The organism is Klebsiella sp. K-3 (assembly GCF_051207495.1).
Lineage (GTDB): Bacteria > Pseudomonadota > Gammaproteobacteria > Enterobacterales > Enterobacteriaceae > Klebsiella > Klebsiella aerogenes.
Genome location: NZ_JBPNXF010000010.1, coordinates 1 through 115,343 on the forward strand (window position 1 = coordinate 1; position 115,343 = coordinate 115,343).

Annotated in this window: 102 protein-coding genes, 2 tRNA genes, 2 other RNA genes and 3 pseudogenes (1 of these 109 running past the window's edge); 61 read left to right on the plus strand and 48 right to left on the minus strand. The window is 53.9% G+C overall.

What is annotated here, in order from left to right:
• From ACSEMK_RS17155 to ACSEMK_RS17165, 3 genes are all read left to right on the plus strand, one after another.
• A partial coding sequence (locus tag ACSEMK_RS17155; RefSeq protein ID WP_435336619.1) for a transketolase-like TK C-terminal-containing protein occupies positions 1-166 on the plus strand: 166 nt, incomplete at its 5' end.
• A gap of 145 nt (positions 167-311) precedes the next feature.
• Positions 312-599: a hypothetical protein gene (locus ACSEMK_RS17160; protein ID WP_015367155.1), complete on the plus strand. Its 288-nt coding sequence runs from the start codon at positions 312-314 to the stop codon at positions 597-599.
• Between the two features lie 150 nt (positions 600-749).
• The gene (locus ACSEMK_RS17165; protein WP_430915299.1) at positions 750-2,378 is read left to right on the plus strand and encodes a long-chain fatty acid--CoA ligase; all 1,629 of its coding nucleotides are present in this window, start codon (positions 750-752) and stop codon (positions 2,376-2,378) included.
• Between the two features lie 80 nt (positions 2,379-2,458).
• Here ACSEMK_RS17165 and potD read toward each other — a convergent pair whose 3' ends face one another.
• Genes potD through potA form a run of 4 tightly spaced genes read right to left on the minus strand, consistent with a single transcriptional unit; the run spans position 2,459 to position 6,261 of the window.
• Positions 2,459-3,505 carry a spermidine/putrescine ABC transporter substrate-binding protein PotD gene (gene potD / locus ACSEMK_RS17170; protein WP_020079135.1) on the minus strand — a complete coding sequence of 349 codons (1,047 nt, stop codon included), beginning with the start codon at positions 3,503-3,505 and terminating at the stop codon, positions 2,459-2,461.
• Positions 3,502-4,287, minus strand: a complete 786-nt coding sequence (potC, locus tag ACSEMK_RS17175) for a spermidine/putrescine ABC transporter permease PotC (protein ID WP_012968557.1) — start codon at positions 4,285-4,287, stop codon at positions 3,502-3,504. Before potC ends, potD begins: the two co-directional genes overlap by 4 nt.
• A complete protein-coding gene (gene potB / locus ACSEMK_RS17180) occupies positions 4,284-5,141 on the minus strand; it encodes a spermidine/putrescine ABC transporter permease PotB (protein WP_113374186.1) in 858 nt (285 codons plus the stop codon). The genes potC and potB overlap by 4 nt, the downstream gene beginning before the upstream one ends.
• Positions 5,125-6,261, minus strand: a complete 1,137-nt coding sequence (gene potA, locus ACSEMK_RS17185) for a spermidine/putrescine ABC transporter ATP-binding protein PotA (RefSeq protein ID WP_087857978.1) — start codon at positions 6,259-6,261, stop codon at positions 5,125-5,127. Before potA ends, potB begins: the two co-directional genes overlap by 17 nt.
• A 254-nt stretch (positions 6,262-6,515) precedes the next feature.
• Between potA and pepT the strand changes: the two genes are divergently transcribed.
• Positions 6,516-7,739 (plus strand): peptidase T, encoded by a 1,224-nt coding sequence (gene pepT, locus ACSEMK_RS17190; protein WP_087857977.1) that lies wholly within the window; start codon positions 6,516-6,518, stop codon positions 7,737-7,739.
• A gap of 89 nt (positions 7,740-7,828) precedes the next feature.
• Positions 7,829-8,320, plus strand: coding sequence for an REP-associated tyrosine transposase (locus tag ACSEMK_RS17195; RefSeq protein WP_430915290.1), 492 nt, complete (start codon positions 7,829-7,831; stop codon positions 8,318-8,320).
• A 395-nt stretch (positions 8,321-8,715) separates the two neighbouring features.
• On the opposite strand, the gene ACSEMK_RS17200 is transcribed toward ACSEMK_RS17195, so the two are convergent.
• From ACSEMK_RS17200 to rluE, 8 genes are all read right to left on the minus strand, one after another.
• A complete protein-coding gene (locus ACSEMK_RS17200; protein ID WP_045375085.1) occupies positions 8,716-9,837 on the minus strand; it encodes a cupin domain-containing protein in 1,122 nt (373 codons plus the stop codon).
• 85 nt (positions 9,838-9,922) lie between these two features.
• On the minus strand, positions 9,923-11,389 hold the full coding sequence (gene phoQ, locus ACSEMK_RS17205) for a two-component system sensor histidine kinase PhoQ (RefSeq protein ID WP_045393745.1): 1,467 nt from the start codon (positions 11,387-11,389) through the stop codon (positions 9,923-9,925).
• Positions 11,386-12,060: a two-component system response regulator PhoP gene (gene phoP, locus ACSEMK_RS17210; protein ID WP_047046826.1), complete on the minus strand. Its 675-nt coding sequence runs from the start codon at positions 12,058-12,060 to the stop codon at positions 11,386-11,388. The genes phoQ and phoP overlap by 4 nt, the downstream gene beginning before the upstream one ends.
• Before the next feature lie 167 nt (positions 12,061-12,227).
• Positions 12,228-13,598: an adenylosuccinate lyase gene (gene purB, locus ACSEMK_RS17215; protein ID WP_045393751.1), complete on the minus strand. Its 1,371-nt coding sequence runs from the start codon at positions 13,596-13,598 to the stop codon at positions 12,228-12,230.
• Positions 13,599-13,601: 3 nt separating this feature from the next.
• Positions 13,602-14,243 (minus strand): high frequency lysogenization protein HflD, encoded by a 642-nt coding sequence (gene hflD, locus ACSEMK_RS17220; RefSeq protein ID WP_015367144.1) that lies wholly within the window; start codon positions 14,241-14,243, stop codon positions 13,602-13,604.
• A 56-nt stretch (positions 14,244-14,299) separates the two neighbouring features.
• Positions 14,300-15,406, minus strand: coding sequence for a tRNA 2-thiouridine(34) synthase MnmA (mnmA, locus tag ACSEMK_RS17225; protein WP_015367143.1), 1,107 nt, complete (start codon positions 15,404-15,406; stop codon positions 14,300-14,302).
• Positions 15,407-15,462: 56 nt separating this feature from the next.
• Positions 15,463-15,921 carry an NUDIX hydrolase gene (locus ACSEMK_RS17230; RefSeq protein WP_020079131.1) on the minus strand — a complete coding sequence of 153 codons (459 nt, stop codon included), beginning with the start codon at positions 15,919-15,921 and terminating at the stop codon, positions 15,463-15,465.
• Positions 15,922-15,942: 21 nt separating this feature from the next.
• Complete coding sequence (rluE, locus tag ACSEMK_RS17235; RefSeq protein WP_087857973.1) at positions 15,943-16,593, minus strand: 23S rRNA pseudouridine(2457) synthase RluE; 651 nt, start codon at positions 16,591-16,593, stop codon at positions 15,943-15,945.
• 239 nt (positions 16,594-16,832) lie between these two features.
• Between rluE and icd the strand changes: the two genes are divergently transcribed.
• The 3 genes from icd to yajD all read left to right on the plus strand — a co-directional run bounded on the left by icd (position 16,833) and on the right by yajD (position 19,061).
• Positions 16,833-18,083: an NADP-dependent isocitrate dehydrogenase gene (icd, locus tag ACSEMK_RS17240; RefSeq protein WP_015705065.1), complete on the plus strand. Its 1,251-nt coding sequence runs from the start codon at positions 16,833-16,835 to the stop codon at positions 18,081-18,083.
• A 196-nt stretch (positions 18,084-18,279) separates the two neighbouring features.
• Entirely contained in the window at positions 18,280-18,579 is a 300-nt protein-coding gene (locus ACSEMK_RS17245; protein ID WP_113374181.1) for a hypothetical protein, read from the plus strand.
• 134 nt (positions 18,580-18,713) lie between these two features.
• Positions 18,714-19,061 (plus strand): HNH nuclease YajD, encoded by a 348-nt coding sequence (gene yajD / locus ACSEMK_RS17250; RefSeq protein WP_015367133.1) that lies wholly within the window; start codon positions 18,714-18,716, stop codon positions 19,059-19,061.
• A 33-nt stretch (positions 19,062-19,094) separates the two neighbouring features.
• On the opposite strand, the gene ACSEMK_RS17255 is transcribed toward yajD, so the two are convergent.
• The 4 genes from ACSEMK_RS17255 to ACSEMK_RS17270 form a co-directional block, all read right to left on the minus strand.
• Positions 19,095-20,054 carry a YbgA family protein gene (locus tag ACSEMK_RS17255; protein ID WP_430915289.1) on the minus strand — a complete coding sequence of 320 codons (960 nt, stop codon included), beginning with the start codon at positions 20,052-20,054 and terminating at the stop codon, positions 19,095-19,097.
• Positions 20,055-20,202: 148 nt separating this feature from the next.
• Positions 20,203-20,931, minus strand: a complete 729-nt coding sequence (locus ACSEMK_RS17260) for a MerR family transcriptional regulator (RefSeq protein ID WP_430915288.1) — start codon at positions 20,929-20,931, stop codon at positions 20,203-20,205.
• Positions 20,932-21,019: 88 nt separating this feature from the next.
• Positions 21,020-21,424 (minus strand): cell envelope integrity protein TolA, encoded by a 405-nt coding sequence (gene tolA / locus ACSEMK_RS17265; protein ID WP_430915287.1) that lies wholly within the window; start codon positions 21,422-21,424, stop codon positions 21,020-21,022.
• 117 nt (positions 21,425-21,541) lie between these two features.
• Positions 21,542-21,901, minus strand: coding sequence for a helix-turn-helix domain-containing protein (locus ACSEMK_RS17270; RefSeq protein ID WP_045393772.1), 360 nt, complete (start codon positions 21,899-21,901; stop codon positions 21,542-21,544).
• 329 nt (positions 21,902-22,230) lie between these two features.
• Between ACSEMK_RS17270 and ACSEMK_RS17275 the strand changes: the two genes are divergently transcribed.
• Together ACSEMK_RS17275 and oqxB are read left to right on the plus strand one after the other, a co-directional pair.
• Positions 22,231-23,406: an efflux RND transporter periplasmic adaptor subunit gene (locus ACSEMK_RS17275; RefSeq protein WP_271031896.1), complete on the plus strand. Its 1,176-nt coding sequence runs from the start codon at positions 22,231-22,233 to the stop codon at positions 23,404-23,406.
• A gap of 23 nt (positions 23,407-23,429) precedes the next feature.
• Positions 23,430-26,582 carry a multidrug efflux RND transporter permease subunit OqxB gene (gene oqxB, locus ACSEMK_RS17280; protein ID WP_213793787.1) on the plus strand — a complete coding sequence of 1,051 codons (3,153 nt, stop codon included), beginning with the start codon at positions 23,430-23,432 and terminating at the stop codon, positions 26,580-26,582.
• A 63-nt stretch (positions 26,583-26,645) separates the two neighbouring features.
• On the opposite strand, the gene ACSEMK_RS17285 is transcribed toward oqxB, so the two are convergent.
• Positions 26,646-27,125 carry an RrF2 family transcriptional regulator gene (locus ACSEMK_RS17285; RefSeq protein ID WP_015705070.1) on the minus strand — a complete coding sequence of 160 codons (480 nt, stop codon included), beginning with the start codon at positions 27,123-27,125 and terminating at the stop codon, positions 26,646-26,648.
• A 104-nt stretch (positions 27,126-27,229) separates the two neighbouring features.
• Positions 27,230-28,120, minus strand: a complete 891-nt coding sequence (locus ACSEMK_RS17290; RefSeq protein ID WP_430915298.1) for an oxidoreductase — start codon at positions 28,118-28,120, stop codon at positions 27,230-27,232.
• 171 nt (positions 28,121-28,291) lie between these two features.
• On the opposite strand from ACSEMK_RS17290, the gene ACSEMK_RS17295 reads away from it, so the two are divergent.
• The 6 genes and pseudogenes from ACSEMK_RS17295 to ACSEMK_RS17320 all read left to right on the plus strand — a co-directional run bounded on the left by ACSEMK_RS17295 (position 28,292) and on the right by ACSEMK_RS17320 (position 32,596).
• On the plus strand, positions 28,292-28,774 hold the full coding sequence (locus ACSEMK_RS17295) for a cold-shock protein (RefSeq protein ID WP_430915286.1): 483 nt from the start codon (positions 28,292-28,294) through the stop codon (positions 28,772-28,774).
• Positions 28,775-28,824: 50 nt separating this feature from the next.
• Positions 28,825-29,364: a DUF2058 domain-containing protein gene (locus ACSEMK_RS17300; RefSeq protein WP_015367123.1), complete on the plus strand. Its 540-nt coding sequence runs from the start codon at positions 28,825-28,827 to the stop codon at positions 29,362-29,364.
• Positions 29,365-29,664: 300 nt separating this feature from the next.
• Entirely contained in the window at positions 29,665-29,922 is a 258-nt protein-coding gene (locus tag ACSEMK_RS17305) for a YjhX family toxin (protein WP_015705074.1), read from the plus strand.
• Between the two features lie 22 nt (positions 29,923-29,944).
• A pseudogene (locus ACSEMK_RS17310) lies at positions 29,945-30,691 on the plus strand (SAM-dependent methyltransferase); the annotation flags it as partial.
• A gap of 155 nt (positions 30,692-30,846) precedes the next feature.
• Positions 30,847-31,872 (plus strand): LLM class flavin-dependent oxidoreductase, encoded by a 1,026-nt coding sequence (locus tag ACSEMK_RS17315; protein WP_213793786.1) that lies wholly within the window; start codon positions 30,847-30,849, stop codon positions 31,870-31,872.
• Between the two features lie 160 nt (positions 31,873-32,032).
• Positions 32,033-32,596 carry a YagU family protein gene (locus ACSEMK_RS17320; protein ID WP_045393784.1) on the plus strand — a complete coding sequence of 188 codons (564 nt, stop codon included), beginning with the start codon at positions 32,033-32,035 and terminating at the stop codon, positions 32,594-32,596.
• Positions 32,597-32,677: 81 nt separating this feature from the next.
• On the opposite strand, the gene ychF is transcribed toward ACSEMK_RS17320, so the two are convergent.
• Complete coding sequence (ychF, locus tag ACSEMK_RS17325; RefSeq protein WP_015705079.1) at positions 32,678-33,769, minus strand: redox-regulated ATPase YchF; 1,092 nt, start codon at positions 33,767-33,769, stop codon at positions 32,678-32,680.
• A 117-nt stretch (positions 33,770-33,886) separates the two neighbouring features.
• Positions 33,887-34,471 (minus strand): aminoacyl-tRNA hydrolase, encoded by a 585-nt coding sequence (gene pth, locus ACSEMK_RS17330; protein ID WP_015705080.1) that lies wholly within the window; start codon positions 34,469-34,471, stop codon positions 33,887-33,889.
• A 271-nt stretch (positions 34,472-34,742) separates the two neighbouring features.
• On the opposite strand from pth, the gene ychH reads away from it, so the two are divergent.
• Positions 34,743-35,018, plus strand: a complete 276-nt coding sequence (gene ychH / locus ACSEMK_RS17335; RefSeq protein WP_045393789.1) for a stress-induced protein YchH — start codon at positions 34,743-34,745, stop codon at positions 35,016-35,018.
• Positions 35,019-35,061: 43 nt separating this feature from the next.
• Here the strand turns inward: ychH and dauA are convergent, their stop codons facing one another.
• The 4 genes from dauA to lolB form a co-directional block, all read right to left on the minus strand.
• Positions 35,062-36,753: a C4-dicarboxylic acid transporter DauA gene (gene dauA / locus ACSEMK_RS17340; RefSeq protein ID WP_087857962.1), complete on the minus strand. Its 1,692-nt coding sequence runs from the start codon at positions 36,751-36,753 to the stop codon at positions 35,062-35,064.
• A 124-nt stretch (positions 36,754-36,877) separates the two neighbouring features.
• The gene (prs, locus tag ACSEMK_RS17345) at positions 36,878-37,825 is read right to left on the minus strand and encodes a ribose-phosphate diphosphokinase (RefSeq protein WP_015367113.1); all 948 of its coding nucleotides are present in this window, start codon (positions 37,823-37,825) and stop codon (positions 36,878-36,880) included.
• A gap of 181 nt (positions 37,826-38,006) precedes the next feature.
• Complete coding sequence (gene ispE / locus ACSEMK_RS17350; RefSeq protein WP_213316803.1) at positions 38,007-38,858, minus strand: 4-(cytidine 5'-diphospho)-2-C-methyl-D-erythritol kinase; 852 nt, start codon at positions 38,856-38,858, stop codon at positions 38,007-38,009.
• A complete protein-coding gene (gene lolB, locus ACSEMK_RS17355) occupies positions 38,858-39,472 on the minus strand; it encodes a lipoprotein insertase outer membrane protein LolB (protein ID WP_015705083.1) in 615 nt (204 codons plus the stop codon). Before lolB ends, ispE begins: the two co-directional genes overlap by 1 nt.
• A 271-nt stretch (positions 39,473-39,743) precedes the next feature.
• On the opposite strand from lolB, the gene hemA reads away from it, so the two are divergent.
• From hemA to kdsA, 6 genes are read left to right on the plus strand one after another with little or no spacing between them, the layout of a single operon-like run.
• Positions 39,744-41,000, plus strand: a complete 1,257-nt coding sequence (hemA, locus tag ACSEMK_RS17360; protein WP_015367110.1) for a glutamyl-tRNA reductase — start codon at positions 39,744-39,746, stop codon at positions 40,998-41,000.
• Positions 41,001-41,040: 40 nt separating this feature from the next.
• Positions 41,041-42,123, plus strand: a complete 1,083-nt coding sequence (gene prfA, locus ACSEMK_RS17365; RefSeq protein WP_015367109.1) for a peptide chain release factor 1 — start codon at positions 41,041-41,043, stop codon at positions 42,121-42,123.
• Entirely contained in the window at positions 42,123-42,974 is an 852-nt protein-coding gene (gene prmC, locus ACSEMK_RS17370) for a peptide chain release factor N(5)-glutamine methyltransferase (RefSeq protein ID WP_213316804.1), read from the plus strand. The genes prfA and prmC overlap by 1 nt, the downstream gene beginning before the upstream one ends.
• Entirely contained in the window at positions 42,971-43,363 is a 393-nt protein-coding gene (gene sirB2, locus ACSEMK_RS17375; protein WP_213316715.1) for an invasion regulator SirB2, read from the plus strand. Before prmC ends, sirB2 begins: the two co-directional genes overlap by 4 nt.
• Positions 43,364-43,366: 3 nt before the next feature.
• The gene (gene sirB1 / locus ACSEMK_RS17380; RefSeq protein WP_015367106.1) at positions 43,367-44,179 is read left to right on the plus strand and encodes an invasion regulator SirB1; all 813 of its coding nucleotides are present in this window, start codon (positions 43,367-43,369) and stop codon (positions 44,177-44,179) included.
• A 39-nt stretch (positions 44,180-44,218) separates the two neighbouring features.
• Positions 44,219-45,073: a 3-deoxy-8-phosphooctulonate synthase gene (gene kdsA, locus ACSEMK_RS17385; protein WP_015367105.1), complete on the plus strand. Its 855-nt coding sequence runs from the start codon at positions 44,219-44,221 to the stop codon at positions 45,071-45,073.
• Between the two features lie 78 nt (positions 45,074-45,151).
• On the opposite strand, the gene chaA is transcribed toward kdsA, so the two are convergent.
• Positions 45,152-46,252: a sodium-potassium/proton antiporter ChaA gene (gene chaA / locus ACSEMK_RS17390; RefSeq protein WP_015367104.1), complete on the minus strand. Its 1,101-nt coding sequence runs from the start codon at positions 46,250-46,252 to the stop codon at positions 45,152-45,154.
• 265 nt (positions 46,253-46,517) lie between these two features.
• Here chaA and chaB point away from each other — a divergent pair, with 265 nt between their 5' ends.
• Both chaB and ACSEMK_RS17400 read left to right on the plus strand, forming a co-directional pair.
• Positions 46,518-46,748, plus strand: coding sequence for a putative cation transport regulator ChaB (gene chaB, locus ACSEMK_RS17395; protein ID WP_015367102.1), 231 nt, complete (start codon positions 46,518-46,520; stop codon positions 46,746-46,748).
• A gap of 148 nt (positions 46,749-46,896) precedes the next feature.
• Positions 46,897-47,577 (plus strand): gamma-glutamylcyclotransferase, encoded by a 681-nt coding sequence (locus ACSEMK_RS17400; RefSeq protein ID WP_015705085.1) that lies wholly within the window; start codon positions 46,897-46,899, stop codon positions 47,575-47,577.
• A gap of 28 nt (positions 47,578-47,605) precedes the next feature.
• Here ACSEMK_RS17400 and ACSEMK_RS17405 read toward each other — a convergent pair whose 3' ends face one another.
• A complete protein-coding gene (locus tag ACSEMK_RS17405; protein WP_015705086.1) occupies positions 47,606-47,848 on the minus strand; it encodes a DUF1883 domain-containing protein in 243 nt (80 codons plus the stop codon).
• A 228-nt stretch (positions 47,849-48,076) separates the two neighbouring features.
• Entirely contained in the window at positions 48,077-48,430 is a 354-nt protein-coding gene (locus ACSEMK_RS17410; RefSeq protein WP_435336612.1) for a DsrE/DsrF/TusD sulfur relay family protein, read from the minus strand.
• Between the two features lie 66 nt (positions 48,431-48,496).
• Here ACSEMK_RS17410 and nasR point away from each other — a divergent pair, with 66 nt between their 5' ends.
• The 7 genes from nasR (at position 48,497) to ACSEMK_RS17445 (ending at position 61,056) form a co-directional block, all read left to right on the plus strand.
• Entirely contained in the window at positions 48,497-49,693 is a 1,197-nt protein-coding gene (nasR, locus tag ACSEMK_RS17415; protein ID WP_430915285.1) for a nitrate regulatory protein NasR, read from the plus strand.
• 234 nt (positions 49,694-49,927) lie between these two features.
• Positions 49,928-51,184, plus strand: coding sequence for an ABC transporter substrate-binding protein (locus ACSEMK_RS17420; protein WP_430915284.1), 1,257 nt, complete (start codon positions 49,928-49,930; stop codon positions 51,182-51,184).
• 1 nt (position 51,185) lies between these two features.
• Positions 51,186-52,070, plus strand: a complete 885-nt coding sequence (ntrB, locus tag ACSEMK_RS17425; protein WP_430915283.1) for a nitrate ABC transporter permease — start codon at positions 51,186-51,188, stop codon at positions 52,068-52,070.
• Between the two features lie 9 nt (positions 52,071-52,079).
• Positions 52,080-52,868, plus strand: a complete 789-nt coding sequence (locus ACSEMK_RS17430) for an ABC transporter ATP-binding protein (RefSeq protein ID WP_430915282.1) — start codon at positions 52,080-52,082, stop codon at positions 52,866-52,868.
• A 6-nt stretch (positions 52,869-52,874) separates the two neighbouring features.
• Complete coding sequence (nirB, locus tag ACSEMK_RS17435) at positions 52,875-56,942, plus strand: nitrite reductase large subunit NirB (protein WP_430915281.1); 4,068 nt, start codon at positions 52,875-52,877, stop codon at positions 56,940-56,942.
• Positions 56,942-59,548: a molybdopterin-dependent oxidoreductase gene (locus tag ACSEMK_RS17440; protein WP_430915280.1), complete on the plus strand. Its 2,607-nt coding sequence runs from the start codon at positions 56,942-56,944 to the stop codon at positions 59,546-59,548. Before nirB ends, ACSEMK_RS17440 begins: the two co-directional genes overlap by 1 nt.
• A 131-nt stretch (positions 59,549-59,679) precedes the next feature.
• Entirely contained in the window at positions 59,680-61,056 is a 1,377-nt protein-coding gene (locus ACSEMK_RS17445; RefSeq protein WP_213793777.1) for a YchO/YchP family invasin, read from the plus strand.
• On the opposite strand, the gene narL is transcribed toward ACSEMK_RS17445, so the two are convergent.
• The gene (gene narL, locus ACSEMK_RS17450; RefSeq protein ID WP_015705094.1) at positions 61,053-61,703 is read right to left on the minus strand and encodes a two-component system response regulator NarL; all 651 of its coding nucleotides are present in this window, start codon (positions 61,701-61,703) and stop codon (positions 61,053-61,055) included. The two genes, ACSEMK_RS17445 and narL, sit on opposite strands and share 4 nt — an antisense overlap.
• Positions 61,704-61,713: 10 nt before the next feature.
• Positions 61,714-63,492 (minus strand): nitrate/nitrite two-component system sensor histidine kinase NarX, encoded by a 1,779-nt coding sequence (narX, locus tag ACSEMK_RS17455; protein ID WP_213316722.1) that lies wholly within the window; start codon positions 63,490-63,492, stop codon positions 61,714-61,716.
• Between the two features lie 311 nt (positions 63,493-63,803).
• Here narX and ACSEMK_RS17460 point away from each other — a divergent pair, with 311 nt between their 5' ends.
• The 5 genes from ACSEMK_RS17460 (at position 63,804) to narI (ending at position 72,239) form a co-directional block, all read left to right on the plus strand.
• A complete protein-coding gene (locus tag ACSEMK_RS17460) occupies positions 63,804-65,192 on the plus strand; it encodes a NarK family nitrate/nitrite MFS transporter (protein ID WP_435336613.1) in 1,389 nt (462 codons plus the stop codon).
• A gap of 387 nt (positions 65,193-65,579) precedes the next feature.
• On the plus strand, positions 65,580-69,323 hold the full coding sequence (locus ACSEMK_RS17465; RefSeq protein ID WP_045393812.1) for a nitrate reductase subunit alpha: 3,744 nt from the start codon (positions 65,580-65,582) through the stop codon (positions 69,321-69,323).
• On the plus strand, positions 69,320-70,855 hold the full coding sequence (gene narH / locus ACSEMK_RS17470; RefSeq protein ID WP_087857950.1) for a nitrate reductase subunit beta: 1,536 nt from the start codon (positions 69,320-69,322) through the stop codon (positions 70,853-70,855). Before ACSEMK_RS17465 ends, narH begins: the two co-directional genes overlap by 4 nt.
• Positions 70,852-71,562 (plus strand): nitrate reductase molybdenum cofactor assembly chaperone, encoded by a 711-nt coding sequence (narJ, locus tag ACSEMK_RS17475; protein ID WP_430915278.1) that lies wholly within the window; start codon positions 70,852-70,854, stop codon positions 71,560-71,562. Before narH ends, narJ begins: the two co-directional genes overlap by 4 nt.
• Entirely contained in the window at positions 71,562-72,239 is a 678-nt protein-coding gene (gene narI, locus ACSEMK_RS17480; protein WP_015367083.1) for a respiratory nitrate reductase subunit gamma, read from the plus strand. The genes narJ and narI overlap by 1 nt, the downstream gene beginning before the upstream one ends.
• Here the strand turns inward: narI and ACSEMK_RS17485 are convergent.
• Entirely contained in the window at positions 72,236-73,132 is an 897-nt protein-coding gene (locus ACSEMK_RS17485) for a DMT family transporter (protein WP_316424565.1), read from the minus strand. The genes narI and ACSEMK_RS17485 overlap by 4 nt on opposite strands.
• 107 nt (positions 73,133-73,239) lie before the next feature.
• Between ACSEMK_RS17485 and ACSEMK_RS17490 the strand changes: the two genes are divergently transcribed.
• Positions 73,240-73,683: an Lrp/AsnC family transcriptional regulator gene (locus tag ACSEMK_RS17490; protein ID WP_049056889.1), complete on the plus strand. Its 444-nt coding sequence runs from the start codon at positions 73,240-73,242 to the stop codon at positions 73,681-73,683.
• Between the two features lie 116 nt (positions 73,684-73,799).
• Here ACSEMK_RS17490 and ACSEMK_RS17495 read toward each other — a convergent pair.
• The 6 genes from ACSEMK_RS17495 to ACSEMK_RS17520 all read right to left on the minus strand — a co-directional run bounded on the left by ACSEMK_RS17495 (position 73,800) and on the right by ACSEMK_RS17520 (position 75,865).
• Positions 73,800-73,932, minus strand: a non-coding RNA gene (locus tag ACSEMK_RS17495) — RtT sRNA.
• Positions 73,933-73,975: 43 nt separating this feature from the next.
• Positions 73,976-74,108, minus strand: a non-coding RNA gene (locus ACSEMK_RS17500) — RtT sRNA.
• A gap of 43 nt (positions 74,109-74,151) precedes the next feature.
• Positions 74,152-74,236 (minus strand) — tRNA-Tyr (locus ACSEMK_RS17505).
• A gap of 39 nt (positions 74,237-74,275) precedes the next feature.
• Positions 74,276-74,360: transfer RNA gene (locus ACSEMK_RS17510), tRNA-Tyr, on the minus strand.
• Positions 74,361-74,519: 159 nt separating this feature from the next.
• Positions 74,520-75,362 carry a formyltetrahydrofolate deformylase gene (gene purU / locus ACSEMK_RS17515; protein ID WP_316424566.1) on the minus strand — a complete coding sequence of 281 codons (843 nt, stop codon included), beginning with the start codon at positions 75,360-75,362 and terminating at the stop codon, positions 74,520-74,522.
• 44 nt (positions 75,363-75,406) lie between these two features.
• Positions 75,407-75,865, minus strand: a complete 459-nt coding sequence (locus ACSEMK_RS17520; protein WP_045397568.1) for a YchJ family protein — start codon at positions 75,863-75,865, stop codon at positions 75,407-75,409.
• Between the two features lie 110 nt (positions 75,866-75,975).
• Between ACSEMK_RS17520 and rssA the strand changes: the two genes are divergently transcribed.
• The 3 genes from rssA (at position 75,976) to galU (ending at position 79,079) form a co-directional block, all read left to right on the plus strand.
• Positions 75,976-76,875 (plus strand): patatin-like phospholipase RssA, encoded by a 900-nt coding sequence (gene rssA, locus ACSEMK_RS17525; protein WP_045397562.1) that lies wholly within the window; start codon positions 75,976-75,978, stop codon positions 76,873-76,875.
• 89 nt (positions 76,876-76,964) lie between these two features.
• A complete protein-coding gene (gene rssB / locus ACSEMK_RS17530) occupies positions 76,965-77,978 on the plus strand; it encodes a two-component system response regulator RssB (protein ID WP_087857945.1) in 1,014 nt (337 codons plus the stop codon).
• Positions 77,979-78,176: 198 nt separating this feature from the next.
• Entirely contained in the window at positions 78,177-79,079 is a 903-nt protein-coding gene (galU, locus tag ACSEMK_RS17535) for a UTP--glucose-1-phosphate uridylyltransferase GalU (RefSeq protein ID WP_045397556.1), read from the plus strand.
• Between the two features lie 124 nt (positions 79,080-79,203).
• On the opposite strand, the gene hns is transcribed toward galU, so the two are convergent.
• Complete coding sequence (hns, locus tag ACSEMK_RS17540) at positions 79,204-79,611, minus strand: histone-like nucleoid-structuring protein H-NS (RefSeq protein ID WP_004103116.1); 408 nt, start codon at positions 79,609-79,611, stop codon at positions 79,204-79,206.
• Between the two features lie 546 nt (positions 79,612-80,157).
• Here hns and tdk point away from each other — a divergent pair.
• Positions 80,158-80,778, plus strand: coding sequence for a thymidine kinase (gene tdk / locus ACSEMK_RS17545; RefSeq protein ID WP_045397553.1), 621 nt, complete (start codon positions 80,158-80,160; stop codon positions 80,776-80,778).
• 184 nt (positions 80,779-80,962) lie between these two features.
• On the opposite strand, the gene adhE is transcribed toward tdk, so the two are convergent.
• On the minus strand, positions 80,963-83,641 hold the full coding sequence (gene adhE, locus ACSEMK_RS17550) for a bifunctional acetaldehyde-CoA/alcohol dehydrogenase (protein ID WP_087857943.1): 2,679 nt from the start codon (positions 83,639-83,641) through the stop codon (positions 80,963-80,965).
• 478 nt (positions 83,642-84,119) lie between these two features.
• On the opposite strand from adhE, the gene ACSEMK_RS17555 reads away from it, so the two are divergent.
• The 7 genes from ACSEMK_RS17555 (at position 84,120) to ACSEMK_RS17585 (ending at position 91,986) form a co-directional block, all read left to right on the plus strand.
• On the plus strand, positions 84,120-84,767 hold the full coding sequence (locus ACSEMK_RS17555) for a YchE family NAAT transporter (protein WP_045397549.1): 648 nt from the start codon (positions 84,120-84,122) through the stop codon (positions 84,765-84,767).
• 753 nt (positions 84,768-85,520) lie between these two features.
• The gene (gene oppA, locus ACSEMK_RS17560) at positions 85,521-87,152 is read left to right on the plus strand and encodes an oligopeptide ABC transporter substrate-binding protein OppA (protein WP_045397547.1); all 1,632 of its coding nucleotides are present in this window, start codon (positions 85,521-85,523) and stop codon (positions 87,150-87,152) included.
• Between the two features lie 84 nt (positions 87,153-87,236).
• Complete coding sequence (gene oppB, locus ACSEMK_RS17565; RefSeq protein ID WP_015367069.1) at positions 87,237-88,157, plus strand: oligopeptide ABC transporter permease OppB; 921 nt, start codon at positions 87,237-87,239, stop codon at positions 88,155-88,157.
• Positions 88,158-88,171: 14 nt separating this feature from the next.
• A complete protein-coding gene (gene oppC, locus ACSEMK_RS17570; RefSeq protein WP_087857941.1) occupies positions 88,172-89,080 on the plus strand; it encodes an oligopeptide ABC transporter permease OppC in 909 nt (302 codons plus the stop codon).
• Positions 89,081-89,091: 11 nt separating this feature from the next.
• Entirely contained in the window at positions 89,092-90,105 is a 1,014-nt protein-coding gene (locus tag ACSEMK_RS17575) for an ABC transporter ATP-binding protein (RefSeq protein ID WP_113374162.1), read from the plus strand.
• Entirely contained in the window at positions 90,102-91,106 is a 1,005-nt protein-coding gene (gene oppF / locus ACSEMK_RS17580) for a murein tripeptide/oligopeptide ABC transporter ATP-binding protein OppF (RefSeq protein ID WP_059304977.1), read from the plus strand. The genes ACSEMK_RS17575 and oppF overlap by 4 nt, the downstream gene beginning before the upstream one ends.
• 16 nt (positions 91,107-91,122) lie before the next feature.
• The gene (locus ACSEMK_RS17585) at positions 91,123-91,986 is read left to right on the plus strand and encodes an ion transporter (protein ID WP_430915277.1); all 864 of its coding nucleotides are present in this window, start codon (positions 91,123-91,125) and stop codon (positions 91,984-91,986) included.
• Between the two features lie 71 nt (positions 91,987-92,057).
• On the opposite strand, the gene ACSEMK_RS17590 is transcribed toward ACSEMK_RS17585, so the two are convergent.
• Together ACSEMK_RS17590 and cls are read right to left on the minus strand one after the other, a co-directional pair.
• The gene (locus ACSEMK_RS17590; protein ID WP_015367064.1) at positions 92,058-92,387 is read right to left on the minus strand and encodes an HI1450 family dsDNA-mimic protein; all 330 of its coding nucleotides are present in this window, start codon (positions 92,385-92,387) and stop codon (positions 92,058-92,060) included.
• A gap of 34 nt (positions 92,388-92,421) precedes the next feature.
• Positions 92,422-93,882, minus strand: a complete 1,461-nt coding sequence (gene cls, locus ACSEMK_RS17595; RefSeq protein ID WP_430915276.1) for a cardiolipin synthase — start codon at positions 93,880-93,882, stop codon at positions 92,422-92,424.
• Between the two features lie 144 nt (positions 93,883-94,026).
• Between cls and ACSEMK_RS17600 the strand changes: the two genes are divergently transcribed.
• Positions 94,027-94,200, plus strand: coding sequence for a YciY family protein (locus ACSEMK_RS17600; protein WP_086538044.1), 174 nt, complete (start codon positions 94,027-94,029; stop codon positions 94,198-94,200).
• Between the two features lie 52 nt (positions 94,201-94,252).
• Here the strand turns inward: ACSEMK_RS17600 and ACSEMK_RS17605 are convergent, their stop codons facing one another.
• Entirely contained in the window at positions 94,253-94,549 is a 297-nt protein-coding gene (locus ACSEMK_RS17605) for a YciI family protein (RefSeq protein WP_015367051.1), read from the minus strand.
• A 210-nt stretch (positions 94,550-94,759) separates the two neighbouring features.
• Here ACSEMK_RS17605 and tonB point away from each other — a divergent pair, with 210 nt between their 5' ends.
• A complete protein-coding gene (tonB, locus tag ACSEMK_RS17610; protein ID WP_430915275.1) occupies positions 94,760-95,500 on the plus strand; it encodes a TonB system transport protein TonB in 741 nt (246 codons plus the stop codon).
• Positions 95,501-95,543: 43 nt separating this feature from the next.
• Here the strand turns inward: tonB and ACSEMK_RS17615 are convergent, their stop codons facing one another.
• The 3 genes from ACSEMK_RS17615 to pfkB form a co-directional block, all read right to left on the minus strand.
• Positions 95,544-96,404 carry a fructosamine kinase family protein gene (locus ACSEMK_RS17615; RefSeq protein ID WP_087857938.1) on the minus strand — a complete coding sequence of 287 codons (861 nt, stop codon included), beginning with the start codon at positions 96,402-96,404 and terminating at the stop codon, positions 95,544-95,546.
• Between the two features lie 105 nt (positions 96,405-96,509).
• Positions 96,510-96,794, minus strand: coding sequence for a type V toxin-antitoxin system endoribonuclease antitoxin GhoS (gene ghoS / locus ACSEMK_RS17620; RefSeq protein ID WP_087857937.1), 285 nt, complete (start codon positions 96,792-96,794; stop codon positions 96,510-96,512).
• Positions 96,795-96,880: 86 nt separating this feature from the next.
• The gene (gene pfkB / locus ACSEMK_RS17625) at positions 96,881-97,813 is read right to left on the minus strand and encodes a 6-phosphofructokinase II (RefSeq protein ID WP_087857936.1); all 933 of its coding nucleotides are present in this window, start codon (positions 97,811-97,813) and stop codon (positions 96,881-96,883) included.
• A gap of 357 nt (positions 97,814-98,170) precedes the next feature.
• Here pfkB and ACSEMK_RS17630 point away from each other — a divergent pair, with 357 nt between their 5' ends.
• The 6 genes and pseudogenes from ACSEMK_RS17630 (at position 98,171) to ACSEMK_RS17655 (ending at position 105,966) form a co-directional block, all read left to right on the plus strand.
• Positions 98,171-98,929, plus strand: a complete 759-nt coding sequence (locus ACSEMK_RS17630) for a DUF481 domain-containing protein (protein ID WP_015705111.1) — start codon at positions 98,171-98,173, stop codon at positions 98,927-98,929.
• A 603-nt stretch (positions 98,930-99,532) separates the two neighbouring features.
• Positions 99,533-100,519: pseudogene (locus ACSEMK_RS17635) on the plus strand (IS3 family transposase).
• Between the two features lie 186 nt (positions 100,520-100,705).
• On the plus strand, positions 100,706-102,361 hold the full coding sequence (locus ACSEMK_RS17640) for a hypothetical protein (RefSeq protein ID WP_430915274.1): 1,656 nt from the start codon (positions 100,706-100,708) through the stop codon (positions 102,359-102,361).
• A gap of 66 nt (positions 102,362-102,427) precedes the next feature.
• Positions 102,428-103,918, plus strand: coding sequence for a hypothetical protein (locus ACSEMK_RS17645; RefSeq protein WP_316424570.1), 1,491 nt, complete (start codon positions 102,428-102,430; stop codon positions 103,916-103,918).
• Positions 103,919-104,107: 189 nt separating this feature from the next.
• Positions 104,108-105,337: a putative holin gene (locus tag ACSEMK_RS17650; RefSeq protein ID WP_410477029.1), complete on the plus strand. Its 1,230-nt coding sequence runs from the start codon at positions 104,108-104,110 to the stop codon at positions 105,335-105,337.
• Complete coding sequence (locus ACSEMK_RS17655) at positions 105,334-105,966, plus strand: hypothetical protein (protein ID WP_316424571.1); 633 nt, start codon at positions 105,334-105,336, stop codon at positions 105,964-105,966. The genes ACSEMK_RS17650 and ACSEMK_RS17655 overlap by 4 nt, the downstream gene beginning before the upstream one ends.
• Before the next feature lie 153 nt (positions 105,967-106,119).
• Here the strand turns inward: ACSEMK_RS17655 and ACSEMK_RS17660 are convergent, their stop codons facing one another.
• Both ACSEMK_RS17660 and ACSEMK_RS17665 read right to left on the minus strand, forming a co-directional pair.
• Positions 106,120-107,736 (minus strand): hypothetical protein, encoded by a 1,617-nt coding sequence (locus ACSEMK_RS17660; protein ID WP_316424572.1) that lies wholly within the window; start codon positions 107,734-107,736, stop codon positions 106,120-106,122.
• 53 nt (positions 107,737-107,789) lie between these two features.
• The gene (locus tag ACSEMK_RS17665) at positions 107,790-108,029 is read right to left on the minus strand and encodes a DinI family protein (RefSeq protein WP_316424573.1); all 240 of its coding nucleotides are present in this window, start codon (positions 108,027-108,029) and stop codon (positions 107,790-107,792) included.
• A gap of 126 nt (positions 108,030-108,155) precedes the next feature.
• Here ACSEMK_RS17665 and ACSEMK_RS17670 point away from each other — a divergent pair.
• Positions 108,156-109,420: pseudogene (locus tag ACSEMK_RS17670) on the plus strand (Y-family DNA polymerase).
• Between the two features lie 130 nt (positions 109,421-109,550).
• Here the strand turns inward: ACSEMK_RS17670 and ACSEMK_RS17675 are convergent.
• Positions 109,551-110,963 carry an MFS transporter gene (locus tag ACSEMK_RS17675; RefSeq protein WP_316424574.1) on the minus strand — a complete coding sequence of 471 codons (1,413 nt, stop codon included), beginning with the start codon at positions 110,961-110,963 and terminating at the stop codon, positions 109,551-109,553.
• 111 nt (positions 110,964-111,074) lie between these two features.
• Here ACSEMK_RS17675 and ACSEMK_RS17680 point away from each other — a divergent pair, with 111 nt between their 5' ends.
• A complete protein-coding gene (locus ACSEMK_RS17680; RefSeq protein WP_410477030.1) occupies positions 111,075-111,734 on the plus strand; it encodes a helix-turn-helix transcriptional regulator in 660 nt (219 codons plus the stop codon).
• A gap of 174 nt (positions 111,735-111,908) precedes the next feature.
• Here ACSEMK_RS17680 and ACSEMK_RS17685 read toward each other — a convergent pair whose 3' ends face one another.
• Positions 111,909-112,586 (minus strand): SOS response-associated peptidase, encoded by a 678-nt coding sequence (locus ACSEMK_RS17685; RefSeq protein WP_430915272.1) that lies wholly within the window; start codon positions 112,584-112,586, stop codon positions 111,909-111,911.
• Between the two features lie 319 nt (positions 112,587-112,905).
• Between ACSEMK_RS17685 and thrS the strand changes: the two genes are divergently transcribed.
• Together thrS and infC are read left to right on the plus strand one after the other, a co-directional pair.
• Positions 112,906-114,834, plus strand: coding sequence for a threonine--tRNA ligase (gene thrS, locus ACSEMK_RS17690; RefSeq protein WP_045397528.1), 1,929 nt, complete (start codon positions 112,906-112,908; stop codon positions 114,832-114,834).
• A gap of 3 nt (positions 114,835-114,837) precedes the next feature.
• Positions 114,838-115,343 carry the 5' portion of a translation initiation factor IF-3 gene (gene infC / locus ACSEMK_RS17695; protein WP_004189469.1) on the plus strand. The gene runs 37 nt beyond the window's last position, so the window shows 506 of its 543 coding nt (coding positions 1-506); the start codon lies at positions 114,838-114,840; its stop codon lies off the right edge, out of view.

Below are 115,343 nucleotides of genomic sequence, written 5' to 3' on the forward strand. Positions count from 1 at the left end.
GGCGGTAGAAGCCGCTATCGCGGACTACTGGTTCAAATACGTGGGCCTGAACGGCGCCATCGTTGGCATGACCACCTTCGGTGAGTCTGCGCCGGCAGAGCAGCTGTTTGAAGAGTTCGGCTTCACCGTTGACAACGTTGTCGCCAAAGCGAAAGCACTGCTGTAATCGTCTCACCGCTATCGCCCGGAACGTTGCCGGGCGATACTCATAATGTGTTATTTTTTAGTTGCAATATTGTGACTACCGAAGCGATATGCTGCCGTCGTTTATGGCATATTCTTACTCTCTGGCGACCAAGAAGGAGCGTGAGATGCCACCTGAGTACGTTGATTACCTGATCCTCGGCGACGAGCACCATGGCGAAACTTACAGCGATATTAAATCTACCCGCCTGGCCGTACGTTCAAAGTATGCCTCAGATGCTAAACGCACCGTTGATGATGAGCCGATGGTTGCGCCGAAAATGGTGAACTATCATGTTCACGAATATCCAGCGCAGGATGGCCGTTTCTACCTGGTGGCCAGCAACTATCCTTTAAGCCATTTCGATGTTGAGGACGCGTTGATCAAATCCCGCGTCCATCCGCTGCGCGCGTAGCACCTGGCGTTTATCGGCGGGCAGCTTCCGGCTGCCTCGTCATCAATCCCATCTTTATCCTGTCTCTGCCGCGGTGTTGATCGTTATCGTGGAAGACCCTGCGGCGATTCCATCCGCCATGCCCATCAGCCTGTATAAGGAGAGCCTGTGATGCCTTCGCCGATGATTTATCAGCACTTAACGACCTCAGCGCTACTCGAACACGCGGCGCAGTATCATCGCGAGACGGAAATTGTCTCGGTGAGTACTGCCGGAGAAATAGAACGTAGCTGTTGGGGAGAAGTGGCCCGCAACGCCCGACGACTGGGCTCGGTGCTGGCAACGCTGGGTCTGCCCGCTGGCGCCCGCTGCGGTACGTTAGCGTGGAATAACCGTCGTCATCTCGAAATCTATTTCGCCGTCGCGTCCGGCGGTTGGGTGACGCACACTATCAATCCGCGGCTGTCGGTCGAACATCTGTTGTATATCATCAATGATGCCGCCGATGAGGTGCTGTTTATTGACCAGACTTTCCTGCCATTAATACGGCAACTGCAGCCGCAGCTACCGACGGTTAAATATATCGTATTGATGGAGCCGCAAAGTGAAGACGTGCAGGATTTACTGCCGTCATTACGCTTTTATGACCAGCTGTTGCAGCAGGGGGATGCCGACTATTCCTGGCCTACATTGAATGAGCTGACGCCTGCTTCGCTTTGTTATACCTCAGGCACCACCGGCAGGCCGAAAGGCGTACTGAATACCCATCGCTCGCTGGTGCTGCATGCGCTAAGCGGCAACCAGCCGGACGGTGCAGGCATTTCAGCGCAAGATACGCTGTTGCCGGTCGTGCCGATGTTCCACGTTAACGCCTGGGGGACGCCGTTTATTGCCGCGATGGTCGGCGCGCGTCTGGTGTTGCCGGGGCCGCACCTGGATGGCGATAGCCTGCTGCGTCTGCTGAGCGCCGAGAAGGTCAGCGTGGCTTTTGGCGTACCGGTGATTTGGGCCGGACTGCTGGCGGCGCTGCGTAAATCGGATCTTCGCCTGCCTTATTTCAAGCGCTCCTTCGTCGGTGGCTCGGCGTTACCGCCATCGATGAGAGAAGCGTTTAAGCGCGATTATGATATTGAGTTGATCCATGCCTGGGGGATGACGGAAACGTCGCCCATTGGCACGATCAATACGCTGCTCAGTAAGCACGCCGCACTCCCGGCGGAGCTGCAGCGTCAGCAGAGTGATGGGCAGGGACGGCCGATTTTCGGCATTGATCTGCGGGTGGTGGATATCGACGGGAAACCGCTGCCTTGTGATGGCAAAAGTCAGGGATATTTGCAGGTTCGCGGCCACTGGGTGGTCGATCACTATTTTGGTCGCGATGAGAGTGCGCTGACCGCTGATGGCTGGTTTGATACCGGCGATATCGGCACCCTCGACGTTAACGGCTATCTGGTTATCCACGATCGGGCGAAAGATATTATTAAATCTGGCGGGGAGTGGATCTCAACCGTCGAGCTGGAGAATATCGCCATCGCCCATCCTGCGGTGCGCAGCGCCGCAGCGATTGCCGCACGTCATCCGCGTTGGGATGAACGCCCGGTGTTGCTATGCGTCCGCGCTGACGGGGGCGAAGTCGAAGAGGCCGACCTGCTGGTCTGGTATCAGGAGCGGGTGCCAAAATGGCAGATCCCCGACCGCATAATTTTTATCGATGCGTTGCCGGTTAGCGCCACCGGTAAGGTGCTTAAAAATCGCCTTCGTGACGAGTACGGCCAGATTTTAATGCGCGAAGAAAGATGACCACCGCTGAGTCTGTGTATTATCTATAGCATCAGGCGGGTAGGGGAAAAAAGGCGGAACCAGGGTTCCGCCTTACGGGGTTAGCGCCCGGCTTTCAGTTTCTGGTAATACTCTTCATAAATGGCGCTGGCGCTGCCGACGTCATTTTGCCATTCGCCTTTTTCGATAGTGGCGGCATCCGGATACAGCGATTTATCGTTGGCGACTTCCGGGCTGAGCATTTTGCGCGCGGCCAGGTTTGGCGTCGGATAACCGATAGTTTCGGCTACCTGTTTCGCGACATCAGGGCGCAGCAGGAAGTTAATCAACTTAAGCGCGCCGTCAACGTTTTTGGCATTCGCCGGAATCGACAGGCTATCCATCCAGAAAATGCCGCCTTCTTTTGGCCAAATCACTTCCAGCGGGGTGCCAGCCTGACGCGCGACATAAGCGGAACCGTTCCAGACCATGCCAAGGTTCACTTCACCTTCCATATACGGGTTTGCCGGGTTATCGGAGTTGAACGCCGCGACGTTTGGCATCAGCTTTTTCAGCTCGTTATAAGCCGCTTCAATCTCTTTTGGATCGGTGGTGTTGCCGGAATAGCCCAGTTTGCGCAGCGCCATCTGGAACACCTCGCGCGCGTCGTCGGTCAGCAGCAGGCTGCTTTTATATTCCGGTTTCCACAGGTCGGCCCAACTGGTTACGGTTTTCGGGTCGATAGCATCGCTATTGACGCCGATTGCCGTCGCGCCCCAGATGTAGGGAATCGAGTAGTCGTTATTCGGGTCGAAAGGTTTGTTCAGCATCTGCGGATCGAGGTTGCTGAAGTTACTCAGCTTGCTCTTGTCAATCTTTTGCAGCATGCCTTCTTTGCGCATTTTGTCGACGAAATAGGTTGATGGCACCACCAGATCGTAAGCGCCGTCTTTATAGGTTTTGAGCTTGGCGTACATGGTTTCATTCGACTCGTAGGTCGAATAGATCACCTTGATGCCGGTCTCTTTGGTGAACTGTTCCAGCAGGCCTGGCGGCACGTATTCGGTCCAGTTATAGAAGTAGAGCGTTTTGCTATCGTCCGCCTGCGCGGCGCCCATGCCCAAAGCCAGAGCGCCCGCAGCGAGCAGGTGGCGTGACCATTTTTTCATTTTAACGTCCCCTGAGTTTTATCACGTGCAATTAACTGACTGGCGATAACCATCACCAGCGAAAGAACCAACAGAATCGTCGCCAGCGCGTTCACTTCTGGTGAAACGCCGACCTTCACCATGGAGTAGATCTTCAGCGGCAGGATTTCATAACCCGGACCCGTAACGAACGAAGAGACCACCACGTCATCCATCGACAGGGTAAAGCTCAATAGCCACCCGGCCGCTACCGCCGGCAGTGCCAGCGGCAGGATGATTTTGCGCAGGATGGTCATCTCGCTGGCGCCGAGATCTTTCGCCGCTTCCAGCATGCGCACATCAAAGCCTTTCAGGCGAGAGAACACGGTCACCACCACGAATGGCAGGCAGAAGGTGATATGCGAAAACAGCAGCGACCAGAAACCCAATTGAATACCGATCAGCATAAACAGCACCAGCAGGGAGATAGCCATCACGATATCCGGGGACATCATCACGACGAATAGCATTCCGCTGACGAACGGCTTACCGCGAAAACGGTAGCGATACAGCGCCACGGCGGTGAGCGAGCCGATAAGCGTGGCGAAGGTTGCCGACAGCACCGCCATGGTCAGCGAGTGCTGGGCGGCCTGCAGCAGGCTATCGTTATTCATCAACAGGCTATACCAGTCGGTGGTGAAGCCTTGCCAGTTGATACCAAAGCGTGAACGGTTAAACGAGTTAACGATCAGAATAATAATAGGGATGTAGAGATACGCGTAAATGGCGGTCATAAAGCCGCCGCGCAGCAGTCGACCGATCATTCCAGCTCCACCTTTTTATTCAGCAGGCGCGCCGCGCGCCAGTAAATCAACAACATCAGCCCCATCACCAGCGTTAAGGTAATACTGGTTGCCGCGCCGAATGGCCAGTCGCGGATATTAAGGAACTGACTCTTGATAACGTTGCCGATCAGCAGATTTTTGGCGCCGCCCATCAGGTCTGAGACGTAAAAGAGCCCCATTGCCGGCAGCATCACCAGCAGACAGCCGGCGATAATTCCCGGCATGGTCAGTGGAATAATGATGCGGATAAAAGTCTGCAGCTTGCTGGCGCCGAGATCTTTTGCCGCCTCCAGCAGCGGGCGATCCAGTTTCTCAATGCTGGAGTAGAGCGGCATCACCATAAACGGCAGCAAAATATAGACCAGGCCGATAATCACCGCTGACGGCGTGTACATAATGCGTACCGGCGTATCGATAATCCCTAACCACAGCAGGAACTCGTTCAGATAGCCTTTGGTACTGAGGAAAATCTTCAGCCCATAGATGCGGATCAGCGAGTTCGTCCAGAACGGGACGATCAGCAGGAACAGCAGCAGCGGGCGTACCTTTTGCGGCAAGCGCGCCAGGAACCACGCGAACGGGTAGCCCAACGCCAGGCAGGCGAGGGTCGCCAGCAGCGCCATATTCAACGAGTGCAGCAGCACATCGTAATAGAGCGGATCCAGCAGCCGCGAGTAGTTATCCAGCGTGAAGACCATTTTGACGAAGTTCGCATCGTCGCGGGTCAGGAAGCTGGTGGCGATGATCATCAGGTTGGGCAGAAAGACGAACAGCACAAGCCAACCCACGATGGTGGCGATCACCACATTTTGGAATTTACTGGTGTTCTTCATCGGCCAGCACAACCTCCCAGCTTTCTACCCAGTTAATCGCCATTTTCTGGTCGAGTGAGTGGTCAAAGTCCGGATCGTCTTCATTGAAGAATTCGCTGACCATAACCATCTTGCCGTTTTCCAGCTCAACAACTGACTCAAGGGTCATCCCCTTGTAGTTGCGTTCGCGCACGTAACCGATAAGGCCATCCGCTTCGCTGCCGTGATGAATTTCATCAACGCGGAGATCTTCCGGGCGCAGCAGAACGTTCAACTGTTGCCCTTTTTCAACGGCGAAGTTGACATAGATATTGCACTCGCGGCCTTCGACGCAGGCGCGTACGCGCTGTTCATCCAGGCGTTCAATAACGGTCGCGTTGAAGATGTTGATTTCGCCGATAAAACTGGCGACGAACAGATTCTTCGGCTCTTCGTAGATTTCACGCGGGGTACCGTCCTGCTCGATTTTGCCATCGCGCATTACCACAATGCGGTCGGACATGGTCAGGGCTTCTTCCTGGTCATGGGTGACGAAAACAAAAGTGATGCCCAGCTTGCGCTGTAGCGCTTTGAGTTCGTTCTGCATCTGCTTACGCAGCTTGTAGTCGAGCGCTGAGAGGGATTCATCAAGCAGCAGCAGACGCGGTTTGTTGACCACCGCCCGGGCGATGGCGACGCGCTGCTGCTGGCCGCCGGAGAGCTGGTGAGGCTTACGCTGGGCAAACTCTTCGAGCTGTACCATTTTCAATGCGTCCACCACCCGCGGGGTGATTTCTGCCGCCGGGGTTTTCTGCATCCGCAGGCCGAAGGCGACGTTTTCGAACACGGTCATGTGCGGGAAAAGCGCATAGCTTTGGAATACGGTATTGACGTGGCGGTTTTCCGCCGGGACATGGGTAATATCCTGGTCTTCCAGGTGGATACGTCCGATATCGACGCTTTCCAGACCAGCAATTAGACGAAGAACGGTTGTTTTACCGCAGCCAGAGGGGCCAAGCAGGGTGAGAAATTCACCATTATTGATGGTTAAGTTGAGATCGGAGATAACGGTCTTACCATCAAAGCTTTTGCGAATTCCCGCCAGTTGTACCAGCGGAGAAAGCGAACGCGGTTGTATATTCAATTTTTGACTCTGTCCCATGTAGACGCAACGGAAAAGGGATCGCTGCGGGGTTTGTGATTAACCACCTTTGGGGTTGCACATAATTAATAAGGGCCAGCATTTTACGGCAAACGATTGTAATCGCCAATCATTGTTGTACCGCGGTGTATCACCTTTACACATAATGCACGTAAATGTATTAAATTTTGGTTTACGGGCTAAAAATGACCTGACGCAATATTTGTCTTTTCGCCCTTATTGATAATGTTGTCACAAAAAAAGAGGGTGGCCACATGGATAAATTGCTTGAGCGTTTTCTGCAGTATGTTTCTTTAGATACGCAATCGAAGCCTGGCGTGCGTCAGGTTCCCAGTACCGAAGGGCAGTGGAAGCTGCTGCGCTTGCTGCAGAACCAGCTGGAAGAGATGGGGCTGGTCAACGTGACGTTAAGTGAGAAGGGCACGGTGATGGGGACCCTGCCGGCCAACGTCGCAGGCGAAATCCCGGCCATCGGTTTTATTTCCCACGTTGATACCTCGCCGGATTTCAGCGGTAAGAACGTGAATCCGCAAATTGTCGAAAACTACCGCGGCGGCGATATCGCCCTCGGCATCGGCGATGAAGTGTTGTCGCCGGTGATGTTCCCGGTTCTGCATCAACTGTTAGGCCAGACGCTTATCACCACCGACGGTAAAACGCTGCTCGGCGCCGACGATAAAGCGGGCATCGCAGAGATCATGACGGCGCTGGCGACGCTGCAGGCGAAAAAGATTCCTCACGGCGATATTCGCGTCGCCTTCACGCCGGATGAAGAAGTCGGCAAAGGCGCGAAGCACTTTGACGTCGCCGCGTTTGATGCCCGCTGGGCGTACACTGTGGATGGCGGCGGGGTCGGCGAACTGGAGTTTGAAAATTTCAATGCCGCCTCGGTGACCATTAAAATTGTTGGCAATAATGTGCATCCCGGCACCGCGAAAGGGGTGATGGTTAACGCTTTATCGTTGGCGGCGCGTATTCACGCCGAAGTGCCGGCCAGTGAGGCACCGGAAACCACCGACGGTTATGAGGGCTTTTATCACCTGACCAGTATCAAGGGCAGCGTTGACCGGGCGGAGATGCACTACATTTTGCGTGATTTCGATCGCAAGCAGTTTGAAGCGCGCAAACGCAAAATGATGGAGATCGCCAAAAAGGTCGGTAAAGGGCTACATCCGGATTGCTACATCGAACTGGTGATCGAAGATAGTTATTACAACATGCATGAGAAGGTGATTGCCCATCCGCACGTAGTGGACATCGCGCGTCAGGCGATGGTGGACTGCGATATCGAGCCGCAGATAAAGCCAATCCGCGGCGGTACCGACGGCGCCCAACTCTCTTTCATGGGGTTACCGTGCCCGAATCTGTTTACCGGCGGCTATAACTATCACGGTAAGCACGAGTTTGTCACTCTGGAGGGTATGGAAAAAGCCGTGCGGGTGATTGTGCGGATTGCGGAGCTGACGGCAAAACGCTAAATCCAGAGCCCGGTCCTGTAGGCCCGGTAAGGCGTGAGCCGCCACCGGGCAAAAAGAGTCCATCTAAGCTGAAGAGGAGGGAACCTCTGATGTCAAATTATCGCCGTAGTTATATCCCCGGCGGCTGCTGGTTCTTCACCGTAAACCTGCAAAATCGCCACAGCGATCTGCTGACACGACATATTGATCATCTTCGTGCCGCGATAGCCTGTGCTAAACGTAAAAGACCTTTTCAGATTAACAGTTGGGTTGTGTTACCTGAGCATATGCACTGTATCTGGACGTTACCGGAGGGTGATTCCGATTATTCCGCTCGTTGGCGGGAAATTAAAAAGTCTTTTACGCGTGCGTTAGCGCAAAACCAGATCTGGCAGCCGCGTTTTTGGGAACATACCATCCGTAATGATGAAGATTATCGGCGCCATATGGATTACGTTTATATCAATCCAGTGAAACATCGGCTTGTTGGATGCGTGAGGGATTGGCCATATTCAACGTTCCACCGCGATGTGAGGAAAGGGTTATATCCTGAGGATTGGGCTGGGGATACGGTCGAAATAGATGCCGGAGAGCGGCGGTAATATGCCGGATGGCGGCTACGCCTTATCCGGCCTACGGTACCGATGCCATTTGTCGGCCCGGTAAGCGCGCCGCCGGGCAGGGTGTGGGTTGATGCTGTTTGTCGGCCCGGTAAGCGCAGTGCCACCGGGCAGGGTGTGGTTGATGCCCGTTTGTAGGCCCGGTAAGCGTAGCGCCACCGGGCAGGGTGTTGTTGATGCCGTTGTAGGCCCGGTAAGCGCAGCGCACCGGGCAGGGTGTGGGTTGATGTGGTTTGTAGGCCCGGTAAGCGCAGCGCACCGGGCAGGGTGTGGGTTGATGTGGTTTGTAGGCCCGGTAAGCGTAGCGCCACCGGGCAGGGTGTGGTTGATGCCGTTGTAGGCCCGGTAAGCGCAGCGCCACCGGGCAGAGTGCCGACTCAGTCCTCGAAGAACCAATAGCCGCTGTTGACCAGCGCCGCCAGCATGGCGAGGAACGACGGGTCTTCCAGCGCATCGCCGAAATGTTCGGCGCGCAGCGACAGGTGCGTTGCCAGCGCGTCAAGCGCCGGGCGGTGCGGAGAATTGATTTTCTCGCCGTTGACGAACACTTCGCCATCGATTCGCAGCACGCGCAAGCCGCCGAGGCGGGCGAGCTTATCGCCCTGCTGCAGCGCATCGTAAATTTCATCTGGCTGATATGGCGGCTCCGGCGGCGCCACGTCAAGCTCGTGGCGGGATTGGGTAATGAACTCGCCAAACCACTGCTTAAAGTGCTCAGGCTGGTTAATCAGCCCCAGCATCATCTCGCGCAGACGATCCAGCTCAACCGGCAGAATATCGGCCGGATGGTCGCGGGATGGCACGTCCGGGTCGGCATAGCGCTGGCTACCCAGTTCTCGTTGCAAAATATAGTCAGCAAAGCCGCTGAACAGCTCGCGAGCGTTCGGCGCACGATAGCCGACCGAATAGTTAAGCGAATTTTCCAGCGAATAGCCTTCATGCGGGAATCCTGGCGGAATGTAGAGAATATCGCCAGGTTCCATCTCTTCATCGATGATGGCTTCAAACGGATCAACCTGCAGCAGATCCGGATGCGGGCAGTGCTGTTTCATCGGTACCTTTTCGCCCACGCGCCAGCGCCGGCGGCCGGTACCCTGAATGATAAACACGTCGTATTGATCAAGGTGCGGGCCCACGCCGCCGCCGGGGACGGAGAAGGAGATCATCAGGTCATCGATACGCCAGTCCGGTAGGGCACGGAAGGGATGCATCAACGCCGCCGTCGGCTCGTGCCAGTTGTTCACCGCTTGCACCAGCAGCGACCAGTTGTTTTCGCTAAGATGATCGTAGCTTTCAAATGGACCATGGCTGACCTGCCATTTTCCGTCCTGATGACTCACCAGACGGCTGTCGACCTCGCTCTCCATGGCCAGGCCGGCCAGTTCATCCGGGCTGATTGGGTCGATGAAATTGGCGAAGCCGCGCTTTAACACTACCGGGCGTTTTTGCCAGTAGCGTTCGATAAAGTCGGGCCAGTTTAGCGTTAATTGATAGTCCATATTTATATTCCACAGCAGGTGTCTGTCTGGGATTATAACGGATGCGGCGCCGCGGCGATGCAGGCGCCGTTAAAAAACTGTTGCGTTAGCTCTCTTTATCATCAGGAAGCTGGCGGCCAAAGATAACTTCCATGCAGGCGCCGCCGAGCAGGCTGTCGCCGGTCAGGATATCGCCGTCGTACTGTTCAACGATATCGCGGGCGACAGACAGGCCTACCCCCTGACCCGGACGCAACGTATCGGCGCGCTGGCCGCGATCGAACACCGCCGTGCGCTGGTTGCGGGGAATTCCGGGACCGTCGTCCTCCACCAGAATATGCAGCTGGTTGTCGTTGGTCTGGCGTACCGAGACTTCGACAAACTCCAGACAGTACTTGCAGGCGTTATCGAGCACGTTGCCCATCACTTCCATAAAGTCGTTCTGCTCGCCGACAAAGCTTATCTCCGGCGAAATATCCAGCGTGATGTTAACCCCTTTACGCTGGTAGACCTTATTTAAAGCAGAGGTCAGGCTATCCAGCAGTGGGGCGATCGGGTGTAGTTCGCGGCTGAGAAGCGCATTGCCGCTGCGCATGCTGGCGCGGTGCAGATAGTAGCCGATTTGCTGCGATATGCGGCTAATCTGCTCCAGCATCACCGGCTCCGCTTCGCTGACGCTAATTTTCTCGCCGCGCAGCGAACGTAGGGTGCTTTGCAGCACCGCCAGCGGTGTTTTCAGGCTGTGGGTTAAGTCAGTGAGGGTGGTTCGGTATTTGTCGTAGCGGTCACGTTCGCTTTTCAGCAGGCGATTGAGGTTACTGACCAGGCCGGTAAGTTCACGAGTGGTGTGAGAATCGAGCCTCTCACGATGATGTTCTTCCAGCTCGCGGACCTCTTTCGCCAGTGATTCGATAGGGCGTAAACTCCACCAGGCGGCAAGCCACAGCAGCGGGATGACCAGCAACAGGTTGGCCGCCAGCACGTAGATAAACCAGCTCCACACCATGTAAGAGCGTTTTAGCTCCACCGGAATGGTGTCGACCACCACAATGCTTAATTGCGGCATCTTCGCGGTGGCCGGATAGAGATTAATCGCCACCGAGTGCGTCATCTCCGAGGAGTCATCTTCCTCGCGGATGGCGTCAAGCTGCTCGCGAATTTCATCATTATTGCGCAGCAGCATACTACTGCTGCCTACATCGGCTTCGATTTCATGAAAGCCGTTGCTTTTCAGCCATTCAGGTTGGATCCGCTTCACCAGCCAGGGGACGTCATGCTGTGCCCACAGCAGTTTACCTTTGGCGTCGTAAATCAGCGTCACCGTCGGGCTCTGCATATTCAGGTGTTCCGGAATATCGACATCGATGTGGTTATTTTCCCACTTCGCCAGCATGTAGAACAGGTTGCTCTCGCCGCGCAGCAGGCGGAAAGTGGTTTTATCGAAACTGACGCTGTAGCCTACCAGCGCAACCATGCCGTAGGCCAGCGACAGGATCAGCACCACGGCGGCCGTCGCCAGCAGGAAGCGGACGCGCAGTGAAAGCGGGAGAATATGTCGCAACACGCCTTTCATCCGCGCAGTTCGAATAAGTAGCCCTGACCGCGCACGGTGGTGATCACCTCTTGCGGATATTGCGTCTGGATTTTCTTACGCAGCCGCCCCATCAGTACATCAATAGTGTGGCTTTCGCGGAGTTCGGCATCCGGATAGAGCTGCAGCATCAGCGAATCTTTGCTCACCACTTTGCCGCGGTTGCGGATTAGCGTTTCCATAATGGTGTACTCAAAGGCGGTGAGCTTAATCGGCTGGTCATTGACCGATAATTCGCGGCGCGATAAGTCAACCTGGAAAGGCGGAATCGAAATTACCTGTGACGCCAGGCCGCTATTGCGACGCAGCAACGCCTGCATGCGGGCGGCGACCTCTTCGATATGGAAGGGTTTGGTGACGTAGTCATCGGCGCCGGCGCTCAGCACCTCGACTTTATCCTGCCAGCCTTCACGGGCGGTCAGTACCAGTACCGGTACCGATACGTCGTGACTACGCCAGCGGCGGATCAGCGACAGGCCGTCTTCATCCGGCAGGCCAAGGTCAACGATGGCGACATCCGGGATATGCTCGCCCAGGTAGTAATCTGCTTCCTTTGCATCTTCCGCGGCATCCACCTGATGCCCCAGTTCCTGTAGCTGGACCTTGAGGTGATGGCGCAGCAGAGCATTATCCTCAACGACGAGTACGCGCATGCCCATTCTCCATTTCATTTTCGATTTGAATAGTTTAACGCGATTATGTGGCGCTGGGGGTAAACATTATTTAAACCAGGCGGGAGAGAGATTTTTTTGCGTGGAAAGTGGAAGGTTGCCAGGTAGCATGCGCGAAGAGATTGCCCATGCTACCTGAGGCAGGCTGGTTACTTCAGCTCGTCGACCATGGTGATCGCGCGGCCGATGTAGTTAGCCGGGGTCATCGCCTTCAGGCGGATTTTTTCTGCTTCCGGCAGCGGCAGGCCGTCGATGAACTGCTGCATACCTTCGGCGTCAACGCGCTTACCGCGGGTCAGCTCTTTCAGCTTCTCGTACGGCTTTTCGATACCGTAGCGGCGCATCACCGTCTGGATCGGCTCAGCCAGCACTTCCCAGTTGTGATCCAGTTCGTCCAGCAGACGATCCTGGTTCAGCTCCAGCTTGCTCACGCCTTTCAGGGTGGATTGGTACGCGATCAGCGCATAGCCGATGCCCACGCCGAGGTTACGCAGCACGGTGGAGTCGGTCAGGTCGCGCTGCCAGCGGGAAACCGGGAGCTTGCTGGCCAGGTGCTGCATCACGGCGTTCGCCAGGCCCAGATTGCCTTCGGAGTTTTCGAAGTCAATCGGGTTCACTTTATGCGGCATGGTTGAAGAGCCGATTTCACCCGCGATGGTTTTCTGTTTGAAGTGGTTGAGCGCGATGTAGCCCCACACATCGCGATCGAAATCGATCAGGATGGTATTGAAGCGCGCGATGCAATCAAACAGTTCGGCGATGTAGTCGTGCGGCTCAATCTGGGTGGTGTACGGGTTCCACTGAATACCCAGCGAGGTAACGAACTCTTCGCTGAACTGATGCCAGTCAACTTCCGGATAGGCGGCGATGTGGGCGTTGTAGTTACCGACCGCGCCGTTGATTTTACCGAGGATTTCCACCTGGTTCAGCTGACGGTACTGGCGCTCCATACGGTAGGCGACGTTAGCCATCTCTTTGCCCATGGTGGACGGGGTCGCCGGTTGACCGTGGGTACGAGAAAGCAGCGGCACGTCACGGTATTGGGTCGCCAAATCTTTAATCGCGTCAATCAGTTTACGCCAGTACGGCAGAACCACTTCGTCACGTGCGGTTTTCAGCATCAGCGCATGCGACAGGTTATTGATGTCTTCAGAAGTACAGGCGAAGTGAATGAATTCTGACACCGCGTGCAGCTCGGCGATATCGGCGACTTTTTCCTTGAGGAAATATTCTACCGCTTTCACGTCGTGGTTGGTGGTGCGTTCGATGGTTTTGATACGCTCCGCGTCCTCTACGCTGAAGTCGGCAACGATTTTATCAAGGAAACCGTTTGCGTCGGCAGCAAAAGCAGGAACTTCCTTGATCGCTGCGTGCGCGGCCAGTTTTTGCAGCCAGCGGACTTCTACCTGTACACGGAATTTCAGCAAACCGAATTCGCTGAAGATACCGCGCAGCGCGCTGACTTTATCGCCGTAGCGGCCGTCTACGGGGGAAACGGCGGTCAGTGAGGATAATTCCATAAATCATAACTCCGGGGTTAAATGAGCAAGAATTTGTTTTGCCTGGTTAACCAGACGATTGCGAGAAAACATGAGCTGCAGACGTCCGCCGCCAACCTGATGCCAGAGCACGGCGGAACGAATGCCGGCGAGCAGGGTAGAGCGTACCTTCGCCTGAACCTGCGGGCTTTGCAGCACGGCAGGAGAACCGGTGACCTGAATGCGCGGCCCCAGCGGGCTGATGACGTCAACGTAAATGCCGGCCATCGCGCTGAGCAGCGTTTCAGATTGTAGATCAAAATGTTCTAACTGACGGCGCAGGCCGCCGATGCGGTTGCCGAGGGTATCCATCGCCCCTTTGCTGGCGGCGAGTTTACGTTCCAGCACCATCAGGCTTAATGTGTAGCGGGTGAGCTCCGCGTTGAGGCCCTGACGGCTGCTGGTATTCAGCACGCCGAGCAGAGTCTCAAGCCCGAGACGAAGATTGGCTTCACTCCCACCGAATACCGCCAGCGTTGAATCCGGGTCGAGATCGATGATGCTGTTCAGCGAAACGTGCAGGGCGTCGCTGTCGCAATGCCCCTGATGCGCCAGTTGCTGAACCAGCCGCGCCGCCTGGCATACGCCCGCCAACGCCAGAGTGATGTCATAATAATTCTTCGCCACGCTTACTCCTTGTAACCCGCCGGGCGTTAATCAGGCATCCGGCGGAAAATGGTCGATCAAGACGCCAGCGGCAGACGCTGTTCGATAATTCCGCCGCCGAGACACACTTCGCCGCTATAGAAAACAGCCGACTGTCCCGGCGTCACGGCAGCGACGGGTTCATCAAAGATAACCTCGATGCGGTCGTCATCCAGCGCCTTCACGGTGCAGGGGATGTCGGTCTGGCGGTAGCGGGTTTTCACCGTGCAGCGAAGGGTGCCCTGCAGCGGCTGACGATCGACCCAGTGTAGCTGCTGGGCAATCAGGCCGACGGACATCAGACGCGGGTGATCGTGACCCTGGGCGACGATCAGCACGTTGTTTTCCACGTCTTTATCGACCACGTACCACGGATCTTCGCTACCTTCTTTGGTGCCGCCGATGCCGAGCCCTTTACGCTGGCCGAGGGTGTGATACATCAGCCCTTGGTGTTCGCCGATCTCATCGCCGTCGACGGTGATGATTTTGCCCGGCTGCGCAGGCAGATAGCGGCCCAGGAAGTCGCGGAATTTACGCTCGCCGATAAAGCAGATGCCGGTAGAGTCTTTTTTCTTCGCGGTGATAAGATCCAGCTCTTCGGCGATTTTACGCACCTGCGGCTTTTCCAGCTCACCGACCGGGAACAGACTTTGCGCGATTTGTTCGTGGCTGAGGGTGTAGAGGAAATAGCTCTGGTCTTTATTACCGTCGAGCCCGCGCAACAGTTGGCTTTTGCCGTTGACATCGGCGCGGCGCACGTAGTGACCGGTGGCGATGTAATCAGCGCCGAGGTCTTCTGCGGCGAACTCAAGGAAGGCTTTGAATTTGATCTCTTTGTTGCACAGGATATCCGGGTTCGGCGTACGGCCTGCTTTATACTCTTCGAGGAACAGCTCGAAGACGTTATCCCAGTATTCTGCGGCAAAGTTGACGGTATGCAATTCAATACCGAGCTTATCGCAGACGGCTTGCGCGTCGGCGAGGTCGGCAGCGGCGGTGCAGTATTCCTCACCGTCGTCTTCCTCCCAGTTCTTCATGAACAGGCCTTCCACCTTATACCCTTGCTGTTGCAGAAGGTAGGCGGAAACAGAGGAATCGACGCCGCCGGACATGCCGACGATCACTTTTTTTGGACTTTCTGACATTGGAATACTCACCACATTGAACTTCAAGGCGGCGTATTCTAGCACGCGTCAACCGTTCAGGCACCCCCTGTGAACGGCCAGTTAAATTCCGCAATCAGCGACAGCGGATGCCGCGGATCCTGCTGATAGCTGCGAATGCTTTCCGCCACCAGCGGCGAGCGCAGGTTTTTAGCGTTAAGAATTTCTTCAGCGTTGAGCCACAGACAGCGGTCGATGTCGCTATCATGCGGTTCAGTAGCGCACGTATCGTTAAGCTCAATGGCAAACAGAAAGCGCAGGAACGGCGTATTATCCGGGGCTTGCCACTGGTGCATGCGGATGAAGTGCTGCGGCGCGGCGCGAATACCGGTCTCTTCCCACAATTCACGCTCGGCGGCCTGCGCCAGAGTCTCATTGGCTTCGAGATGACCGGCTGGCTGGTTCCATAGCGCTTTGCCGTTAATCGTCTCTTCAACAATCAGGAATTTGCCTTTGGCGTGAACCACGCAGGCGACGGTGACGTGCGGTTTAAACATCGAGCTTCCTTATGAATGCGGTTATTCGGTTTGGCGCCATTCGCCGTTGGCTAAGCCATCAAGCGTATAGCCGCCCATGGCGTAGCGAATTAGCCTTAGCGTCGGGAAACCGACATGGGCGGTCATCCGACGAACCTGACGGTTGCGCCCCTCATAGAGGGTGATTTTTAGCCAGCGAGTGGGAATCGATTTACGCTCGCGAATCGGCGGATTGCGCGGCCAAAGCCAGGCGGGTTCATCCACCAGCTCCACGCCGGCAGGTAGGGTGGGTCCATCGTTTAGCGTCACTCCGTCGCGCAGCGCGCTGAGCGCGTCTTCTGTAGGTTCGCCTTCCACTTGAACGTAATAAATCTTGCCGGTGCGCTTACCGGGCTGGGTCAGTTTTGCCTGGAGCGCGCCATCGTTGGTCAGCACCAGCAAACCTTCGCTGTCGCGGTCAAGACGACCGGCGGCGTAAACGCCGGCGACCGGAATAAAATCCTTCAGCGTGCTGCGCCCGGACTCGTCGGTAAATTGCGGCAACACATCGTAGGGTTTATTGAACAAGATCACAGTTTTAAGCTGGCGTTCTTTACGTTGTCTGGTCACTTGTTGTGTGCTGAATCGCTCAACGCGATGTTTTCTAAATGAAGTTTTCTGCATGGTATTTTCAGGCTCTCTCAATTGCCGCATTATAGCCTAATTACGAATGCCTTTCATGGACGCAAACATTCAGGTAGTATTGACATGCTCATTACAAATTATTAACAAAAAATTGCTCAAACCGATTCGCAATACAGGCAGGAAGGCAACACGGACGCGAATCTCCGGTTAGCGGGGCGACCCGGTACTCAGGAGTAGGCCGACTAAGCCAACACCAGGCTCGCGTGAAGAGGGAAGAGCAGAACCAGAAGCGCTCGAAGGAGAGGTTAATGGAAAGCAAAGTAGTAGTTCCGGCGGAAGGTCAGAAAATCACCCTGCAAAACGGCAAACTGAACGTCCCTCATAACCCGATTATCCCGTTCATTGAAGGCGATGGTATCGGTGTTGACGTTACCCCAGCGATGCTGAAAGTGGTTGATGCCGCCGTTGAGAAAGCCTATAAAGGCGAGCGTAAAATTTCCTGGATGGAAGTTTACACCGGTGAAAAATCTACCCACGTTTACGGCCAGGATGTCTGGCTGCCTGCTGAAACCCTCGATCTGATTCGTGATTACCGCGTTGCTATTAAAGGTCCACTGACGACGCCAGTTGGCGGCGGTATCCGTTCTCTGAACGTGGCGCTGCGTCAGGAGCTGGATCTCTACGTTTGCCTGCGCCCGGTACGTTACTATCAGGGTACCCCGAGCCCGGTTAAACACCCGGAACTGACCGATATGGTTATCTTCCGCGAAAACTCCGAAGATATTTATGCGGGTATCGAGTGGAAAGCAGATTCTGCCGAAGCTGACAAAGTTATCAAATTCCTGCGCGATGAGATGGGCGTGAAGAAAATTCGCTTCCCGGAACATTGCGGTATCGGCATCAAGCCGTGCTCTGAAGAAGGTACCAAACGCCTGGTACGCGCCGCTATCGAATACGCGATCACCAACGATCGTGATTCCGTGACCCTGGTGCACAAAGGCAACATCATGAAGTTCACCGAAGGCGCGTTCAAAGACTGGGGTTACCAGCTGGCTCGCGAAGAGTTCGGCGGTGAGCTGATCGACGGCGGCCCGTGGGTGAAAATCAAGAACCCGAACACCGGCAAAGAGATCGTGGTTAAAGACGTGATCGCCGATGCGTTCCTGCAGCAAATCCTGCTGCGTCCGGCTGAATACGATGTTATCGCCTGTATGAACCTGAACGGCGACTACATTTCTGACGCCCTGGCGGCGCAGGTTGGCGGTATCGGTATCGCGCCGGGCGCCAACATTGGCGACGAGTGCGCGCTGTTCGAAGCCACCCATGGTACTGCGCCGAAATATGCCGGCCAGGATAAAGTGAATCCAGGTTCCATCATCCTGTCTGCAGAAATGATGCTGCGTCACATGCAGTGGTTCGAAGCCGCAGACCTGATCGTTAAAGGCATGGAAGGCGCAATCGCTGCCAAGACCGTGACCTATGACTTCGAACGTCTGATGGAAGGCGCGAAACTGCTGAAATGCTCTGAGTTCGGCGACGCTATCATCAAAAACATGTAATCCATTTTTCTGGATTAATGCGAAACGGGAGCCTAAGGGTTCCCGTTTTTATTTGCTTTGTACCGGGTTATCCATAATTAAATAACAGTGAGCTATTCATGCCCGCTGCCGCTTGCTACGGTAAATCATCCATTGGCTGTATTTATTGCCATATTTTGCCTGGTTTTTTCAGGTTATTATTATTAGAGGTGATATTATGAAAAAGATTATTCTGACCCTGGTATTAGCATCAGCAAGTATTTCTGCCTTCGCGGGTTACCATCCGGTCGCAAGGACCGCAGCCGTAGCCTCAGCCGATCATCCGGTGGCGGTAGCGGCGGCAACCGGCGATAACGGTAACCATCCGGTGGCGCGCACCGCGGCTGTCGCTTCGGCTGACCATCCGGTGGCGGTGGCGGCGGCAACCAGCGATAACGGTCGCCACCCAGTTGCGCGTACCACGGTTGTCGCTTCAGCGGATCATCCGGTCGCAGCGGCGGCAGTGACCAGCCATTAATAATCCTCTTCCCGGCGCCACGCCGGGATTTAGCTACTGCTCACGTCTGCGCATCGATTTCCTTTCCTGCTCCGTTTTACGCTATATTGGCGCTATTATCGTAAATTATCTCTTTATCACAGGTAACATCTGCCATGGCTTTGATCCCTAAAAACTATGCCCGCCTGGAAAGTGGCTATCGCGAGAAGGCGCTTAAAATTTATCCATGGGTCTGCGGACGCTGCTCGCGCGAGTTTGTCTACTCCAACCTGCGTGAACTGACGGTACATCACATCGATCACGATCATACCAATAACCCGGAAGATGGCAGCAACTGGGAACTATTGTGTCTGTATTGTCACGATCACGAGCATTCCAAGTACACTGAGGCCGACCAGTACGGTACAAGAGTGGTGGCCGGTGAAGATGCGCAAAAGGATGTCGGTGAAGCCACCTACAATCCTTTTGCCGATTTAAAAGCCATGATGAACAAGAAGAAGTAGCTACGCTTCGTCGTAATGCGCATAGCCTGGCTGCTAATTGACGCCCAGACGCAGGGCTAAATCCTGCGGGTAGGGATCAAAATAGTTCTGCGTCTGCAGATAGCGGTCGGGATATTCGGCCAGGTAGTGCTTAAGCAGCGTCACGGGCGCCAGAATAGGGAGCAGCCCCGCGCGATAATGTAGTATCACGTCACGCAGCTCACCGCGCTGACGGCTATTCAACCGTTCGCGGAAATAGCCCTGAATATGCATCAGCACATTGGTGTGGTTTTTCCTGGAGGCGGTATTTTTCAGGATCGCCATCAGTTTATCGCGGTAGGCGACGAAAAAGGCATCCAGGTCCTGCCATTGATGCATCGAGGCGACGAAAGGGCCAATTTCGCGATAGCCGGCCTGATGATGCGCCAGCAACTGCAGTTTATAGCGGCTATGAAAATCCATTAACGCCCGACGGGTCAGGCCATTGGCCCGCAGCGTATTCAGTTCATGTAGGGCGAAAAGACGCTCGACAAAATTCTCTCTTAACTGCGGGTCGTGCAGTCGTCCATCCTCTTCTACCGGCAACCACGGATAGGCTTCCATCAACGCGCGGGTAAACAGGCCGGTACCTTCTTTGCGCCCACGGTTGCCTTTTTCATCATACAGGCGCACGCGTTCCATACCGCAGCTCGGTGATTTGGCGCAGACGATAAAACCCGCTAATTCGCCGAGCCCAGGCAGGTAACCGGCGGTAAAATTCTTCATTTTGCCCGTGACATCGTCGTGCGGGTCGCTGCTAAAACGCATCTGAATCTCACCTGCGCCGGTCTGCACCAGGCGCAGGGCCGGTCGAGGAGAGCCCAGGCCGATGGCCATTTCCGGACAAATGGGTTTGAAGGTTACCCACGGCGCCAGTTCATCCATCGCAAATGGCGATCGTTTATGTCCGCCATCAAAGCGCACGGACGAGCCGGTTAAACAGCCGCTGATGCCAATGACAGGTTGCTTATTCATGGCGTACTCCTCGCTTTGTTCTCACTGGATGAGCCGTCCCGCAAAAGCGTTCGACCCGATATATTAAACTTACACAATCATGATTTTTTGTCCAAGTTTTTGGTGTGCTTTTTTAGCGGAGAACATCGCGCACAGGTGCAAAGCTTTTTTACAGCGAGATAACGTCCAGAGAGGCAACGTGCTGGCGCCAGAGGTCTATCTGCCTCTGGCGTGCGGCGGTGAGCTGGCCCGAGGTCACCAGTAACCAGCGGCGTTGAGGGAATATTTCCGGGGCCAGCGCGGTGGGCGGCATCGGCAGCACATCAATGCGATGACCTTGTCCGGTGCGCATGAGCGCTTCCAGCCAGATTTCACATGGGTCGCTCAGGTGCCAGCCGGTAATCAGATAGTTATCGCCCGGCGCGCGTTTATCGCCTTCAAGACAAAAGGAGGTGTAGGAGATGATAATGCCGTCGAGGAGCTCACGCAGGGTCTGCATCGCCGGCACATTAGCCGATACCTTACTGCGTAACGGGCGCAATACGTTGGTAACCAGCTCAGGGCGGGGATATTCCCGACCGGCGTCGTAAATCAGCTGGCGCAGGGATTCGATTTTTCCCTCTTTCAGCCGCTGCAGCATGTTGTCCTGCAGGACAAGCCAGTTATTGCCTGGGCCGCTATCAGGGCGGGTCAACAGCGGTTTGACCTGGCTTACGGGAACACCTTTTTTTACCCAGTCGAGAATTTTCAGCGCCAGCTGGACATCGTTATCGTTATAGAGGCGGTGGCCTCCATCGGTGCGCTCGGGTTTAAGCAGGCCGTACCGGCGTTGCCAGGCCCGCAGCGTGGTTGCGTTGATGCCGCAAAGACGGGAAAATTCGCCGATGGAGTAAGACATTGCAATTACCTGATAACCGAGATTGCTTCTAATATACTACGGATGACGGCCGGTTGAATGCCGTGTTGCTGGTAATAAAGCGCTAGTCTTATGCTTTAAAATCGATACTCGTATTTTTAAACGTCTGATAAGCGTCATCATCCGGCGCGGCGGGAATGTCTGCTTGCATAAATGCGGCTACAACAGTGTTGCATAGTTCTTCATCACCCTTTTCCACGGTAGCGGAATTTACGGTGCCATCACGCTGCAGCGACAAACGAATACGACAGGTTTGCCCGGGATACTCCACGGAATCAGGCATTTTGGCTTTGACGGCGGTCATTATCTGATACGCGTAGGTAGCCCGACTTGATGGCTTCGTCGAAGGGAGGCTGGCGAAAAGGTCGTCTACTTCGGTGGCGCTCGCCGCCGCGCGCGGCGTGGGCTGATGATGGTGACAACCTGCCAGCAGTAAAGGGAACAATAACAACACCAACGGCGATTTGTTCAGCATGGTAACGCGTCCTTGTTTGTTTGGTATGGGCCAATCATAACGGTAGGCGCTACGACCTGATAGCTGCTAAACATAGGTGCTTCTACCGTTCGCTCACCGATTCCCTGGAGACGATTATCACGACGGTAAGCGCAGTGGTGGCGTTTGAGAGCCGGAGACGCTTCGTCGCCAGGCGCCGGGCGCCTGACCATACTGGCGTTTGAAGCTGCGGTTAAAAGATTGCTGGGAGTCGAAACCCAGCGCTATCGCTACGTTTAAAATGGGCTCGTCGCTGTTGGCTAAGCGCTCGACCGATCTTTGCAGCTTATGCATGCGAATATATTCAGCGAGAGGGTAACCGGTGTGCTCCTTGAAGATCCGCTGCAGGTGCCATTTCGAATAGCCCGCGCGCCTGGCAACGGTCTCGATATCCAGACGGCTCTCGAGATTATTGTCGATCCAATCGAGTAGATCATGAATTACCGCAGCAGTATTCATCTTGCGCTCCACGTAATTATAAAAGCATCTTTAATTGTTGCATTTAAAGGTGGCTCGTTTTGGCATTAATTGCAAGTTTTATTGTTGCAATTAATGCCTTGCCGTAAACAGGCCTTTCTGCAGCCAGAGGAATAGCACAGAAAGTGCAACAATTATTCTTGCACTTAGTTAAGCGCCTTCCTACAATCGCCGCGATAGTGTATTCGCAACTGTTACAGTTTTGTGGCGATGAACGACACAAATGGCCTCAAGCCTGCCCGGACAAAGGAAGTGGCGCGGCGTCTCCCGCAGCGTCTTGCCCGGCGGCGACAATTACCGGAATAAAAATAATGAGCCTGCAAAAAACCTGGGGAAAACGTCATCTGACTTCAGTAGGTATGGTGCTACTCTCGGCGCTGCTCGCCGGCTGCGATGAAGGCGTCGCGCAAAACGCCGCGCCGCAAGCGCCTGCCGTCAGCGCCGCTGAGGTGGTGGTGAAATCCATTAGTCAGTGGGATAGCTTTAATGGCCGGATTGAGGCGGTGGAAAGCGTGCAACTACGTCCCCGCGTCTCTGGCTACATTGATAAAGTGAATTACACCGACGGTCAGGAGGTGAAGAAGGGGGAGGTGTTATTCACCATTGACGATCGAACCTATCGCGCCGCGCTGGAACAGGCGCAGGCAAGCCTGGCAAGAGCGAAAACGCAAGCCAGCCTGGCGCGCAGTGAAGCAAACCGCACCGATAAATTAATCAATACCAACCTGGTATCCCGGGAAGAGTGGGAGCAGCGCCGCTCCGCCGCGGTCCAGGCGCAAGCGGATATTCGCGCCGCGCAGGCGGCGGTTGATGCCGCGCAGCTTAATCTGGACTTCACCAAAGTGACCGCGCCTATCGACGGCCGCGCCAGCCGCGCGTTAATCACCAGCGGTAATCTGGTCACCGCCGGCGATACCGCCAGCGTTCTTACCACGCTGGTGTCGCAGAAAACGGTTTACGTCTACTTTGACGTGGATGAGTCTACCTATCTTCACTATCAAAATCTTGCCCGCAGGGGGCAAGGGGCCTCCAGCAGCCACCAGGCATTACCGGTTGAGATCGGCCTTGTGGGCGAAGAGGGCTACCCTCATCAGGGCAAAGTGGATTTTCTGGATAATCAGTTAACGCCGAGCACCGGTACGATCCGCATGCGCGCGCTGCTGGACAATTCGCAGCGTCTGTTCACGCCGGGACTCTTTGCCCGCGTCCGCTTGCCGGGCAGCGCTGAATTCAAAGCCACGCTTATCGACGACAAAGCGGTACTGACCGATCAGGACCGTAAATATGTCTATATCGTTGATAAAGAAGGTAAAGCTCAGCGTCGCGATATCGCGCCGGGGCGGCTGGCTGCCGGTTTACGTATCGTCAAACAGGGGCTGAACCCAGGCGACAAAGTTATCGTCGATGGCTTACAAAAAGTGTTTATGCCGGGGATGCCGGTTAACGCGAAGAACGTTGCCATGACTACCAGCGCCGCCCTCAACTGATCCCTTATCTGAGAATCCGATCTATGGACTTTTCCCGCTTTTTTATCGATAGGCCGATTTTTGCCGCCGTGCTGTCGATTTTGATTTTTATCACCGGCTTGATCGCCATTCCGCTGTTGCCGGTCAGCGAATATCCTGACGTCGTACCGCCCAGCGTGCAGGTGCGGGCGGAATATCCCGGCGCCAACCCGAAAGTGATTGCGGAAACCGTGGCGACGCCATTGGAAGAAGCCATCAATGGCGTCGAAAATATGATGTACATGAAGTCCGTCGCAGGCTCTGACGGCGTATTGGTCACTACCGTCACGTTCCGTCCGGGAACCGACCCCGATCAGGCGCAGGTTCAGGTGCAAAACCGGGTCTCGCAGGCCGAGGCGCGTCTCCCGGAAGATGTGCGCCGTTTAGGCATCACCACCCAGAAGCAATCGCCAACGCTGACGCTGGTGGTGCATCTGTTTTCACCCGGCGGTAAGTACGATTCACTGTATATGCGTAACTACGCCACGTTGAAAGTCAAAGATGAACTCGCGCGTTTGCCAGGCGTCGGGCAGATCCAGATTTTCGGCTCGGGTGAATATGCGATGCGCATCTGGCTGGATCCCAATAAGGTTGCGGCGCGCGGGTTAACCGCATCGGATGTGGTGACGGCGATGCAGGAGCAAAACGTTCAGGTTTCCGCCGGACAGCTGGGCGCCGAGCCGCTGCCGAAAGAGAGCGATTTTTTGATCTCTATTAACGCCCAGGGGCGTCTGCATACGGAAGAAGAGTTTGGCAATATTATTCTGAAAACGGCGCAAGACGGTTCGCTGGTGCGCCTGCGCGACGTGGCGCGTATCGAAATGGGCTCGGGTAGCTATGCGTTACGTTCCCAGCTTAACAATAAAGACGCAGTCGGGATTGGTATTTTCCAGTCGCCAGGGGCGAATGCTATCGATTTGTCTAACGCCGTTCGCGCTAAAATGAACGAACTCTCCACCCGTTTCCCGGAAGATATGAAATGGGCGGCGCCGTACGATCCGACGGTGTTTGTGCGTGATTCGATTCGCGCGGTGGTGCAAACGCTGCTGGAAGCGGTAGTGTTGGTGGTGCTGGTGGTAATTTTGTTCCTGCAGACGTGGCGTGCGTCGATTATTCCGCTGATTGCGGTGCCGGTATCGGTGGTGGGCACCTTCAGCATTCTTTATCTGCTGGGCTTTTCGCTGAATACCCTGAGTCTGTTCGGGCTGGTACTGGCGATCGGTATCGTCGTGGATGATGCCATCGTGGTGGTGGAAAACGTTGAACGAAACATCGAAGAGGGGCTGGCTCCGCTAGCGGCGGCGCACCAGGCGATGCGCGAAGTCTCCGGGCCGATTATCGCTATCGCGCTGGTGTTGTGCGCGGTGTTCGTGCCGATGGCATTCCTCTCCGGGGTAACGGGGCAGTTTTACAAGCAGTTTGCGGTGACGATTGCAATATCGACGGTGATCTCCGCCATCAACTCGCTGACGCTCTCGCCAGCGCTGGCTGCGCTGCTGTTAAAACCGCACGGCGCGGCGAAAGACTTCCCGACCCGGCTTATCGATCGCTTGTTCGGCTGGATTTTCCGTCCGTTTAACCATTTTTTCCATCGTAGCTCAAACGGCTATCAGGGGCTGGTGGGCAAAACGCTCGGGCGACGCGGCGCGGTGTTTGTGGTCTACGTCCTGCTGCTCTGCGCGGCTGGTGTGATGTTTAAAGTCGTACCCGGCGGATTTATTCCGACGCAGGACAAGCTGTATTTAATTGGCGGCGTGAAAATGCCGGAAGGCTCTTCACTGGCGCGCACCGACGCCGTGATCCGCAAAATGAGCGAAATCGGTATGAATACCGAAGGCGTGGATTATGCGGTGGCCTTTCCGGGGCTTAATGCCCTGCAGTTCACCAATACGCCGAATACCGGGACGGTCTTTTTTGGTCTGAAACCGTTCGACCAGCGTAAACACACCGCTGCGGAAATTAACGCCGAGATTAACGCCAAAATCGCGCAAATTCAGCAGGGCTTTGGTTTCTCGATTCTGCCGCCGCCGATTTTAGGACTGGGTCAGGGTTCCGGCTATTCGTTGTATATTCAGGATCGCGCCGGTCTGGGTTATGGCGCGTTGCAAAACGCGGTGAACGCGATGTCGGGTTCAATTATGCAGACGCCGGGAATGCATTTCCCGATCTCTACCTACCAGGCGAACGTGCCGCAGTTGGATGTGCAGGTCGATCGTGATAAAGCGAAAGCGCAGGGCGTGTCGTTGACCGACCTTTTCGGTACGCTGCAAACCTATCTGGGTTCATCGTATGTGAATGACTTTAACCAGTTTGGGCGTACATGGCGCGTAATGGCGCAGGCCGATGGGCCGTTCCGCGACAGCGTGGAAGATATTGCTAATTTACGCACCCGCAATAATCAGGGCGAAATGGTGCCGATTGGCAGTATGGTGAATATTAATACCACCTACGGGCCGGATCCGGTGATTCGCTACAATGGCTATCCGGCGGCGGATTTGATTGGCGATGCCGATCCCCGCGTGCTCTCGTCCACGCAGGCGATGACGCAGCTGGCGGGCATGTCTAAGCAGATACTGCCGAACGGCATGAATATTGAGTGGACGGATCTCAGCTTCCAGCAGGCTACGCAGGGCAATACGGCGCTGATCGTCTTCCCGGTCGCGGTACTGCTGGCGTTCCTGGTGCTGGCGGCGCTGTATGAAAGCTGGACGCTACCGCTGGCGGTGATCCTTATCGTTCCAATGACCATGCTCTCCGCGCTGTTCGGCGTCTGGCTGACCGGTGGCGATAATAACGTATTTGTGCAGGTGGGGCTGGTGGTGCTGATGGGGCTGGCGTGTAAAAACGCGATTCTGATTGTTGAGTTCGCCCGCGAACTGGAAATTCAGGGGAAAGGGATCATGGAAGCGGCGCTGGAAGCCTGTCGCCTGCGTTTACGCCCGATTATCATGACCTCGATTGCCTTTATTGCTGGGACGATTCCGCTGATTCTTGGCCACGGCGCGGGGGCGGAAGTGCGCGGCGTCACCGGGATCACGGTATTCTCCGGTATGCTCGGCGTGACGCTGTTTGGTTTGTTCCTGACGCCGGTGTTTTACGTGACGCTGCGAAAACTGGTGACGCGTGGCAAACAGGCAAGGGACGTCTTGCCCGCGTAGGTCGCTGCTAATAACAAAAAACCGCCTTTTCGTTTAAGGCGGTTTTTTTCGCAACAAGAAAAGTTAATGCGCTTCTTTATAGCGGGCAGTCAGTTCAGGCAACGGATCGCAGCCGCTGGTATCGGCTTTTTTGACCTCTTCCAGGGCGCTTGCCACGGTGTGGCGAGCTAACACCGCGAGCGACGCCTGCTCGGCTTCATCGGCTACGGACTTAAAGTACCAGCAAGCATTGGCGCTGACCACGCAGCGAGCCGGGACGTCAGGGCGAGACGCCCACAGTTTTTTATCTTCAATAACGGAAAGATAGATATCACGCAGCGTGATTTGGTCGGCAGGGCGGCCAAGATGAATAGAGCCGTTGCGGCCAAGCGTGGAAACGATGATACCGTCGCGAGTGAGCGGAACCATGAGTTTACGGATAAAGCTCGGGTTGGCTTCCAGGCCGTAGGCCAGAATCGCGCTCGTCGAACGTTCACCCAATTGCTCCGCCATCGCTACGCTGAGAACCATCTGCAAAGCTGTCGGGAAGCGGTAATCTAACATTTTCTTATCCTGGATTGCGGTGAATCTTGTTCTTTTTGGCACCGCAGAGGTAAATAATCAGTGAGTAACACTATAACAAATACGGTAATTTTTTTGAAGCAATCTTAGCCAGGTCCCTCGCTTGCGGCCGCCAGCAGCGGCACGACGACATCGCTGATGGGTGTGGCAACGCCCAACCTTCGGCCATAGCGTTGTATGACTCCGTTACGGATGTCCCATTCCAGCGGACGATTGGCCTGACGGTCGGCGAGTATCGAGGTGCTTAAATCCGCCGGCGCCTGATGAAACCCATCAACAATTTCCTGCGGCACGCTATCGGCGAGTACCGCCCCTGCGGCGCGCGCCACCGCCAGACACTCGTGAAGATAGGCCAGCGCCAACCCGGTGATGTCCTGGCGCGAAAACATCCCGGCGCGGCGATTCGCCAGTACCATCAGGCCAGCGACGGCATTTTGCAGCAGTTTCCGCCAGGCGAGCGATGTGAAATCAGCCGTCAACTCAACCGCGCAGCGGGTACCGTTGAGAACCTCGACTATCCTCTTCACCTGCGGCGTATCGGGTAGCGTCAGGCGCGGTTTGGCACGTAACCATACCGAAGCATCCGCCTCTCGTTGTGCCGGAAACCAGACAACCGAAGGCAACACCTTTGCGCCGTTAACATAGGGGTCAAGCAGGCTTTCCTGTTCAACGCCGTTCTGTAGCGCGCAGACCACCGTGTTTTCATCACACAGCGCGTTAAGCCAGCCCGCGCAATCCGCTACCTGGGTGGTTTTCACCGCCACAAACAGCAGCTCAACCGGGCGTTCCAGCGTATGCGGATCGGTCAATACCGGCCCTGGAAGGATCGTTTCGCCGTCATCCCGGCGTAAAATCAATCGCTGATGCGCGGTGCGCCCGCAGAGCACCGGTTTGCGGCCCGCTTCATGCAGTACGGCGGCAATGGTCGTGCCAATAGCGCCAGGACCTAGCAACGCGACGGAGGAAAAGTTAGACATCATGCATTCTCCTGATTGAAGCCTACCCATTAATGATACAAATTTTCGGCAAAAGCCAGGATCAATTGCCGATATCGGGCAACACTTAGAGCAAAGGCATGGTCTATGCTGGCATTGTGCTTTAAACTGCGCGCTGCAAAATTGAGTAGATAAACGATTAATCAGGCGGTAATGGCGATGAACGGTACGATCACAACGTGGTTTAAAGATAAAGGTTTCGGATTTATCAAAGATGAAAATGGTGATAACCGCTATTTTCACGTGATTAAGGTCGCCAATCCGGATCTGATTAAGAAAGACGCGGCGGTCACGTTTGAGCCCACGACTAATAATAAAGGTCTCTCGGCTTACGCGGTTAAAGTCATCCCGGAAAGCAAACATCTGTATATTGCCGGTGAGCGTGTGAAGCTGACATCGATTAAGTCTTACCTGGTATACAGTGAGGAAGTGCCGGCCGATACGCGTATCGACAAGGAAAATGCGGTGCTCTCCGTGGGACTACTGATGAACAGCATCAAGCCGAAAGCGAGCGTGAAGCCGGGCGAAATGCGCACGCTGAAAAAGTTGGCGATCACTACCTTTCAGGGCACGACGCTCATCTTCTCTGAAGATGAAATCGACATCGACGCCACGGTGAAGCTCCTTAAAGTCTAATCCTGATTTACCGTATCCGAAGCAGAATTCAAACGATTGTAGAAACGACGATGACAAAACTTACCTTACAAGAACAGATGCTGAAAGCGGGTCTGGTCACCAGTAAAAAGATGGCTAAGGTTCAGAGAACGGCGAAAAAGTCACGTGTTCAGGCGCGTGAAGCCCGCGAGGCCGTTGAAGAAAACAAAAAAGCCCAGCTTGAGCGCGACAAGCAGCTCAGCGAGCAGCAAAAGCAAGCGGCTTTAGCAAAAGAGTATAAAGCGCAGGTTAAGCAGCTGATCGAAATGAACCGAATCACGATTGCGAAAGGCCATATCGCTTTTAACTTTACGGATAATAATCTCATCAAAAACATTGATGTGGATAAAACCACCCAGGCGCAGCTCATTAGCGGCCGTCTGGCGATTGCCCGCCTTGCTGTTGATAATAACGGTAAATATGAATACGCGATTATTCCTGCCAGCGTGGCGGATAAAATCGCCCAGCGCGACGCCGAGAGTATTGTGTTGAACAGCGCCCTGAGCCAGGAAGCAGAGGACGAAGACGATCCGTACGCTGACTTTAAAGTACCTGATGATTTGATGTGGTAATCAGGAGTAATGCGTTGATGCCATTCATTGTGCGTCTTCCGTCATGGAGCGGGGGGCGCAATTTCAGATATCGATCACAATTTTCCCGTTTATAAATATCCTTTCTGTCACTGGATGTTATTATCCGGCTGGTAAATACCTTTCAACTCTACCGAGGCTTTGATGCTGGAGAATGTAATCATCTGATAATCAGTTTGCCGACCTTTCAGGCCGGGCTGGTTATCAATGCGCTGAAATCGAATGCGGGCACCGCTGCGTGTTTGCACGTTTTGCACATGATGATTAAACAGGTTTTCCAGTATGAATTTATCCCGTCAGGAACAACGTACCTTACACGTTCTCGCGAAAGGCGGACGTATTGCGCACATTCGCGATACCTCAGGCCGCGTCATCGCCGTGGAGTGCTATAGCCGCGAAGGGCTACTGCTCAGCGACTGTACGCTCGCCGTCTTCAAAAAACTCCGCACTAAAAAACTGATTAAATCCGTTAACGGCCAGCCGTACCGCATCAACACCAGCGGGCTGAATAACGTTCGCGCTCAACCGGATAACCGCTAAGGAGAGTGGCATGACCACAACAATCGATATCCCCCGTATCTTTACCATCAGCGAAAGTGAACATCGTATCCATAACCCCTTCACGGCGGAAAAATATGCCACGCTTGGCCGCGTACTTCGCCTGCAGGCGGGAGTGCAGATCCTCGACCTTGGCAGCGGTTCTGGCGAAATGCTCTGCACCTGGGCGCGGGACCATGCTATCGGCGGTCTGGGCATTGACATGAGCCCATTGTTTACCGCGCAGGCAAAACAACGCGCCGCAGCACTTGGCGTTAGCGATCGCGTCACTTTTCTCCATAGCGATGCGGCAGGTTACGTTGCCGAACGGCAATACGATGTGGCGGCCTGTATCGGCGCGACGTGGATAGCCGGCGGCGTCGCCGGAACCGTGGCGCAGTTAGCCCGAAGCCTTAAGCCTGGCGGTATGCTACTTATCGGGGAGCCCTGGTGGCGTAAGGTACCCGCCACAGAAGAAGAAGCGCGCGCCTGCGGTGTTTCTGCGGTGGCTGATTTGTTGCCGCTTCCGGCGCTGGTCGCCTCTTTTGGCGAACTGGGCTATGACATTGTTGAGATGGTGCTGGCTGACCGCGAGGGGTGGGACCGTTATGAAGCCGCTAAATGGCTGACGATGCGCCGTTGGCTGCAGGCGCATCCGGATGATGAATTTGCGGTTGAGGTCCGTGCGGAGCTCAATGCCGCACCGCTTCGCCATGTCACTTATACCCGGAAATATTTCGGTTGGGGCGTTTTTGCGCTGATGCAGAAATAACTCTCGTTATATTTGGTCAATTTATTTGAACTATTCTGTTAAATAAACGCCATTTATACATTTTGGCTAAGGGGTAGAGTAGGAGAACCACAAGCAGACGCGGAACGTTATCTCCGCGTCTGCTGAATGTTTTGCCGAAATCAGGGGCTATCCTCATGAAAAAGATTGGATTTTTGTCATTTGGCCACTGGACGCCATCGTCGCAGTCGGCGACCCGTTCCGCTGCCGACACGCTCTTACAATCCATCGATCTGGCCGTTGCCGCCGAAGAGCTAGGCGCGGACGGCGCCTATTTTCGGGTTCACCATTTCGCCCGCCAGCTCAGTTCACCGTTCCCGCTACTCGCCGCTATCGGCGCGAAAACTAAGAAGATTGAGATCGGCACCGGCGTTATCGATATGCGCTATGAAAATCCGCTATATATGGCGGAGGATGCCGGCGCTGCAGATTTGATCGCCGGTGGGCGTTTACAGCTTGGCATCAGCCGGGGTTCGCCGGAACAGGTGATTGATGGCTGGCGTCATTTCGGTTTTCAACCGCAGGATGGCGAGTCCGACGCTGACATGGCGCGGCGCCATACTGAGGTTCTGCTGGACGTGCTGCGCGGCGAAGGTTTCGCTAAACCTAACCCGCAACCGATGTTTCCCAACCCGCCGGGATTGCTGCGTCTTGAGCCGTACTCCGCCGGACTACGTGAGCGTATCTGGTGGGGCGCGGGCTCTAATGCTACGGCGATGTGGGCGGCGAAGCTCGGCATGAACTTGCAAAGCTCGACGCTGAAAGATGATGAGACGGGCGAACCATTCCATATTCAACAGGCGAAACAGATCCGCGCCTATCGTCAGGCCTGGACTGAGGCGGGGCACACGCGTACGCCGCGGGTATCGGTCAGCCGAAGTATTTTTGCCCTGATGGACGATCGCGACCGAATGTATTTCGGCTCCAGCCGGGATACTAGCGATAGTATTGGTTTTCTTGATGAGAAAACCCGCGCCATTTTCGGCCGCAGCTATGCCGCTGAACCCGATAAGCTCGTCGAACAACTGAAACAGGATGAAGCGATCGCAGAAGCGGATACTTTATTGCTGACGGTGCCGAATCAGCTGGGCGTGGATTATAACGCTCACGTGATTGAGTCTATTCTGAAGCACGTTGCGCCGGCAATGGGATGGCGTGATTAAAAGAATGCCACGCGGGGCATTAATTGATGCCCCGCGATAATTTAAAAGTATTAGCTTTGTTTATCTTTTGAACAAAAAGTGTGATCTTGATCAAGCCATACCCGCGCAGACTTAAAGAATATTGCAATGCTGTAACAATATTATTCATGGCGAGGGATTTATGGCAATTAAGGATTTTTTTGTACAGACTGCACCTGGTCGGCGTCGCTATGGCGTCGCCTTATTGGTTGGGGTTATTGCCGGAATCATGTCGGCATTCGTTAAGTGGGGGGCGGAAGTGCCTCTGCCGCCGCGAACGTTTTCCGGCGGGCGTGATGAATTCAACCCTCCTTATCTCTTTCTACGCGACTATCTTGGTATTGACCCAACGCATACCGTTTACACCTTTTCTGAGCATATCATCAACCCGGTGATGGTCACGCATATAATCTTCTCGTTGGTGTTTGCGATTGGCTATTGCGTGGTGGCGGAGATATTCCCAAAAGTTAAATTATGGCAGGGCGTGTGGGCCGGCATTGTCGCCACCATTGCGGTTCACTGGATATCTTTCCCGCTATTAGGACTTACGCCGTCGTTATTCAATATTCCGGCTGATGAATATATTTCCGAACTGCTTGGCCATATTTTTTGGTTCTGGGCAATTGAAATGATTCGTCGCGATCTGCGTAACCGAATTACCCACGAGCCTGACGCAGAAATTCCGTTAGATGCGCCGTTCAGATAATTTAAAACCTCGCGAGTTATAAAACCTGCGAGGCTTTGAAATGAAAAATCCGCGCCGGGGCGCGGATTTTATCGGCAGGGATTAGACGTTGAACAAGAAGTTCATCACGTCGCCATCTTTAACGATGTAGTCTTTGCCTTCTGCACGCATTTTACCGGCTTCTTTCGCGCCTTGTTCACCTTTGTAAGCAATGAAGTCTTCATAGGCGATGGTCTGGGCGCGGATAAAGCCTTTTTCGAAGTCGGTGTGGATTTTACCGGCAGCCTGCGGCGCGGTCGCGCCAACCGGAATAGTCCATGCGCGAACTTCTTTCACGCCGGCGGTGAAGTAGGTTTGCAGGTTCAGCAGAGCGTAGCCTGCGCGGATCACGCGGTTCAGGCCCGGCTCTTCAAGGCCCAGCTCGGCCATAAACTCGTCACGCTCTTCATCGTCCAGTTCGGCAATGTCGGATTCAACGGCGGCGCAAACCGGAACCACCACAGAACCTTCTTGCTCAGCGATAGCGCGAACCTGGTCGAGATACGGGTTGTTTTCAAAACCGTCTTCGTTAACGTTGGCGATGTACATGGTCGGCTTCAGGGTCAGGAAGCTCAGATAGCGGATCGCTTCTTTCTCTTCTTTGCTCAGATCCAGCGCGCGCAGCATGCCAGCTTTTTCCAGCTGCGGCAGACATTTTTCCAGCGCGGCCAGTTCAACTTTAGCGTCTTTATCGCCGCCTTTGGCTTTCTTGGAAACGCGGTGAATGGCGCGTTCGCAGGTATCGAGGTCGGACAGCGCCAGCTCGGTGTTGATAACGTCAATATCTTCCGCCGGGTCAACTTTACCCGCGACGTGGATAATGTTGTCATTTTCAAAGCAACGCACTACGTGGCCGATGGCTTCGGTTTCACGGATATTGGTCAAGAACTGGTTGCCCAGACCTTCGCCTTTGGACGCGCCTTTAACCAGACCGGCAATATCAACGAATTCCATGGTCGTCGGCAGGATACGCTGCGGCTTGACGATCTCTGCCAGTTTGTCCAGACGCGGATCGGGCATCGGTACGACACCGGTGTTCGGCTCAATGGTACAGAACGGGAAGTTGGCCGCTTCAATACCTGCTTTGGTGAGCGCATTGAACAGGGTGGATTTGCCGACGTTGGGCAAACCGACGATACCGCATTTGAATCCCATGATTTAAATCACCTTAATCTTTGGATAATCAGTCTGTTATGAATAACAGACTGTAGAAAAGTAAATAGCTTCGCCTATTATACACGGTGTGCGGCAAAAATTCCGCACGTCGAACGCTTATTGCGCTTTAAACGCGTGTAAACGGTTGGTTGCTTTAGTTAAACCGTCTTTCAGCCACACCTCGGTACAACGCGCCGCTTCATCAACCGCTTCGTCAATTAACTTCTGTTCGCTAGCCGGTGGTTTACCCAGCACAAAGCCGACAACTTTGTTTTTGTCGCCCGGATGGCCAATTCCGACGCGTAAGCGGTGAAAGTTAGGGTTATTACCCAACTTGCTGATTATGTCCTTCAGGCCATTATGGCCGCCGTGCCCGCCGCCAAGTTTAAATTTAGCGACGCCGGGCGGTAAATCGAGCTCGTCGTGAGCGACCAGAATTTCGTCCGGATTAATGCGGTAAAAGGTGGCCATCGCTGCCACGGCCTTGCCGCTGAGATTCATAAAGGTAGTCGGCACCAGCAGGCGCACGTCTTCCCCGGCCAGGTTGAGGCGCGAGGTATAGCCAAAGAATTTGCTTTCTTCTCGTAGCGGCGCGCGGTGGCGCTCCGCCAGTAAATCTACGTACCAGGCGCCAGCGTTATGGCGCGTTGCCGCGTATTCCGCGCCGGGGTTAGCCAGGCCGACAATTAGTTTTATCGTCACTTTTTATTCCTGCATGGGTCGTTCTTTGCCGCGTAGTGTACTGCCTGCGTCGGCGCTTGACAAAATTCTACCGGCGAAACGCTACCCTTACTGATAATTTCTCCTTTGAACCATTAGAATTTGATGTTGTTCAGTGGCTTATTTGTAAACTTTTGTTGATCAGATGTTCCCGAATGTGATCACTAACGCAATCACTCATATCTCCATTGTCTATACTTAACCTATAAATTTTGGGGATATTCCCATGCAGCCCAAGGTCCGGAGGTGACATATGAAACGCAGAAACGCTTCGTTACTCGGTAACATACTGATGGGTTTAGGGTTGGTTGTGATGGTGGTCGGCGTTGGTTACTCTATTTTAAACCAGCTTCCACAGCTTAACCTGCCGCAATTCTTTGCTCATGGCGCCGTGTTGAGTATTTTCGTCGGCGCCGTTTTGTGGCTGGCGGGCGCTCGCGTAGGCGGTCATGAAAGAGTCACCGACCGTTATTGGTGGGTTCGCCATTACGATAAACGCTGCCGCCGCGATCCGCACCGTCACAGCTAACGGAATTCAGCTCGCCGGATAGCCTTTCCGGCGAGCCTCTCATTTATTGCCCTAATTCTATATCCGCCAGTGCCGCAGTACGGTCTGGGTAGAAGCTCAGGCGTCCCGGAATTGGCTGAACCCCTGCGCGAGCCAAAGTACGCAGCGGCTGGAATTCAAGGTTCGATACCCGCAGCTCGCAGCCTTCCGGCAGGCGCTTCACAAAGCGCAGGAACGCGTCAAGACCACCGGCATCCAGCACCGGTACCGCATCCCACTTCAGCACCACCACGCGTTTGCCTTCAATCCGGCTTTCCAAATCGGTGAACAACCCTTCCGCCGCGGCGAAGAACAGCGGGCCGATCACCCGTAGTACCAGTACATCGTCCGGCACTTCAACGTTGACTGGCGCCAGTCGCGTCATGCGCGCGATGCGGCGCATAAACAGCAGCGAAGCCAGCACGATACCGACGCTAATGGCGATGACCATATCGAACAGCACGGTCAGCGACATGCACATCAACAGCACGACGATGTCGTCTTTGGGCCCGTGGCGTAGCAGGTTAATCACCTTATGCGCTTCGCTCATGTTCCACGCTACCATCAGCAGCAGGGCGGCCATGGCCGACAGCGGCAGCCATGAGAGCAGCGGGGCGAGGATTAGCAGCGCGAGGATCACCAGCAGGGCATGGATCACCGCGGAAATCGGCGAGGTCGCGCCGGCGCGCACGTTAGCCGCGGAGCGGGCAATCGCCGCGGTGGCGGTGATACCGCCAAAGAACGGCGCGATGATATTGCCAAGGCCCTGGCCGACAAGCTCGCTGTTCGCTTTGTGCTTGGTGCCGGTCATACCGTCGAGCACCACCGCGCAGAGCAGTGATTCAATGGCGCCCAGCATCGCCATAGAGAAGGCGGCAGGCAGCAGCGCGCGCAGCGACGACCAGCTCAGGGTAAACTCCGAGCCCGGCATATCCCACGGCAACACCAGTTGCGGCAGCAGCTGCGGGATACCATTGCCCTGGCTGCCGTCGGCGAGTACATAGTGGAACTGCGAGCCGATGGTCGCCACATGCCCGCCAAGCAAATTAACGATGCCCATCACCGCGCAGCCCGCCAGCAGCGCCGGCAGGTGCCCCGGCAAGCGGATGCCCAAACGCGGCCAGAAAATCAGAATACCCAGCGTCACGATACCGATGGCGGCATCGCCAACGTTAATTGTCGGCAGCGCCATCACCAGCGCGCCGACTTTCTGCAGATAGTGCTCTGGGACATGCGCCATCTGCAGACCAAGGAAGTCTTTAATTTGCATGGTACCGATAGTGATGCCGATACCGGAGGTAAAGCCAAGGGTGACTGAAAGCGGGATATATTCAATCAGGCGGCCAAAGCGGGCGAGGCCGAAAAGGATTAAGAAAATACCCGACATTAGCGTCGCCACCAGCAGGCCGGCAAGGCCAAACTGCTGTGACACCGGATAGAGGATCACCACGAAGGCCGCGGTAGGGCCGGAAACGCTAAAGCGCGAACCGCCGGTCAGGGCGATGACAATCCCCGCCACCGCCGAGGTATATAGCCCATATTGCGGCGCTACGCCGCTGCCAATTGCTAACGCCATCGCCAGCGGGATAGCGATGATCCCGACGGTTATTCCGGCGATGAGATCGCGGGTAAAGCGCGATGCGGTGTACTTTTCTTTCCAGCAAGCGTCGATGAGGGCGCGGAAAGGCATCACATGTGAGGAAAATAATCTATTCACAATAATGTTTCATCCATGAGCGCATCATCTGTCAACTGAATGGCAGGTGAAGGAGGCATTAGTCATACAAATATGAACCAGAGACAAAAAAACCCGCCGCAGCGGGTTTTTCGGCTGGGCTCGATTAGTGCTCGAACATAGCAGAAATGGATTCTTCGTTGCTGATACGACGAATCGCTTCGGCCAGCATACCAGACAGGGTCAGGGTACGGACTTTGTCCAGCGCTTTGATTTCTGGCGTCAGCGGAATGGTATCGCAGACGACGAATTCATCAATCACAGAGTTTTTAATGTTCTGGATAGCATTGCCGGAGAAGATCGGGTGAGTCGCGTAGGCGAAAACACGTTTCGCACCGCGTTCTTTCAGCGCTTCCGCTGCTTTACACAGGGTGCCGCCGGTATCGATCATGTCATCAACCATCACACAGTCACGGCCAGCGACGTCGCCGATGATATGCATCACCTGAGAAACGTTAGCGCGCGGGCGGCGTTTATCGATGATCGCCATGTCGGTATCGTTCAGCAGCTTTGCGATAGCGCGAGCGCGAACCACGCCGCCGATGTCCGGAGAAACCACGATCGGGTTGTCCAGATTCAGCTGCAGCATATCTTCGAGCAGAATTGGGCTACCGAATACGTTATCAACAGGAACATCAAAGAAGCCCTGAATCTGTTCAGCGTGCAGGTCAACGGTCAGAACGCGGTCAACGCCGACACTGGACAGGAAGTCAGCGACGACTTTTGCGGTGATTGGCACACGAGCGGAACGTACGCGACGGTCCTGGCGGGCATAGCCGAAGTAAGGGATAACAGCGGTGATACGGCCTGCAGAAGCGCGACGCAGGGCATCAACCATAACAACCAATTCCATCAGGTTGTCATTGGTGGGAGCACAAGTGGACTGGATGATGAAAATATCACCACCGCGTACGTTTTCGTTGATTTGTACGCTGACTTCGCCGTCGCTAAAACGACCTACAGCGGCGTCGCCAAGAGAAGTGTACAGGCGGTTGGCAATACGTTGTGCTAGTTCCGGGGTGGCGTTACCAGCAAAAAGCTTCATATCAGGCACGAGAAGAACCTCAGGCATGCGTCCAGTGGTGGATGAAACGGGCCATTAAACTGTGCGGGCCGGCGCCATCTCATCCAGGCGGTGTATTAAAGAGCACGATGCAACGTCTGGAACAGGGTGACGTTGTCACCGATACTCTGTTTGCCCGGCAAACTTGCCGTTATTCATGCAAAAAGCAGAATTACTTCAGTAGGGCTTGCTTCAGCGGCGAGACATTAATTCCTCGCGCAACAAAGCCTTGCAGCCATTCCGGGGCTTTTTCCAGCACCTGACGAGCGGCGGATTCGGTGTCAAATTCAGCAAAGACACAGGCTCCTGTGCCAGTCAGGCGCGACGGCGCGTATTCTAACAGCCAGGAAAGCGTTGCATCAACCTCACGAAAACGTTTTCTTGCGATAACCTCGCAATCGTTGCCGAATTCACAGTTTAGTAAGGTATTAATTGACCTGCTCGGGGTATTTCGTGGTAACTCCGGATCGCGAAAAATGATCGGCGTCGGGATACTCACGCCCGGGTGGGCGACCAGATACCATTTTTCCGGCGGATCGACCGGGGTGAGAATCTCGCCAACCCCTTCGGCAAACGCTGCGTGGCCGCGAACGAAAACCGGGACATCGGCGCCGAGCTGTAGCCCAAGCGTCGCCAGTTGGTCTTCGCTAAGCCCGCAGCCCCACAGATGATTGAGGGCTACCAGCACCGTCGCGGCATTGGAAGAGCCGCCACCTAAGCCGCCGCCCATCGGCAGGCGTTTGTCGATGCTGATATCCGCGCCGCTGCCAGTGGGGAGTTGACCGTGAGACTCCGCCGCCGCCATCAGTAGCCTGGCGGCGCGAATAATCAGGTTCTCTTCATCCGGCACGCCGGCGACCGGCGTTAACAGCCGCAGTTTCCCGTCGCGGCGTGGTTCAATAGTCAGCATGTCGCCATAGTCAAGAAACTGGAACAACGTCTGCAGCGTGTGATATCCATCGGCGCGTTGACCGGTGATATACAAAAACAGATTCAATTTTGCAGGGGCGGGCCAGCGACTCATCATTTCACAATCCAGTTATCCATTTTCAGCTTGATACGCTGGCTGCCGTTGTTGAGTTCCATATTAGACGGCAGGGTGGGTTTGGTGTCGCTGGTGTAGCCGCTGTAGGTCACGTGCCAGGTTTTGCCATTCTGCGTGTAGTTGAGTTCGCGCAGGCGGTACTGGTCATCCAGCGAATAGTCGGTGGCATCGCCCGGCAGGCCGATAATCCACTGACGCAGGCTGTTAAGCGGGATCGGCATGCCGGTCAGGCGGCCAATCATCTCTTCGGCATCGGTGGCGTTGTAAGTCTGGCCTTTGTTATCAATCAATTGGACGCCGCCCGGCTGCGCGGTTAATGACAGTTCGGTGCTGCCAAGCGGGTTGGTCAGCAGCAGGCGATAGCGGTCCTGGCCGGTTTGTTGCCAGAAGAAACGGGCATACACTTTCTGCTCATCGGACAGATAGGCAAACGCCCCGCGAGTCTGGAACTGGTTAAGGTTGCGGACATCCTGCTGGTGCTGGCGCCACTGTGGGGAATCCGGGCTTTTGCCGGGCCCTTGCGGCGGAGTATTGATTGCACAGGCGGTCAGAACGAGGCTTGCCAACGGTAGCAGGCGGAACAGTCGATTCATAATGATGACAAATCCTTGATGTCTACAGTGAAATGCGGCGACTGATGGTTCGCACACCGATTTGTGTAGCGGGTTGCAATAATAACCCTTAATGCTAGCGTCGCTGGCCGATAGCGTCTACGTTCAAGTTGTCTGAAATCAAAAAATTACCGTTAGTGGCTATTAAGCCCTGACTATTACTCCAAAAGGGGGGCGTCTCTTTTATTGAGTACGCGCATCCTGTATGATGCGCTCAGACTAACCTTAGCAACGCTGGTACTATTCCCTCACCATGACCCTTTTAGCTCTTGGCATCAACCACAAAACAGCTCCGGTAGCGCTGCGAGAACGCGTAACGTTTTCGCCGGATACGCTCGACAAGGCGCTGGAGAGCTTATTGGCTCAGCCAATGGTGCAGGGCGGGGTGGTGCTATCAACCTGTAATCGCACGGAGCTGTATCTCAGCGTTGAAGAGCAGGACAACCTGCAGGAAGCGCTGATCCGCTGGTTATGTGACTTCCACGGCCTGAATGAAGAAGACCTACGTAAAAGTCTTTATTGGCATCAGGATAACGACGCCGTCAGCCATCTGATGCGTGTCGCCAGCGGCCTGGATTCACTCGTGCTTGGCGAGCCGCAAATCCTCGGGCAGGTGAAAAAAGCGTTTGCGGATTCCAGCCGCGGCCATCTGAACGTCAGCGAACTGGAGCGCATGTTCCAGAAATCGTTCTCGGTGGCTAAGCGCGTACGGACCGAAACCGATATCGGCGCCAGCGCCGTTTCCGTTGCTTTCGCCGCCTGTACGCTGGCTCGGCAAATTTTTGAATCGCTCTCCAGCGTCACTGTGTTACTGGTTGGCGCGGGGGAAACTATCGAACTGGTCGCCCGCCATCTGCGCGAACATAACGTTCGCAAAATGGTGATTGCCAACCGCACCCGTGAACGCGCCCAGGCGCTGGCGGATGAAGTCGGCGCGGAAGTTATCGCCCTCAGCGATATCGACGAGCGCTTAAAAGACGCCGATATCATTATCAGTTCTACCGCCAGCCCGCTGCCGATCATCGGCAAAGGGATGGTCGAGCGCGCGCTGAAGGCGCGCCGCAATCAGCCGATGCTGCTGGTAGATATCGCGGTGCCCCGCGACGTCGAGCCGGAAGTCGGCAAGCTGGCCAACGCCTATCTGTACAGCGTTGATGACCTGCAAAATATCATTCAGCACAATCTGGCGCAGCGAAAGGCCGCGGCGGTGCAGGCGGAATCGATCGTCGAGCAGGAAACCAGCGAATTTATGGCCTGGCTGCGCGCCCAAAGCGCCAGCGAGACTATCCGCGAATATCGTTCCCAATCCGAGCAGGTTCGCGAGGAGCTGACGGCGAAAGCGCTTGCCGCGCTGGAGCAGGGCGGCGATGCGCAGGAAATTATGCAAGATCTGGCCCGTAAGCTGACCAACCGCCTGATCCACGCTCCAACCAAATCTCTTCAGCAGGCTGCCCGTGACGGGGATGATGAACGCCTGCATATTCTGCGCAACAGCCTCGGGCTGGAATAGCGCACATTTCTCTATTTAAAGACAGGGTGAATTCACGCCTATGAAGCCTTCTATTGTTGCTAAACTGGAAGCTCTGTACGAACGCCATGAAGAAGTTCAGGCGCTGCTTGGCGACGCCGCTACCATTGCCGACCAGGACCGTTTCCGCGCGCTGTCGCGCGAGTATGCGCAGCTTGGCGATGTCGCCCGCTGCTATACCGACTGGCGCCAGGTGCAGGACGATATCGAAACCGCGCAGATGATGCTCGACGATCCGGAAATGCGCGAAATGGCGCAGGAAGAGCTGCGCGATGCCAAAGAAAAAAGCGAAGCGCTGGAACAGCAGCTGCAGGTGCTGCTGCTGCCGAAAGATCCAGACGATGAGCGCAACGCTTTTGTCGAAGTTCGCGCCGGCACCGGTGGCGATGAAGCGGCACTGTTCGCCGGCGATCTCTTCCGCATGTACACCCGCTACGCCGAAGCCCGCCGCTGGCGGGTCGAAATCATGAGCGCCAACGAAGGCGAACATGGCGGATTTAAAGAAGTGATTGCCAAGATCAGCGGCGATGGCGTCTATGGGCGGCTGAAATTTGAATCCGGCGGCCATCGTGTCCAGCGCGTTCCGGCGACCGAATCGCAGGGGCGTATCCACACCTCCGCCTGTACCGTGGCGGTGATGCCGGAGCTGCCGGAAGCCGAAATGCCGGATATCAACCCGGCGGACCTGCGTATCGATACCTTCCGTTCCTCGGGGGCGGGCGGCCAGCACGTCAACACCACCGACTCCGCTATCCGTATTACCCACTTGCCGACCGGTATCGTCGTTGAATGTCAGGACGAACGTTCGCAGCATAAAAACAAAGCCAAGGCGCTGTCGGTGCTGGGCGCGCGTATTCGCGCCGCCGAAGTCGCCAAGCGTCAGCAGGCGGAAGCGTCTACCCGTCGTAATCTGCTGGGCAGCGGTGACCGCAGCGACCGCAACCGTACCTACAACTTCCCGCAGGGCCGCGTGACCGACCACCGTATCAACCTGACCCTTTACCGTCTGGATGAAACCATGGAAGGCAAACTGGATATGCTGATCGAACCGATTGTGCAGGAATTCCAGGCTGACCAGCTGGCGGCGCTTTCCGAGCAGGAATGATGACCTTCCGACAGTGGCTCACTCATGCGATAGCCCGGCTCGGCGCGAGCGAAAGCCCGCGTCGCGACGCCGAGATCTTACTGGGGCACGTCACCAGCAAAGCGCGGACCTGGATCCTCGCTTTTGACGAAACCCTATTGACGGCGGAACAGTTGGCGGAACTGGAAGCGTTGCTGGCGCGCCGCGCCAACGGCGAGCCGGTGGCGCATCTGGTGGGTCAGCGCGAGTTCTGGTCGCTGCCGCTGTTTGTCTCGCCGGCGACGCTTATCCCGCGCCCCGACACAGAATGCCTGGTCGAGCAGGCGCTGGTACGCTTGCCGCAGACGGCCTGCCGCATCCTGGATCTTGGCACCGGCACCGGCGCTATCGCTCTGGCGCTGGCCAGCGAGCGGGCGGACTGCGAGATTATTGCCGTTGATTTTATGCCTGACGCCGCGGCGCTCGCCGCGCGCAATGCCGCTCATCTCGCTCTCAATAACGTGACCGTGCTGCAAAGCGACTGGTTTAGCGCGCTCAAGGAGCAGCGGTTCGCGATGATTGTCAGTAATCCCCCCTATATCGATGAAACCGATCCGCATCTTGCAGAAGGGGATGTCCGCTTCGAGCCGAGGACGGCATTGGTCGCCGCCGACCAGGGGCTGGCCGATTTAGCGCATATCATCCGTGAAGGACGCAACTACCTGCTACCCGATGGTTTTATGCTACTGGAACATGGCTGGAAACAGGGCGAGGCGGTACGCGCATTGTTTAATGAAGCAGGATATCGCGACGTCGAGACCTGCCGCGATTATGGCGATAACGAACGTCTGACTCTCGGGCGTTGGCCGCACAAGGAGCAAGCCGGCGAATGAATTTATTTACTGCAGTACTCTATTTGCATATTGCCTGCGTGGCGACATCCGTCGGGCTTTTCGTGTTGCGTTACTGGTGGACCTACAGCGGTAGCGCGATGCTCAATCAGCGCTGGGTACGTATTGCGCCGCATTGTAGCGATACGCTGCTGTTCCTCAGCGGCGCGGGATTAATGGCGATAACGCACTATCTGCCGTTTACCGAAGATGGCGCATGGCTGACTGAAAAGCTGTTTGGCGTTATCATTTACATCGCATTAGGATTTATTGCGTTGGGCCGACGTCGCCCGCGCCGCCAGCAGACCCGGTTCATCGCCTTTCTGCTGGCGCTGGTGGTGTTGTTCTTCATCGTTCAACTCGCCATCACAAGAATACCGTTACTGGGGTAAGGCATGAGGTCATTAGCTGATTTCGAATTTAACAAAGCGCCATTATGCGAAGGCATGGTCCTCATTTCTGAATTGATCCGCGACGACTTTCCGACGCACTTTGTGCAGGATGAGCTGCAGCGGTTGTTAACACTGGCGCAGGAAGAGATTGCCACCTCCTGGGATCAGGAGCGTCAGCTCGACCGGTTGCTGGAATTGTTCTATCACGAGTGGGGCTTCGGCGCATCGCAGGGCATCTATCGTCTGTCCGATGCGCTATGGCTGGATAAAGTGCTGGTGAATCGCCAGGGAAGCGCTGTGTCGCTGGGGGCGATTCTGTTATGGATTGCCCAGCGTCTGGATCTGCCGGTGGTGCCGGTTATCTTCCCGACGCAGATGCTGCTGCGCGCCGACCCGGAAGCCAGCGAAGAGATGTGGCTGATTAACCCATTCAACGGCGAAACGCTTGATGAACACACGCTTGAGGTGTGGCTGAAGGGAAATATCAGCCCGGTGGCCGAGCTGTTTAATGAAGATCTCGATGAGGCCGACAACGCCGAAGTGATCCGCAAACTGCTCGATACGCTGAAATCGGCGCTGATGGAAGAGCGGCAGATGGAACTGGCGCTGCGCGCCAGCGAAGCGCTGCTGCAGTTTAATCCCGAAGACCCGTATGAAATTCGCGACCGCGGGCTTATCTATGCCCAACTGGAGTGCGATCACGTGGCGCTGCTGGATCTCAATTATTTCGTTGAGCAGTGTCCGGAGGATCCGATTAGCGAGATGATCCGCGCGCAGATCAACACGATTTCACATAAACAAATTACATTGCATTAGTCTGGAACCATTCCGGTTACACCCTGATAAGGCGATCTTATGAAACAAAAAGTGGTTAGCATTGGTGATATCAACGTAGCAAACGACCTGCCGTTCGTGCTGTTTGGCGGAATGAACGTGCTGGAGTCCCGCGATCTTGCGATGCGTATCTGCGAACATTATGTGACCGTCACGCAAAAGCTGGGCATTCCGTATGTGTTCAAAGCCTCTTTTGATAAAGCCAACCGTTCTTCCATCCACTCCTATCGTGGGCCGGGTCTGGAAGAAGGGATGAAGATTTTCCAGGAGCTGAAGCAGACCTTCGGCGTGAAAATCATCACCGACGTCCACGAAGCCAGCCAGGCGCAGCCGGTGGCCGACGTGGTTGACGTGATCCAGCTGCCGGCGTTCCTCGCGCGTCAGACTGACCTGGTAGAAGCGATGGCTAAAACCGGCGCTGTTATCAACGTCAAGAAACCGCAATTCGTCAGCCCGGGCCAGATGGGCAACATCGTTGATAAATTCATTGAAGGCGGGAACGACAAAGTGATCCTGTGCGATCGCGGCGCTAACTTCGGCTACGACAACCTGGTCGTTGATATGCTCGGCTTCGGCGTAATGAAGAAAGCGTCCAACAACTCGCCGGTCATCTTTGACGTGACCCACGCCCTGCAGTGCCGCGACCCGTTTGGCGCTGCTTCAGGCGGTCGCCGCGCTCAGGTGACGGAACTGGCTCGCGCCGGGATGGCGGTGGGTATCGCCGGTCTGTTTATTGAAGCGCACCCGGATCCGGATCACGCGAAATGTGACGGCCCGTCCGCGCTGCCGCTGGCTAAACTGGAACCGTTCCTGAAGCAAATGAAAGCGATCGACGATCTGGTGAAAAGCTTCGACGAGCTGGATACCAGCAACTAAGTTTCGCTGAGCAGTAAAAAAGCCTGCCGGTTTCGCCACCGACAGGCTTTTTTTTGGGCTTTATTGCTGATTACCCGGTCAGGCAAATATCGTCATCAGGTAGGCGGCGAACAGCGCCAGATGCGCCGCGCCGTTGAGGACATTGGTGCGCCCGGTTGAGAACGAGATATGGCACAGCACCAGCGACGCCACCATCACCACCATTTCCGGCGCTCCCAAACCGAAGCGGAGTTCATTGCCGGTAAGGAAGGCGATAAGCGTGACGACAGGCACCGTCAGGGAAATCGTCGCCAGCACCGAACCAAAGAAGAGATTCATTGCGCGCTGCACCTGATTATTCAGCACCGCTTTCAGTGCGCCGAGTCCTTCCGGGGAGAGGATCAGCAGCGCCACCAGGAAACCGGTAAAGGCTACCGGCGCGTTCATGCTGGTCAACAGCGTTTCCAGCGGATTAGCGTTCATTTTGGTAACGGCGATAACCGCAACCAGGTGTACCAGTAACCAGGCTGTGTGCCAGCCGCTACTGTGCGCCGATGGCTTACCGTGATGCGGGTCGTCATCATCGCTGTCATCTTCATGCTCGTACACAAACAGGCTCTGGTGCGTTTTGGTCTGAATGAGCAGGAATACGCCGTACATGGCGGCGGAAATCAGCGCCACCAGCAGCGCCTGGCCAGTGCTGAAATTGGCGCCCGGCAGCGCCATAGGGAATACCAGTACGATAATCGCCAGCGGGAAGAGGGCGATCAGGTACTGCTTGATACCAAACAAATTCATATACTGTGTGGCGAATTTACGCCCGCCCAGCAGTAAAGAGAAGCCGACCAAACCGCCGGTGACGATCATAATGATTGAATATAACGTATCGCGCATTAGCGTTGGCGCGGCGTCGCCGGTCGCCATTAATGCGGAAATCAGGCTCACTTCAAGAATGACCACTGACAGGCTCAAAATTAATGAACCATAGGGCTCGCCGAGACGGTGAGCAAGAACGTCGGCATGGCGAACCACGCTAAATGCGCTACTCAGAATCCCGACCAGCGCCAGAATATTAATCGCAACGACCACTGGTAGTGATTGACTGCTTCCCCAGAGAAACAGCACCACCAGTGCTAAAACCGGAAAAACGAGGGAGGTCTCCTTGTGGCGGGTCTTAACCGCCTCATGTGCATGTGTCATGAACCATCTCCATTTATGCAGGTGTTATAATTATAGATAACGTAAGTTGATAAAATAACAGACATTGATAGGTTTAATTTGTATTTTTACTTAAATTTACCACTCTTGCATAAGAAATGCGTTGGTCTGCTAAAAAAAGCTGTTACGTATGTTTTATATATATTTTTCAGATGATTACTAAAATTCATTTCTCAATATTCCTGCCATTTGCCAACCTGGCAATTGTGTTCCAGACTTAGCTTTTACCCTGATTCTGGAGGTCATTATGCCTTACCGTAGTAAACAAGAACTTCCCGATAGCGTTCAGCACGTCTTGCCGGAACACGCGCAGGAAATTTATAAAGAAGCTTTCAATAGCGCATGGGACCAATATAAAGACAAAGCCGACCGTCGCGATGATGCCAGCCGTGAGGAGACGGCGCATAAAGTCGCCTGGGCGGCGGTGAAAAATGATTATCAAAAAGGCGATGACGACAAATGGCATAAGAAAAAGTAATCACTTTTGCGATCTAATTTTTTGTCAGCCCCCTTGTCAACGCTCCGTTAATTGCTTATTGAGTAATAAAGCTGGATAATAATTCAGCAATATTCACGGATGGCACAGATTATCGCCGGGAAGCAGGCAGTGGCGGAGGTAGTAGAAAGTGTTAACTCGTGATTTCTTGATGAATGCGGATTGTAAGACGGCGTTTGGCGCGATTGAGGAATCGCTGCTGTGGTCGGCTGAGCAACGGGCGGCCTCGTTGGCGGCGACTCTGGCCTGTCGTCCGGACAACGGTTCGGTGTGGATTTTTGGCTACGGTTCGTTGATGTGGAACCCGGCGCTGGAATACAGCGAATCCTGCACCGGTACGCTGCCGGGTTGGCATCGCGCGTTTTGCCTGCGCCTGACCGCCGGTCGCGGCAGCGCGCATCAGCCGGGCAGGATGCTGGCGTTGAAGGAAGGCGGGCGTACCACCGGAGTGGCCTATCGTCTGCCGGATGAGACGCTGGAGCAAGAGCTGACGCTACTGTGGAAGCGAGAAATGATCACCGGCTGCTATTTGCCAACCTGGTGCCGTCTTGAGCTCGACGATGGGCGCACGGTGAATGCGCTGGTGTTTATTATGGATCCGCGCCACCCGCTGTATGAATCCGATACCAGCGCACAAACCATCGCGCCGCTAATTGCCCGCGCCAGCGGGCCGCTTGGCACCAATGCCCAGTATCTCTTTTCGTTGGATCAGGAATTACGCAAGCTTGGCATGCGCGACGCCAGTCTTGACGATCTGATTATCCAGGTGCGACATCTGGTCGGCGAGGCGAGCCAACCCGGGCTCGCATAAAAACGCCCGGTCCGCCGGGCGTGGAGATTCAGGCTGGAACGTAGCTAATGGAGTGCTCCAGCGACTGGCTATGGCTATCGATCAGCACGTTCCAGGTGCCGCTGTAGGGCACGGTGAGATAAGCGCTATCCCTGTCCTGCACGCTAAAAATATCGGCGTGGCTGTCGCCGGCGGCCTTGGCGCTCATTAAGTGAATATGACAGCGCTCCGAACAGCGCACCACCAGCGTATCACCGCCGAATAACGTTAAACTTGCTTTTACCATTGCCATTTTCATAACCCCGTTTCTGTCTCTGAATACATCAACCCGCGCGTGATATTGTTCACACTTTGCTCGTTGCATAACACCAAAGGGGGAGCGCGTGGATGATGATTTCGATCAACAAAATGGATAACGATTAAACAAAAATGACAATCTTCCTGAAAGCGTTCAGGTGGCGTACTTTTGCATCAGCAATAGCCGCCAGCCTGACATTTAATCCTGTTAATGGCGATTAATTTAGAAGGTCAGCACTTTATCCGCCGTCAGCGTCCACTGCGCCAGCTCGACCAGCGTTCCCACTTCCACGCCATCTACTAATGGCAAATGGGTGATCCCGCGTCCGTCCGTACAGGTCTTGCAGAGTTTTACCGGCACATTCTGCGCGGTGAGGATCTCAAGCATCTGCTGGATGTTATAGCCTTCCGCCGGTTTCTGTCCGCGAAGCCCGGCGGTCACCGCATCGGACATTAAAAACAGCTTCAGATCGAGGTCTGACTCCTGCTCGCGCAGGGCGATAGCCAGCCGCAGGCTATTAAACAGAGATTCGCTGCCGTAGGCGGCGCCGTTGGCGACAATCACAATACGTTGCATAAAGACTCCTTTTATCAGGCACGGTTATTGCTTAGCTTTACCTAAAGACGTAATTCGGGAGAGGGTATGAATAATACGACCGGCATGACGCCTGAAGCAATCGGCTGGTTTCATTATGCGCGCCAACTACAAAAACAGCAGCTCCGCCAGCTAACGCAGCAAGGGGCGCTGGCGAGCGAAATAAGTGGGTTGGTTCATATGCTGCAGTGCGAGCGCGGCGTCTCCAATATGTGGCTCTCTTCCGATGGCCGCTTGTATGACGCCGAACGCCGGGCTGGCGGGGCGCTGGTGGACGCGCGCTTAAGCGCTTTTTATGCTGCGCTGCAACCGGCGCGGGAATCCGCCAGTAGCGCGCTCTGTTGGCGAATAGCCAGCGCGGTGTGGTATCTGGCGCAACTTCCGGCGCTGCGAGCGGCGGTGCAAGGCCGCACGGTGGACGCTCAGGAGGCCACTCAGCGCTTTAGCCGTATTATTCGCCATTTATTGAATATCGTGCCGCAGTTGAATGACAGCATAGACGATCCGCAGATCGCCAGGCGTATGGTCGCCCTGTACAGCTTTATGCAGGGTAAAGAGCTGGCCGGCCAGGAGCGCGCGCTGGGGGCGTTGGGCTTTGCGCGAGGCCAATTTAACGGCGAGCTCCGTCAGCAGCTGGTTGACCGCATTGACGGTCAGCAGCCCTGTTTTGACAGCTTTCAGGCACTTTCCGGTCTGCCACGGGCGCTTGAGCTGCTGCAGGGTTGCGAAGCCGGGCGCGAGATAGAGCAACTGCGGCGCATCGCCTGTACCCGCCAGCCCTCGGTGGACGAAGGGGCCGCGGCGCAGCGCTGGTTTAGCCTGCAAACTGAACGGCTTGAGCAGATGCGCGGTCTGGAGGAGGCGTTGATTGCCGACCTGCTCAGCGCGACCCGGCAGTTGCTCGAACGTGGAGAAGACGATATGCCTCCGCTGCAATGGCCTGAAGAAGAAGGCGGCGATAGCCTGACTTTGCGCCTGGATAAGCAGCTGCTGCCGCTGGTCCGCCAGCAGGCGTGGGAACTTGAGCAACTTTCCGGCCAACTGGCTTCACTGAAAGCGACGCTTGAAGAGCGCAAGATTATTGATAAGGCGAAAGCGCTGCTGATAAGCCATCAAGGGATGCAAGAAGAACAAGCCTGGCAGGCGCTGCGTAAAATGGCGATGGATAAGAACCAGCGGATGGTTGAAATCGCCCGCGCGTTGCTAACGGTGAAAGCCCTGCTGCCGGACTCATCGTCAAATTGAATGCACAATCAGCGGGCAGGCATTGCCTGACGATGGTGCAATAGTTTACGCGGGGAGCGGTAAAACAACGTCTGGCGGGCAATGATAAATTGGCATCCGCTTTGCATTACTGAATTTGAGTGAATCAACAATTTGAGATAACGGACCAACGGCGGTCTGAGGGTCTCTGGATAAAGGCGTCCTGCGGTGCGAAAGCACTGCCGGGCGCTTTTTTTTGCGCGTTCTGGAGCGGCTATGGGCGATAAAGTTTTTATTTCACGACGGCGTTTTTTGCAGGCCGGGGCGGCGCTGGGCGGCGCTATGCTGCTGCCCGGCGTGATGCAGGCGGCGTGGGCGGCGGGTTCCGATAAACCGGAGTTGGCCACCGTGCGGGTTGGATTCATCCCGCTAACCGACTGCGCGCCGCTGGCGATCGCGGCACTGAAAGGATTCGATAAAAAGTATGGCATCAGCCTGCAGCCAAGTAAGGAGGCCAGCTGGGCGGCGGTGCGCGATAAGCTGGTTGCCGGCGAACTCGATGCGGCGCATATCCTCTACGGCATGCTGTATGGCCTTGAGCTTGGTATCGCCGGCAAGCCGCAGTCGATGGCCAACCTGATGACCCTGAACCGCAACGGTCAGGCGATCACCCTCTCAAGTGACCTGCAGGCGCAAGGCGTGAGCGATAGTCATGGGCTCAAGCGGCTGATCGACCAAAAAGCGCCGGGCAGCTACACCTTCGCCCACACCTTTCCTACCGGCACCCATGCGATGTGGCTCTATTACTGGCTGGCGAACGCCGGTATCGACCCCTTCGCCGATGTGCGCATGGTGGTCGTGCCGCCGCCGCAAATGGTAATGAACATGCGCATCGGCAATATGGTTGGCTTCTGCGTTGGCGAACCGTGGAACGCGCGTGCGATTAACGATCGCATTGGCTTTACGGCGGCAACCAGCCAGCAGATCTGGGCGGATCATCCGGAAAAAATCCTCGGCGCGCGCAGCGATTGGGTGGCGCGCTACCCAAATACCGCAAGGGCGCTGGTGGCGGCGCTGCTGGAGGCACAGCGCTGGATTGAAGCGTCTGCCGACAACACCCGCGAAACCGCGCGGATCCTCGCCAGACGCGCGTGGCTCAACACCAAAGAACAGTACCTTAGCGGTCGAATGCTTGGCGAATACGACAACGGCATCGGCAAACGCTGGCGCGACGATCACCCCATGCGCTTCTTTCAGCAGGGCGAAGCCAGCTATCCGTGGCTCTCCGACGGCATGTGGTTCTTAACCCAATTCCGCCGCTGGGGCCTGCTGAAAAACGCGCCGGATTACCAGGCGGTAGCGCAGCGTATCAACCGCATCGACCTGTGGAAAGAGGCGGCGCAGGCCGTGGGCGGTATCACTGCGCCAACGCAAACGCTACGCAGCAGCACGCTGCTGGACGGCAAAGTGTGGAACGGCGTCGACCCGGAAGGGTACGCCGCCAGTTTCGCCATTCAACATAAGGGGGCATGAGATGAAACCAGCCATTAACACGCAGCCGCGCACGCAGACCTCACCCGCGCCGGGCGAAATCATTGTCCTGCCGCCGTTGCAGGTGCGCAAAGCTACGCCGTCCGCCAGGCGCTGGCTGAACGCCGCGCTGCAACGTCTGCTGCCGCCGCTACTGGGCCTGGGTCTGCTGCTGCTCGGCTGGCAGCTGGCGGCGCTTGGTACGAAAGGCTTCCCGACGCCGCTGAGCACCCTGGATTCGGCGCTGACGCTGTTTTCCGACCCGTTCTACCGCGACGGACCGAACGACATGGGCATCGGCTGGAACGTGCTGGCTTCGCTGCAACGGGTCGCGGTGGGCTTTGGTTTGGCGGCGCTGGCCGGTATTCCGCTGGGCTTTCTTATCGGCCGCTCGCTGTTCTTTGCGCGAATGTTTAATCCGCTTATCGCGCTGCTGCGCCCGGTGAGTCCGTTGGCGTGGTTACCGATTGGCCTGCTGCTGTTTCAGAAGGCGGAGCCGGCTTCCAGCGGGACCATTTTTATCTGCTCTATCTGGCCGATGGTCATTAACACCGCGGAAGGCGTCAGGCGCATACCGCAGGACTATCTCAATGTGGCTCGCGTGCTGCAGCTGTCGGAATGGACGGTGATGCGCAAAATCCTCTTTCCGGCAGTGCTGCCCGCGGTATTAACCGGCGTGCGGCTGTCGATAGGCATTGCCTGGCTGGTGATCGTCGCCGCCGAGATGCTGACCGGTGGGTTGGGTATTGGGTTTTGGATCTGGAATGAATGGAACAACCTCAATGTGGAAAACATCATCATCGCTATCGTCATTATCGGCGTCGTCGGCCTGCTGCTCGAACAGGGGCTCATATTGCTCGCTCGCCGCTTCAGTTGGCAGGAAAAATAAGGAGTCGCTATGAAACCATTAATTCAGGTGCAGGCCGTCAGTCAACGCTTTAACACCGCCAGCGGCGAGTTCCTGGCGCTGCAAAACGTCTCATTTGATATTCACGAAGGGGAAACCATCAGCCTGATTGGCCACTCCGGATGCGGCAAATCCACGCTGTTGAATCTGATTGCCGGGATTACCCAGCCCACTGAGGGCGGGCTGCTATGCGATAACCGTGAAATTTCCGGGCCGGGGCCTGAACGGGCGGTGGTGTTCCAGAACCATTCGCTGCTGCCATGGCTGAGCTGTTTTGACAACGTGGCGCTGGCGGTGGATCAGGTGTTTCGCCGTACCATGAGCAAGGCAGAGCGCCGGGAGTGGATTGAGCACAATTTACAGCGAGTACAGATGGGGCACGCGCTGCACAAACGGCCGGGGGAGATCTCCGGCGGTATGAAGCAGCGCGTTGGCATCGCGCGCGCGCTGGCGATGAAGCCAAAAGTGTTACTGCTTGATGAGCCTTTTGGCGCGCTGGACGCGCTCACCCGAGCCCATCTGCAGGATGCGGTAATGCACATCCAGGAGGAACTAAACACCACCATTGTCGTGATCACCCACGACGTCGATGAGGCGGTACTGCTTTCCGACCGGGTGTTAATGATGACCAATGGCCCGGCCGCGACGATCGGCGAGATCCTTGACGTTAATATGCCGCGTCCACGTAACCGGGTCCAACTGGCGGATGATAAACACTACCACCACCTGCGTCAGCAGATCCTCCATTTCCTCTACGAAAAGCAGCCGAAAGCGGCGTAAGGCGGAATGATGCGGCGACTGGTGATTATCGGCAACGGTATGGCGGCAACCCGGCTGGCTGAGAAGCTGGCGGCGCGCGCGCAGGGGCGTTTCATCATCACGCTAATCGGCGATGAACCGCAGCCGGCCTACAACCGCATTCAGCTCTCGCCGGTACTCGGCGGGGAAAAAACGGCGGCGCAAATACAACTGCTGCCGACGGAGTGGTACGCACAGCATGGTGTCCGCGTGCGGCTTGGCGAGGCGGTAAGCGAAGTGGATGTCGCCGGGAGAAGACTACGCGTCGGCGGCGACTGGCTGGGATGGGATGAACTAGTGTTCGCCACCGGATCGCAGCCGTTTATCCCGTCGCTGGCGGGCATTGAGCGCCCTCAGGTATTCGCCTTTCGCACCCTGGCGGATGTTAAAGACATCCTTGCAATCCCCGGCCCGGCGGTGGTAATCGGCGGCGGCGTACTGGGCGTGGAGGCCGCGGCGGCGCTGCGCCGTCACGGTGGGGAAGTGACGCTACTCCATCGCGGTAGCGGTTTGATGGAGCCACTTACCGATGCTTTCGCTGCGGAACAGTTAAAACAACAGCTTGAGGCACGCGGCATCCGCTGCGTGCTGGAGAGCCGAATTGCCGCTATTGACGAACAGCATGTGCGGCTGGAAGACGGGCGCGCTTTTGCCGCCAGCCGGGTGGTGTTAGCCACCGGCGTGCGGCCGGATATCCGTCTGGCGACGCGCAGCGGCGTAGCCTGCCAGCGGGGGATTATCGTCGACCGCCGGATGGCGACCTCGCTGCCAGGGATCAGCGCTATCGGCGAGTGTTGTGAGATTGACGGCCAAACCTGGGGACTGGTGGCTCCCTGTTTGCGCCAGGCCGATGTGTTAGTTGAACGCCTGTGCGGGGCTCCCGGCGAAGAGTTCAGCTGGCAGGACGGCGGTACCCGGTTGAAGGTCACCGGTATCGAGTTTTTTAGCGCTGGCGAACAGCAGGCCGGCGAGCAGGACCAGATCTACAGCAGTTGGGACCCCATCGATCGCCACTACCGTCGCCTGCTGATCCGCGATGGCCGGCTGCACGGCGTGCTGCTGCTGGGCGACTGCCAGCAGGCGGCGCCGCTTACCGCGCTGCTCGGCAGCGATAGGTCTCCTTCAGCGGAGTGGCTTTTTGACCCATCTATAACGCAGCCGCGGGCTGCAGGAAAAATGACGATGACTAAACCTGTATTAGTGCTGGTCGGACACGGCATGGTCGGCCACCATTTTCTTGAGCAATGCGTGAGCCGGAACCTGCACCAGCAGTACCGTATCGTGGTTTTTGGCGAAGAGCGCTATGCCGCCTATGACCGGGTTCATCTCTCGGAATATTTCGCCGGGCGCAGCGCAGAGTCGCTATCGCTGGTAGAGGGAGACTTTTTTAGCCAGTACGGGATTGAGCTGCGGCTAGGGGAGACGATCGCGGAAATCGATCGTCCGGCGCGAATCGTGCGCGATGCCCACGGCCATGAAACCCATTGGGATAAGCTGGTGCTGGCGACCGGCTCCTATCCCTTCGTGCCGCCAATCCCCGGTAACGATGAAGAAGGCTGCTTCGTCTATCGTACGCTTGACGATCTTGACCGCATTGCCGCCCGCGCCGCCACTGCGCAGAGCGGGGTGGTCATCGGAGGCGGGCTGTTGGGGCTGGAAGCCGCTAACGCATTAAAACAGTTGGGGCTTAAGACCCATGTGGTGGAGTTCGCCGCCAACCTGATGGCGGTGCAGTTGGATAACGGCGGCGCGGCGATGCTGCGGGAGAAAATTCTCGATCTGGAGGTTGGCGTGCACACCAGCAAAGCGACGACCGCGATAGTGCGCACCGCCGAGGGGCTGCAGCTTAACTTTGCCGATGGCGATACGCTGCAGACCGATATGGTGGTCTTTTCCGCCGGGATCCGCCCGCAGGATGCGCTGGCGCGCGGCGCAGGCCTGGCAATCGGCGAACGCGGCGGTATCGGTATCGATGACCACTGCCGGACCTCGGACGCAGATATATTGGCGATTGGCGAATGCGCGCTGTGGGACAACAAAATTTATGGCCTGGTGGCGCCGGGCTATCACATGGCGCGCACCGCAGCGGCGCAGTTGGCTGGCGAAGCGGCCCGCTTTAGCGGCGCCGATATGAGCACCAAACTCAAACTGCTCGGCGTGGATGTGGCGTCGTTTGGCGATGCTCACGGACGTACAGCTGGTTGCCAGAGCTATCAATGGACCGATGGTCCGCGGCAGATCTACAAAAAGATCGTTGTTAGCGCTGATGGCAAAACGCTGCTGGGCGGCGTACTGGTGGGCGATGCCGGTGACTACGCGACGCTGTTGCAGATGATGCTGAACGGCATGGCGCTACCGTCTCGTCCGGAAAGTCTGATCCTCCCCGCGATGGATGGGGCCACGACGAAAGCGCTGGGCGTGGCGGCGCTGCCGGATAGCGCGCAGATTTGCTCTTGCCATAACGTCAGTAAGGGGGACATTTGCCAGGCGGTCAGCGCAGGAGCGGGCGATATGGCGGCGATAAAAAGCTGCACTAAAGCGGCGACCGGCTGCGGGGGCTGTAGCGCGCTGGTCAAACAGGTGATGGAACACCAGCTTGCCGGGCAGGGCGTCGAGGTTAAAAAAGATATCTGCGAGCATTTTCCGTGGTCGCGGCAGGAGATCTATCATCTGGTACGAGTCAACCACATCCATACCTTCGATCAGCTCATTAGCCGTTACGGGCAGGGCCACGGCTGTGAAGTGTGTAAACCGCTGGTGGCGTCGGTACTGGCCTCCTGCTGGAATGAGTATCTGCTGAAACCGGCGCATCTGCCGCTGCAGGACACCAACGATCGCTACTTCGCCAATATTCAGAAAGACGGTACTTACTCGGTGGTGCCGCGGATGGCCGCAGGCGAAGTGACACCGGACGGGCTTATCGCTATCGGCCAGATCGCCAAACGTTACCAGCTGTACAGTAAAGTGACCGGAGGACAGCGTATCGACCTGTTTGGCGCGCGGCTGGAGCAACTGCCGGACATCTGGCGCGAACTGGCGGCGGCGGGATTTGAAACCGGACACGCCTACGGCAAATCATTACGCACGGTAAAATCCTGCGTCGGCTCGACCTGGTGCCGCTATGGGGTTCAGGATTCAACGGGGCTGGCGGTAAGGCTTGAACATCGTTACAAGGGGCTGCGCGCGCCGCACAAAATCAAAATGGCGGTCTCGGGCTGTACCCGCGAATGTGCCGAAGCGCAAGGTAAAGACATCGGGGTTATTGCGACTGAAAAGGGCTGGAATCTTTACGTCTGCGGCAACGGCGGGATGAAACCGCGCCATGCGGACCTCTTTGCGAGTGACCTTGATGACGCCAGCCTAATCCGTACCGTCGATCGGTTGTTGATGTTTTATATTCGCACCGCCGACCGCCTGCAGCGCACCAGTAGCTGGATGGATAACCTTGAAGGCGGCGTGGCGTATCTACGCGAGGTGATCTTGCACGATAGTCTCGGTATCGGCGATGAGCTGGAGCAGGAGATGGCGCGGGTGGTGGATAGCTACCAGTGCGAATGGCAGACCACCCTGAACGATCCACAGCGGCTGGCGCTATTCCGTTCCTACGTTAACAGCGATGAGGCCGATGAGGCGGTGCAGCGGCAAATCCTGCGCGGTCAGCCGCAGCTGGTGGCGCCGCAAGGGCTTGGGCAACCGGCCCTGCCGTCGCGGCCGTGGCAGGCGATCTGCGATCTGGACGCGATCCCGCCGCAGGCGGGGATCGGCGCGCGCCTCGGCGAGCGGCAAATTGCGCTGTTCCGCTTCGGCGAGCAAGTTTATGCGCTGGATAACCAGGAACCCGGCAGCGAGGCCAACGTGTTATCGCGCGGCATTTTAGGCGACGCGGGCGGCGAGCCGATCGTTATTTCGCCGCTGTATAAACAGCGGATTCGCTTGCGAGATGGTCGCTTGTACGACAGCGGCGAGCCGTCGGTGCGCGCGTGGCCGGTGAAGATCGAACAGGGCAAAGTGTGGGTCGGCAACCAGGCATTGCTGCTGCGCGCGGAGGCGAGCTGATGAGCGAAACCCGAACCACCTGCCCATACTGTGGCGTCGGCTGCGGGGTTATCGCCCGCGTTGAACCCAGCGGAACCGTCACGATTCGCGGCGATGAAAACCATCCTGCCAACTTTGGCCGCTTGTGCGTAAAAGGGGCGGCGCTTGGGGAAACGACCTCGCTTACCGGGCGATTATTACATCCTGAAGTCGATGGCCGGGCGGTCGGCTGGCCGCAGGCGCTGGCGGAGGCGGGTTCACGTCTGCGCGACATTATTGAGCGCTACGGCCCGAAGGCGGTCGCGTTTTACGCTTCCGGTCAGCTGTTAACTGAGGATTATTACGCCGCCAACAAGTTGATGAAGGGCTTTATCGGCGCCGCCAATATCGATACGAATTCGCGGTTATGTATGTCATCGGCGGTCACTGGCTATAAGCGGGCGCTCGGCGCGGACGTCGTGCCGTGCAGCTATGAAGATGTCGAGCAAAGCGATCTGGTGGTGCTGGTGGGCTCCAACGCCGCCTGGGCGCATCCGGTTCTCTATCAGCGGTTGGCGCAGGCGAAACGCGATAATCCGCGGTTGCGGATCGTGGTGGTGGATCCGCGACGCACCGCGACCTGCGATATTGCCGACGATCATCTGGCCTTGGCGCCCGGTAGCGATGGCGGGCTATTTGTCGGCCTGCTTAATGCTATTGCCGCCAGCGGTGAAATGGCGGCGGGTTTTCGCGACCAGCGGCAGGCGCTGACCATCGCCGCGCAATGGAGCGTGGAAAAAGCGGCCGCTTTCTGCGGCCTGCCGCCGGAGCAGGTGGCTCGCTTTTATCGTGATTTTATCGCTGCACCGCGCGCTATCACGCTGTACACCATGGGAATTAATCAGTCCGCCAGCGGCAGCGATAAGTGCAACGCGATTATCAATGTCCATCTTGCCAGCGGGAAGTTTGCCCGCCGTGGCTGCGGGCCGTTTTCGCTGACCGGTCAACCCAACGCCATGGGCGGGCGTGAAGTGGGGGGGCTGGCGACGATGCTGGCGGCGCATATGAATTTTGAGCCGCAGGACCTGCAGCGATTAGCGCGCTTTTGGGGCAGCGAGCGACTGGCGCAGACGCCGGGGCTAACCGCCGTCGAACTCTTCGCCGCGATTGGACGCGGCGAGGTCAAAGCGGTGTGGATTATGGGGACCAATCCGGTGGTCTCACTGCCCGATAGCCACGCGGTGAGTCAGGTGCTGTCCAGGTGTCCGCTGGTGATGGTCTCCGATGTCGCCGCCAATACTGATACCGGTCGCTTTGCCCATATCCGCTTTCCGGCGCTGGCATGGGGCGAAAAAAACGGTACCGTGACTAACTCGGAGCGGCGAATTTCGCGTCAGCGGGCTTTTTTGCCGCCGCCGGGGGAGGCGAAAGCCGACTGGTGGATCATTTCCCGTCTCGCCGCCGAATTAGGTTATGCCCGGGCTTTTTCATGGCAACATCCGCATGAGGTGTTTTGTGAACACGCGGCGCTCTCAGGGTTTGAAAATGACGGCCTGCGGGCGTTTGATATTGGCGGGCTGGCGGACCTCAGCCGGGAGTCGTGGGATGCCCTGGCGCCGGTGCGCTGGCCGGTGAGCCGCAGCGCAGCGCCCTGGCGGTTAACGGAGGGCTGGCACGGCGACGGCAGGTTGCGGATGGTGCCGGTGTCGCCGCAGCCGACCCGGGCGCGGACCGAGGCATTTTATCCATTGATCCTCAATAGCGGACGTATTCGCGATCAGTGGCATACCATGACCCGCACCGGCGACATACCGCGGTTGATGCAGCATATTGCCGAACCGGTCGTCGAGGTGGCGCCTGCCGATGCTCGTCGATTTGAATTACGTGAGGGAGAACTGGCTCGCGTCTGGTCGCGCCACGGCGTGATGATTGCAAAGGTGATAGTTAGCGAAGGGCAGCGCGCCGGTTCGCTCTTTGTGCCGATGCACTGGAATAATCAGTTTGCCCGCCAGGGACGGGTCAATAATTTACTGGCGGCGGTCACCGATCCGCATTCCGGCCAGCCGGAGAGCAAGCAGTCGGCGGTAGCAATAGCGCCGTGGCGGCCGCTGTGGCAAGGGGAGCTATTATCTCGCGAGCCCTTGCCGTTGCCATCCTCGCTGCACTGGCGGCGGCGGGCGGCGGTAGGGCTCAGCCATTTGTCGCTGGCCGCGGACACCGGCCCGCAAAGCTGGCTGAGCGAGTGGTGTCGCAAACAGGGATGGCAGTTGCAAATTGCCGAAGGCGGTGGGCTGTGGAACCTACTGGCCTGGCACGACGGACAATTGATGCTCGGCTGCTGGAGCGATATTAAGCCGCCGCAAATCGATGCTGAATGGCTGTATACGGCGTTCCGGACGCCGCCGCAGACCGCCGGGCTACGCCATGCGTTGCTCAGCGGCCGTAAGGGCGGCGACAGCGCGCCGCGTGGGCAGACTATCTGCAGTTGCTTTAGTATCGGTGAGCGGCAGATCGGCGAGGCGGTTGCCGGCGGTTGCGTCAGCGTAGAGGCGCTTGGCGCGAAGCTCAAGTGCGGCACCAACTGTGGTTCCTGTATTCCGGAACTCAAAGCGCTGCTGGCGGCAAATCAAACTCGAACGCCGGTTTGATGATAGGGGAAAGCAAACGCCAACCGGTTTCAGTTTATTCCTGGAATGGCCTACAGGGCTGCGGGGAAGGGCAAAAAACGATAAACTAACGTGATGTTGTTATTCCCCGTGAGCTTACGTTAATCCGTTTGATGCCTTTGCCGTACCGCTTAACCCCATCACTGACGCTTCTCCTGCTGCTGACAGGCGCTCCCGCCTGGGCGCTGATTGCCAACGATAGCAGTATGCCGCCGCAAACTACGCTGCCTGATTTAGGGATAGCGCCGCAGGTCGACGACGATGCCAAACATTTCGCCGAGATGGCCAAGAAATTCGGCGAAGCCAGCATGAGCGATAACGGACTCACCACCGGCGAGCAGGCGCGAATGTTCGCCATAGGCAAAATCGGCAATGAGTTCAGCCATCATCTGGAAAACTGGCTGTCGCCGTGGGGGAATGCCAATATCGACCTGTTGGTGGATAAAGAGGGTAACTTCACCGGCAGCAAGGGGAGCTGGTTTGTGCCGCTGCAGGACAATGAACGTTACCTCACCTGGAATCAATATTCGGTTACCCGGCGCGAGAACGATCTGGTGGGCAATGTTGGGCTCGGCCAGCGCTGGCGTGTCGGTGGCTGGCTGCTGGGCTATAACTCCTTTTACGACAAAGTGCTCAGCGAGAGTCTGGCGCGCGGCAGTATCGGCGCGGAAGCCTGGGGCGAGTACTTGCGCTTATCGGCCAACTATTACCACCCACTTGGCGACTGGCAGTTGCGGGAAAACCAGACTCAGGAACAGCGGATGGCCGTCGGCTATGACGTCACTGCCCAGGCGCGATTGCCATTTTATCAGCACATCAATACCAGCGTCAGCGTTGAACAGTATTTCGGCGATAGTGTCGATCTGTTTCATTCCGGTACCGGATATCACAATCCGGTGGCGGTTTCGGTGGGACTGAATTACACCCCGGTACCGCTGGTGACGGTCACCGCTAAACACAAACAGGGTGAAAATGGCGTCAGCCAGAATAATGTCGGCCTGAAGCTGAATTATCGTTTTGGGGTACCGCTGAAACAGCAACTGGCGGCGGATGAAGTGGCTATCAGCAACTCGCTGCGCGGCAGCCGCTACGATAGCCCGGAACGCGATAATCTGCCGGTAGTGGAATATCGACAGCGTAAGAATCTGACGGTGTATCTGGCGACGCCGCCGTGGGATTTGCACTCCGGCGAAACGGTACAGCTGAAGCTGCAAATTAATAGCCTGCACGGCATTAAATCGCTGCATTGGCAGGGGGATACTCAGGCGCTAAGCCTGACGCCGCCGGTTAATGCCAACAGTGCGGATGGCTGGAGCATCATTATGCCGGTTTGGAACAGCGAGCCGGGCGCGGTGAATCGCTGGCGTCTGTCGGTGGTGGTTGAAGATAAATCGGGTCAGCGCGTCTCTTCCAATGAGATCGCACTGGCGCTGACCGAGCCGCTGGTGACGTTTACGGCTCCCGACGTTTCCTGGACGGAATCGCCTTAGAAGATCCGTTCCTGGTGAACCCAGACGGCGGCTTCAACCCGTGATTTCAGCTTCATTTTCTTCAGCATGTGTTTCACGTGCACTTTAACGGTGCTTTCGGTGATATCCAGGCGGCGGGCAATCATTTTGTTCGGCAGGCCCTGGGCAATCAGCTTCAGGATATCGCGCTCGCGCGGGGTCAGCTGGCTGATGTCGCGGTCGGACGTGGCGCGATTAGCGCGCAGGCTGGCGGCCAGTACCGGGGTTAACGCTTCGCTTAATACCATTTCGCCCGCAGCGGCCTGCTGCAGCGCTTTCAGCAAATCTTCTGGTTCCATATCTTTCAACAGGTAGCCGTCGGCGCCGCGTTTCAGGGCGGTCACTACGTCCTCTTCATGATTGGAGACGCTGAATACCACTACGCGGCCGGAGAGCGATTTTTCCCGCAGCTTGTCGAGCGTTTCGAGGCCGTTCATGCCCGGCATATTAAGGTCCAGTAGAATCAGGTCCGGATCCAGCGATTCCGCCAGTTCGATACCTTGTTCGCCATTACTGGCTTCGCCGATAACCTGAATGTCCGGCGCCATGCTAACCAGTTGCTTTACGCCAGTGCGCAGCATGGGATGATCATCAATGAGAAGGATGGTTGCCCGTTCCTGTTGACTCATAGGGGTCTCCTTATTGGATTGAAAACGATTTTTCCGGGATAAACGTCACCACGACTTCGGTACCGCCGGTCTCCCGGCGGCGCACCTGACAGTCGCCGCGCAAGCTTTGCGCGCGATCCCGCATAATAATTAAACCGTAATGGTTACTTCGCTCCGCGTTTTCCGGTACCCCGCGGCCGTTATCGGCAACGACTAAACGTACCTGATTATCGCGTTGTGACACGGTCACGGTGACTTCCGTCGCGTTGGCATGCTTCAACGCATTGCTTAACGCCTCGCGGGCGATCTGCAGCAGGTGAATCGCCTGATGCGACGGGACAAAACGCGGCGGCAACTGATAATCCAGTTGTACCGTGAAACCAAAGTGCGCGCTGTACTCCTGACAACTGGCCTCCAGCGCCGGGCGCAGACCCGCCTCGGTAAGCTGCAGGCGGAAGGTGGTTAACAGCTCCCTTAGCTGCGCCCATGAGGTATTGAGTTCGTTGCGGATCTGCCCCAACAGCAGCCGGCTTTCATCCGGCAGGCTATCGCCCTGCATCTGCAGACAGCTCACCTGCATCTTCATGCACGAGAGTGACTGGGCGATAGAGTCGTGAAGCTCGCGGGCGATGGTCGCACGCTCTTCCATCACGATGAGCTGCTGCTGTTTTTCCTGATGGCGATCCAGCGCCAGGGTGCTGGTCAACTGCTCCACCAGCGTATCCACCAGTTGCTGTTGGTCATGGCTGAGATGGCGGCCAACCGGCAGCGTTGCCAGCAGAATGCCATATTGATTATGCGCGTCTGAAAGTCGCCATTTCAACGTCGTGCCGCCATCCGGCAGCGGGGGAAGATCGCGCGGACACAGATAGCAGCCTTTATCATCGCATTCGATATCGGAGTGGCAGGCAAACTCCTGATGATTGTCTTCATCCTCGAGGTCATACACCCGCACTTCAATATCACGTAGCAACGTCAGCCCTTGCAGACCGTTCAGCACCGGTGAGATGCGCTCGCACAGCGGGGCGCTGGAGTGTAACCGACGGTTGGCCTGCCATAAAAAGGCCAGGATCTCGTTTTTCTGCTCGAGGCCGGCGGTCTTTTCCTGTACCCGCCGTTCAAGCACGGCGTAGCTTTCCGCCAGCTCTTCCGACATGTTATTCAACGCCATGCCGAGGGTCGCCATTTCGTTGCGCCCGCTAATATGCGCGCGCTGGGTAAAGTCGCGCTGGCTGACCGCCCGCGCCATACCCAGTAACTGTTTCCACGGTCGCAGCAGACGGGCGCGTAGCCAGATGATGGTAAAGATCAGCAGCAGCGCCATGCCAACGGCGAGGATCCGGTGGATCCAGACCACGCGCTCGATACGTTGTTCGGTGGTGTGGTCGAAGGCGGTCACCAATTGGTCAATACGGTCGACAAAATCGGCGACATCCTGTGCCACGTCGCTTTGCCTGACGGCCTGTTTCATACCTGGTCCCAGCGACAACTGCCAATATTGCTGTAGCGCTTTCAGCTGGACTTCCTGGCCGTCACGACGCGCGGAGTATTGCAACTCCGGGCTGAAAACGGTAGCGGTCATATCGTTAAACAGTTTTTGATCGTTGTCCGTTAGCGGAATAGCCGCCAGCAGGCGGTAGCTCTGCATACGCAACGAGCCGGCCTTGTTAATGGCGTGGGCGCTGCCCTGCACCCCATGCACCAGGCGGGCGGATATCGCCATGCCGGCCACGCCGATGATGGTGGCGAGCAGCACGATTAACGCCAGCTGATTAACCAACGTGAGCGGCGTAAAAAGACGTTTTAACATGGAATGGGTGGCTCCTGATGGGTCATCTCTCCGGGAGTGGCGCTTATTCTCAGCTATCCCCTGGAGTATACCCATACCCCTAAGGTATTACTCCTTAATTGTCGGTGGTAGACGCCGTGGTGGGAGGGATAACCAGAAACCCGGCAGCCGCGTGAAAAACCACACTTTTTTTCTCATAATTATCTACTCACTTCGGAGCATGATTTATTTTTGCACAAAATGGCCCGCGCTTTTCCTTTGATTTATATCAACTTACAGCCTTGAGCAACCCCTAAGGTAGCATCAGGAAATATGAATAATCAGAGGTATCTATGAGTCACTCTTCAATCCCGGAGAAGGCTAACAGCTCAGTCATCACCGACTGGCGTCCTGAAGATCCTGAGTTTTGGCAACAGCGCGGCCACCGTGTGGCGAGCCGTAATTTGTGGATCTCCGTTCCCTGCCTTTTACTGGCGTTCTGCGTCTGGATGTTGTTCAGCGCCGTCGCCGTGAATCTTAATAAAGTTGGCTTTCAGTTTACTACCGATCAGCTGTTTATGCTGACCGCGCTCCCGGCCCTTTCCGGCGCATTGCTGCGCGTACCTTATGCCTTTATGGTCCCGCTGTTCGGCGGCCGCCGCTGGACGGCCTTTAGTACCGGCATCATGATTATTCCGTGCGTATGGCTGGGCTTCGCGGTACAGGATACCTCTACGCCGTTTAGCGTGTTCGTAATTATCTCTCTGCTGTGCGGCTTTGCCGGCGCTAACTTTGCATCCAGTATGGCGAATATCAGCTTCTTCTTCCCGAAAGAAAAGCAGGGCGGCGCGCTGGGTGTTAACGGGGGGCTTGGCAACATGGGCGTCAGCGTGATGCAGCTGGTTGCGCCGCTGGTGGTCTCGCTCTCTATCTTTGCCGTATTTGGCGGAAGCGGTAGCGAGCAACCGGATGGCTCAATGCTGTATCTGGAAAACGCCGCGTGGATCTGGGTGCCTTTCCTGATTATCTTTACCCTGGCAGCGTGGTTCTTTATGAACGACCTGTCGGCCTCGAAAGCGTCACTGAGCGAACAGTTGCCGGTACTTAAACGCCTGCATCTGTGGATTATGGCGCTGCTGTATCTGGCGACCTTCGGATCCTTCATCGGTTTCTCCGCCGGGTTTGCGATGCTGTCTAAAACCCAGTTCCCGGACGTGCAGATCCTGCACTATGCCTTCTTCGGTCCGTTTATTGGCGCGCTGGCGCGCTCGATGGGCGGCGCGATTTCCGACCGACTCGGCGGAACCCGCGTGACGCTGGTGAACTTCGTGGTGATGGCGGTTTTCTGCGCGTTACTGTTCCTGACTCTGCCGACCAACGGTCATGGCGGCAACTTCATCGCCTTCTTCGCGGTATTTATGGTGCTGTTCCTGACCGCCGGACTGGGCAGCGCCTCCACCTTCCAGATGATTTCCGTTATTTTCCGTAAGCTTACGATGGATCGCGTGAAAGCGCAGGGTGGTAGCGAAGCGCAGGCGATGCGTGAAGCGGCAACGGATACCGCCGCGGCGCTGGGCTTTATTTCGGCGATTGGCGCGATTGGTGGTTTCTTTATTCCGAAAGCGTTTGGTATTTCGCTGGATCTGACCGGCTCGCCGGCCGGGGCAATGAAAGTCTTCCTCGTGTTCTATATTGCCTGCGTAGTGATCACCTGGGCGGTATACGGCCGTAAACAGAAATAAGTCTTTTCTTAACGGTAAGTGACAGGGCGCGCCACAGGGTGCGCCCTTTTTATTATTTGTTGTTAGTTACAACATACTTTTAATCTGCGCAAGGTTGTTGAATTCAGGGAGATAACTATCGATATGCTATCTACCACTTAATACCTAAGCGTGGCATAAATCCCGGTTAACATTCTGTCATATTTAAAATAATCCTTATAAAACAATTGGATATTTAATAAATATCGTTACTACTTTGGTGGTATCTGTGGGTGGGGTGTGGATTTATAAGCTATTTCGCATTGATCGCCATCAATTCTCCTCCTCCGGCATGGCGCTATTTTCGCTGCAAATCCAGCAATGTCGATTTATCAGAGAGCCGTCAGGCTCCATATCAGGAGAAACCCGATGAGTAAATTTCTGGACCGGTTTCGCTACTTCAAACAGAAGGGTGAAACCTTTGCCGATGGGCACGGCCAGCTTCTTAAAACCAACCGGGATTGGGAGGATGGATACCGCCAGCGTTGGCAGCATGACAAAATCGTGCGTTCCACTCACGGTGTGAACTGCACCGGCTCATGCAGCTGGAAAATTTATGTCAAAAATGGCCTGGTCACCTGGGAAACCCAGCAGACCGATTATCCGCGCACCCGCCCCGATCTGCCGAACCATGAGCCACGCGGCTGCCCGCGCGGCGCCAGCTACTCCTGGTATCTGTATAGCGCTAACCGCCTGAAATATCCGCTGATGCGTAAGCGTCTGATGAAGATGTGGCGTGAAGCGAAAGTTCAGCATAGCGATCCGGTTGAGGCATGGGCTTCTATTATTGAAGATGCCGATAAAGCGAAAAGCTTTAAACAGGCCCGCGGCCGCGGCGGTTTTGTTCGTTCTTCATGGAAAGAAGTGAACGAACTGATTGCCGCCTCAAACGTCTACACCGTCAAAACTTACGGTCCAGACCGCGTGGCAGGCTTCTCGCCAATCCCGGCGATGTCTATGGTTTCCTATGCGTCCGGCGCCCGTTACCTGTCGCTGATTGGCGGTACCTGCCTGAGCTTCTACGACTGGTACTGTGACCTGCCGCCGGCCTCGCCGATGACCTGGGGCGAACAGACCGACGTGCCGGAATCCGCCGACTGGTACAACTCCAGCTATATCATCGCCTGGGGCTCCAACGTCCCGCAGACCCGTACCCCGGACGCGCACTTCTTTACCGAAGTTCGCTATAAAGGGACCAAAACCGTGGCGATTACTCCGGACTATGCCGAAATCGCCAAGCTCTGCGATCTGTGGCTGGCGCCGAAGCAGGGAACTGATGCCGCGATGGCGCTGGCGATGGGCCACGTTATGCTGCGTGAGTTCCACCTCGATAAACCGAGCCAGTACTTCACTGATTACGTACGCCGCTACACCGACATGCCGATGCTGGTTATGCTCGAAGAGCGCGATGGCTACTATGCCGCTGGCCGTATGCTGCGTGCTGCCGACCTGGTTGACTCCCTGGGCCAGGAGCAGAATCCGGAATGGAAAACCGTCGCCTTTGACGAGAAGGGCGAAATGACCGTACCTAACGGTTCTCTGGGCTTCCGCTGGGGTGACAAAGGCAAGTGGAACCTCGAGCAGCGCGATGGTAAAACCGGCGAAGAGATTGAACTGCGTCTGAGCCTGCTTGGCAGCCACGACGATATCGCCAACGTCGGCTTCCCATACTTTGGCGGCGAAGGTTCCGAGCATTTCAACAAAGTCGACCTCGAAAACATTCTGCTGCACAAACTGCCGGTAAAACGCCTGCAGATGGCCGACGGCTCCACCGCGCTGGTGACCACCGTTTATGACCTGACCATGGCGAACTACGGCCTGGAGCGCGGTCTGAACGATGAAAACTGCGCCACCAGCTACGATGACGTCAAAGCGTACACTCCGGCCTGGGCAGAAAAAATCACCGGCGTACCCCGCGCGCATATCATCCGTACCGCTCGTGAATTTGCCGATAACGCCGATAAGACCCATGGCCGCTCGATGATTATCGTCGGTGCGGGCCTGAACCACTGGTTCCACCTGGACATGAACTACCGCGGGCTGATCAACATGCTGATCTTCTGCGGCTGCGTTGGCCAGAGCGGCGGTGGCTGGGCGCATTACGTTGGTCAGGAAAAACTGCGTCCGCAGACCGGCTGGCAGCCGCTGGCGTTCGCCCTCGACTGGCAGCGTCCGGCACGCCACATGAACAGTACATCGTACTTCTATAACCACTCCAGCCAGTGGCGTTATGAAACGGTCACCGCGCAGGAACTGCTGTCGCCGATGGCGGATAAATCCCGCTACAGCGGACATCTGATCGACTTCAACGTGCGCGCTGAGCGTATGGGCTGGCTGCCGTCGGCGCCGCAGCTGGGCGTGAACCCGCTGCGTATTGCTGACGAAGCGAAGAAAGCCGGCATGACGCCGGTCGATTACACCGTGAAATCGCTGAAAGAGGGGTCTATTCGCTTTGCGGCCGAACAGCCGGAGAACGGTAAAAACCATCCGCGTAACCTGTTTATCTGGCGTTCCAACCTGCTGGGCTCCTCCGGTAAAGGCCATGAATATATGCTCAAGTACCTGCTGGGTACCGAGAACGGTATTCAGGGCAAGGACCTTGGCAAGCAGGGTGGCGTGAAGCCGGAAGAAGTCGAGTGGCGGGATAACGGTCTTGACGGCAAACTGGATCTGGTCGTCACGCTCGACTTCCGTCTGTCGAGCACCTGTCTGTACTCCGACATCGTACTGCCGACCGCAACCTGGTACGAAAAAGACGATATGAATACCTCGGATATGCATCCGTTTATTCACCCGCTGTCTGCCGCCGTTGACCCGGCCTGGGAATCCAAAAGCGACTGGGACATCTATAAAGGTATCGCTAAGAAATTCTCTGAAGTCTGCGTAGGCCACCTCGGCAAAGAAACCGACGTCGTGACGCTGCCGATTCAGCACGATTCCGCCGCGGAAATGGCGCAGCCGTTTGACGTTAAAGACTGGAAAAAAGGCGAATGTGACCTGATCCCAGGTAAAACCGCTCCGCATATTATTCCGGTCGAGCGCGATTACCCGGCGACCTACGAGCGCTTCACCTCTATCGGCCCGCTGCTGGAAACCATCGGCAACGGCGGTAAAGGTATCGCCTGGAATACCCAGAGCGAGATGGATCTGCTGCGTAAGCTTAACTACACCAAGGCGGAAGGCCCGGCGAAAGGCCAGCCGAAGCTGGAGACCGCTATCGACGCCGCCGAGATGATCCTCACTCTGGCGCCGGAAACCAACGGTCAGGTAGCCGTGAAGGCGTGGAAAGCGCTGAGCGAATTTACCGGCCGCGAGCATGCGCACCTGGCGCTGAATAAAGAAGACGAGAAGATCCGCTTCCGCGATATTCAGGCGCAGCCGCGTAAGATCATCTCCAGCCCGACCTGGTCTGGCCTGGAAGACGAACATGTCTCCTATAACGCCGGTTATACCAACGTTCACGAGCTGATCCCGTGGCGTACGCTGTCCGGCCGTCAGTCGCTGTATCAGGATCACCAGTGGATGCGCGACTTTGGCGAAAGCCTGCTGGTCTATCGTCCGCCGATTGACACCCGTTCGGTGAAAGCGGTGATGGGCGAGAAGTCCAACGGCAATCCAGAGAAGGCTCTTAACTTCCTGACGCCGCACCAGAAGTGGGGGATTCACTCGACCTACAGCGATAACCTGCTGATGCTGACCCTGTCGCGCGGCGGGCCGATCGTCTGGATGAGCGAAGCGGACGCGAAAGATCTGGGTATCGAAGATAACGACTGGATCGAAGTATTTAACGCCAACGGCGCCCTGACGGCGCGTGCGGTAGTGAGCCAGCGCGTACCGGCCGGAATGACCATGATGTACCACGCGCAGGAACGTATCGTTAACCTGCCGGGCTCTGAAGTCACCGGTCAGCGCGGCGGTATCCACAACTCGGTTACCCGTATTACGCCAAAACCGACCCATATGATCGGCGGCTACGGCCACCTGGCCTACGGCTTTAACTACTATGGCACCGTCGGTTCCAACCGCGATGAGTTTGTTGTGGTACGTAAGATGAAGAACATTAACTGGTTAGACGGCGAAGGTAATGACCAGGTACAGGAGAGCGTAAAATGAAAATTCGTTCACAAGTCGGCATGGTGCTGAATCTCGATAAATGCATCGGCTGCCATACCTGCTCCGTAACCTGCAAAAACGTCTGGACCAGTCGTGAAGGGATGGAGTACGCCTGGTTCAACAACGTAGAAAGTAAGCCGGGCGTCGGTTTCCCGAACGACTGGGAAAACCAGGAAAAATGGAAAGGCGGCTGGATCCGCAAAATCAACGGAAAACTGCAGCCGCGTATGGGCAACCGCGCGATGCTGCTGGGTAAAATCTTCGCCAACCCGCATCTGCCGGGAATCGATGATTACTACGAGCCGTTTGATTTTGACTACCAGAATCTGCATAACGCGCCGGAAAGCAAACATCAGCCGATCGCTCGTCCGCGCTCGCTGATTACCGGCCAGCGGATGGACAAAATTACCAGCGGCCCGAACTGGGAAGAGATCCTCGGCGGCGAGTTTGAAAAACGCGCCAAAGACCAGAACTTCGAAAACATGCAGAAGGCGATGTACGGCCAGTTCGAAAACACCTTCATGATGTATCTGCCGCGCCTGTGCGAGCACTGCCTGAACCCGGCGTGCGTCGCGACCTGCCCGAGCGGCGCCATCTATAAGCGTGAAGAGGACGGTATTGTCCTGATCGACCAGGACAAGTGCCGCGGCTGGCGTATGTGCATCACCGGCTGCCCGTACAAGAAGATCTACTTCAACTGGAAGAGCGGGAAATCCGAGAAATGCATCTTCTGCTACCCGCGTATTGAATCAGGCATGCCGACGGTGTGTTCCGAAACCTGTGTGGGCCGTATCCGCTATCTCGGTGTCCTGCTATACGACGCGGACGCGATTGAAAACGCCGCCAGCACCGAGAACGAGAAAGATCTGTATCAGCGTCAGCTGGACGTCTTCCTCGATCCAAACGATCCAAAAGTGATTGAGCAGGCGTTAAAAGATGGCGTCCCGCAGGGGGTCATTGAAGCCGCGCAGCAGTCGCCGGTTTACAAAATGGCGATGGACTGGAAGCTGGCGCTGCCGCTGCACCCGGAATATCGCACCCTGCCAATGGTCTGGTATGTGCCGCCTCTGTCGCCGATTCAGTCCGCCGCCGATGCGGGCGAACTGGGTAGCAACGGGATCCTGCCGGACGTAGAAAGCCTGCGTATTCCAGTCCAGTATCTGGCGAACCTGCTGACCGCGGGCGATACCCAGCCGGTACTGTTGGCGCTGAAACGTATGCTGGCGATGCGCCACTTCAAACGTGCGGAAACCGTCGACGGCGTCGTTGATACCCGCGCGCTGGAAGAGGTGGGGCTGAGCGAAGCGCAGGCGCAGGAGATGTACCGCTATCTGGCCATCGCTAACTACGAAGACCGTTTCGTGGTGCCGAGTAGCCATCGTGAACAGGCCCGCGATGCCTTCCCGGAGAAGAGCGGCTGCGGCTTTACCTTCGGCGATGGTTGCCATGGTTCTGATAGCGAATTCAACCTGTTCAACAGCCGTCGTATCGACGCCATTGACGTTACCAGCAAAACGGAGCCGCACTCATGATTGAACTCGTGATTGTGTCGCGTCTGCTCGAATACCCTGACGCTGCCTTATGGCAGCATCAGAAGGAGATGTTCGAGGCTCTCGCGTCATCGGAAAAACTCGCCAAAGAAGATGCCCAGGCGCTGGGCGTTTTCCTGCGCGATTTAGTGGCTCAGGATCCGCTGGACGCCCAGTCTGCGTACAGCGAGCTGTTTGACCGCGGCCGTGCTACTTCGCTGCTGCTGTTTGAACATGTCCACGGCGAGTCCCGCGATCGCGGGCAGGCGATGGTCGACCTGATGGCGCAGTACGAGCGCCACGGCCTGCTGCTGGACAGCCATGAGCTGCCGGATCACCTGCCGCTGTATCTGGAGTATCTGGCGCAGCTGCCGGAAGAGGAAGCGCTTGGCGGCCTGCGGGACGTTGCGCCGATCCTCGGCCTGCTCAGCGCGCGTCTGCAACAGCGCGAAAGCCGCTATGCGATGCTGTTCGAGCTGCTGTTGAAGCTTGCCAATACTCAGGTCGATAGCCAGAAAGTGGCGGAGAAGATCGCCGACGAGGCCCGCGACGATACGCCGCAGGCGTTGGATGCCGTTTGGGAAGAAGAGCAGGTCAAATTCTTTGCCGACCAGGGCTGCGGCGAGTCGGAGATTTCCGCTCACCAGCGTCGTTTTGCCGGAGCCGTGGCCCCGCAATATTTGAATATCTCTAACGGAGGACAGCACTAATGCACTTCCTGAATATGTTCTTCTTTGACATTTATCCGTACATTGCGGGTTCGGTGTTCCTTATTGGCAGCTGGCTGCGCTACGACTACGGTCAGTACACCTGGCGCGCCGCCTCCAGTCAGATGCTGGATCGTAAAGGGATGAACCTGGCGTCAAACCTGTTCCATATTGGGATCCTGGGTATTTTCGCCGGTCACTTCCTCGGCATGCTGACCCCGCACTGGATGTATGAGTCCTTCCTGCCGATCGACGTGAAGCAGAAGATGGCCATGTTTGCCGGCGGCGCGTGCGGCGTGATGACGTTGGTGGGCGGTTTACTGCTGCTCAAGCGCCGTCTGCTGAGCCCACGCGTTCGCGCTACCACCACCACAGCGGATATTCTGATCCTCTCGTTGTTGATGGTGCAATGCGCGCTGGGACTGCTGACCATTCCATTCTCCGCCCAGCATATGGACGGTAGCGAAATGATGAAACTGGTCGGTTGGGCGCAGTCGGTGGTCACCTTCCACGGCGGAGCTTCGCAGCATCTCGATGGCGTGGCGTTTGTCTTCCGCGTTCACCTGGTGCTGGGGATGACGCTGTTCCTGCTGTTCCCGTTCTCTCGTCTGGTTCACATCTGGAGCGCGCCGGTCGAGTACCTGACGCGCAAATACCAGATTGTGCGCGCGCGTCGCTAGTTCATTCGCGACGGCTGACTCACCCCGCCATGGCGGGGTTTTTTTTCGCCCCAACCAAGGTTGTTGCCGGCAGCGGCAAGCAGAATCAGTACCCCTCCAGCCAACTGCAGCGGCGCCAGCGCATGATGGAAAACCAGATAGTCAACCAGAATGGCCACCAGCGGATAGATAAACGAGAGCGAACCGGTGACCGGCGTTGGCAATTTTTGAATCGCGCTATATAAAAGCTGGTACATAATCCCGGTATGGACGATGCCGAGGATTAACAAATAGCGCCAGGGAAAATGGCTGTTAAATTCGGGGTGATGAACCAGCGGTAAAAGCATCACCGTGCCGACGATAACTTGAATAAAAGCGATATGCTGCGCCGGTAGCGGCTGCAGTTTGCGGGCAATAATGGCGGTCAGGGCATAAAAAAATGCCGCGCCTAATGCCAGGATAATACCGGTGACGAGATTATCGCTGTGGGCGGGAGTCAGTTCGCTCGACAGCAGAATCACCACGCCGCTAAAGGCCAGGAGTAACCATCCCCATTTTACCGCGCTTACCTTTTCACCCAGCATCATGCTCAGTAATACCAGCATAAAAGGCTGGGTATTGTAGACCACGGTGGCCATCCCAATAGAAACGCGTGAGTAGGCGGCAAAAAGCAGCAGCCAGTTAATGACCAGCGCGACGCCGCCAAGGATTGCCAGCGCCAGGGTGAAGCGCGTCAGGCGGCTGAATGGCTGTCGACTTAACAAAATAAACAGCAGTAATGCGACCGCGCCAATAAGACAACGCCAGAACACCACATCAATCACCGGTAACCCTGAGAGCAGCACGAACGCGCCAATCGAGCCGGAAATCATCATCGCCAGACTCATTTGCCAGACACCACGAGAAAGCTGCATATATCACCTCCAGAAGTTTTCCATTATTGTCGTGAAAAGCCTGACAGCTTGATATATCTGAATTAAGGTAAGAACAAATGAATGCCTTTATTTATTAGGTGAAATAAATGGAATACATAATTGATGAAATAGACCGGGCGATTCTTGCCTGCCTGACGCAAGATGCCAGAGTTTCGCTTAAGGTATTGAGTGCGCAGGTGGGATTGACCTCGCCGAGTACCGCCGAGCGGGTAAAACGCCTTGAGGAAAAAGGGGTGATTCAGGGTTATAGCGCGCGGGTTAATCTTGCGGCGTTGGGATATAGCCTGCAGGCATTAGTTCGAGTGAGACCGCTACCGGGATTGCTGCAAAAAGTGGATAAATATATCCAGGCGATGCCGGAGTGTATTGAAAGCGACAAGGTCACCGGAGAGGATTGTTTTGTTATGCGTCTCGTGGTCCGTGATATTGCGCAGTTGGATACGATATTGGATGGTCTCGCGGAGTATGCGCAGTGTAATACCTCTGTGGTGAAAAGCTCGCCGGTCAAAAGACGATTGCCCCCGCTGTGAGTTTTCCCGGAGGCGGTGCTGCGCACCTGTCCGGGCTACCAAACGGCACCACCTGTAGCCTCGCTAAGCGAAGCGCGAGCGAGGAGATAGCAGAACAGGTGGCTGAAGAGAGTGCAACAGGAGTGGGGAAGGATTACTCGGCGCTAAAGCGCCTCGCCCTTCGGGCCGTTGCCTGCGGCAGCGTTCTCTCGCTGACGCTCGAGTCGAACCTTGGTCGAAGCTTCTCATCCTTCCCCGTAGGGCAGAATATTAAGTATTGTAGGTAGATTAAACTGGGTATGACATGGGTAGATGGTGGTGGGGGAAGGATAACTCGTCGCTATCGCTCCTCGCCCTTCGGGCCGTTGCCTGCGGCAACGTTCTCTCGCTGACGCTCGAGTCGAACCTTGGTCGAAGCTTCTCATCCTTCCCCGTAGGGCAGAATATAGAATATCGTAGGTAGATTAAGCTGGGTATTACAAGGAGAGATGGTGGTGGGGGAAGGATTCGAACCTTCGAAGTCGATGACGGCAGATTTACAGTCTGCTCCCTTTGGCCGCTCGGGAACCCCACCAGGGGTAAAATCAAATTGTAGGCTATTCAGCAAAATGAATGGTGGTGGGGGAAGGATTCGAACCTTCGAAGTCGATGACGGCAGATTTACAGTCTGCTCCCTTTGGCCGCTCGGGAACCCCACCACGGGGTAATGCTTTTTACTGGCCTGCTCCCTTCTCGGGAAGCGGGGCGCATCATACCAAATGACGCGCCCCTGTAAAGCATTCCTTTGACAAAATTAAACTGGTTGCCTGATTTTTACGCGTAACGCCGTAAAGCTAACCAATTCATTTCGCTGTTGATTAAAGAATGATCGTCCGGTTGCCGTAAACAAAGACGCGCTGCGCCAGTACCTGATATAGCGCACGGCTTAAGACGTTTTTTTCAACGTCACGGCCCGCGCGCATCATATCTTCGGCGGTATAGGTATGATCGACGTGAATCACGTCCTGCATGATGATTGGGCCTTCATCCAGATTATCATTCACATAGTGGGCGGTGGCGCCAATGATCTTCACGCCGCGCTCATAGGCCTGGTGATACGGACGCGCGCCGATAAACGCCGGCAGGAACGAGTGGTGAATATTAATGATTTTGTTCGGGAAACGAGCGACAAACGCCGGAGTAAGCACGCGCATGTACTTTGCCAGTACCACGTAGTCCGGATCGTGGGCGGCTATCGCATCGCCCATCTGCTGGTCGTGCTCTTCGCGGCTCAATCCTTCATGGCTCACCAGCTCAAAGGGAATATCGAAACGTTCCACCAGCGTGCGCAGCGTTTCATGGTTGCCGATAACCGCGGCGATCTCGACGTCCAGCCCACCGTAGTTGGCTTTCATCAGCAGATCGCCGAGACAGTGCGCTTCTTTAGTGACCAGAATCACCACCCGGCGACGGCCGGCCGGATTGAGTTCACGGATTGAGCCTTCCGGCAGCGCGCTATCGAGGTCGGCCAGCAGAGTGGCGTCGTTAAAGATACCTTCGAGCTCGGTACGCATGAAGAAACGACCGGTACGGTGGTCGACAAACTCATTGTTCTGCACGATGTTTAACTCGTGCTTGTAGCAGATATTCGTGATACGCGCGATGAGGCCTTTCTGATCAGGGCAAATGGTGCGTAGTACTTTACGTTGTAATGAATGCATCGCGGGGGAAATCCTGTTGTGTTTGCAATTGCTGATGCCGGGCCTTATTGGCCGCAGCATTTTTTAAATTTTTTACCTGAACCGCAAGGGCAGGGGTCATTACGACCAATTAATGGCCGGGTGCCGTCAATATAGTACCACTGTCCGTTTTCTTTTAAGAATCTGGAACGTTCAATAATCGCGCCGGGGCGGTTATCTTCAGTAAAACGTGCGATAAAACTGACGAAGCCTTCGTCGGGATTACGTCCGTTATCGGTGGCGAAAACGGTTAAGCCGAGCCATTGCGTATTGGCAAAGCCTTTTTCAATATCGGTGCGAAAACGTGACGCTTCACAGGTCGGATGCCAGGTTTTGATTAAATAATCGACATCTTTCATCACGAATGCGCTATAGCGGGAACGCATCAGCTGTGACGGGCTCGGCGCTAGCTGACCGCCGTCCAGATATCGCTGGCAACATGAGCTATACTCGAGAGCGCTGCCACAGGGGCATAATTGCGACAAAATCGCCTCCATGGAAAAGAATGACGGCGCCAGAGCGCCAACCTGCATTATGTTAACTGAGCGATGGCGCTAATGTCATGCTCAGAGTGGAAGGATATGTATCTGTACTAATGAGAAAGTTGAAGATTGGTTTAGCGCTAGGGGCTGGCGCCGCGCGCGGTTGGTCGCATATCGGCGTGATAAAAGCGCTGCATCGGGCAGGAATTGATGTCGATGTAGTGGCAGGATGTTCTATTGGTGCCTTAGTCGGTGCGGCATACGCCTGCAATCGTCTCCCTGCGTTGGAAAAGTGGGTTAGCTCCTTTAGCAACTGGGATGTGCTGCGATTGATGGATCTCTCCTGGCGGCGCGGCGGTTTGTTACGCGGCGAGCGGGTGTTCAATCAATACCGGCAAATTATGCCCGTTGCGCAAATCGAAGAGTGCGAACGTCGTTTTGCCGCCGTGGCGACTAACCTGAGCACCGGGCGTGAATTATGGTTTACGGAAGGTGACCTGCACATGGCGGTCCGCGCTTCTTGTAGTATGCCGGGCCTGATGTCGCCGGTGATGCATAACGGCTACTGGCTGGTAGATGGTGCGGTGGTCAATCCGGTTCCGGTCTCGCTAACGCGAGCCTTGGGGGCGGATATTGTGATTGCCGTCGACCTCCAGCATGACGCCCATCTTATGCAGCAGGACCTGTTATCAATCGAATCGCCGCGTCCGGAGCCGATAGAAGAGCTAAGTTGGCATTCCCGCCTGCGATCACGGTTGGGGAGAATGAGCTCTCGTCGTGCGACAATAACCCCCACGGCGATGGAGATTATGTCCACCTCGATTCAGGTGCTGGAAAACCGCCTGAAACGTAATCGTATGGCAGGCGATCCGCCAGATATCCTGCTACAGCCGTTTTGTCCGCAAATATCCACTCTCGATTTTCATCGTGCTGGCGAAGCGATGGCCGCAGGACAGCTGGCCGTTGAGAAAAAAATGGATGAATTATTACCCTTGGTGCGCACTTCCGCGTAGCGCACTTGTCCAACACTTAAGTAAATTCTGACAGGCGATAGCGTGAATAGCGTGCCACTATTTAATTATCGTCAGCCAGGGGAGAGAACATGACGCAGCCATTGGCGGGAAAACAGATTCTGATAGTAGAAGACGAACCCGTTTTCCGCTCTCTCCTGGATAGCTGGCTAACTTCACTGGGAGCGACGACTCGCCAGGCGGAAGACGGCATTGAGGCGCTGCAGCAAATCGCGATTTCGAAACCGGATCTGATGATTTGCGATATCTCGATGCCGAGGATGAACGGCCTGGAGCTGGTTGAACAGGTTCGCAACCAGGGTGAACAACTTCCTATTTTGATGATTTCCGCGACCGAAAACATGGCGGACATTGCCAAAGCGCTGCGTCTTGGCGTGCAGGACGTCTTACTGAAGCCGGTAAAAGATTTTAATCGCCTGCGTGAAACGGTGTATGCATGTCTCTACCCGACAATGTTTAGTTCTCGAGTAGAAGAGGAAGAGCGATTATTTGAAGACTGGGATGCGTTAGTTAGCGATCCCCTGGCGGCGTCAAGGTTATTGCAGGAGCTTCAGCCGCCGGTACAGCAGGAGATATCTCATTGTCGCATTCATTACCGCCAGCTTATCTCTGCAGATAAACCGGGGCTGGTGCTGGATATTGCGCCGTTATCAGAAAACGATCTGGCGTTTTATTGCCTGGATGTTACCCGTGCCGGTGATAATGGCGTTCTGGCTGCATTATTATTACGTGCTTTGTTTAATGGCTTGCTGCAAGAACAGCTCGCTCATCAGGGGCAGCGCCTGCCGGAAATGGGCGCATTGTTAAAACAAGTTAACCAATTACTCCGCCAGGCCAATTTACCAGGTCAATTCCCATTGTTGGTTGGTTATTATCACAGCGGATTAAAAAATTTGATTCTGGTTTCTGCAGGTCTTAACGGCACGTTGAATACCGGTGAGCATAAAATTCAAATTAGTAACGGCGTTCCGTTAGGAACGTTGGGCAACGCATACCTCAACCAAATTAGCCAGCGCTGTACTTCATGGCAGTGCCAAATTTGGGGCGCGGGGGGACGTTTACGACTGATGTTGTCTGCAGAATGAACAATTCTATCTATTTTTAGTAGGTGGGATTACCGGGCCTACATTTCCGGTGGTACTATCACTGCGTTTTATGCGTAAAAGTCCTAATTCGAGGGTATCCAAACCTTTTCAGACCAGGTTTAACTGATCAGACTGATATACTCGATGCGTTATTTATTGACGATTAAGTTCAAAAAACGAACAGTCCAGGAGATTTCAATGGCTGCCCTTAATTCTAAAGTAAGAAAAGCTGTTATCCCGGTAGCGGGATTAGGCACCAGGATGCTACCCGCCACCAAGGCTATTCCGAAAGAAATGCTGCCACTGGTAGATAAACCATTAATCCAATATGTTGTTAACGAATGTATCGCCGCTGGGATTACTGAAATTGTTCTGGTGACACACTCTTCGAAAAACTCTATTGAAAACCATTTCGATACCAGCTTCGAACTCGAAGCGATGCTGGAAAAACGTGTAAAACGTCAGCTTCTGGAAGAAGTTCAGTCTATTTGTCCGCCGCACGTTACCATCATGCAGGTACGTCAGGGGCTGGCTAAAGGTCTGGGTCATGCGGTGCTGTGCGCGCATCCCGTTGTCGGCGACGAGCCGGTTGCGGTTATTCTGCCGGACGTTATTCTGGACGAATATGAGTCCGATCTGACCCGTGATAACCTGGCGGAAATGATTGCTCGCTTTGACGAAACGGGCGCCAGCCAGATCATGGTTGAGCCAGTTGATGACGTTACGGCTTATGGTGTTGTTGATTGCAAAGGCGAAAGCCTGCAGCCTGGTGAAAGTGTGCCGATGGTTGGCGTTGTTGAGAAGCCGAAGGCAGACGTCGCGCCATCTAATCTGGCGGTTGTCGGCCGTTATGTACTGAGCGCCGATATTTGGCCGCTGCTGGCTAAAACCCCTCCGGGAGCCGGCGATGAAATTCAGCTGACTGATGCTATTGATATGCTGATCGAGAAAGAGACCGTGGAAGCCTACCACATGAAAGGCAAAAGCCATGACTGCGGTAATAAGCTCGGTTATATGCAGGCCTTCGTAGAATATGGCGTTCGCCATAAGACTTTGGGCGAAGACTTTAAAGCCTGGCTTGAGCAAGCTGTCGCGAAGTAATATTCGTCGCCAGAACAACCGGGTCGCCTGATAGCGATCCGGTTTTTTTATGCCTGATACTTTAGCGCGTAGCGATAAAAAAAATCCCGCCGAAGCGGGATTTTTATATCAAGCATAAAGCTAATTAGAGCAGGAAATCGTCCAGTGTTTTACCTTGCTCATCCATTGCTTTCTTGATGACTGCCGGAGTACGACCCTGGCCAGTCCAGGTTTTAGTTTCGCCGTTTTCATCAACGTAGCTGTATTTAGCCGGACGTGCAGCACGTTTAGTTTTGGTGCCAGCTTTAACTGCCGCCATGGTGCTCAGCAGTTCATTCGGATCAATACCGTCAGCGATCAGCATTTCGCGGTACTGTTGCAGTTTACGAGTACGCTCTTCAATTTCTGCAGCAGCGGCGCTTTCTTCTTCGCGACGTTCGTTAACAACAACTTCTAATTTTTCCAGCATCTCTTCAAGCGTTTCAAGGGTGCATTCTCTTGCCTGCGCACGAAGAGTACGGATGTTGTTCAAAATTTTAAGTGCTTCGCTCATTGTAGTAATCTCAAACTTATATTGTGGGGTGGTTTGTTGAAGTAATAATAGAGCGATAAAATCAGATGTGCAATAGGGGAGAATGTAAGGAATTCAAAATTACTTGTTATTTGTCTGGTTGATTAAATAATTTAAGTTAAATTTTCGCGCGACCTCACATCTTCTCGCTTATAGCTTAAGCATACGCACTGGCGCTAAAACCATGAGTCAGGATGATTTTCCCGCGTTTCGAGAGTAAATTTATACTTCACGTGGATAAATATCGCTCTTCAGTTTTAGCGCATTAGTTACGGTGATGCTTAATATAAATTGGCGGCTAAAACCCATTATAGTTGTCCGGGGAATGGCGGTTTAAGCACAAAACGACAATGATTTGTATCCGCTGGCGCGGCGACAGTGGTGCCTGACGCTATTCATTCGCTGGCCGTTTCATTTTTTGTAAAGCATTATCAGCCTGCCAGCAATACCCCCTGTGAAAGCACGGTCGGCTCGGTAATATATGATACAATTGCGCGGTAAAACACATTGATTGGGGTTACGCAGCCGATGGCACAACTTTATTTTTACTATTCTGCAATGAATGCCGGTAAGTCTACTGCGCTGTTGCAGTCTTCGTACAATTACCAGGAACGAGGGATGCGTACCGTCGTTTATACCGCTGAAATTGACGACCGTTTTGGTTCTGGCAAAGTGAGCTCGCGAATCGGGCTCTCTTCGCCGGCGCGGCTGTATAATCCTCAGACGTCGTTATATGCCGATATCGCGTCGGAGCATGCCCGCCAGCCCATTCATTGCGTGCTGGTGGACGAGAGCCAGTTCTTGACCCGTGAACAGGTCCACGAGCTCTCTGAAGTGGTGGATGAGCTCGATATCCCGGTATTGTGCTACGGATTGCGTACGGACTTTCGCGGTGAGTTATTTAGCGGTAGTCAGTATTTGTTAGCATGGTCAGATAAGCTGGTTGAATTAAAAACGATTTGCTTCTGTGGGCGAAAGGCAAGCATGGTTTTACGTCTTGATCAGGAAGGGCGCCCGTACAATGAGGGGGAGCAGGTGGTTATTGGCGGTAATGAGCGCTACGTTTCCGTCTGTCGTAAGCATTATAAAGAGGCGCTGAATATCGGTTCGTTAACCCAGGTGCAAAGTAAGCTGCGTCACTGCGAATAATTCTTTAATTTCATTACCTTCAGGCGCCTATATGGCGCCTGTTGTCTTTTATGGAATCGGTTCCTGTATTCAGATATTACCAGGTTTATTGTCTTTTGTACTTCTGTAGGCAAACGTTAATAAAGTATGAAAATAAAAAAAGCCCCATCAATAGATGGGGCTTCGTTCATATCAATGCCGTGAATTAAGCGGATTTTTTCGCTTTTTTCTCTGCTTTGACTGGAGCAGCTTCTTTTTTCACAGCCGCAGCTTCGCCTTCGACAAAGTCACGACCGTAGTAGGTATCCAGCAGAATCTGTTTCAGCTCGGCGATCAGAGGGTAGCGCGGGTTAGCGCCGGTGCACTGGTCATCAAAGGCGTCTTCAGACAGCTTATCAACGTGAGCCAGGAAGTCAGCTTCCTGAACGCCGGCTTCGCGGATAGATTTCGGAATACCCAGTTCAGCTTTCAGGCTTTCCAGCCATGCCAGCAGTTTCTCGATTTTCGCAGCAGTGCGGTCGCCCGGAGCGCTCAGGCCCAGGTGGTCTGCGATCTCGGCGTAACGACGGCGAGCCTGCGGACGGTCATACTGACTGAATGCGGTCTGCTTGGTCGGGTTGTCATTCGCGTTATAGCGGATAACGTTGCAGATCAGCAGGGCGTTTGCCAGACCGTGCGGAATGTGGAACTGCGAGCCCAGTTTGTGAGCCATTGAGTGGCACACGCCCAGGAAGGCGTTAGCAAACGCGATACCAGCGATAGTGGCGGCACTGTGCACACGTTCGCGGGCTACCGGGTTCTTAGAACCTTCATGGTAAGAGGCCGGCAGATACTCTTTCAGCAGTTTCAGCGCCTGCAGAGCCTGACCATCGGAGAACTCAGAGGCCAGTACGGAAACGTAAGCTTCCAGGGCGTGAGTTACGGCATCCAGACCACCGAAGGCACAGAGAGACTTCGGCATATCCATGACGAGGTTGGCATCGACAATCGCCATATCCGGAGTCAGCGCGTAGTCGGCCAGCGGATATTTCTGTCCAGTTGCATCGTCGGTTACCACGGCGAACGGGGTAACTTCAGAACCGGTACCGGAAGTGGTGGTAATGGCAACCATCTTGGCTTTGACGCCCATTTTCGGGAACTTGTAGATACGTTTACGGATATCCATAAAGCGCAGCGCCAGTTCTTCGAAGTGGGTTTCCGGGTGCTCATACATGACCCACATGATTTTGGCTGCATCCATCGGGGAACCGCCGCCCAGCGCGATGATTACGTCTGGTTTGAAGGAGTTGGCCAGATCCGCGCCTTTACGCACGATGGTCAGCGTTGGGTCAGCTTCAACTTCAAAGAATACTTCGGTTTCTACGCCAGCCGCTTTCAATACGGAAGTGATCTGGTCTGCATAACCGTTGTTGAACAGGAAGCGGTCAGTCACAATCAGCGCGCGTTTGTGACCATCAGTAATCACTTCATCCAGTGCGATTGGCAGTGAGCCACGACGGAAGTAGATAGATTTCGGAAGTTTATGCCACAACATGTTTTCAGCTCGCTTAGCAACGGTTTTCTTGTTGATCAGGTGTTTCGGACCAACGTTTTCAGAGATGGAGTTACCACCCCAGGAACCACAACCCAGAGTCAGGGAAGGTGCGAGTTTGAAGTTATACAGGTCGCCGATACCACCCTGAGAAGCCGGGGTGTTGATCAGGATACGCGCGGTTTTCATCATCTGGCCGAAGTAGGCCACGCGAGTCGGCTGGTTGTCCTGGTCGGTGTACAGGCAAGAGGTATGGCCGATACCGCCCATGGCGACCAGTTTTTCTGCTTTATTGACCGCGTCTTCGAAATCTTTCGCACGGTACATTGCCAGCGTCGGGGACAGTTTTTCGTGAGCGAACGGTTCGCTTTCGTCAACGTCGGTAACTTCGCCGATCAGAATCTTAGTGGTGGCCGGCACGGTGAAGCCCGCCAGTTCGGCGATTTTTGCCGCTGGCTGACCAACGATAGCCGCGTTCAGCGCGCCATTTTTCAGGATAATGTCCTGAACCGCTTTCAGTTCTTTGCCCTGCAGCAGGTAGCCGCCGTGGCTGGCAAAGCGTTCGCGAACGGCATCGTATACAGAGTCAACGACGACGACAGACTGTTCAGAAGCACAGATAACGCCGTTATCGAAGGTTTTTGACATCAGTACGGACGCTACTGCGCGTTTAATATCGGCAGTTTCATCGATGACAACCGGCGTGTTGCCTGCGCCAACGCCGATAGCTGGTTTACCAGAACTATAAGCGGCTTTAACCATACCTGGGCCACCGGTGGCGAGGATCAGGTTGATGTCAGGGTGGTGCATCAATGCATTAGACAGTTCTACTGAAGGTTGGTCGATCCAACCAATCAAATCTTTCGGCGCGCCTGCGGCAATCGCCGCCTGCAATACAATATCCGCCGCCTTGTTAGTTGCGTCTTTAGCACGCGGGTGCGGAGAGAAGATGATGGCGTTACGCGTCTTCAGGCTGATCAGCGATTTGAAGATTGCCGTTGAGGTTGGGTTGGTAGTCGGGACGATACCGCAAATAATACCGATTGGTTCAGCAATGGTGATGGTACCGAAAGTGTCGTCTTCAGACAGGACGCCACAGGTTTTTTCATCTTTATAGGCGTTGTAGATATATTCGGAGGCGAAGTGGTTTTTGATCACTTTATCTTCAATAATACCCATGCCGGATTCGGCAACGGCCATTTTTGCGAGAGGGATTCGAGCATCTGCAGCGGCCAGAGCGGCGGCACGGAAGATCTTATCAACTTGTTCTTGAGTGAAACTGGCATATTCACGCTGGGCTTTTTTTACGCGCTCTACAAGTGCGTTAAGTTCAGCGACATTAGTAACAGCCATAATGCTCTCCTGATAATGTTAAACTTTTTTAGTAAAACAGTAGCTCGATTCGACATTATAGACAGGCTGTTAACAGCTTGCATGTAAATGTTAACGTAAAGATTTCTAACGCTTTGAACACACTGATTTACTAAAAAAGCTTTGTCTTACTACGCACTCAGGTACTTCGGCCTTTCACTCTGTTGGTGTAGCCAAGATTACTCACTTCTGAGTATGAATTACGTGATTTGGATCAATATTTGGCGATGCTGATACCTTTCAGCAGGGCAATAATTGACCAGTTAAATCATGAGGAGTGATAAGGTATGCATATTTAATGAATAAAGCGCATACATTAAACAAATATATAACAAATAAAATCAATCAGCCGCGGCTGCATATTTGAGATGAATTGTGGCTATGAAAAGGGTATCTTCTGCCAAATTAATTCGTACTGACGCTGTCAACAGCCTTTTTTAATGGTGCTGCGGAGTTCACTGTGACCCTACCGTTGTTTGATTTCGCTGTTTATTTTAAATTTTTTATCGGCCTGTTCGCGCTGGTCAATCCGGTCGGCATCATTCCGGTTTTCATTAGTATGACCAGTTATCAGACGGCGCTGGTACGTAATAAGACGAATCTGACGGCTAACCTGTCGGTGGCTATCATCCTCCTTACCTCGCTTTTCCTCGGTGATGGAATCTTGCAAATTTTCGGCATCTCAATTGATTCTTTCCGTATCGCGGGGGGGATCCTGGTGGTGACTATCGCCATGTCGATGATCAGCGGGAAACTCGGCGAGGATAAACAAAACAAACAGGAAAAGTCGGAGACGGCCATTCGTGAAAGCATCGGTGTCGTACCGTTAGCGCTGCCTTTAATGGCGGGGCCGGGGGCGATAAGTTCCACGATCGTGTGGGGCACGCGTTATCACTCAATTGCCCATCTGATCGGTTTTTCAATCGCCATTGCGCTGTTTGCCGCCTGTTGTTGGGGAATCTTTCGCATGGCCCCATGGTTGGTCAGATTGCTGGGGCAGACCGGAATTAACGTCATTACGCGTATCATGGGTCTGTTGCTGATGGCTTTAGGGATCGAGTTTATCGTCACCGGGATTAAAGCGCTGTTTCCTGGATTAACAGGGTGACTGACGCAGCAGACGCGGGGCGCTGAGCCTCGCGTTTGAAAGATTATTAGCAAAACTTATTCCTGTCGTTGCTATAAATGGTAAGCGATAACTTTTGCTGATAATGATTTTATTTTATATTTATCATATTGTTAGTTGTTTTTATTCTATCTCGTCAGACTGTTTTTCTCCCCTCATCACTGTTATTTTTGTCACATCATTCTCTGGCGCTTGCTGTCGGATCATCGAAATGATATTAGTAATTTCTTCGAGACAGCAGATTAATGTGCTAAAAATTAGACAATTGTTAAATTTTTGTGCAAAAAAGCAACTTTGCGTACAGAGCGGGAACGTAAAACGACAGGGTGTTCCTATCCGTGTGATTTTAAACGCTATTTTTGCTTTTTAAACGTCATAAGTCTCAGGTTAAGCACGGTAAAAAAAACAATAAAAGAGAATCCGGTAACATATTTGCAAATTGCATTGGCGGACAAGAAACCGTTTTGGTACTTTCCGGCCTGATCGCTAACTAAATAATGTGCACAAATGAGAATTATTATTACATAACTCATTGTGCCGGCATTCCCCCTCTGGACAGGGGATAAAGAATCGACGTCAAGGCTGCCGTTTGAGCGGTCGTAATAAATAAGTCGGTGATAGCAAGCAGTAGAATCTGACAGCGGCAAAGACTCCTGCACTGTACAGAATCCCTATAAGGGAAAAATAACAGGCTGGTTAAATAACCAGTAATTATAATGAGTGGAGTAACAACACATGACCATCATCACTAAAAAAAGTCTGGTAGCGGCGGGAATTTTATCTGCGCTCATCACCGCAAATGTTGCTATGGCAGCTGATGTCCCTGCCGGGGTGCAACTGGCGGATAAACAAACGCTGGTACGTAATAACGGGGCAGAGGTGCAATCTCTGGATCCGCATAAAATTGAAGGTGTACCGGAGTCCAACGTTAACCGCGATCTGTTTGAAGGGTTAGTGATTGGCGATCTTAACGGCCATCCAGTTCCGGGCGTTGCCGAATCGTGGGATAACAAGGATTTTAAAGTCTGGACTTTCCATATTCGCAAAGATGCCAAATGGTCCGACGGTTCACCGGTTACCGCGCAAGATTTCGTTTATAGCTGGCAGCGTTTGGCGGATCCGAAAACGGCATCACCTTACGCCAGCTATCTTCAGTATGGCCATGTGGCTAACGTCGATGAGATTATTGCCGGCAAAAAACCGGCAACCGATCTCGGCGTCAAAGCGATCGATGACAAAACGTTTGAAGTCACGCTGAGCGAACCGGTTCCGTATTTCTATAAACTCCTCGTCCATCCATCCGTTTCTCCAGTACCAAAAGCCGCCATCGAAAAATATGGCGAGAAATGGACGCAGCCTGCGAATATCGTCACCAACGGCGCCTATAAATTAAAAGACTGGGTGGTGAACGAACGTATTGTGCTCGAGCGTAATACGAATTACTGGGACAACGCCAAAACCGTTATTAACCAGGTAACTTACCTGCCAATTTCTTCTGAAGTTACCGATGTCAACCGCTACCGCAGCGGCGAAATCGACATGACTTATAACAACATGCCGATTGAACTGTTCCAGAAGCTGAAAAAAGAGATTCCGAAAGAAGTTCACGTCGATCCTTATCTGTGTACTTATTATTACGAAATCAATAACCAGAAAGCGCCATTTACCGACGTACGCGTCCGTACCGCGCTTAAGCTGGCGCTGGATCGCGATATTATCGTTAATAAAGTGAAAAACCAGGGCGATCTGCCGGCTTACAGTTATACCCCGCCATACACCGATGGCATGAAACTTGTTGAACCGGAGTGGTTCAAATGGTCTCAGGACAAGCGTAATGAAGAAGCGAAAAAATTGCTGGCGGAAGCCGGCTATACCGCTGATAAGCCGCTGACCTTTAACCTGCTGTATAACACCTCTGATTTACATAAAAAACTGGCTATCGCCGTGGCGTCCATCTGGAAGAAAAACCTTGGCGCTAACGTTAAGCTGGAAAATCAGGAGTGGAAAACCTTCCTCGATAGCCGTCATCAGGGCACCTTTGACGTCGCGCGCGCTGGCTGGTGCGCTGATTACAATGAGCCGACATCGTTCCTGAACACCATGCTCAGCGACAGCTCTAACAACACGGCGCATTATAAGAGCCCGGCATTCGATAAGATCATCGGCGATACTCTGCAGGTCACCGATGAAGCGAAACGCGCCGAGCTGTACGCGCAGTCCGAACAACAGCTGGATAAAGATTCCGCGATTGTTCCTGTTTACTACTATGTGAACGCACGCCTGGTTAAACCGTGGGTTGGCGGTTATACCGGTAAAGACCCGTTGGATAATATTTACGTGAAGAACCTTTATATTATCAAACATTAATGGCAAGACGTGGGGCAGGCTGAGCTTGCCCCACCGTGTCTGAATTCATCGCACTCGATAGGCACAGGCCAGAAGGTACGGGCAATGTTAAAATTCATATTACGTCGCTGTCTGGAAGCGATTCCGACGCTATTTATTCTTATTACTATCTCTTTCTTCATGATGCGCCTCGCGCCGGGCAGTCCTTTTACCGGTGAACGCACGCTGCCGCCGGAAGTCATGGCGAACATTGAAGCGAAATATCATTTAAACGACCCCATCATGACCCAGTACTTCAATTATCTGAAGCAACTGGCGCACGGTGATTTCGGTCCTTCCTTCAAATATAAAGATTATTCGGTGAACGATCTGGTTGCATCAAGCTTCCCGGTTTCCGCCAAATTGGGCCTTGCAGCCTTCTTATTAGCCGTGATTCTTGGCGTTAGCGCCGGGGTTATTGCCGCCTTAAAACAGAATACCAAATGGGACTACGCGGTGATGGGGGTGGCAATGACCGGCGTCGTCATACCGAGTTTCGTGGTGGCGCCGCTGCTGGTGATGATTTTCGCCATCACGCTGCACTGGCTGCCTGGCGGCGGCTGGAACGGCGGGGCACTGAAATTTATGATCCTGCCGATGGTGGCGTTATCGCTGGCCTATATTGCCAGTATCGCCCGTATCACCCGCGGTTCGATGATTGAAGTTTTGCACTCTAACTTCATCCGCACCGCGCGGGCGAAAGGCCTGCCGATGCGCAGAATTATCTTCCGCCACGCGCTGAAGCCTGCGTTGCTGCCGGTGCTTTCCTATATGGGCCCGGCGTTCGTTGGCATTATCACTGGCTCAATGGTTATCGAGACAATTTACGGCCTGCCGGGTATTGGCCAGTTATTCGTCAACGGAGCGCTTAACCGCGACTACTCGCTGGTGCTCAGCCTGACGATTCTGGTCGGCGCGCTGACCATTCTGTTTAACGCGATCGTCGACGTGCTGTACGCCGTCATCGATCCGAAAATTCGCTACTGAAGCCGGAGTTCGCCATGATGTTAAGTAAGAAAAATAGCGAGGCGCTGGAGAACTTCAGTGAGAAACTGGAAGTTGAAGGCCGTAGCCTGTGGCAGGATGCGCGTCGCCGCTTTATGCATAACCGCGCGGCGGTGGCCAGCCTGATTGTGCTGGTGATTATTGCGCTGTTTGTGACTATCGCTCCAATGCTGTCGCAGTTTTCCTATTTCGATACCGACTGGGGGATGATGTCTAACGCTCCGGATATGGAGTCTGGTCACTATTTTGGCACCGATTCATCCGGTCGCGACCTGCTGGTGCGCGTGGCGATAGGCGGACGCATATCGCTGATGGTTGGCGTGGCTGCGGCGCTGGTGGCGGTGATCCTCGGCACCCTCTATGGTTCACTTTCCGGTTATCTCGGCGGCAAAGTGGACTCGGTGATGATGCGTTTACTGGAAATCCTCAACTCCTTCCCGTTCATGTTCTTCGTGATCCTGCTGGTGACCTTCTTTGGTCAGAACATCCTGCTGATCTTTGTGGCTATCGGGATGGTGTCGTGGCTGGATATGGCGCGTATCGTACGCGGTCAGACCCTGAGTCTGAAACGTAAAGAGTTCATCGAAGCCGCGCAGGTCGGCGGGGTCTCCACCGCGAATATCGTTATTCGTCATATTGTGCCGAACGTCCTGGGCGTGGTGGTGGTTTACGCTTCACTGCTGGTACCCAGCATGATTCTGTTCGAATCCTTCCTGAGCTTCCTCGGCCTTGGCACCCAGGAACCGCTGAGCAGTTGGGGCGCGTTACTCAGTGATGGCGCCAACTCAATGGAAGTCTCGCCGTGGCTGTTGTTGTTCCCTGCCGGTTTCCTGGTGGTAACGCTGTTTTGTTTTAACTTTATCGGCGATGGCCTGCGTGATGCCCTCGACCCGAAAGACCGCTAAGGAGCGCCGTCATGAGCACAATTGAAATGGCTAAAGCGCCGCAGGCCGCGCAGCAAAGCGGTCTGCTGCTGGATGTGAAGGATCTTCGGGTGACGTTTAAAACGCCGGACGGCGATGTCACCGCGGTTAACGATCTGAATTTTAACCTGCGGGCCGGCGAAACCTTAGGAATCGTCGGTGAGTCAGGTTCCGGGAAATCGCAAACGGCATTCGCGCTAATGGGGCTTTTGGCCGCGAATGGTCATATTAGCGGTTCCGCCACTTTTAACGGTCGCGAAATCCTTAATTTGCCCGAGCGCGATCTGAATAAGCTGCGTGCCGAACAGATTTCGATGATTTTCCAGGACCCGATGACGTCGTTGAACCCTTATATGCGGGTTGGCGAGCAGCTGATGGAAGTGCTGATGCTGCATAAAGGGCTGAGCAAAGCCGCGGCTTTTGAAGAGTCGGTAAGAATGCTCGATGCGGTGAAGATGCCGGAAGCGCGTAAGCGCATGAAGATGTTCCCGCACGAGTTCTCCGGCGGGATGCGCCAGCGCGTGATGATTGCCATGGCGCTGTTATGTCGGCCAAAACTGCTGATTGCCGATGAACCGACCACCGCGTTGGACGTCACCGTGCAGGCGCAGATCATGACCCTGCTTAACGAGCTGAAGCGCGAGTTTAACACCGCGATTATAATGATTACCCACGACCTCGGCGTGGTAGCGGGGATCTGCGATAAGGTTCTGGTGATGTATGCCGGGCGTACCATGGAATACGGTCAGGCGCGAGACGTCTTCTATCAACCGTCGCACCCGTACTCGATTGGTTTACTCAATGCGGTACCGCGTCTCGATGGCGAAGGCGATTCCTTGCTAACAATTCCTGGTAACCCGCCGAACCTGCTGCGTCTGCCGAAAGGCTGTCCGTTCCAGCCGCGCTGCCCGCATGCCATGGAAATCTGTAATAGCGCTCCGCCTCTGGAGTCGTTTGCGCCAGGCCGCCTGCGCGCTTGCTTTAAACCGGTAGGGGATCTGCTATGAACGCCGTGATCGAACAAAGAAAAGTGCTGCTCGAAATTGCCGATCTGAAAGTGCATTTTGATATTAAAGATGGCAAGCAATGGTTCTGGCAACCGTCAAAAACGCTCAAAGCGGTGGATGGCGTTACTCTGCGCCTGTATGAAGGCGAAACGCTGGGCGTGGTCGGCGAATCCGGTTGCGGTAAATCGACCTTCGCCCGCGCCATCATCGGCCTGGTGAAAGCTACCGACGGTAAAGTGGCCTGGCTTGGAAAAGATCTGTTAGGCATGAAGCCGGAAGAGTGGCGCGACGTGCGCAGCGATATCCAGATGATCTTCCAGGATCCTTTAGCATCGCTGAATCCGCGTATGACCATTGGCGAAATCATCGCTGAACCGCTGCGGACCTATCATCCTAAGATGTCTCGTCAGGAAGTGCGCGATCGCGTGAAGGCGATGATGATGAAGGTCGGCCTGTTGCCGAACCTGATTAACCGCTATCCGCATGAATTCTCCGGCGGCCAATGTCAGCGCATTGGTATCGCTCGCGCGCTGATCCTTGAGCCTAAATTGATCATTTGCGATGAGCCAGTATCGGCGCTGGACGTTTCCATTCAGGCGCAGGTGGTGAACTTACTACAGCAGCTGCAGCGGGAGATGGGGCTATCGTTGATTTTTATCGCCCACGACCTGGCGGTAGTGAAACACATTTCCGACCGCGTGTTGGTCATGTATTTAGGCCATGCGGTGGAGTTGGGCACCTATGATGAGGTGTATCATAATCCGCTGCATCCTTATACCAAAGCGCTGATGTCGGCCGTACCGGTGCCGGATCCGGATCTGGAGAAGAATAAAACCATCCAACTATTGGAAGGGGAATTACCTTCACCGATTAATCCGCCTTCGGGTTGCGTATTTCGCACCCGATGTCCATTGGCCGGGCCCGAATGCGCCAAAACGCGGCCGGTGCTGGAGGGCAGTTTCCGCCATGCGGTTTCCTGCCTGAAGGTAGACCCGTTATAATCACTCGGGCTGACTGATGTCAGCCCTTTTTTATTGTGAGGTTAACGTGGCAGTTTCGCTCTCCGCCGCCCGTTTGCGGCTATACCATCTACTCTTCGATCAAACTCGTCGCTCTGGCCGTCGTTTTGAAGGGCTTTGCGGTTTATTCGCCCTGTTAAGCGTGGTCATTATTTTTGTTGAGTCCGGACTCGGCTCGCAATATCACCTGTCGCTTGATGAGTGGCATGTTTTTGTTTGGCTGGAGTTGGGGGTTACCGCGGTCTTCACCGCAGAATATATTCTACGCGTTATAAGCTGGCCGAATCCGCTACGCTATATCTTCAGCTTCTGGGGATTTATCGATCTGGCGACCGTTTTACCGCTGTATGTGATGTGGTTATGGCCGGAAATGAGCCTCGAGTATGTCTTTGCCTGGCGGGCCATGCGGGTTATCCGGGCGCTACGTATTCTCAAACTGCTGCGCTTTATGCCGTCGCTGAATATTTTTTGGCGAGCTATCGTCAGCGCCCGTCATCAGCTCATTCTGTTTTACTCGTTTATTGCTATTGTGATGGTGATTTTCGGCTCGCTGATGTATTTAATTGAAGGGCCGCAATACGGGTTTACCACCTTAAATGCTTCGGTCTATTGGGCAATCGTCACCATTACTACCGTGGGATACGGCGACATTACGCCACATACTCCATTAGGGCGGATACTCGCCTCTGTACTTATTCTCATCGGTTATTCTATCATCGCCATCCCAACCGGGCTGATAACGACACATATGACTACGGCGTTGCAAAACCGACGCGCTCGCCGCGTTTGCCCAAACTGCAATAACGCCGAGCATGATAAAAATGCCCGTTTCTGCCACGCTTGCGGAACAGAATTACCGTAATAACGTATAAAACAAAAAGCCTGCCGATATTACTGTCGGCAGGCTTTTTTACAGGCGCATTAGCTTAATGCTTATTCGCGCCACAGAATATGGCACAGTTTGTGATCTTTTTCCCGGCACAGCAGAACGCGAGCGAAAATATCGTTGATCTCGCCGCCATCGGTATCGGCAAGGCCAATAACGACTTCGGCGAAGAAATCTGGATTGAGGTCGTAATCGACATGCTCTTGCCAGTCTTCCGCCGGGTCAAACAGTTCTGCGCCGCCGCGCTCCTCAAACTGCAGGTTGAAAAGGATGATATCTGCCGGGTCGAGGTTATCCGCCGCCAGCTCAAGAAAGATATCGTAAGCCTGTTCGAGCGTTTCGTCTTCGGTCAGGCGATTGTTTAAATCCATATCCATGATTGCTACCCGTTAAGCATCTGATGGGCACGTTTTACAGCAACGGGCTGAAGAAGTAAAACAGTCGCTCTGCGATCCGCTGCCATAGCGGGCGTTTGGCCCACAATTTTGCATCCAGCAGGCGTGAACGGGAGATGTAATCGTCCTGCACCGCCGCCAGGTCGCCGCCGAAGCCCGCGTCGTCGATCGCCAGCGTGATCTCGAAATTAAGCCACAGGCTGCGCATATCGAGATTAACGGTACCGACCAGGCTCAATTCGCCATCCACCAGCACGCTTTTGGTATGTAGCAGGCCGCCTTCGAATTGGTAAATTTTCACGCCAGCGGCAAGCAGTTCAGTGAAGAAGGCGCGGCTGGCCCAGCCTACCAGCAGGGAGTCGTTTTTGCGCGGCATAATAATACTGACCTCGACGCCGCGCTGGGCTGCGGTACAGATGGCGTGCAGCAGGTCATCGCTGGGGACGAAGTAGGGGGTGGTCATAATCAGGTGTTCTTTCGCCGCATAGGCTGCGGTTAACAACGCTTGATGAATCAAATCTTCCGGGAAGCCGGGACCGGATGCAATGGTATGAATGGTATGCCCGTTAGCCTCTTCAAACGGCATGATGTTGACGTCCGGCGGCGGAGGCAAAATTCGCTTGCCGGTTTCAATTTCCCAGTCGCAGGAGTAGACGATCCCCATCGCCGTGGCCACCGGGCCTTCCATTCGCGCCATCAGATCGACCCACTGACCGACGCCGGAATCCTGTTTGAAGTAGCGCGGATCGACCATATTCATGCTGCCGGTGTAGGCGATATAGTTGTCAATCATCACCATTTTACGGTGCTGACGCAGATCCATACGACGTAAGAATACACGCATCAGGTTAACTTTAAGCGCTTCAACCACCTCGATACCGGCGTTACGCATCATGGCCGCCCACGGGCTGCGGAAAAAGGCGACGCTACCGGCTGAATCGAGCATTAGTCGACAATGCACGCCGCGACGCGCGGCGGCCATCAGCGATTCCGCCACCTGGTCGGCCATCCCGCCGGGCTGCCAGATGTAGAACACCATTTCGATGTTATGCCGCGCCAGCTGGATGTCTCGAATCAGCGCCTGCATCACATCATCAGATTCGGTCAGCAGCTGTAGCTGGTTACCTTTTACGCCAGCGATCCCCTGGCGACGTTCACAGAGTTTGAACAGTGATTCGGCAACCGGGCTATTTTCTTCAGCAAAGATATGTTTGCAGCTTTTCAGGTCCGTTAGCCATTTGGCGGTGGAGGGCCACATGGCGCGAGCTCGCTCGGCTCGACGCTTACCAAGATGCAGTTCGCCGAAGGAGAGGTAAGCGATAATTCCCACCAGCGGCAGGATATAAATAATCAGTAACCATGCCATGGCGGAAGGTACCGCGCGGCGTTTCATTAGAATGCGTAATGTAACACCGGCAATCAACAGCCAGTACCCCAGAATGACCAGCCAGTTTACGACCGTGTAAAAGGTTGTCATAGATGAAAAATCCTTTTGAATAGCCTGATGCCATGAGTTTACGCATCATCATCCATCTGGCAAATAAAAACGCAGCGAAAGCGATGGTCAGACAGATTCATCGGTTTATAATGAGGGCTGTTTTTCACTCGTAGAGTAGTAGCAATGAAGCGTAGTAGAACGGAAGTAGGGCGCTGGCGCATGCTTAGACAAGTAAGTCGCCGTAAATCGCGCTGGCTGGAAGCCCAATCTCGCCGCAACATGCGGATTCTTTCAATCAGGAAGTGCCTGGTCAAACGGCAACGTCATGCTTTGCTGTTCACCTTCTCTGAATTCTAAGCGTTAAAACGAAAGGCACCGCTTGCGGTGCCTTTGTGTTTTAAGTTATTGATTAAAATACTTTTTTGTAAGGTTTCACCGAGACGTGCTGATAGACGCCCGCGGCGATATAGGGGTCATCGTTGGCCCAGGACTGCGCCGCTTCCAGCGATTCAAATTCTGCGATAACCGTTGAGCCGCTAAATCCTGCCGCGCCAGGTTCATTGCTATCTACCGCGGGCATCGGGCCGGCGGTCAGTAAACGGCCTTCATCATGTAATAGTTGTAGGCGCGCCAGATGGGCAGGGCGCACCGCCTGGCGTTTTTCCAGAGAATCGGCGATATCTTCTGCGTAGATGACGTAAAGCACGGCAAGGCTCCTTAATCAAAAAATAGGCAAATCACGTGACGTGAAAGCGTTATGAGCAGCAATATAAGATGCGCACGCCTTTAGCATGCCACGGCACGCCGGTTTTTTTCCACAAAACGAGGCAAAATTTGATGCAGGATAACACGCCTTATTGAATATGATTGCTATTTGCATTTAAAATCAGGGCATCATTTTTCAACAGAAACGACTATGAGCGCAATGACCCTTGATTTACCTCGCCGCTTTCCGTGGCCAACGCTGCTGTCCGTGGCTATCCACGGTGCCGTTGTGGCGGGGTTGCTTTATACCTCGGTACATCAGGTTATTGAAAAGCCTTCGCCTTCACAGCCAATCGAAATAACAATGGTGGCGCCAGCGGATTTAGAGCCTCCGCAGGCGGCGCAGCCGGTCGTTGAACCCGTTGTTGAACCGGAGCCGGAACCGGAGCCTGAAGTGGTGCCTGAGCCGCCAAAAGAGGCGCCAGTGGTTATTCACAAACCGGAACCGAAGCCCAAACCTAAGCCGAAACCAAAGCCTAAACCAGAGAAAAAAGTCGAGCCGAAACGCGAGCTGAAACCCGCTGAGCCGCGCCCGGTCTCGCCGTTTGAGAACAGCAATACGGCGCCTGCGCGTACCGCGCCGAGTACCACGGCGGCAACGGCAAAACCGATGACTACCGCGCCGAGCGGTCCTAAAGCGTTGAAACGCGGCGACCCTTCTTACCCGCAACGTGCCCAGGCGCTGCGTATTGAAGGTGATGTGCGCGTGAAATTTGATGTTACTGCCGATGGTCGGGTGGAGAATATTCAGATACTCTCTGCGAAGCCGGCCAATATGTTTGAGCGTGATGTCAAAACAGCGATGCGCAAATGGCGCTACGAGGCAGGCAGGCCGGGCACTGGTTTGACGATGAACATCAAATTCCGCTTAAACGGCGTAAAAATGGATTAAACTTGCTGAAGAAAAAGGCCCCTTTGAGGGCCTTTTTTTACGCTTATTGCAGGGCTTCATCGAGCGCTTTTTGCGCGGTGACCAGGTGCTGGCCGCCGAACAGAATCGCCCGATTAAGTAAGGTATAAAGCTGGTAAATCGGTTGTCGTTCAAGGAAGCCAGCAGGCAGCGGCGAGACCGACTGGTAGCCGTCGTAAATCTGCGGCGGCTGTTCCGGATGCAGAGGCAGCATTGCCAGATCGCATTCGCGATCGCCCCAATAACATGCCGGATCGAAAATATACGGCCCATTGGGCCCTAGCGCGCAGTTACCGGACCACAAGTCGCCATGTAATAAAGAGGGCTGCGGCTGATGGTTGCTGAGCCGCTGCTGTACGGTGTCGACAATGCTGTCGATATCGCCGAAGTGCAGTCCTTTTTCCGCCGCTAACTCCAGCTGCCAGCCAATGCGTTGTTCAGCGAAAAACGTTGACCAGCGGCGCTGCCAGGCATTCGGCTGCGGGGTCGTCGACAGATCGTTGTCAAAATCAAGGCCAAATTGCGGCTGGTCGCTCCACTGATGTAAATGGGCAATTTGCTGACCGAGCAGAAACGCGTTATGCGCGTCCAGCGGTCGCGGCGGTAAATATTCCATCACCAGAAAGCTGTAATCCCGATCGCTGCCGACGGCAAAGACCTGCGGAACGCTGACGGTTTTACAGCGCGAGAGCAGCTCCAGCTGATCCGCCTCCGCGGTAAAAATGGGGAGCAGCTCGCGTTCATCGCATTTGACGAAATAGTCTTTCCCGCCAAAACGTAAATGCCAGGCGGCATGGATTTCCCCGCCGGGTAGCTCGTTGCGCAGTTCGATTTCAGCGCCGTCAGTGTGCTGCTCGCTTAACAAATTGCTAATAGCTTGCCACATGCTGTCTCTCCCCATGTTTTCCACCATATCATAAGGTTAGCGTATAACCTGGCCGTAAAGTTCGAGCTAACGCACAACTGGCACCTTCCACGATGGCGATCGCACTTATTGAGCTTTTAACCATTCGCTAAATGTGGTGATGGCTATCTCTGCTGGTCTGCCTAGAGCGGTTTCCGCAAGGCCTGCGCTTAAAGCCCGCACGTCGTCGGCGCTCTGCGCGCTCAGCAGGCCAAACGTGTTGGTGCCTAATTCATGCGTTTTTCCATCTTCGTCGTTGAGCGTCAGGACAAAACCTGCGCGGATGAAATGATTGCTGAGCTCATTTATCTCGGTCAGCGTCTGTTCCTGAAATTTAACGGTGATCACGTGCGCGGTAATATCGTTGCTCATTTTTCACTCTGTTGTTATGCATGGAATTTCTAGCATAGACCATGATAGCGAATTGACCCCCTTCACCGGAGCGAAGGGGGGCGAGACTAGCGGGCACACAGGTAATCGTAGATTTTTTGCGTATTGGCTAATGAACACAGGCGGGTGCCGTGGTTAATCGTGGCGGCGCTACCGGCGGCGACGCCAAAGCGGACCATATCTTCCAGCGAGGCGTGCTCGGCGAGACGCAAAGTCATCGCGCCGACCATACTGTCGCCGGCACCTACGGTGCTTTGGCTTTTCATCGGCGGCGGCACCACCTGTACGCTGCCGGAGGCATCAACTCCCAGCGCCCCCTGCGGGCCCAGCGAAACCACAACCCGGCGTACTTTTCCGGAGCGGATGAGCTCCAGCGCGGCATTGCGTACGTCGTCAGGCTGGCTGAGGTCGCGCTGTACCAGCGCGCTAAGCTCTTTCTGGTTCGGTTTGACCAGCTCAATGTTGCCGACGTCCAGCGCGGCGGCCAGCGCATCGCCGGAGCTGTCGATGATGCAACGTAGCCCGTGCTGCTGCGCGTTTTTTACCAGTTGAGTCAGATGCTCGACGCTGATACCGGGCGGCAGACTGCCGCTGATAACCAGCAGCGAACCGGGCTCAATCGCCAGCACTTTCTCTTCCAGGCGGCGGAACTCATCCTCGGTTAGCGCCGCGCCGGGCATGACAAAGCGATATTGTTCACCGCTGGCATCGACATGCACATGTAAGTTTTGCCGCGTCCAGTCGCGGGTTTCTATTGTTTCGACCGGGACCTGCTCGTCTGCCATCAGGGCGGTAAGATGCTCGCCGGTGGCGCCCCCAACCGGGAAAATCGCCGTCGCTTTACCCCCCAGAAAGGTAATGGCCCGGGCGACGTTGATCCCGCCGCCTCCAGGTTCGAATACCGGTGCGCTACAGCGTAATTTGCCTTCGGGATAAATTTGCGGCGTCAGCGTTGCGCTGTCGAGTGATGGGGCCAGCGTGAGCGTATAAATTTTGGTCATCCTGTTCCTCCTTAATACGAATAAAGCTGCTTTTTTAAGCATGGCACCGAAATGGAGTGAGGGGAAGCGGGGTGGGCGGCGGATTTGCAAAGATGTCTGTGTTTTTATCTTTATGAAATAAAGATTGTTTTGGGAACCGTCTTATTCAAAAAACGAAATAGCAATTGATTGCTAAGTTATTCGTGCCTTTTTATAATCAAGCGCCTTTCTTAGGACTCGCATTCAGCGCGCCTCGCGAAAGTTTCCGGGACCTGTCGGGTCTCCTTAAATGTTGTACGGACTCTAAATTCAATGAAGGGATCTCTGGTCCATTCATCATTTGTACTGTCCTGAAGATATGTATTTTAGAGAGTTATAATGAAGCTTTTGAAGACAGTACCCGCAGCGGCATTGCTGGCGGGGGGGCTTTTTGCGTCTGTAAACGCACTGGCCGATGATTCCGTTTTTACCGTCATGGATGACCCTTCCACTGCCAAAAAACCTTTCGAAGGTGCTGTGAATGCGGGTTATCTCGCTCAGTCCGGCAATACGAAAAGCTCATCAATGACCGCTGACTCCACGCTGACCTGGTACGGCGACACGACGGCCTGGTCACTGTGGGGCAATGCGAGCAACACGTCCTCTAACGATCAACGCTCTTCGGAAAAATATGCCGTGGGCGGTCGTAGTCGTTATAACCTGACCGATATGAACTACGTATTTGGTCAGGCCAGCTGGCTGACCGACCGCTACAACGGTTATCAACAGCGCGACGTACTGACCGCCGGTTATGGTCGCCAGATCCTTAACGGCCCGGTTCACAGCCTGCGTTTTGAATTTGGTCCGGGCGTGCGCTATGACGAATATACCGATGGCGATAACGAAACTCAGCCGCTGGGGTATGCGTCCGGAACCTGGGCGTGGCAGATGACCGACAACGCTAAATTTACACAAGGTGTTTCGGTATTCGGGGCTGAAGACACGACGCTGAATTCGGAAAGCGCATTAAACGTGGCCATCAACGCCCACTTTGCGCTACGCGTCGCCTATAACCTGACGTGGAACTCGCAGCCGCCGGCCTCGGCGCCTGAACATACCGACCGCCGCACCACCTTGTCGCTCGGTTATAAAATGTAATTTACAGGCCGGGCAACCGGCCTGATTCCTGTTATTTCCTGCCGGGTATGAATACTCACTATAACGGATGATTTTTTCATTCATTTTTTAGCGGTGGGGGGATTTATTTATGTATGCAGGTAATTTATCGATTAATTAACCGCGTGGTATGAGCGGGAATTGCCACGATAAATTGTCAGCGCCCCTTGCTATTTAAAAGAAGAATAACCATTTAGTTATTACGTCTTTAATCGCGCACTAATGATGTGTACACTAACCCTCGGTGTTATCAACGAGCGGCTGCAGGTGAGGGCGGTTCAATAGATAGATGGGCGTACTCATATTTTCGCAGAGTGAAGCGGGAGCTGAGCCACAACTCGTTGATAATTATGATTATATTGTTTTGTATGTGCTCTTTCGTGTAGGTCACTAACACTGTTTCATCCTGTTCACCTCTGTTTCGCCATCTCCCTTTAAACCCTCGCCATCATTGACTAATCCGCTTGCGGGTGTTTCACTCCGTTTTACTTTATTCCACTTTGTGCCACGGAAATTGTGTACACATCGATGTGCCCCCGAGCCCGTAGACAAATCTGCCCTATAGTTTGAGCATAGGAGGAGTCTATGGGCACACCACGTTTTACCCCTGAATTTAAGGAAGAGGTTGTCCGCCAAATCACCGAGCGGGGCTATTCCATCGCTGAAGTATCTGAACGACTCGGCGTTTCGGCGCACAGTCTTTATAAATGGCTCCGCGCTGTTAAGCCTGACAACAATGGGCAACAGACACAGGACTTACTGGATGCCAGAACAGAAATTCTCAGGCTGAAAGCGCAGCTTAAACGCACTGAGGAAGAACGGGATATTCTGAAAAAGGCGGCGCGGTACTTTGCAAGGGAGCCCGACTGAAGTACCGCTTTATCAACGATCACCTTGAAATCTGGTCGATCGTTACAATGTGTCGGGTTCTCAAGGTTGCCCGTGCCGGATTTTATGTCTGGCTCCATAACCCTGTATCTGCCTCATGAGGAAAAACAGGATACAGGCCATACATGGTTATAAAGTGCCACGCGGGACCCGGGGACGACCGTCATTGGTAGCGCCTAACCGCGTACAGCGTGAATTTACTGTAGTGAAGCCCAATCAGGTCTGGGTAACAGATATTACCAATATCCGCACCTGGCAGGGCTGGCTGTATCTGGCAGTGGTTATCGATCTCTTCGCCCGGGCTGGTCGATGAAACCAACACTATCGCGCGAGCTGGCACTGGATGCGTAGTTGATGGCTGTCTGGCGGCGTAAGCCTTCAGAAAACGTTATTGTGCACAGCGATCAGGGTAGCCAGTATGGCAGTGATGACTGGCAGCGGTTCTGCCGGGCCAACAATCTGGCGCCAAGCATGAGCCGTCGCGGAAACTGCTGGGATAATGCAGTGGCAGAATCGTTCTTCAGTTCACTCAAAAAAGAGCGCATCAGGAAGCGGATATATAAAACCCGGGACATGGCCCGGGCGGATATCTTCGATTACATTGAAGTGTTCTACAACCGTAACCGACGCCACAGCCATCTTGGTGGCGTCATCCCGGAGGCCTTCGAAAAGGCCTCGCCGTGAGGACAGAAACAGTCTACCGGAGCGTGGTCACTCCACCCTACTAGTTTTGGAATAAGATTTAACTGGAAAAACACCCCAAAACTGCTTATATCAGAAAAGCCTGTAGTAAAATATATGATGATGTAATAGTGGCTAACGCGTAGTAAAAGTTTTATTCATATGATGAAATTTTTTATGTGGAGATGAATGATGCCAGAAATTACTAGTGGTAATGTTATTCCTACGCCAGGTGAAATAAAATCTGATAACTTAAACACTGGATTGCATAGCAATGATGGTACATTAAGTATGCAAGGTGCGTTTACTTCTATTGCAGCGGGTGACAATAATTATGTGTCTCCTTTGATGTTTGGTGGTATAGGGAATAGTCCGAATACAGATAATACAAAGGCGGTTTTAGCGGCAGTTGACGCGGCTGTTAATCTCGGGCTTAGGCTCGATTTAACAGGGGGACCCTGGAGAATAATTGAAACTATAGATTTTACAAATGTAAAATCCATTATAACTGATTGGACTGGGCGTTTTTTACTTGATCCATCAAAATTCACATGTAAGCATTCCGCAAAATACGTAATTACATTTGGAAACCCTGATACTGTATTTTCAGATTCACGCTGTGTGAGTGCCTGTGTTATTGGGTTGTTTGCAGTGATAGCTGATGGGAGAGGGGTAGAATTAAATGGTGTCTTTATTAAAGGGCATTTGTTAACATTTGACTCCATCAGGATTACTAATTTCAATGGTTCGGGTTTATACGCCGGTGCAGTTTGGGATAGTACATTCGGGTCCATTTCTGTAGAGCTTTGTGGGAATGTTGCAAACTATGCTCTGTCTATTGCTCCTTTTGGTGATACCTCAAATTGCCTGCACATAGGGCGCATTCAGTGTGAGCAGGCTTATCATAAACAGATTTATCTAAACGTTATTCGTTCAGAGATTCATACTGTACATGCTGAGAGAATGTACATATTGACAACAGATGACGGCACAACTGGATTGCCTTCCAGGTTAAATTATGAGAATAGCTATTTTTTATTAAGTAACTCAGCTGTTTATCAGTGTATCATAGACGCAACATCATCTTCGGATATTGGTACGGTTACAGAAATACCATCCGTAAGGTTGAATCTTTATGCAAGTAAAATTGCTGCCTTTAGTTTGGTTAATTGTGTAGTGTCATCGATGTATGGTAATCATTCGACCGTGGATAACAGTATTTTTTATAAATATTATAATTTGGCATATCCATATAAATATACGTCATGCCGATTTGTAAGTTCATCCTCGGACGGATTGCTAACACTAGGCGTTGGTAGTGTAGATAATTGCGAAATAGATACTTTCCTCCCTGCCTATGGAACGACATCTGTTCTGTTGATGAAAAGCATTATTAATAATGATTATAATAATACCAGGACAGGGGTAAGTGGGGTGCTATTCGATTCTTGTACCTTCAAAAAGGATGTGATGCAGACTGGTTCTACAGAGGCAAATCAACCAACTAAGCTTCGAGATTGTCTTGTATTGGGAAAACTGTCAGGATTTTACCAACAGAGGTTGATTGTCGAAGGTGGGTACATTCAGAGTGTGAGTTTAGCTAGTCGCGCTTACGTAACCTTGGACGGAGTGAAAGGTGGGAGTTTTAGCTACTCTGGCGATAAGGCTTTTGTTTCCAGAAACTGTCGTTTCAGTGGTGTTTTAGCGTGGGCTGTTCCGACTTTTGGAAATTATCCGGCAGGTGAAAGAACACAGCTACTGGGTGCAATATCCCCCGGGGATTGTGTCGAGTATATTAACATTCAAGATAATGGTGCTGTATTCAAACCATTGCTCTATGTTTAAGGTTAATTCTTTATGAAAATTATATGTCTTAAATCAGTCGATTTTTAATTTTATGAGATAACAACCATGACATTGATAACCCCACAGCAGTTTGGTGCTAAAGCTGATTATAATTTTTCTACCAAGCAAGGAACAGACGATACTCAGGCTTTCATTGATGCTATTTCGGCGGCCATTGCTGCTGGATATCAGGAGGTCTATGTTCCAGCTGGAAACTACCTGGTTACAAAAGAAATTAACCTAGGTGGTATCAACAGCTCCGCAAGGGAAGGTATTAGGTTGCGTGGAGCTAACTGGAGTAAGAGTCAATTGGTGTTTAAAGCATCAAATATAGATGATGTATGCATATCATTACGGGGTGCACCAGGTTCACATACATCAAAAGCAGTGTCTAACATTAATATAACGGCCCACGACGATAGTAAAAATAAAGGCATTGGTTTACTTTTAAATAACGTATGCTTTGCGCATATAGATGAGTTTATATTATCAAATCTTTTTGTCGGCATTAGACTAAGTAACTCAGGGGGCGTGGGGGGATTTACAGAATTCAATTATTTCAAAAATGGGCGATTGTTAAAAAATAATGTGAATATTCAGTTTTATCGTAATGGTGGTGATCCAAGTTTTCATGGGAACAACTTTGATAACATTCAGAATCAGGTCATGCCAAAAGGTGGCGTAGGTATACAAGTCAACGGGGTTTCTGGAAGTTGTTATTTGTATAATCAATATTGGCAAATGCAGTTTTTTGGCGGTGAGGAATGTACTGCGATTGATTTGATTAACTGCAATACGGACTACATTGGTGGGAAGTTTACTGCTGAGTTACCTCTTGTGTTGAGAGCTGATGCTAATAGTCGGTGGGATTTTCACGGTAATTTTAATTCTATAAGCCCAGTGTCATTTGATTGCCCGGCGGAATCTACCACCACTGGAGGGCGCTTTGTTTTTGCAAATATTACATCTTTGCAAAATACACCGATGACTAATGCTGCAAATAGATTGCCTGATAACTCTAGGTTTTTCCCATTTACAACTAACTTTGCGGATAAAAATAATAACGGAATTTTTCCGTCAATATTTAACATAAAGGCTTCAAATATTGAATCTTTAGGGTTTGCCACATATAATTTATCAGGTAATGCATTTTTCTTTGGGGGGGTTGCTTATAATAAAGGATTGACAGATTTCTCTCCTACATTTTGGTTTGAACATGATGGAACTAGGCTTACAACAGTTTCTGCAAGCTATAATCTGAATTTAAGCTCTTCAAAATCATCGGATGGTGATGGGTTTGTATTTACAGTCTCTTCTTTTAGACCAAAGAAAGATGCGTCCGTAGATATCGGGAGTGAAACTACACAGTTCAGGGATGGATATTTTTCTGGTAGGGTGGTTGTTGCTAATGAACCTGTTTCTACAATTAGTTCTGGTACGGTTTCTACCAGCGATTCCGGAGTGATTGGCCAAATGAAGATATCTCCGGATGCTAGTGAGTTATACATTTGTGTATCAGAAAATAAGTGGAAAAAAGTTACGCTAACTGATATTTGACTACTTAATTAAATTTGTTGTTTCAGATTTGAAAATATCCTGGATTGTAACTCGCTCTACATTCATTCTATCGCAGAGTACCTACTTGCTACTTGTTTCGCGGAGAATACGCTTTAGGCCAAAATTTCCGTGGCCTTTTCTCTTTTCCCCTCAATTCTGAGAGGACTCACAGCAATAAGAGGGAGCTTAATGTCCGATCCTTTAACTGGTACCGGCCTGATTTTTGGCGGCGGTTTAATTGGTTCTGTCGTATTTGGCGTTATCACTCATAGCGATTTTGGTGTGGTGTTTGGAGCTTTTGGCGGCGCGGTGTTTTATGTGGCAACGACCGCAAACCTGACACGAGGAAGGCAAATAGCCTACTTCATGACGTCGTTTATTGTAGGTGTTCTGGCTGCCGGATTATTAGGTTCAAAATTTACTACCTGGACAGGCTATACAGACCGACCGCTAGACGCGCTCGGAGCGGTGGTGGCATCGGCTTTGATCCGCGTCCACTTACAGCCAGCCATTGAAGCAAAGCCCAGATTCATTACCTTCCTGGGTGGTCGTAACGATGTCATTCAGAAAGATAGTGCCGGGAACTTTAAATTCACCATTGCAACAGTCACCAGCAATATTCGGTACATCCTCACCCAATTTCGCAAGAATGGCATTATCCCAGTGGTGTGTAGCATGGCGGCGCAGAACAACAGCGATCCGGCGGTGAAAGACAGAGAAAACGCGATAAACGCTTTTACGCGCGCGTATGCAATAGAGCAGGGATTTCCGTTCGTTGATATGCGGTCAGTCACTGTTGATCCTGAAACCGACGGCTGGAAGGCGGGCTATAACGGCAAACTTCAGGATGGCTCACCTGATCCATCACACCCTGCGCCACTCGGTGCTTTTCATATGGGTAAAGCACTGGCGGAAGCGCTGGCACCTTTCATGATGCCGGTTTATCCGCAGATGGCCATCTCCAACCCGGTCACGTCAGGAGGACCGAATGCCATTATCAACCCACTCTTTCTCGATACCGTGAATGGTCTACCGTCAGGATGGGTTGTTGAAAGCGGAACCGTGTCATTAACCACTGATCCTGATGTCGTTGGTAACGTGCTGGTGGTGACAGGCGCCGGGAATACCAGCGCGCGCGTGTCACAGACTATCCCGGTTACGCCGGGTGAGCGCCGGAAATTCAGTTTCAGAGTGAAATTTGATGTGGATGAAAACGCAGCAACTGCCTGCTTCCTCGAAGCCAACGGAGCCAATATTGCCGGAATTCGCCCCTCGAACCAGTCGACGGAAGGATTCAGGACGTTCAGTTATGACGTGGTGATCCCGGCGGGGATGACCGAAATGAAATTGACCATTGTCGCGAATGGAGCCACTACCAGCGTGGGCCAGATGGGATTATTAAAACTGGAGGAAGTATGATTCTTGTATGTGATGGCGTGGTAAATGCCGACGATCTGGAACTGGCCGAACCTGAAATGATTCTTAACGAGAGCTCCAGTATTGCGACTTACGGTATGCAGGACCAGTATGATTCAAGCGGCAACGGGTATGATCTGGTTACTGGCAATGAGTTTACTGAGCTGGGGATGCGTACCGTCGCAGAAAGTGCGCACGGTGCTAATACGGGGATCATTGAATCCGATGAAATGACGTTTGCGCTGTGTATCAATATGAATCAGCCCACCGTGTCGGGCCGTCTGTTCTCCAACTTATTTCCCGGTATCGCCCCGTTTGGTGGTCTGCAGCTGCGAATTGAAGCCGCGCGCACGCTCATTTTACAGGTGGCTACGGGGAATAGTGTTGAGTCAACTGTTCAGGTGAGCCACGGTGGCGCAGTAGGTGGATGGACGCGCTTCACCGTAGCGGTATCAAATACAGAAGCGTCTATCACCCGCGCAAGTGGAGAAAAACGTTCTTCTGCAATCTCAGTGCGAAAGAAATCGACACTGCCACTGATACTGAATGGTGGTCAGAGCCCGGAACAGAATATGGGACTTCCTGGTTTAGGGAATCTTCGCTGTCTACAATCGCGTGTTGACCGATGCTGAGCAGACAGAAGTGCGTGACAAACTGAAAAGTATCATGGCAATGCGAGGGGGGGTTGTGAACTAAGCGTTTTTAGTGAGTTCTTGTATGTAAAAAACCCGGTATCCTTATGCAAAGGCTATCGGGCTGTTTTGTAAGATGATACGCACTAATTTCTAAAGCTCAGTGATTTTTGCATCAGCAACATACAGGTTACCTGATGACATATTGTTTAATGAGATTTTGACAATAAGTTCAGTCGCCCATTCAGGGGTGTAATTTCTGGCACTCTGTTGGGTAACCGGTATCCATTCAGATATAGTGGAAGAATCAATGATTCGTGTTGGCCCGACCTTTAAAACTCTTGATGCTATTGGAATTCCAATTTGGTTGTTATATATTGTTCTGCAATAATAAGCGCTAATGTTAATGTTTCCTGTGAGATTGACTCCCTGAATAAACATAGTATACATAGTTAGCATGTTTGCTGATATTGGGGCGTTTATTTGTATTTCCGAAGAAGTACCGACTCCAAGGGCTTTGCTTATTTTCAAGGATGCTGTGCCATTTGTTCTAAAGTTGGATGTATCCTTTGATAGTTTGGTGTTTTCACCTGATGTCCGACTGGTTAATGCTCCTGTATCAGATGAAATATACCAGTCTACAACCTCTGTTTGGGTTAATTCAGGGTCTGATATTAAATTGTGTGTATCCGATTTGAGAAGTGGGACCCGAGGGTTTCCGCCGCCAGAAATAATATCTATACCAGTGGTCTGGAATTTCCCTTTACCACTGTTTATATTAGTAAATCCTGTTGGTAGCACTATGTTCATCAATTCCATATTTGATAAACCAATTCCATTCGTATTATCGCCACATTTAAATATTGTGGTAACCTCATCTGGCAGTGGAGTAATATAGCCTCTTATCCCGCCTCCCATTAGTGAAATTTTCGCTGTTTCTGCACCAGAGGTTTCAAAAGGAATTCCATTCAATTTGTTCGAGTTGTTGTTGAATTCAATGTATGTTCCATATGTTTCAACACGGCCAGCGGTAACAACTATGATCCTCCCCATATAATCCAGTGATCCACCATACACTCGTATCGCACCATCAGCATTGTCATTGCGTATACCTGTGCCACTTGAAGTTGAAATGGTCGATGCGTGATATTCTATTGCTTCGCCGTAGTTTGAGTAACCAGATGGCATCCATATATGATTGGTACAGCGGGTAATACTCCTTCCCCAGTGTTTTATAATATATGCATTTTGACGGTATGAATCGCCAGTTCTGAATCCCATAGTACCAAGACTTCTGGTTGTGAAAGATGCTATGGCACGTGTGGGATTATGGTAAATTATTGCATCAACATTACTGGTAGCCCCTGGGCCAAGACAAAAAATATCACGTATTTTATCCGTGTAAATGTTTCCAATATTGTTAATACTGGATGCGCCGGAGTTATACAGACGTAGCCAGTAATTACCATCAACATCAGGAATGCTTGTGGCATCGATTGTACAAACACCACCCTCACCAACCAAAGAGACCCACGCAAGGTCAATATCAGTTTGGGGGGCAATCCATGGCTCGAATGCTTTTGAAAGACGAATCTCAGTTGCTTTTTTAATGTTTGTATTGACGTAATTTACAGCAGCTACCAATTCATCACGAGACTTTACCCGAATGTATCCTTCGCGAAGGAAATCGCCGAGGAAAACCTCAGCTCCTGTAATGTCGTCGTAGATGATCGAGTCAGCATTTAAATTGTCTGAAATACCTTCATTCATTATCTAACCCTCAGATTTTAATAAATATTGCATTAGGTGCGGTTTGCATAGGATCACTCCTCAACTAACCACATGTCAGATTCTTCAAACATCTCTTCAAGCATGCGATTCAGTCGCTCTTTCTCCGTTTTTGTGCAGTCACTGTTTAACGCGTTTGTCTGCATTGGCTTAACCTTCACCTCTGCATCAGGGAAAACTCGATGTACTCGCTTAGTCAGTTCAGCCAGTATGATTTGTTGAGCGCCCGGCAACCCCTGGACATTGCGCTTGTCATAAACGAGCTCCACAAACATCTTTAATACCTCTTTACTGGGTTCGAATACAGTAATTATACTGTACAAATAAACAGTATCAAGGGGAGTTCATAATGGGATTTATATCATCAGTAAAGCTGGCTTTGATGACTGTCCGGTGATGTGATGTTTGCTCTAGTTGATGTGAACAGCTTCTATGCGAGCTGCGAAACCATTTTCAGGCCGGATCTGCGAGGTAAGCCGGTTGTTGTATTGTCCAAAAACGATGGGTGCGTGATAGCGCGTTCTGCTCAAGCCAAGAAGCTTGGCATCAAGATGGGGACCCGTACTTCAAATGCAAAGACCAGTTCCGCCGGCATGGCGTGGTTTGCTTCAGTTCGAACTATGAACTCTACGCGGATATGAGCAACCGGGTCATGACGATACTTGAGGAAATGTGCCCCAGAGTTGAAATCTACAGCATCGACGTGACCTTTTGCGATCTCACTGGTATACGTAATTGCCGTGTGCTGGAAGAGTTCGGGCATGAGCTGAAAGATACCGTTTACCGCAATACCAGGCTCCCGGTCAGGGTAGGGATCGCACAAACAAAGACGCTGGCAAAACTCGCCAATCCTGCGGCGAAAACATGGAAAGCTACTGGCGGAGTTGTCGACCTGTCGAATGTGGAAAGACAGCGCAAACTGATGGCGTTGCTTCCGGTGGATGAGGTTTGGGGTGTTGGCCGCCGTATCAGCAAAAAGCTTGAGGCTATGGTGATAAAAACCGTCCTGCAGCTAGCTGATACGGATATCCGCTTTATCCGCAAACACTTCAACGTGGTGCTTGAGAGAACTGTCCGGGAGCTTCGCGGCGAGCCGTGTCTTGAACTGGAAGAGTTTGCGTCAGTGAAACAGGAAATTGTCTGCAGCCGGTCGTTCGGGGAGCGCATTACCACCTATGAACAAATGCGCCAGGCTATCTGTTCATATGCGGCCAGAGGCGCAGAGAAACTTCGTGGTGAGCATCAGTATTGTCGTTATAACTCCGCCTTTGTGAAGACATCTCCCTTCGCGCTGAAGGAAAAATACTACGGCAACAGCGGGTCCATTAAGTTACTGACGCCCACGCAAGATAGTAGGGATATCATCAATGCCGCGGTGAAGTGCCTGGATGCGATATGGGTCGACGGGCACAGGTATCAGAAGGCGGGGATCATGCTCGGTGATTTCTATAGCCAGGATGTCGCGCAGTTGAACCTGTTCGACGAGAATGCGCCAAGGCAGAACAGTGAGAAACTGATGGAAGTTCTCGACCAACTCAACGCAAAGGACGGTAGGGGAACTCTGTATTTTGCTGGACAGGGGATCCAGGCCACCTGGCAGATGAAAAGGGAAATGCTATCCCCGCGCTATACTACGAGGTTCTGTGACCTGCTCAAAGTTAGATGATTCGGCTATTAACGGGAGTGGTCATGCTACTACAGTCCGCTTAGAGCGAGGAGTGGACGAAACACCTGACAATGTCAGATAAGTGCAGCTCTGTTAGTTTACAGGGCTGCACGCCAATTTAGCTGAAGCCTTATTTATTGAGTCCAGATATAACCTTTTTTGCACTCAGCAGAGAGAGCAACGGGGCAACAGCCATCGCTGCAAACAGCAGCCATGCAGCAGATGATGCGCCTTCCTGCCCTCCGGGCATTGACAATCCACCTGCATTCGCCAGCATACCAGCGACAGTTGAACCAAGCGCAGTGGCAAACAGCTGGACGGTGGTAATTGACGTAGCCGCCGCATCCTGTTCGTCAGCGGGTGCAAACTGGAGGATACGCGTCAGTAAATGCGGCCAGCCCAGCCCGATCCCAAACCCTACCAACGTCAGGCCCAGGCCAATTAAGAAGAGTACTATCCAGTCTCCTCCGGTAGAACGGGGGGTACTGAGAGCCAGTACCATCATGCCTGCTAACACCAATACCGGGCCAGCAGCGATTGCGCGTTTAATGTTCCGCCCTTGCCAGCCGGAACTCCAGATTTCCGAAACCGTCCAGCCTGCGGCCATCAGAGCTGCCAGGTATCCAGAGATCAACGGCGTCTGCCCATGCAGGATTTGTAAGAAATAGGGAATAAAAGTTTCGCTCGTCATGCCAATGATCAGCAGCCCCATCGTGATGTAGAGCGCCAGCAAAGGCGAATTCAACCGCAGCGCATCACGCGGCAACAGGCGAATTTCACTGGTAAATTCCCGACGTATCAGTAACAGAATCAGCACAACCGCAACGCTGATTCCCGCCACATTGATCGCTACATCAGGTGACATGCCTCCTGTGCTTACAGCCATGACTGCAGCGACCAGCAGCAGTAGCTGCATCAGCGGGGGCTTGCTTACAGGAAGGTCGGCTTCACGCTTGTGCGCGGGAAAGACGAGCCAGACCAGCAGCATATAGAGCAGCGTGACAGGCACCAGTATGCCAAACGCAGCGCGCCAGGCATTCATCTCCGCAAATATTCCGCCTGCTGCAGGACCCAGCAGCGTCGCGACGCCCCACATACCAGAGATAAGTGCCATCGCGCGAGGCCAGAGCTTTTCGTCAAAAAGTGCATAAATCATGGCATAGCAGAGCGCAAACAAAAAACCACCGCCGAGGCCCTGTAGCGCCCGACCGGCCAGCATAACAGGCATAGTCTGCGCCAGCGCGCAGACTATGCTGCCTGCGATAAATAACATAACCGCGACCAAATAGGCTTTGCGCGCTCCCATCAGGGCCAGCAGCCGTGAAGTCAGTGCGGAACCTAGGATGGAGGCCACTACAAAAAGCGTCGTATTCCATGAATAGAGTTCAAGACCACCTATTTCATTAACCACAGAGGGAAGTACAGTGGTCGCGATGTAAATATTGATCGCATGTAGCGCTACTCCTCCTGAAAGCGCAATAGAGAAAAACAGGTTTCTACCACCCAGTAAATCATTCCAGCTTCCTTCCTGTACTGACGACATATAAGCCTCCCGGCATGCGTTGCGTCAAATGTCCTGTTGCTGGTTGCAATAGGATCCGTTACATTAATAAAACAAGATATCACTTGGATTATTGAGAGGGGGTGAATTAATTTGTCAAGCAATCGCTTGTTAAATAGCGCTGAGAAGGCATCTGCGACCCCCGAGCGCCTCCTTTATCTGCTTAAAACGCGTGGGCCACAGCAGTCTGTGGAAGCGGGGGAAACACTAGGCATGACAGCCGAGGCAGCGCGCCAGCAGCTTGCTAAACTTGCTTCGGCAGGTCTGGTGGAAACCTACTCTCAGAGCAAAGGGGTTGGCCGCCCCAGTCAGTTCTGGACACTGACTCAGGCGGGGCATAACCGCTTTCCGGATACGCACTCCACATTGACAATCCAGCTACTGGACACAGTGCGTCACGCCTTTGGCGAGGAGGCGATTGACCGTCTGATTGATCTGCGCGAGCAGACCAGCAGGGAGAATTATCTACGGGAACTGGGGGAGGCGGCCAGCCTCAGAGAACGGGTTGCGCGTCTGGCATTAATACGTTCGCAGGAAGGTTATATGGCGGACTATGAAGAGCTGGCGGATGGAACCTTGCTTTTTATCGAAAATCACTGCCCAATCTGTGCTGCCGCTGCAGCCTGTCAGGGGTTTTGTCGTGCTGAATTAACATTGTTCAGAGAAGTACTTGGCGCAAAAGTAGAGCGGACAGAGCATATTTTAAATGGGGCTAGACGCTGCGCTTATACTATTAGCGGGCATGCTGATTAAACCTTCAGACTGACTGAGCGCGGTTGATAAGGTACTGAAAAATGAAATCCGGTTATCCCTTTCATAAATTGAGCATCGCTTGTGGCAGGGTAGTCTGATTTTTCAGCTACCTGATAATTAAGGTAATCTGGCATAGGTAACGTCCGCTTAAGGCACATTGCGGACGTTATCAATTTATGGGAACTCAATAGCCTTGATTAATTCTGACCCCTGGTTTTTCACGTCACCAATGGCACGTGAAACAGGGTGCCAAGTAAAATGGTCAGCTGACATGGAACCATCGGCAGCTATTTCTTCGGCCTCTTTCCCTCCTATATCTTGTCTCATCCATTCCCTGGCTGCTTCTGGTGACAGTACCACTGGGCGGCGGTCGTGAATATCTACCAGTCCTTTATCTGCTGCTGCAGTGACAATCAGAAAACCTTCGGCTTCATCTCCACGTTCAAACGGTGTACTCCCGATTGCCGCCATGAATATAGGCTGGTCATCGGCACGATGGATGAAGTAGGGCTGCTTCTTGTCGCCTTCCTTCTTCCATTCGAACCAACCATCAGCAAAGCAGATCGCCCGGCCATGTTGCCAGAGAGGTTTAAACATTCTGCTGGTGGCCGCCGTTTCGACGCGTGCGTTAATCAGAGGTGGTTTATCCCTCCATCCTGGCGCATAACCCCAGAAGACAGGATCGATATGCAATTGTTCGTCGCGTTCGCTCAGAAGCAAAACTTTGGTACTGGGCGCGACGTTGTATCGACCAATCGGCTCCGGGTCATATGCGATGTCACGATCGGCTTCATCGGCAAGATAGGAAAGATAATCTTCACGGGTCATTGACTGGGAAAAGCGTCCGCACATATCAACCTCCAGTGGTCAGACTGAAAGTATAGAAGAGGGAAGAGGGGTTGAAATGAGGTAATAAGGACTCATATATAAAGTCCACAATGAAAGTGTGCAGTTAATGCCGTTACCGCGCTTTTACAATTTATCAAGGGCGTGTACTATTGAGGCTCGTTATCAGCAGGCGAAGGTAGGTACATTTGGGAAGTTGTACATCCTGATGTACACAGTTTGCAGAGTGAAGCAAATAAAGCCATCTAACCTGATGATATAGTTAATTTATTTAGTTTTGTATGTGCTCTTTCGTGTGGGGCACCACTGCAAATAAGGACATAAAATGCCTGTAATTACGCTTCCTGATGGCAGCCAACGCCATTTCGACCACGCAGTTAGCCCGATGGATGTTGCTCTGGATATCGGTCCAGGCCTGGCGAAAGCCACCATCGCCGGACGTGTTAACGGTGAGCTGGTTGATGCCTGCGACCCGATCGAAAATGATTCCACGCTTTCTATTATCACCGCAAAAGATGAAGACGGTCTGGAGATCATTCGTCACTCCTGTGCGCACCTGTTAGGTCATGCGATCAAGCAGCTGTGGCCGAACACTAAAATGGCCATTGGCCCGGTTGTCGACAACGGTTTTTACTATGATGTCGATCTGGACCACACCCTGACTCAGGAAGACATCGACGCGCTCGAAAAACGTATGCACGAGCTCGCCGAGAAAAACTATGATGTCATCAAGAAGAAAGTCAGCTGGCACGAAGCGCGTGAAACCTTCGTGAAGCGCGGCGAAACCTATAAAGTTTCCATTCTTGACGAAAACATCGGCCATGATGACAAGCCAGGCTTGTATCATCACGAAGAATATATCGATATGTGCCGTGGCCCGCACGTACCGAATATGCGTTTCTGCCATCACTTCAAACTGATGAAAACCGCTGGCGCGTACTGGCGTGGCGACAGCAACAATAAAATGTTGCAGCGTATCTACGGTACCGCGTGGGCAGATAAAAAAGCGCTGAACGCCTACCTGCAGCGTCTGGAAGAAGCCGCTAAGCGTGACCACCGTAAAATCGGGAAACAGCTAGACCTGTATCATATGCAGGAAGAAGCGCCGGGTATGGTGTTCTGGCACAATGACGGCTGGACCATCTTCCGTGAACTGGAAACTTTCGTTCGCTCGAAGCTGAAAGAGTATCAGTATCAGGAAGTCAAAGGCCCGTTCATGATGGACCGTGTGCTGTGGGAAAAAACCGGCCACTGGGACAACTACAAAGATGCGATGTTCACCACCTCTTCTGAGAACCGTGAATACTGCATTAAGCCGATGAACTGCCCGGGTCACGTGCAGATCTTCAACCAGGGGTTGAAATCTTACCGCGATCTGCCGCTGCGTATGGCTGAATTCGGTAGCTGCCACCGTAATGAGCCGTCGGGTGCGCTGCATGGTCTGATGCGCGTTCGCGGCTTTACTCAGGATGATGCGCATATCTTCTGTACTGAAGATCAGGTTCGCGATGAAGTGAACGCCTGTATTCGTATGGTTTATGATATGTACAGCACCTTTGGCTTCGAGAAAATCGTCGTCAAGCTGTCTACTCGCCCGGAAAAACGTATCGGTAGCGATGAGACCTGGGATCGCGCGGAAGCGGATCTGGCGGTGGCGCTGGAAGAAAACAACATCCCATTTGAATATCAACTGGGCGAAGGGGCGTTCTACGGCCCGAAAATTGAATTTACCCTGTATGACTGCCTCGATCGTGCATGGCAGTGCGGTACTGTACAGCTGGACTTCTCCCTGCCGCAGCGTTTAAGCGCCTCTTATGTTGGCGAAAACAACGAGCGTCAGGTACCGGTAATGATTCACCGCGCGATTCTCGGCTCGCTGGAGCGCTTCATCGGCATCCTGACCGAAGAGTTCGCTGGCTTCTTCCCAACCTGGCTTGCGCCAGTGCAGGTAGTGGTCATGAATATTACTGATTCTCAGTCTGAATACGTTAACGAATTGACGCGTAAACTACAAAATGCGGGCATTCGCGTAAAAGCGGACTTGAGAAATGAGAAGATTGGCTTTAAAATCCGCGAGCACACTTTACGTCGTGTCCCGTATATGTTGGTCTGTGGCGACAAAGAAGTCGAAGCCGGCAAAGTGGCCGTGCGTACCCGTCGCGGTAAAGACCTCGGCAGCATGGACGTAAATGAAGTGATCGAGAAGCTGCAACAAGAGATTCGCAGCCGCAGTCTTCAACAACTGGAGGAATAAGGTATTAAAGGCGGAAAACGAGTTCAAACGGCACGTCCGAATCGTATTAATGGCGAGATTCGCGCCCAGGAAGTTCGCTTAACTGGTCTGGAAGGTGAGCAGCTGGGTATTGTGAGTCTGAGAGAAGCTATCGAAAAGGCTGAAGAGGCTGGAGTAGATTTAGTTGAAATCAGCCCTAACGCCGAACCGCCAGTTTGTCGTATCATGGACTACGGCAAGTTCCTTTATGAAAAGAGTAAGTCTTCTAAGGAACAGAAGAAGAAGCAGAAAGTTATCCAGGTTAAGGAAATTAAATTCCGCCCTGGTACTGATGAAGGTGACTATCAGGTAAAACTCCGCAGCCTGATTCGCTTTCTCGAAGATGGCGATAAGGCCAAGATCACGCTGCGTTTCCGCGGTCGTGAGATGGCCCACCAGCAGATCGGTATGGAAGTGCTTAATCGCGTGAAAGACGATCTGGTTGAACTGGCAGTAGTCGAATCCTTCCCAACGAAGATCGAAGGCCGCCA

Excerpts from the sequence above, each read along its gene's own strand:
- ACSEMK_RS17160 (WP_015367155.1), top strand. The coding sequence starts at position 312 with ATGCCACCTGAGTACGTTGATTACCTGATCCTCGGCGACGAGCACCAT.
- ACSEMK_RS17165 (WP_430915299.1), top strand. The coding sequence starts at position 750 with ATGCCTTCGCCGATGATTTATCAGCACTTAACGACCTCAGCGCTACTC.
- potD (WP_020079135.1), bottom strand. The coding sequence starts at position 3,505 with ATGAAAAAATGGTCACGCCACCTGCTCGCTGCGGGCGCTCTGGCTTTG.
- potC (WP_012968557.1), bottom strand. The coding sequence starts at position 4,287 with ATGATCGGTCGACTGCTGCGCGGCGGCTTTATGACCGCCATTTACGCG.
- potB (WP_113374186.1), bottom strand. The coding sequence starts at position 5,141 with ATGAAGAACACCAGTAAATTCCAAAATGTGGTGATCGCCACCATCGTG.
- potA (WP_087857978.1), bottom strand. The coding sequence starts at position 6,261 with ATGGGACAGAGTCAAAAATTGAATATACAACCGCGTTCGCTTTCTCCG.
- pepT (WP_087857977.1), top strand. The coding sequence starts at position 6,516 with ATGGATAAATTGCTTGAGCGTTTTCTGCAGTATGTTTCTTTAGATACG.
- ACSEMK_RS17195 (WP_430915290.1), top strand. The coding sequence starts at position 7,829 with ATGTCAAATTATCGCCGTAGTTATATCCCCGGCGGCTGCTGGTTCTTC.
- ACSEMK_RS17200 (WP_045375085.1), bottom strand. The coding sequence starts at position 9,837 with ATGGACTATCAATTAACGCTAAACTGGCCCGACTTTATCGAACGCTAC.
- phoQ (WP_045393745.1), bottom strand. The coding sequence starts at position 11,389 with ATGAAAGGCGTGTTGCGACATATTCTCCCGCTTTCACTGCGCGTCCGC.
- phoP (WP_047046826.1), bottom strand. The coding sequence starts at position 12,060 with ATGCGCGTACTCGTCGTTGAGGATAATGCTCTGCTGCGCCATCACCTC.
- purB (WP_045393751.1), bottom strand. The coding sequence starts at position 13,598 with ATGGAATTATCCTCACTGACCGCCGTTTCCCCCGTAGACGGCCGCTAC.
- mnmA (WP_015367143.1), bottom strand. The coding sequence starts at position 15,406 with ATGTCAGAAAGTCCAAAAAAAGTGATCGTCGGCATGTCCGGCGGCGTC.
- ACSEMK_RS17230 (WP_020079131.1), bottom strand. The coding sequence starts at position 15,921 with ATGTTTAAACCGCACGTCACCGTCGCCTGCGTGGTTCACGCCAAAGGC.
- rluE (WP_087857973.1), bottom strand. The coding sequence starts at position 16,593 with ATGCGGCAATTGAGAGAGCCTGAAAATACCATGCAGAAAACTTCATTT.
- icd (WP_015705065.1), top strand. The coding sequence starts at position 16,833 with ATGGAAAGCAAAGTAGTAGTTCCGGCGGAAGGTCAGAAAATCACCCTG.
- ACSEMK_RS17245 (WP_113374181.1), top strand. The coding sequence starts at position 18,280 with ATGAAAAAGATTATTCTGACCCTGGTATTAGCATCAGCAAGTATTTCT.
- yajD (WP_015367133.1), top strand. The coding sequence starts at position 18,714 with ATGGCTTTGATCCCTAAAAACTATGCCCGCCTGGAAAGTGGCTATCGC.
- ACSEMK_RS17255 (WP_430915289.1), bottom strand. The coding sequence starts at position 20,054 with ATGAATAAGCAACCTGTCATTGGCATCAGCGGCTGTTTAACCGGCTCG.
- ACSEMK_RS17260 (WP_430915288.1), bottom strand. The coding sequence starts at position 20,931 with ATGTCTTACTCCATCGGCGAATTTTCCCGTCTTTGCGGCATCAACGCA.
- tolA (WP_430915287.1), bottom strand. The coding sequence starts at position 21,424 with ATGCTGAACAAATCGCCGTTGGTGTTGTTATTGTTCCCTTTACTGCTG.
- ACSEMK_RS17270 (WP_045393772.1), bottom strand. The coding sequence starts at position 21,901 with ATGAATACTGCTGCGGTAATTCATGATCTACTCGATTGGATCGACAAT.
- ACSEMK_RS17275 (WP_271031896.1), top strand. The coding sequence starts at position 22,231 with ATGAGCCTGCAAAAAACCTGGGGAAAACGTCATCTGACTTCAGTAGGT.
- oqxB (WP_213793787.1), top strand. The coding sequence starts at position 23,430 with ATGGACTTTTCCCGCTTTTTTATCGATAGGCCGATTTTTGCCGCCGTG.
- ACSEMK_RS17285 (WP_015705070.1), bottom strand. The coding sequence starts at position 27,125 with ATGTTAGATTACCGCTTCCCGACAGCTTTGCAGATGGTTCTCAGCGTA.
- ACSEMK_RS17290 (WP_430915298.1), bottom strand. The coding sequence starts at position 28,120 with ATGTCTAACTTTTCCTCCGTCGCGTTGCTAGGTCCTGGCGCTATTGGC.
- ACSEMK_RS17295 (WP_430915286.1), top strand. The coding sequence starts at position 28,292 with ATGGCGATGAACGGTACGATCACAACGTGGTTTAAAGATAAAGGTTTC.
- ACSEMK_RS17300 (WP_015367123.1), top strand. The coding sequence starts at position 28,825 with ATGACAAAACTTACCTTACAAGAACAGATGCTGAAAGCGGGTCTGGTC.
- ACSEMK_RS17305 (WP_015705074.1), top strand. The coding sequence starts at position 29,665 with ATGAATTTATCCCGTCAGGAACAACGTACCTTACACGTTCTCGCGAAA.
- ACSEMK_RS17315 (WP_213793786.1), top strand. The coding sequence starts at position 30,847 with ATGAAAAAGATTGGATTTTTGTCATTTGGCCACTGGACGCCATCGTCG.
- ACSEMK_RS17320 (WP_045393784.1), top strand. The coding sequence starts at position 32,033 with ATGGCAATTAAGGATTTTTTTGTACAGACTGCACCTGGTCGGCGTCGC.
- ychF (WP_015705079.1), bottom strand. The coding sequence starts at position 33,769 with ATGGGATTCAAATGCGGTATCGTCGGTTTGCCCAACGTCGGCAAATCC.
- ychH (WP_045393789.1), top strand. The coding sequence starts at position 34,743 with ATGAAACGCAGAAACGCTTCGTTACTCGGTAACATACTGATGGGTTTA.
- ispE (WP_213316803.1), bottom strand. The coding sequence starts at position 38,858 with ATGAGTCGCTGGCCCGCCCCTGCAAAATTGAATCTGTTTTTGTATATC.
- lolB (WP_015705083.1), bottom strand. The coding sequence starts at position 39,472 with ATGAATCGACTGTTCCGCCTGCTACCGTTGGCAAGCCTCGTTCTGACC.
- hemA (WP_015367110.1), top strand. The coding sequence starts at position 39,744 with ATGACCCTTTTAGCTCTTGGCATCAACCACAAAACAGCTCCGGTAGCG.
- prfA (WP_015367109.1), top strand. The coding sequence starts at position 41,041 with ATGAAGCCTTCTATTGTTGCTAAACTGGAAGCTCTGTACGAACGCCAT.
- prmC (WP_213316804.1), top strand. The coding sequence starts at position 42,123 with ATGACCTTCCGACAGTGGCTCACTCATGCGATAGCCCGGCTCGGCGCG.
- sirB2 (WP_213316715.1), top strand. The coding sequence starts at position 42,971 with ATGAATTTATTTACTGCAGTACTCTATTTGCATATTGCCTGCGTGGCG.
- sirB1 (WP_015367106.1), top strand. The coding sequence starts at position 43,367 with ATGAGGTCATTAGCTGATTTCGAATTTAACAAAGCGCCATTATGCGAA.
- kdsA (WP_015367105.1), top strand. The coding sequence starts at position 44,219 with ATGAAACAAAAAGTGGTTAGCATTGGTGATATCAACGTAGCAAACGAC.
- chaA (WP_015367104.1), bottom strand. The coding sequence starts at position 46,252 with ATGACACATGCACATGAGGCGGTTAAGACCCGCCACAAGGAGACCTCC.
- chaB (WP_015367102.1), top strand. The coding sequence starts at position 46,518 with ATGCCTTACCGTAGTAAACAAGAACTTCCCGATAGCGTTCAGCACGTC.
- ACSEMK_RS17405 (WP_015705086.1), bottom strand. The coding sequence starts at position 47,848 with ATGGCAATGGTAAAAGCAAGTTTAACGTTATTCGGCGGTGATACGCTG.
- ACSEMK_RS17410 (WP_435336612.1), bottom strand. The coding sequence starts at position 48,430 with ATGCAACGTATTGTGATTGTCGCCAACGGCGCCGCCTACGGCAGCGAA.
- nasR (WP_430915285.1), top strand. The coding sequence starts at position 48,497 with ATGAATAATACGACCGGCATGACGCCTGAAGCAATCGGCTGGTTTCAT.
- ACSEMK_RS17420 (WP_430915284.1), top strand. The coding sequence starts at position 49,928 with ATGGGCGATAAAGTTTTTATTTCACGACGGCGTTTTTTGCAGGCCGGG.
- ntrB (WP_430915283.1), top strand. The coding sequence starts at position 51,186 with ATGAAACCAGCCATTAACACGCAGCCGCGCACGCAGACCTCACCCGCG.
- ACSEMK_RS17430 (WP_430915282.1), top strand. The coding sequence starts at position 52,080 with ATGAAACCATTAATTCAGGTGCAGGCCGTCAGTCAACGCTTTAACACC.
- nirB (WP_430915281.1), top strand. The coding sequence starts at position 52,875 with ATGATGCGGCGACTGGTGATTATCGGCAACGGTATGGCGGCAACCCGG.
- ACSEMK_RS17440 (WP_430915280.1), top strand. The coding sequence starts at position 56,942 with ATGAGCGAAACCCGAACCACCTGCCCATACTGTGGCGTCGGCTGCGGG.
- ACSEMK_RS17445 (WP_213793777.1), top strand. The coding sequence starts at position 59,680 with ATGCCTTTGCCGTACCGCTTAACCCCATCACTGACGCTTCTCCTGCTG.
- narL (WP_015705094.1), bottom strand. The coding sequence starts at position 61,703 with ATGAGTCAACAGGAACGGGCAACCATCCTTCTCATTGATGATCATCCC.
- narX (WP_213316722.1), bottom strand. The coding sequence starts at position 63,492 with ATGTTAAAACGTCTTTTTACGCCGCTCACGTTGGTTAATCAGCTGGCG.
- ACSEMK_RS17460 (WP_435336613.1), top strand. The coding sequence starts at position 63,804 with ATGAGTCACTCTTCAATCCCGGAGAAGGCTAACAGCTCAGTCATCACC.
- ACSEMK_RS17465 (WP_045393812.1), top strand. The coding sequence starts at position 65,580 with ATGAGTAAATTTCTGGACCGGTTTCGCTACTTCAAACAGAAGGGTGAA.
- narH (WP_087857950.1), top strand. The coding sequence starts at position 69,320 with ATGAAAATTCGTTCACAAGTCGGCATGGTGCTGAATCTCGATAAATGC.
- narJ (WP_430915278.1), top strand. The coding sequence starts at position 70,852 with ATGATTGAACTCGTGATTGTGTCGCGTCTGCTCGAATACCCTGACGCT.
- narI (WP_015367083.1), top strand. The coding sequence starts at position 71,562 with ATGCACTTCCTGAATATGTTCTTCTTTGACATTTATCCGTACATTGCG.
- ACSEMK_RS17485 (WP_316424565.1), bottom strand. The coding sequence starts at position 73,132 with ATGCAGCTTTCTCGTGGTGTCTGGCAAATGAGTCTGGCGATGATGATT.
- ACSEMK_RS17490 (WP_049056889.1), top strand. The coding sequence starts at position 73,240 with ATGGAATACATAATTGATGAAATAGACCGGGCGATTCTTGCCTGCCTG.
- purU (WP_316424566.1), bottom strand. The coding sequence starts at position 75,362 with ATGCATTCATTACAACGTAAAGTACTACGCACCATTTGCCCTGATCAG.
- rssA (WP_045397562.1), top strand. The coding sequence starts at position 75,976 with ATGAGAAAGTTGAAGATTGGTTTAGCGCTAGGGGCTGGCGCCGCGCGC.
- rssB (WP_087857945.1), top strand. The coding sequence starts at position 76,965 with ATGACGCAGCCATTGGCGGGAAAACAGATTCTGATAGTAGAAGACGAA.
- galU (WP_045397556.1), top strand. The coding sequence starts at position 78,177 with ATGGCTGCCCTTAATTCTAAAGTAAGAAAAGCTGTTATCCCGGTAGCG.
- hns (WP_004103116.1), bottom strand. The coding sequence starts at position 79,611 with ATGAGCGAAGCACTTAAAATTTTGAACAACATCCGTACTCTTCGTGCG.
- tdk (WP_045397553.1), top strand. The coding sequence starts at position 80,158 with ATGGCACAACTTTATTTTTACTATTCTGCAATGAATGCCGGTAAGTCT.
- adhE (WP_087857943.1), bottom strand. The coding sequence starts at position 83,641 with ATGGCTGTTACTAATGTCGCTGAACTTAACGCACTTGTAGAGCGCGTA.
- oppA (WP_045397547.1), top strand. The coding sequence starts at position 85,521 with ATGACCATCATCACTAAAAAAAGTCTGGTAGCGGCGGGAATTTTATCT.
- oppB (WP_015367069.1), top strand. The coding sequence starts at position 87,237 with ATGTTAAAATTCATATTACGTCGCTGTCTGGAAGCGATTCCGACGCTA.
- oppC (WP_087857941.1), top strand. The coding sequence starts at position 88,172 with ATGATGTTAAGTAAGAAAAATAGCGAGGCGCTGGAGAACTTCAGTGAG.
- ACSEMK_RS17575 (WP_113374162.1), top strand. The coding sequence starts at position 89,092 with ATGAGCACAATTGAAATGGCTAAAGCGCCGCAGGCCGCGCAGCAAAGC.
- oppF (WP_059304977.1), top strand. The coding sequence starts at position 90,102 with ATGAACGCCGTGATCGAACAAAGAAAAGTGCTGCTCGAAATTGCCGAT.
- ACSEMK_RS17585 (WP_430915277.1), top strand. The coding sequence starts at position 91,123 with ATGTCAGCCCTTTTTTATTGTGAGGTTAACGTGGCAGTTTCGCTCTCC.
- ACSEMK_RS17590 (WP_015367064.1), bottom strand. The coding sequence starts at position 92,387 with ATGGATATGGATTTAAACAATCGCCTGACCGAAGACGAAACGCTCGAA.
- cls (WP_430915276.1), bottom strand. The coding sequence starts at position 93,882 with ATGACAACCTTTTACACGGTCGTAAACTGGCTGGTCATTCTGGGGTAC.
- ACSEMK_RS17600 (WP_086538044.1), top strand. The coding sequence starts at position 94,027 with ATGAAGCGTAGTAGAACGGAAGTAGGGCGCTGGCGCATGCTTAGACAA.
- tonB (WP_430915275.1), top strand. The coding sequence starts at position 94,760 with ATGAGCGCAATGACCCTTGATTTACCTCGCCGCTTTCCGTGGCCAACG.
- ACSEMK_RS17615 (WP_087857938.1), bottom strand. The coding sequence starts at position 96,404 with ATGTGGCAAGCTATTAGCAATTTGTTAAGCGAGCAGCACACTGACGGC.
- ghoS (WP_087857937.1), bottom strand. The coding sequence starts at position 96,794 with ATGAGCAACGATATTACCGCGCACGTGATCACCGTTAAATTTCAGGAA.
- pfkB (WP_087857936.1), bottom strand. The coding sequence starts at position 97,813 with ATGACCAAAATTTATACGCTCACGCTGGCCCCATCACTCGACAGCGCA.
- ACSEMK_RS17630 (WP_015705111.1), top strand. The coding sequence starts at position 98,171 with ATGAAGCTTTTGAAGACAGTACCCGCAGCGGCATTGCTGGCGGGGGGG.
- ACSEMK_RS17640 (WP_430915274.1), top strand. The coding sequence starts at position 100,706 with ATGATGCCAGAAATTACTAGTGGTAATGTTATTCCTACGCCAGGTGAA.
- ACSEMK_RS17645 (WP_316424570.1), top strand. The coding sequence starts at position 102,428 with ATGACATTGATAACCCCACAGCAGTTTGGTGCTAAAGCTGATTATAAT.
- ACSEMK_RS17650 (WP_410477029.1), top strand. The coding sequence starts at position 104,108 with ATGTCCGATCCTTTAACTGGTACCGGCCTGATTTTTGGCGGCGGTTTA.
- ACSEMK_RS17655 (WP_316424571.1), top strand. The coding sequence starts at position 105,334 with ATGATTCTTGTATGTGATGGCGTGGTAAATGCCGACGATCTGGAACTG.
- ACSEMK_RS17660 (WP_316424572.1), bottom strand. The coding sequence starts at position 107,736 with ATGAATGAAGGTATTTCAGACAATTTAAATGCTGACTCGATCATCTAC.
- ACSEMK_RS17665 (WP_316424573.1), bottom strand. The coding sequence starts at position 108,029 with ATGTTTGTGGAGCTCGTTTATGACAAGCGCAATGTCCAGGGGTTGCCG.
- ACSEMK_RS17675 (WP_316424574.1), bottom strand. The coding sequence starts at position 110,963 with ATGTCGTCAGTACAGGAAGGAAGCTGGAATGATTTACTGGGTGGTAGA.
- ACSEMK_RS17685 (WP_430915272.1), bottom strand. The coding sequence starts at position 112,586 with ATGTGCGGACGCTTTTCCCAGTCAATGACCCGTGAAGATTATCTTTCC.
- thrS (WP_045397528.1), top strand. The coding sequence starts at position 112,906 with ATGCCTGTAATTACGCTTCCTGATGGCAGCCAACGCCATTTCGACCAC.